Here is a 112,754-nt window from a genome sequence, read left to right on the forward strand (position 1 = left end):
CCCCCCCCCCCCCCCCCCCCCCCCCCCCCCCCCCCCCCCCCCCCCCCCCCCCCCCCCCCCCCCCCCCCCCCCCCCCCCCCCCCCCCCCCCCCCCCCCCAGCCGGTCGACCGCCGCCGGCGCGCCGAGCTCGGAGGGCAGCAGGTCGCCGACCCGCTCCCCGAGTGCGCGCACCCGCTCGGGGGAGGTGATCCAGGCGGTGAGCCCGAACGACAGCACGAGCAGCGGGACGACGGCGATGCCCGCGTAGAAGGTCAGCCCGGCGGCGATCAGCATGAGGTCGCGTCCCCCGAGGCGGGCCCGCACCCCCGCGGGCAGGCCGCGCAGCACGGCGGTCACCCGGGAGGACCGGCTCACGCGCCGCGGATCACGGGTGGGGCTCACGGCGATCCATCCTCCGGTAGTGGTCCCGCCGGGCCGTGCCGAAACCGGTCCCCGCGGGCCTCGTGCGGCCGCTCCGGGGCGAACGCGCAGGTGGCTGCGACGGCTGTGACGGGACGCGCGGGGAGAACTACACGAATGTCGTTCGGGGCATTGTCACGACCGCGCCACGCCGCCTACGGTGGGTGTGTCCGTCGGGGCTCTCCGTCACTGCCGAGTGACCTCCGCCGGGCGCCGTCGAGCGAGCCGGTCACCCGCACAGGCGCGGGTCCGGGCCGGGACCACCGCGGCACCGATCTGGGACGGACCCCTCCGTCCCGTGGTGCGAGCGTGCGACCGGCCCGGCTCCGGGAGGCGGCTGTGGACGAGATCGGAGTTCCGCCGCACCATGGCGACCCGCCTGCGCACGCCCGCCCGCCGTCGCACCGCCGGCCGGGTGGGGCTCGCCCTGGCCGGCACCGTCGGCATCCTGCTCGCCGCGGTTCCCGCGGCGGCCGCGCCCGGCACGTCGGGAGAGGCCGCCCGGCTGGTCGCCGAGCGCGGCCACCAGCTCGAGGTCGTCACGGAGCAGTACAACGAGGCGCGCGACGCGCTGACGGCGCAGCAGGCCACCGCCGAGGCCGCCGCCGCCCAGCTCCAGCGGGCCACCGCCGAGCTCGCCCGCGTGCAGGAGCAGGTGCGCGGCATCGCCCGCAGCGCCTGGACCGGTGAGGGGCTGGGCTCCTTCCAGGCCCTGCTGACCAGCGAGTCGGCCGACGAGTTCGTCAGCCGCGTCAGCACCCTGGAGACCATCTCCGGGCACCAGGGCGTGGTGCTGGCCCGGGCCGCCGAGGCCAACGTGGCCGCCGCGCAGGCCCAGGCCACCGCGCAGGAGGCCGCGGCCCAGGCGCGGGCCACCTACGACTCCATCGCCGCGCAGCAGGCCGAGCTGCAGGCGCAGGTCGACGAGTTCCGTGCCCAGTTCGACCGGCTCAGCGCCGCCGAGCGGCAGGCCGTGGCCGAGGCGCACCACGCCGAGGAGCGCGGCGGCGAGCCGCAGCGCGCGAGCCGCGACGACCGCGAGGCACCGGCGTCCGCCGCTCCGGTGGTGGCCGACAGCGCCGCCGCGCAGAAGGCCGTGGACGCCGCCATGGCACAGCGGGGCAAGCCCTACGTGTGGGCGGCCAGCGGGCCCAACGCCTTCGACTGCTCCGGGCTCACCTCCTACGCCTACCGCGCGGCGGGCATCTCCCTGCCCCGGGCCAGCCGGAACCAGGCGGGCGTCGGCCGGGCGGTCTCCCGCGCCGAGCTGCGCCCCGGTGACCTGGTGTTCTTCTACAGCCCGATCAGCCACGTGGGCATCTACATCGGCAACGGCCAGATGGTGCACGCGCCGACGTCGGGCGACGTGGTCAAGGTGGCCAGCGTCGACTCCATGGGCGGCTACGCCGGGGCCCGGCGGGTCGCGGGCTGACGCCCCGGCTCACCCCGCGCCCGGCCGGCCGACCTGCTGGAGCAGGCCCCAGACGAACACCGCCCGGACCCCGCCCGGCAGCAGCACCTCCGAGCGGGTGGGCACGCCCGTCCCGACGCCACGCGCGCCCGGGAGCCCGGCGACGTCGTCGAGCACGTGCTCCCACACCAGCAGCCGGTGCGGGCCGGCCGCGGGTACCGGGGAGCCCGGCGCCCGGGCGAGGTGCTCGTGCAGCACCGCGCCGCCGGGCCCGCTGACGACCTCCCACCACTGGTGCGGCCAGAGCGGCAGCGGCCAGCGCCGCACCTGGACGTCCAGGTCGCCGACGCGCCGGTCCTCCAGCTCCTCCGGAGGGCCGAGCACCGCGGTGCGCAGGGCCAGCCCGCGTGGAGCCCGCCGGGAGTGCTGCAGCGCCTGCCAGCGGGTGTGCGCGGCGTGGGCCTCGGCCCGGGTGGCGCCCAGCCGGGGGAGCGCCTCCGCCGTCAGGTCGGGCCGGACGTCGGCCATCCGGCGCAGCAGCACCAGGCAGAACTCCCGCCGGGCCAGTCCGCGCACGGAGCGACCCTGCCACCGCGCCGGCTGCCGCGAACATCACACCCCCGGGCGGGGATGCCCCCGGTGGCCCGGTCGTTGACCCCGCGGACCCCGCCCCCGGACCCGAGGACGCCCGTTGAGCCCGCGCACCGCCACCACCGCCTTCCGCCTCGTCGCCGTCGCCGAGGCGATCACCTGGGTCGGCCTGCTGGCCGGGATGTTCGTGAAGTGGGTGCTGCAGACCTCCGAGGTGGGGGTCCAGGTGTTCGGGCCCATCCACGGCGGTGTCTTCCTCGTGTACGTCCTGGTGGCTCTGGTCGCCGCGCGGGTGCTGCGCTGGTCGCTGCCCACGACGCTGCTCGCGCTGGCCGCCTCGGTGCCGCCGCTGGCCACCGTCTGGTTCGAGCGGTGGGCCACCCGCAGAGGTGCGCTGCCCGCCCGCGAGGCGCTGACCGCCTGATCCGCCGGGCGGGCCCGGTCGCTACGGTCGCCGTCATGCCCGAGCCCGTGCTGCCCTCCACCGCCCGCCTCCTGCTGGCCCGCACGGCGCGGGTGCAGCGCGACGGACGGGCGCCCGGCCTGGTCGCCGGCGTCGTCCGCGACGGTGGGCTCGCCTGGTCGGCGGGCCGCGGGGAGGTGCCCGGGCCGCACACCGACGTCCAGTACCGGCTGGGGTCCATCAGCAAGACCGTGACGGCGGTCGTCGTCATGCGGCTGCGCGACGAGGGGCTGCTGCGCCTCGACGACCCGCTCGAGCGGCACCTGCCGGGGACGCCGTTCGGCGACCGCACGGTCGGCCAGCTCCTCTCCCACCTCGCGGGCGCCTCCGCGGAGAGCCCGGGCGGCTGGTGGGAGCGCACGCCCGGCGGCTCGCTGGACGAGCTGGGCCTGGGGGAGGCCGACGTCGTCCTCGGCGCCGCGCGGCGGTTCCACTACTCCAACCTCGGCTTCGGCCTGCTCGGTGAGCTCGTCGCCCGGCTGCGCGGCCGCTCGTGGGACGACGTCGTCGCCGCCGAGGTGCTGGCGCCGCTCGGGATGGCCCGCACCACGCCGCGGCCGGTCACGCCGGCCGCCGAGGGCCGGGCGGTGCACCCGTGGGCCGACGTCGTGCTGCCCGAGCCCGAGCACCACGCCGGGGTGATGGCCGCCGCCGGGCAGCTGTGGGCGACGCTGGCCGACCTCGCCCGGTTCGCCGCTCTCCTCCTCGGCGACACCGCCGACGTGCTCGACCCGGCGACGCTGGAGGAGATGACCGTGCCCGCCGGGGTGGACTCGTCGGCGCCCGGCTGGTCGGCCTACGGGCTGGGCCTGCAGGTGCTGCGGGTGGACGGGCGCACGCTGGTCGGGCACGGCGGCTCGATGCCCGGCTTCCTGGCGGGCGTCTTCGTCGACCGGGAGGAGCGGACGGGCGCGGTGTCCCTGGCCAACACCACCAGCGGCCTGGACCCGCTGGTGTTCGGGCTGCTGGCCGATCTCCGCAGCGCCGAGCCGCGGATCGTCGAGCCGTGGGTGCCCGCGCCCTCGCCGCTGCCGCTGGAGAGCCTCGGCGTCTGGTTCTGGGGGCCGGCGCCGTACGTGCTGCGCTCGATCAGCGGCGGGCTCCTGCACCTGGGACCGCTGCCCGGTCGCCCGGGCCGGGCCAGCCGCTTCACCCGCGCCGACGACGGCACCTGGCGGGGGTTGGACGGCTACTTCGCCGGGGAGGCGTTGCGCATCGCCGCCGACCACCTGGACCTGGACACCTTCGTGTTCACCCGCACCCCCTACGACCCGGCCGCCCCGGTGCCCGGTGGCGTGGACCAGGGCGGCTGGCGCTAGCCCCCACCTGCTCCGCGCCCCTGGTCGTCGCGAGCCGCCAACCATGCGCGGTCCAGGTCGTGCAGCGCCGCGCGCTCCTCGGCCAGGGCCGCCCGTGCCGGCTCCCCGAGCAGCGCGTGCAGCTCCGCCTCGGTGATCTCGTCCATGCGGAGAGCCTTCCCCACGGTGCCGTCCCCGAGGCTCGCGCCGAGCGCGCGAGGCGTGAGGAGGACGGGGCCGTTCACCGGTCGAAGGCGTCGATCGTGTTCTTGACGACCACGCCGTAGGCCAGGTGCGGCACGATGTCGCTGAGCCACGACGACGCCGACCAGCTGCGGGGGTCGGTCACGCCGAGGGCCGTCATCGGGCCGTTGGCCGCCACCATCGCACCCAGCCCGGTCAGCAGCGCTCCGACCGGTTTCGCGGAGACCAGGCCCGCCGCCCGGGCGAGCCCGCCGACCACGCCGATCCCGACGCCGGCCACCAGGCCCGTCATCGGCCCGAGGCCCTGCACGCGGTTCTGCCGGGTCTGCTCGTCCCCGGGGATGGGTACGTGCGCCGCCTCGGCGAGCTTCTCGACGGTCTGCTCGGGCGTGGAGCTGCTGCTCCGGCCGCGCACCACCATGTCCAGGTAGGTGACGGCGTTCAGCGCGGTGGTGCCGGCCGCGCCGGCGGCCGCGCCCCTGAGCGCCCAGCCCAGCGTGCTGATGCCGCGCCTGCCCTTGCCAGTGCGTCCGAGGGGAGTCCGCTTCGCCATGGCCGGTGCCGTACCCGTGCGCCCGCGGGGCACACCGTCGTCCGGCGCAGGCCCCCGCCGGACCGCTGGCGGTACCGGTGCCGGACGGCCACGCTCGACGGGTGGACGACGTCGCCGCGGCGCTGGAGGGCGCCATCGGCGAGCTCCTCGCCCGCCGTCGTCCGGACGCCTCGATGTGCCCGTCGGAGGCCGCCCGCGCGGTCGACGTCCGGACCGCCCGGGGGCCCGTCCGGATCCGCAGGCGCCGCTAGGAGGCGCCCGTGGCGCGGTGCAGCAGCGGGCCCACGCGCCGCTCGACGAACCGGCGCATCGCCAGGGCGGTGTCCACCCGTTGGACGCCGGGGATGGCCAGGACCGCCTCGGTGGTGCGCCACAGGTGGTCGGCGTCGGTGGCCGCCACGTGGACGAGCAGGTCGGTGGCGCCCGACAGGCCGGTCACCTCGAGCACCTCGGGCAGCCCGGCAAGGGCGTCGCTGACCTCGGCCAGCCCGCGCTGCGCCACCTGCACCGACATGTAGGCGGTCAGCCGGTAGCCCAGGGCCTCCGGCCGGATCCGCTGGTCGAGCGGGCCGAGCACGCCGTTGCTCTCCAGCCGGGCGAGCCGGGTCTGGACGGTGTTGCGGGCGAGGCCCAGCCGCTGCGACAGCGCCATCACGCTGGCCCGCGGGTCCTCGGTGAGGGCCAGCAGCAAGCGCGCGTCCGTGGCGTCGATCTCCGGCACGCTGCGCAGTCTGGCAGCTCCGGGCCGGTCGTGGGCTCCTTTCTGCGCAGTCGCGCACAGCGGCTCTGCGCAGATCGCCGCACCGCAGGGCTGGCGAGCGGTGGGGCGGCCGTGCCAGGATGTGTGAGGGCCGCCACACCCGACGGCCGGAACGTCCAGCACCACCGCGGCGCCGGTGACCCCGGCTGCGGTGGCCGACGGCGAGGAGCGCGACCGGTGACAGCGTTGCCCGAGACATCGGAGATGGTCGACCCCGTCCCGGGGGCCGACGCCCCCCACCTGCCGCAGCGGTCGCAGCTGGTCCAGCTGCTCACGCCGGAGGGCGAGCGGGTCGAGCACCCCGACTACGCGCTGGAGATCTCCGACGAGCAGCTGCGCGACCTCTACCGCGACCTGGTGCTGGTCCGGCGGTGGGACGTCGAGGCGACGGCCCTGCAGCGTCAGGGCGAACTCGGCATCTGGGCCTCGCTGCTGGGTCAGGAGGCGGCGCAGATCGGTGCCGGCCGCGCGATGGCCGCCTCCGACATGGCGTTCCCGACCTACCGCGAGCACGGCGTCGCCTGGGCCCGCGGGGTCGACCCGCTGCACGTCATCAGCCTCTTCCGGGGCGTGGACAACGGCGGCTGGGACCCGGTGGCCACCGGTTTCAACCTCTACACGGTCGTCATCGGCGCGCAGTGCCTGCACGCCACCGGCTACGCCATGGGCCTGCAGCGTGACGGTGCCGAGAGCGCGACGCTGGCGTTCCTCGGCGACGGCGCCACCAGCCAGGGCGAGGTCAACGAGGCGATGATCTGGGCGGCGAGCTTCTCCGCCCCGGTGGTCTTCTTCTGCCAGAACAACCAGTACGCGATCAGCGTCCCGCTGGAGCGGCAGTCGCGCGTCCCGCTGTACCAGCGGGCGGCCGGCTTCGGGTTCCCCGGCGTCCGGGTCGACGGCAACGACGTCCTCGCCGTCCTGGCCGTGACCCGGCAGGCGCTGCAGGCCGCGCGCGAGGGCCAGGGGCCGACCTTCATCGAGGCGTTCACCTACCGGATGGGGGCGCACACCACCTCCGACGACCCCACCCGCTACCGGCTGGCCAGCGAGCTGGAGGAGTGGAAGCTGCGCGACCCGATCGCCCGGCTGAAGGCCCACCTCTCCCGCCACCACAAGGCCGATGCGGCGTTCTTCGACTCCGTGGAGCGGGAGGCCGACGAGCTCGCCGGCCGGATCCGCAGCGGGACCGTCGACATGCCCGACCCGGACCCGGCGGCGATGTTCGACACCGTCTACGCGGAGCAGACCCCGTGGCTGGCCGCCCAGCGCGACGAGTTCGTCGCCTACCGCGCGAGCTTCCAGGAGGCCGGCGAGTGAGCACCGAGACCCTGACCATCGGCAAGGCCCTCAACCTCGGCCTGCGCAAGGCGATGGAGGACGACGCCAAGGTCGTGCTCATGGGGGAGGACATCGGCAAGCTGGGCGGCGTCTTCCGCATCACCGACGGTCTGCAGAAGGACTTCGGCGAGGCCCGCGTCGTCGACACCCCTCTGGCCGAGGCGGGGATCCTGGGCACCGCCGTCGGGCTCGCCATGCGCGGCTACCGGCCGGTCTGCGAGATCCAGTTCGACGGGTTCGTCTTCCCCGCCTGCAACCAGATCGTCACCCAGGTGGCCAAGATGCACGCCCGTTCGAAGGGCCGGCTGCCGATGCCGATCGTCATCCGCATCCCCTTCGGCGGCGGGATCGGCGCCGTCGAGCACCACAGCGAGAGCCCCGAGGCCTACTTCGCGCACACCGCGGGGCTCAAGGTGGTCGCCGTGAGCAACCCGGTCGACGCCTACTGGGGCATCCAGCAGGCGATCGCCCACCCCGACCCGATCGTCTTCCTCGAGCCCAAGCGCCGGTACTGGGAGAAGGCCGAGGTCGACACCGCCGCCACCCCCGACCCGCTGTTCGCCTCGCGCGTCGTCCGCGGTGGCGACGACGTCACGGTGCTGGCCTACGGCCCCATGGTGAAGACGGCGCTGCAGGCCGCCGAGGCGGTCGCCGGGGAGGGGCGCTCGCTCGAGGTCGTCGACCTGCGCACCGTCTCCCCGCTGGATCTGGAGCCGGTGTTCGAGTCGGTCCGCCGCACCGGCCGCTGCGTCGTCGTCCACGAGGCGCCGGTGACCCTCGGGCTGGGCGCGGAGATCGCCGCCCGGGTGACCGAGACCTGCTTCCACTCCCTGGAGGCGCCGGTGCTGCGGGTCGGGGGCTTCGACACGCCCTACCCGCCGTCGAAGCTCGAGGAGGAGTACCTCCCCGACCTCGACCGGGTCCTGGACGCCGTCGACCGCGCGATGGAGTTCTGAGCCGTGACCGAGCGACAGTTCAAGCTGCCCGACGTCGGGGAGGGGCTCACCGAGGGCGAGATCCTCCAGTGGATGGTGGCCGTCGGCGACACCGTCACGGTCAACCAGCCGCTGTGCGAGGTGGAGACCGCCAAGGCCGCCGTCGAGCTGCCCTCGCCGTGGGCGGGCACCGTCGTCGAGCTGCTCCACGAGGCGGGGACGACGGTCGACGTCGGCGCGCCGATCATCACCATCGACACCGGCGGGGCGGGTGAGGGGGACACCCGTGGCGCCGCCCCGGCAGCGGAGCCCGCCGGCGAGGCTGCCGCGGACGCCCAGGAGCCGGCCGCGGGGCTGATCGGCGGGGCCGCCCCGGGCGGGCGGACCGCCGTCCTCGTGGGCTACGGGCCGCGCACCACCGAGGCCCGCCGCCGGCCGCGCCGCTCGGGTGCCGCGGCCGCCGCCCGCGCGACCGCCCTGCCCGGCGCCGACTACGGCTCGGGTGGGACCGACCGGCCCCCGCTGCCCTCCGACGACGGCCCGCCACTGCTCGCGACCGCCCCCGACATGCGCAGCAAGCCGGTGCGCCACGGCGGGCTGGAGGTCGGCCGGCAGGCCGAGGCCGCCGCACGCCGGGAGGAGGCCGCACCGGCACGCGGCTCCGCCCCCGGCCGGCGGGCACCCCGCCCCCTGGCCAAGCCGCCGGTGCGCAAGTACGCCAAGGACCTCGGCGTCGACCTGACCACCGTCCCGGGGACCGGCGCCGACGGCTGCATCACCCGGGCCGACGTCGACGCCGCCGCCGCCGCGCGGGCGGACGGCGCCGGAACCCGGGCCCCGGCGGCGGGCACCGCCGGGGAGCAGCGGATCCCGGTCAAGGGCGTCCGCAAGGCGACCGCCGCCGCGATGGTGGCCAGCGCCTTCACCGCCCCGCACGTCACGGAGTTCCTGACCGTCGACGTCACCCGGATGATGAAGCTGCGCAGCCGGCTCGCCGACCGGCCCGAGCTCGCCGGGGTGAAGGTCAGCCCCCTGCTGTTCGTGGCCAAGGCGGTGCTGCTGGCGGCCCGACGGCACCCGGTGGTGAACAGCTCCTGGGACGAGGCGGCGCAGGAGATCGTCGTCCACGGCCAGGTCAACCTCGGCATCGCGGCGGCGACGCCGCGCGGGCTGGTCGTCCCCAACATCAAGGACGCCGGGCGGCTCTCCCTGGCCGAGCTCGCCGGCGCGCTGGCCGAGCTGACCGAGACCGCGCGGGCGGGACGCACCGCCCCGGCGGACATGGCCGGCGGCACGCTCACCATCACGAACGTGGGCGTCTTCGGCGTCGACACCGGGACGCCGATCCTCAACCCGGGGGAGTCGGCGATCCTGGCCTTCGGCGCCGTGCGGGAGAGGCCGTGGGTGCACAAGGGGAAGGTCCGCCCGCGGCAGGTGACGCAGCTGGCGCTCTCCTTCGACCACCGCATCGTCGACGGCGAGCTGGGATCGCGCTTCCTGGCCGACGTGGGTGCGCTGCTGCACGATCCGGGGGCGGCCCTGGCGTTCTGACCGCCGGCTCGGCAGGGTGGTCCCGTGGACCGACGTCGGACGGCTCTCGTCCTGCTGCTGCTCTTCGCGCTCTGCAGCGGGGTCGCCATCGTCGTGAGCGGGAGCCGGTCCGGGCCGGAGCAGGGCCTCGCGCCCTCGTTGGCCCAGTTCGCCGGGTACGCGCTGGCCCTGGCCGCCGCCGTGCTGCTCCTGACCTCACCGGAGGAGGGCCCGGTCGGCGGTCCCCGGCGGGTCGGAGGTGCGGTCCTGGCGGCCCTCCTGGTCCTCGTGGTGGTGGACCTGGTGGCGGCGGACGGGCCGGACATCGGTGCCGGGGCGGTGCACCTGCTCGGGCTCGTCGTCATCATGGTGGCCACCGGCAGGCTCGCGCTCGGTCTCGCGGCCGATCGGGGGGCAGCGCGCTAGCGGTCCCCGCCCGTGGGGCGGGGACCGCCGGGGCCCGGGCAGGTCAGCCGCGGTGCGCCAGCTGCCCGCGGAGCAGCAACCAGCCGACGACGGCCAGGTACGCGCCCGCCGGCACGCCGCCGCCGAGCTGGGACAGGAACAGGAACACCGGCGTCACCAGGGGCAGCAGCGCGACGACCGGTCGGGGCACCTGCCGGCCGCGCCAGAGTGAGACCGCCAGGCCGACCGACCCGAGGAACCAGAGGGCGTTCGCCACGAGCGCCACCGCGGGGAAGAAGGACAGGTCCTCCCCGTTGATCGCGCTCGACAGCATGCCGGCCGACAGGAGCACCGTCCCGGCCGAGGCGGTCTGCGCCGCGCGGCGGGAGCCGCCGAGCGCGGCCAGCCGGAGGTACAGGACCGGCAGGGCCCAGAGCATGACGCTGGTGCCGACGAGCAGGGCTGCCGTCCGGGGGTCGATGGCGGGGTCGGTGTCCTGCGGGTAGAGCAGCTGGGTCACGCCCACCGCGACGGAGAGGCCCGCGGCCACGAGCGTCGCGACGCCGGCGGTGCGGTCGGTGCGCCGTGCGGTCCCGGTGGTGGCGGCGGGGGAGAGGGTGGTCATGGGAACTCCTCGGATCGTCGGAAGCGCCTGGTCAGGCGGTCGCCGAGAAAGCTAGGAGCGGGGCGTGCCGCCCGGCATCGGTCGCGGGTCCACATCCGGCCCGGCGGGGTCGCGACCCGGTGTCGACCTTGGTCGAACTCCCGTGTCGCCTCGAGGTGGACGCGTGCGCCGGGTGTGACCCGTAGGTTCGCCCCGTGATCACGACCGCAGACGGGGCACGGGGCCCGGCTTCCGCGGCCCACCCCGCGGTCGCCGCCGCGTCGGTCCCCCGGTGGAGCAGCGGGGTGGACCTCGCCGTCGCCGCCGGCCTCGCCGTCTGGGGGCTGCTGGAGGTCCTGCTCTCCCCGGAGCTGGCCGCGGTGCCGGCCACGCTGTTCGTGCTGGTCGCCACCCTGCCCCTTGCCGTGCGCCGCAGGTTCCCCGGGGTGGTCACCGTCGTCGTCTCGGCCGCACTGGTCGTGCACGCGGCAACCGCGGAGGCGGCGGCGACGTTCACGCCCTTCCCCAGCCTGCTGCTCGCCGCCTTCACCGTCGCGGTGCACGTGGCCTCGCTGCCGGCCGCCGTCGGTCTGGGCCTCCTGCCGGTCATCGCGATGGGTGCGGCGGGGCAGCTCGGCTACTTCGGCGTCGAGGCCACCCAGGCGCGGTCGGTGGTCCTCCTGCTCTTCTTCGTGGCCGGCGCCTGGACCGGTGGGCGCATCGTCCACCACCGCGCCCTCGCCGCCGTGCGGGCCGAGCAGGGCTCGGCCGACGCCGCCGGTCGCGCGGTCGCCGCCGAGCGGGCCCGCATCGCGCGGGAACTGCATGACGTCGTGGCGCACGCGGTGTCGGTGGTGGTGCTGCAGACCGGCGCGGCGGAGCTCTTCGTGGGCCGCGACCCGGACCGCGCGCGCGAGCACATCGGCATGGCCCGCCGCACCGCGACGGAGGCGATGGCCGAGATGCGGCACCTGCTCGACGTGCTCCGCGAGGGCGAGGCCGTCTACGTGCCGCAGCCCGGCATCGCCCGGTTGCCCGACCTGGTGGACGAGGCCCGCGGCGCAGGCCTCGACGTCGCCCTCGACGTGGCCGTCGACGAGCCGGTGCCCGACGGGCCGTCGCTCGCGGTGTACCGGATCGTCCAGGAGTCGCTGACCAACGTCCTCCGTCACGCCCCCGGTGCCCGGACGGCCGTGGCGGTCACCCGGCAGGGGGACGCGGTGACCGTGACGGTCCGCGACTCCGGACGGCGGCCCGGTGCCGTCGGGCCGCAGCTCGCCCCCGCCGGGCTCCGCGCGGGCGGGCACGGGCTGCCCGGTATGCGGGAGCGGGTCCGCGTCTACGGCGGGACGCTCGCCGTCGGTCCCGAGCCCGACGGCGGCTGGTCGGTCCGCGCGGTGATCCCGGTGACCGCGCCGTGAACCGGCGGCTGCGCGTGGTGGTCGCCGACGACCACGCCCTGGTGCGGTCGGGCATCACGGGGCTGCTCGAAGCAGGGGACGTCGAGGTGGCCGGCGAGGCCGCGGACGGGGTGGAGGCGGTCGAGCTGGCGGCGCGGCTGGAGCCAGACGTCGTCGTCATGGACGTGCGGATGCCGCGGCTGGACGGGATCGAGGCGACCCGCCGCATCCGCCGGGAGCCGGGGGGCCCGCAGGTCCTGGTCCTCACCACCTTCGACCTCGACGAGTACGTCTTCCGCGCGCTGGAGGCCGGCGCCGCGGGCTTCCTCCTCAAGGACGCGCCGCCGGGCCGGCTGGTCGACGCCGTGCGCGCGGTCGCCGAGGGTGAGGCGCTGCTGGCTCCTGCCGTCACCCGGCGGCTGATCGAACGGCACCTCCGGACGCCCGCCGTCCCGCCGCAACCGGTCGCCGACCTCAGCCCGCGCGAGCGCGAGGTCTGGCTGCTGGTCGCCCAGGGGCGCTCCAACGCCGAGATCGCCGCCCACCTGTTCGTCACCGAGGCGACGGTGAAGGCGCACGTCACCCGCCTGCTGGCCAAGCTCGGTGTCCGTGACCGCGTGCAGGCAGTCGTCCGCGCCTACGAGACCGGTCTGGTGCGGCCGGGCGCACCGGGATGAGGCCGTGGAGGCTCCCCCGACCGGCGGTTCCACGTGTCGGCGAGGTTCCTGGCGGGTAGTCGGGGCGGGACCGAACCAGCGATACGAGGAGCTGAGAACGTGGCCAGCGTGCAGGAGTCCGTCGACGTCGATGTCCCGATCCGCGTCGCCTACGACCAGTGGACGCAGTTCGAGACGTTCCCGCAGTTCATGGGCGGGGTCGAGAAGATCACGCAGATCGACGAGACCCACACCCACTGGGTCACCAACATCGACGGGGTCAAGCGCGAGTTCGACGCCGAGATCACCGAGCAGCACCCCGAAGAGCGGGTGGCCTGGACCAGCACGAGCGGCGAGGCCAAGCACGCCGGTGTGGTGACCTTCCACCGCCTGGACGACGCGAAGACCCGCGTGATGATCCAGATCGACTGGGAACCCGAGGGCCTGGTCGAGAAGGCCGGCGCGGCGCTCGGCTTCGACGACCGGCAGGTCAAGGCGGACGCGAGGAAGTTCAAGGAGTTCATCGAGAGCCGGGGCACCGAGACCGGTGCCTGGCGCGGTGACGTGCAGCGCCCCAGCTGACATGCGGACGCCGACGGCGCCCATCCCGTGCGGGTGGGCGCCGTCGGCGTGTCCGGACCCATCTGGCCAGTGACGACTCTCACCCCAACGGGCGATGAACCTTCGGCGATACCTCATACCAGCCGATGTTTCGTCGGATTAGAGTGAGGGACGCCTGCGTTACTACGGATGCAGGCAGGACACTTCGACGAAAGAGGCAGTAGCGATGAGCAGCGTGACGACCAGCTGGCGGCGGCGTCGGCAGGTGGCGCGTACCCGGCGGGCCCTGGACAAGGCGCTGGCCCGCACCAGCAGCCCGGCGATGCGGGACGAGCTGCTGACGATGGCCAACGGCAGCTACCTCCTCGGCCGCTGAGCCCCGGCCGCGCCCTGCGCGGCCCGTAAACCCGACCCCGGTTCCCGTGTGGGACCGGGGTCGCGTGCGTCCCGGGAGTCCCTGACCCGCGATCGGCCCACCCGAACCGGTCGGTTCCGCTCAAGCGGCGCCGCAGTTCCGCCGATCACCGATCCGTGGGCACAGGAGCACCCGGCGGCGGCGGCACGACCGCCCTGCCGACGGCCGAGGCCCGGGAGACCCCGGGCATCACCGTCGCCGGGCTGTTGACCTACGTGCGCCGCCGCGGCGGGGAGGACGCCGTCGCCGCGGTGCTCGACCGGGCCGGACTGGGCGCGGTCGCCGACCAGGCCGAGGACCAGGCGCGCTGGTGGAGCTACGACACCCGGATCCGGCTGTTCGCGGCGGCGACCGAGGTCCTCGGCGACCCGGACACGATGTTCCACGTGGGCGCGGCCGCGCTGCGCAGCGGCCTGGGGCACTCCCTGCTGCTCGTCCTGCGCGCGCTCGGCACGCCCCGCCAGGTGTTCCGCCAGCTGCCGCGAGCGGCCGCCAAGTTCACCACCGTCTCCCGCATGGAGATCCTCGAGACCACCGCGACGTCGGCGACCGTCGCCCTGCACCTGGCCGACGGCTACACCCACTCGCCGCTGGACTGCGCCTATGCGCGCGGGCTGGCCGTGACGGTACCGGCGATCTTCGGCCTGCCGCCCGGGATCCTGACGCACACCGAGTGCTGCGTCGACGACACCGGCACCTGCGTCTACCGCCTCACCTGGGAGCGGCGTTCGCGGCTCCGCCGCCGGCGACCGGACGCGGCCGGGGCCGACGCCGAGCTCACGGCGCTGCGGGGGCAGCTGCGCACCCTCCAGTCCGCCGCGGCCGACCTCGTCGCCGGTGAGGAGCTCGACACGGTGCTGCACCGCATCGTGGCCCGCGCCGGCGAGGCCGTGCTGGCCCCGGCCCACCTGCTCGTCGTAGCCGCACCGGACGGCGGGTCACCGCTGGTCCACGGCGCCGGGATCCCCGAGTCCCGGCTGCCGGACCTGGCCGAGCGCATCCTGTCCGGGGACGACCTGGGCCGCACCGCCGTCGTGGTCGACGTCGCTTCCGCGCGCCGGCGGCACGGCAAGCTGGCCGCCATCTACCCGTCCGGGGACGGCGAGATGGCCGACGAGCACGCCATGCTCGCCGCCTACGCCGGTCACGCAGCCGCTGCGCTCGATCTGATCACCGCCCTGGAGGACGCCCGCACGGAGGCCGACCGGGCCGGTGCGCTGCTCGCGCTGGCCCACGAGTTGGCCGGTGCCTCCGATCCGGCCGAGGTGGCCGAACTGGTCACGGCGGCGCTCCTGCGCGTCGTCGGCTGCACCCGCGCCAGCCTCCTGCTGTGGGACCCCGGTGCCGGGGCCCTGCGGGCGGCCGCGACCGCCGGCCTGTCCGACGAGCAGGCGACGGTGATGCGGCGGACCACGCTGCGTCCCGAGGACACGCCGGAGCTGATGGGGTTGCTGACCGACCGGAACCCGCTCGTCCTCGCCGACGCGACGAGCAGCCCCACCCTCCGCGCGTTGCTCCGGGGCGTCGGGAGCGCGCGCGTGGTCGCCCTGCCCCTGCTCGCCGGCCCGACGCTCCTCGGGGTGGCGACGGTCGGCTGGCAGGCCGGGGCCGCACCGGGGGAGCTGGGCCGGGACGTCCTGGCGCGGCTGCAGGGCGTCGGCGACCAGGCCGCCACCGCGCTGCAGAAGGCCCGGCTCCTCGAGACCGTGCGGCACCAGGCCGCGCACGACGCCCTGACCGGCCTGCCCAACCGGGCGCTGTTCCTGGAGCGGCTGGAGACCGCGCTCGTCGAGGCGGGGCCCGGTGCCCGCCCCGGGGTGCTGTTCTGCGACCTCGACGGGTTCAAGGCCGTCAACGACTCGCTCGGTCACGCGGCCGGCGACGAGCTCCTGCGCCAGGTGTCGGCACGGCTGCGCGCGGCGGTTCGCCCGGGCGACACGGTGGGCCGGCTGAGCGGCGACGAGTTCGCCATCGTCCTGCCCGGCCTGGCCGGCGCCGACCACGCGCGAACCCTCGCCGGCCGCATCACCGCCTGCTTCGACGAGCCGTTCCGCCTGGAGGGCACACCGGTGCGGGTGGGCACCAGCGTCGGCGCCGCAGTGCTCGGCGAGGACGGCGCGCGGGACGCGGACGCGCTGCTCCGCGAGGCGGACGCGGCGATGTACCGGGACAAGCAGCGGCGGGGCGGCTCGGCTCGCGCCGCCCGCTGACCGTCAGCTCCGCAGCCGTGCCCGCAGCGCCGCCTGCTCGTCGGCGCCGAAGCCGTGCGCATCCAGCCAGCCGACCGGGCCGCCGAACCGCTCGTCGAGCAGCGCCAGCAGCCGGTCCATCGTCTCGGCCCGGGGCGTGTGGCTGGCGACGTCGCGGGTCACCATGTCCTCGGCGTAGGTCGGGGAGGCGGCCAGCTTCGCCACCAGCGCGTCGATGATCTCGGCGGTCAACGCGTAGTCGGCGACGATCTCCTCGTGCGGCACCCCGGCGACCGCGAGCGCCAGGGCGCAGACCACGCCGGTGCGGTCCTTCCCGGCGGCGCAGTGCACCACCGACGCACCTTCGGGAGCCCGGGTGAGCGCCCGCAGGGCCCCGACGACGTTCTCCGAGCGCTGACCGAGGTAGCCCAGGTAGGACCGCACCGCCGGTGGCTCGCCCTCGTCGTGGGCCGCGACCTGGCGGGGCAGCAGCGACTCGGTCCACCCGGCCCCGAGCTCCAGCTGCGGGTCCGCCTCCTCCACCGCGAAGACGTCGGTGTGGTGCCCCCGCTCGGGCAGCAGGGTGAAGTGCCGGTGCGCGACCTCCGGGACGCCGCGGAGCGGGCCGCGCCCCTCGAGCAGGATCTCCGCGGTGGTGCGCAGGTCGATCACCTGGCGCAGCCGGAGGTCGTCGACCAGGCGCCGGACGTCGGCGTCGCTGAGCGTCTGCAGGTTGTCGCTGCGCAGGATGCGGCCGCTCGCCGTCCGCCCGCCGTCGGTGGTGGGCAACCCGCCGAGGTCGCGCATGTTCGTGGTGCCGTCGAGGCGGATCCAGCGGTCGGTGTGCGGAGAGGTCACGGCTGCGACGGTACGTCCTGGCACTGCCCGGGCGGACGCGGGCGCAGCAGCGGCGTCCCGGTCGGCTCAGCTCCCGGCGGGCTCCCCGGGGATGGTGAACAGCGGGGCCCAGGCCTCGTCCGGCCCGATCGGGAAGAGGGTGCCGGGCGCGGCTCCCCGGTTGGCCCAGCGCGCCTCGTAGGGCAACCCGTCCAGCAGCACCCGGGCACCCCGCTGGTACAGCGCGTCGGGGTTCCAGACCTCCGACACGTCGGTGACGGTCGGCACCGGCTCGGGCGCGGACTCCTGGGTCTGCACGGCGCCGAGCAGCGCCCAGGGCGAGGGGACGCCGGCCGAGACCGGCAGGGAGGGGTCGACGCCCACGGCGTACCAGCGGGCCTCGTACACGTTGCCGTGCCACACGACCTTGTACCCGGCCGGGTACTGGGCCTCGGCCCGCCAGATCGGGTAGGGGCTCGTCGCGGGGTCGTCGACGACCGGCTGCCGACCCGCGTCCTCCGCGGTGTCGCTGATCTGCACGGCGGGGCCGTCCCCGCCGAGGCCGGCGAACGCGTCCACGAATGCGAGGGGCGCCTGCTCGACGCCGCTGCAGGTGTTGGAGTGGACGGCGACGTCGGCGAAGCTCGCGCCGCACCCGGTGTCCCGGTTCAGCGACCACAGCGAGACCCGCCCCAGCCCGGTGGCCCGCGCGAACGACGTCAGGGCAGCGGCGTCGTCGAGGGTGAAGACCTCGCCCTCGACGTCGTTCTGTCCGATCATCGGGGTGGCGCCGATCCGGCTCCAGACCTGCCGGTCGCCGAGGGTGGTGCCGAGCTCCTCGTAGAGGGCGCGGACCTGGCCGGCGGTCGCCCGGAGCGCCTGCTCGGTCGCCTCGATCATGGACTGCCCGGCGGGCTTGGCGTCGCCGTAGTCCATGGTCATCACGTTGACGCCCGTCAGCTCCACGCCACCGGCGAGCGTGGCGCGCACGAGGTCCACGCCCTCAGCGGTGAGCCCGGTCGGGGCCACCGGCACGGTGAGCCACACCGCCAGCGGGGACCCGTCGGCCGCCCGCTCGCGCTGCAGGGCGGCCAGGGCCGCGGCCCTCCGGCCCGCGGCGGCCAGGTCGGCGACGGCGGTGCCCTCCACGTCGAGGTCGACGGCGGAGAGGTCGTAGCGCTCCACGACGTCGCGGTAGGCCTCGGTGAGCTCCCCGGTGTCCGTGCAGGTGATGGCGAGCTCGTCGTTGACCAGCCCCCCGAAGCTCACCATGACGTCGCCGCCCGCGGAGCGCAGCTGGTCGATCCGTCGGTCGAGCTCCAGGTCGGTGCCGGCCTGCTCGAGCGAGTAGTAGCCGCCCCAGCTGGGCGCGCAGCCGTCCTCCGGGTCGGCGACCACGAAGGCGAGGGCGACGGTGCGCGCGGGGTTGGCCGACGGGTCCTGGAACTGGAAGGTCGGGGTCAGGGTGACGTCGACGTAGGGAACGCTCCAGGACTGGCTCGTCGTGCCCGTCCGGTCCGCGGCCTCGGTCACCGAGACGAACGCCCCGCCGGCGACCGCGGCGACGACCAGCAGCAGCAGGCCGACACGCGTCCAGGACAGCCGGCGCGCGACCGGCTGGCCCTCGTCCCGGGGTGCGGCGCTCGATGCGCCCATGGAGGCCCTCGCTCTCGTCGGTGCAGTTCCGTCCGGGACTGCGGGTGATGGCTCGACCGCGGTACAGCCTGCCTCGGGAACGCACCCCGACGGTCACCGATCGCTGAGCGACTCACCACGAGGGGTGAGCGGGGGCAGCGGCCGGTGCGGTCGCGGCCGCAGGATGCGGGGCGACGTAGGGGACGCCGGTCGGATGCCTGGCACCCGTCGGGCCCGATGAGCACGAAGGCGGAACAGATGCGACGCACCCTTGCCGACCCGCGCCGGCCGGACGTCCGGCGGCAGTGGGGGAGCGACCGGCGGCGGGAGCCGCTCCCGCTGGTGCCCGCGAAGGTGTCCGAGCGGCGCATGGCGATCGGCCGGCTGGCCATCGTCCTCACCGTCTCGGCGTGGGCCGCCTACGTGGCCTTCACCATCGAGCAGCAGTTCATCGAGGGGAAGGCCGACAGCGCGCGGCTGGTCATCGAGGCGATCGTCTACCTGCTGCTGATCACCGGGCTGGCCACGTCGGCCATGGCCTACCTGATCACCCGGATCGGGTTCTTCTACCGGAGCAGGGCGCACACGCGGGCACCGCGAGCCGTCCTCGACGCCTTCTTCGACCAGCCCGCGGCGCCGGTGACGGTCCTCGTGCCCTCGTACCAGGAGGACGAGCGGGTCATCCGGACGACGCTCCTGTCGGCGGCTCTCCAGGAGTACCCGGCGCTGGACGTCGTCCTGCTCATCGACGACCCGCAGAACCCGACGACGAGCCGGGCCCGGGCGCTGCTGGAGGACGCCCGGGCGCTCCCCGGCGCCATCGCCGCCGAGCTCGAGGTGCCCGCCGGCCGCTTCCGGGAGGCGCGCGCCGCCTTCGAGCGGGCGCTGGCGGACGGCACCGGCCGGGCCGCGACGGCCGACGACGTCCGGGAGCTGGCCGGGCACTACCGGTTCGCCGTCGAGTGGCTGCACGACCTGGGTGCCCGGCACGAGATCATCGACCACACCGACGTCTTCTTCGTCGACCACGTGCTCGGTGCGCTCGCCGCGGATCTGGCCACGGTCGGCGAGGCGCTCGCCGGCGCGGCCGCGGAGGGCGCGGTCCTCCCCGGGGAGCGGCTGCTGCAGCTCCACCGCCGGCTCACCGCCACGTTCGGGGTGCGCATCAGCAGCTTCGAGCGCAAGCGCTACCGGTCGCTGTCCCACGAGCCGAACAAGGCGATGAACCTCAACAGCTACATCGGGCTCATGGGCGGCAGCTACCGGGAGGTCCGGACGCCCGTGGGGCTGGCGCTGGTCCGGTCCGCGGCCCGGGTCGCCGACCTGACGGTGGACGAGCCGGAGTACGTGCTCACCCTGGACGCCGACAGCATGCTGCTGCCGGAGTACGCCGCACGGATCGTGCACCTGATGAGCCAGAGCGCGCACAGCCGGGTGGCCGTCGCGCAGACCCCGTACAGCTCCTTCCCCGGCTCGGCGACCCGGCTGGAGCGGATCTCCGGCGCCTCGACGGACCTGCAGCACATCGTCCACCAGGGCATGACCCAGTACGACGCGACCTTCTGGGTCGGGGCCAATGCGGTGCTGCGCAAGCGGGCCCTCGACGAGATCGTCGACGTCGACTACGACGGCGATTTCGAGATCCGGCGCTACATCCAGGACCGCACGGTCATCGAGGACACCGAGTCGACCATCGACCTGGGCGTGCACGGCTGGTCGCTGCTGAACTACCCGGAGCGGCTCGCCTACTCGGCGACCCCGCCGGACTTCGGCTCGCTGTGCATCCAGCGCCAGCGGTGGGCCAACGGTGGGCTGCTGATCCTCTCCAAGCTGCGCCAGCAGGTGCGGGCCCGCCGGGCGCGCGGGGAGCGCAACCGCTTCGGGGAGCTGTTCCTGCGGGTGAACTACATGGCCTCCATCTTCTGGAGCTCCGTGTGCCTGGTCGTCATGCTCTTCTACCCGTTCAACGCCGAGCTGCTCAACCCGCTGCTGCTGCTGGTGTCGGTCCCGTACTTCCTCATGATGGCCGGGGACCTGCGCGCCACCGGGTACCGGCGGACCGACGTCCTGCGGATCTACGGCTTCAACCTCATCCTGCTGCCGGTCAACCTGTCGGGGTCCTTCGCCTCGATCCTGCAGCTGATCACCGGGGAGAAGAGCGCCTTCAAGCGGACCCCGAAGGTCCGGAACCGCACGACGGCGGGAGCCGTCTTCCTGCTCGCGCCGTTGGCGCTGATCACGTTCTCCGCCTACACCGTCGTCGTGGACATCCAGTCGCAGCACTGGAACCATCTCGTTTTCGCCGCGCTCAACACCGCGCTGGCCACCTACGCCATGGTCGCGTTCGTGGGCCTGGGCAACACCGTGGTGGACCTGTGGGTGCACCTGCGGGACTGGCTCTACCGCCCGGTCGAGCCGCGCCGGCCGGCGCGGGCCCGTGGGGACCGCCGGCCGTCCGGGTCGCACCGGACCGCGCAGCCGCGGCCCGCCGCGGTGCCGCCGGCCACCGACTGGGCTTCCGTCCTGCACTACGGCCTCCCCGACGCGCGGGATGTCGCCGTCGTGACGCCGACGGGCGGCACCGGGCGGGACGACGTCCCGGTGCCCGCCCCGCGACCGGCCCCGGCGGGCGAGGGGGACGACAGCGCGGTGGTCGCCGCGTTCCGCGACTTCATCTTCTTCACCGTCTTCCAGCCGATCGTCGACCTCGCCACCGGTGAGCCGGTGGGCTACGAGGCGCTGTGCCGGTTCGCCGACGGCCGGGCCCCGCAGGACCGGCTCGACGCGGCCAACGACCGCGGCATCGGTGCGGACCTCGACGGCGCGCTCCTGCGGGCCTCGCTGACCGCGGCCGTCTCGCTGCCGGAGGGCGCCTGGGTGTCGGTGAACGTCTCACCGGCGTTGTGGGCCTCGCCGCGCGACCTCTTCTCCATCGTCGGCCGCTCGGCGTGCCCGGTGGTCCTGGAGTCCGGCACGTCGGCCGGCGGGAGCGACGTCTCCTCGGCCGACCTGCCGGTCGGGGTGCAGATCGCGCTCGAGCACCCGCTCGTCGGCTACGACAGCTTCCGGTGGGTGGAGGAGCGCCGGCCGGCGTTCCTCAAGCTCGGGCGGGAGACCACGGCCGGCATCGAGCACGACGCCGCGCGGCGTGCGCTCCTGGGCGCGCTCGTCCCCTTCGCGGAGGAGCGGGGTTGCCGGGTGGTGGCCTCGGGGGTGGAGACCGCCGCCGAGCGGGACGCGCTCCGGGAGAGCGGGGTGCAGCTGGGGCAGGGCTTCTTCCTCGGGCTGCCGGCGCCGGCCCGTGTGCTGGACCGCCCGGTCTCGGGTCCGGTGGAGGTGCCCTCCGGGCGGTGACGCCCCGCCCCCCGACGCCGCGGACCGGGCCCCCGGTGCGAGGCCACGATCAGGTGGGCTGATCGCGGGGCGCGCGAGCCGGGGGCGACGGCGCGGCGCGGCCGGCGTCCAGCAGCCGGTCGCAGACGTCGATCAGCCGTCGCCGCAGCTCCGCGCCCCGGACGGCGAACCCCCGCTGAGCGGCCACGTACTCGGCCTTGCCCTCGGGCGTCTCGATGCGGACCGGCTCGTACCCGTGCCGGCGCAGGTCGTACGGGGAGGCCCGCATGTCCAGCTCCCGGATCTCCACGGCCAGCTCGAAGCAGTCGGCGACCAGTTCCCCCGGGACGGCGGGGCTGAGCTTGTACGCCCACTTGTAGAGGTCCATACCGGCGTGCAGGCAGCCCGGTTGCTCGAGCCGGGGCTGGCTCTCCCGGGTCGGCTGCAGCCGGTTGCGCGGCACGGCGGCCGGGGTGAAGAACCGGAAGGCGTCGAAGTGGCTGCACCGGACGGGGTGCGACTCCACGACGGCGTCGGTGCCCGCCTGGCCGAGCCGGAGGGGGACGGGGTGCCGGGTGCCCGTGTCGCGGTAGACCATCGCCCACTCGTGCAGCCCGAAGCACCCGGTGAACGCCGGGCGTGACGCGGTCGCCACGAGCAGCCGGCGCACGAAGCGAACGGTCTCGCCCCGGTCGGCCAGGAAGGCGCCGACGTCGAGCCGAACGGTCGCGCCGTCGCTGGTGTACCACCGCCGGTCCTCGTGCGGCGCGGGGGTGGCCAGGGCGACGTCGGGACCGGGGTGCCAGCGGCGCAGCCGGCCTGGCGTCTCGGAGTAGTAGGTGAAGAGGAAGTCCAGGACCGGGTGGGCCTCGCCCCGGAGGCGGCGGTCGCGGTGGGGGACCGCCCACCGGTCCACCCGCTCCTCGTGCGCAGCAGCCCGCGCCTGCCACTCCTCGGCCGCCAGGACCGGCGGCTCGGCGAGGGGCGGCTGCACCCGACCAGGGTAGGAGCCCCGTTCGGGTCACGGTCGGGCGGCGGGCCGCTTCGGCGGCCTGCTCAGTCGGGGACGTTCCCCGGGCGGGTCACGCCGTCGTTTCGCTGGGCGTCGTCGTCGGTGGTCAGCGTGGCCTCGCCCTGCGGGGCGTCGTTCTCCTGGGCCTCCGCGACGGGGCCGTCCGTGGTGTCGGGGGACTCGCGGTACCCCGTCGGCTGGGACTCGCTCATCGGCCGTCATCCCCTGATCGCTCGGTCGGGCCCGCCACCTCGCCGGAGGCGCCGGCACGGGTGGCGCGGGCGACGTCGCCGTCCGCGCGGGCGGGCAGGTCGTCCCCCTGGGCGGCGTCCCGCTCGACGCCTTCCTCGGCGGTGAGCGGCACGTCGTCGAAGGAGGAGGCCAGGTCGCTGTTGGCCCCCGTGCCCGACGCGGTCGGTACGTCCTGCTGGATGCGGTCGCTGCCCTGCGGGTCGGTCATGCCGGCCTCCTGTCCGTCGGCTGTCCCCTCGCCCATGCCCGTCGTCGTCCGGGTGAAACGGCACGGCGGCCGCCTCCCTGGGGAGACGGCCGCCGTGCCGCGGTCACGTGTGGACCGGTCGCGGGGCCCGGAGGATCCCCGACCGGGACACGGGCAGCGGCTCAGCGCTGCCGGGGGACGGCACCTGGCCGCGGTCGGAGCCCGGAGGGCGACCTCAGAACACCGCTTCGTCGACCTGCATGAGGGCGTTGTCCGTGGCCTCGACGATGACCCGCTCGGCGGTGAGCCTCGGCAGCACCTGGGTGGTGAAGAAGCGGGCGGCGGCGAGCTTGCCCTCGTAGAAGTACCGGTCCTTCTCGCCGACCTCACCGGCGAGCGCGGCCAGGGCCACCTCGGACTGGCGGACGAGCAGCCAGGCGGTGATCAGGTCGCCTGCGGCGAGCAGGAGGCGGGAGGTGTTCTGGCCCACCTTGTAGAGGTTGGTCATGTCCTCCTGGGCCGAGGTGAGCTGGCCGAACATCGCCGTCAGCATGCCCTGCACGTCGGAGAGCGCGGTCGCCAGCAGCGCCCGCTCCTCCTTGAGCCGCCCGTTGCCCACCTCGGCGTCGATGGTGGCCTGGATCTGGCCGGCCAGCCAGGTCAGCGCCACGCCGCCGTCCTTGACGATCTTGCGGAAGAAGAAGTCCTGGCCCTGGATCGCGGTCGTGCCCTCGTAGAGGGTGTCGATCTTGGAGTCGCGGATGTACTGCTCGATCGGGTAGTCCTGCAGGTAGCCGGAGCCGCCGAGGGTCTGCAGGGACTCGCTGGTGAGCAGCTGGGTGGCCCGCTCGGAGCCGAAGCCCTTCACGATCGGCAGCAGCAGGTCGTTGACGCGCTCGGCCAGCCGCGCCTCCTCGCTGTCGGCGGTGCCGGCGGCCTGCGCGTCGGTGACCTGGTCGCGGAAGCTCGCGGCGTACAGGTACAGGGCGCGCATGCCCTCGGCGTAGGACTTCTGCAGCATCAGCGAGCGCCGGACGTCGGGGTGGTGGGTGATGGTCACCCGCGGGGCGTCCTTGGACGTCGCCGTCAGGTCCGCGCCCTGGACGCGGTTCTTCGCGTAGTCCAGCGCCACCTGGTAGCCGGCCGACAGGGTGGCGATCGCCTTGGTGCCGACGAACATCCGGGCGTACTCGATGATCTTGAACATCTGGGCGATGCCGTCGTGCACCTCGCCCACCAGCCAGCCCCGGGCCGGGACGGGACCGTCGCCGAAGGTGACCTCGCAGGTCGTGGAGACCCTCAGGCCCATCTTCTTCTCGACGTTGGTGACGTAGGCGCCGTTGCGCTCGCCCAGCTCACCGGTCCCGACGTCGACGTGGAACTTGGGGACGACGAACAGCGACAGGCCCTTGGTGCCGGGCTTCGCCCCCTCGGGGCGGGCCAGCACCAGGTGGACGATGTTGTCGCTGAGGTCGTGCTCGGCGGAGGTGATGAAGCGCTTCACGCCGGTGATGTGCCAGGAGCCGTCGGCCTGCTGCACGGCTTTGGTGCGGCCGGCGCCGACGTCGGAACCGGCGTCTGGCTCGGTGAGCACCATCGTGGCGCCCCAGCCCTTCTCGATCATGAGCCGGGCGAGCTTCTTCTGGTCCTCGGTGCCGAGGTCGAACAAGGTCTGGGCGAAGCCGGGGCCCGAGCCGTACATGAAGACGGCGGGGTTGGCGCCGAGCACCATCTCGTAGGCGGCCCAGGTCAGCGCCGCTGGGGCGCCGAACCCGCCGAGCTCCTCGGAGAGGTCCAGCCGCCACCACTCGCCGTCGGTGAGCGCCCTGACCGACTTCTTGAACGACTCGGGCAGCGTCACCGAGTGGGTCGCCGGGTCGAACACCGGCGGGTTGCGGTCGGCGTCGGCGAAGGATGCGGCGATCGGCCCCTCCGCCAGCTTGCGGATCTCGGCCAGCACGCCGTGCGCGGTCTCGGTGTCCATCTGGGCGAACGGCCCGGTGCCGAGGCGGTCCTTGGTGTCGAGGAACTCGAACAGGTTGAACTCGAGGTCCCGCAGGTTGGCGGTGTAGTGCGTCATGGCGCTCTGGCTCCCGTGCTCCGTGCCGGCGTACGGCCTGCTGCTACTCGCGAGTAACAAAAGCTATTACTCGCGAGTAGCGACGGCAAGCACCCCGCAGGTGAACACTGCGGGACCGGGCGCCTGACCCGGAGGGGTCAGCGCTTGCGGCGCCGTGCGCGCATCACCGCCCCGGCCAGCCACACCAGCAGGCCGCCGAGCGCCGCGGCGACGAGCAGGGCGACGACCAGCGGCCCCTCGACGTCGGTGAAGACGAGGCTGATCTGCACCGACTGGCCGTTGAAGACCACGAAGAGCACCAGCACGACGGTGACGAAGATGAGCAGCGCCAGCGCCACCGAGCGGCCGATGGCGCGCCCGGTGTGCCGTTCGCGGGCGGGCGCCGGTTCGGGCTGCCGCCCACCGGAACCCTCCGGCGCCGCGGACCCGGCGCCGGGGCCGCCCGTGGAGGGGGAGCCCAGGCCGACGCTCAGCGGGTCGCGCTCCGCCCCGGCGGGCTCCCGCCCGGCCCCGGTCACCGGGCGTCCGGTTCCGTGTCGGCGGGCGGGTAGGCCGGGCCGGCGATGCCGTCGGCCGGACCTTCGGTCGCACCCAGGGAGTCGCGGTCCTCGCCGGGCGCCTTCTGCGCGCCGAGCGGCTGGGCCTCGCGGTCGGAGCCCGCGTTGTTCTCGTCCGGCATGGTCATGGGCGGTGATCTTCCCGCCCGCGCACGCCGGGAAACCGGGCGCCCGCCCCAGCCCGTCCCCGGGTGGGCGCTAGTCGGCCAGCGCCGGACCGGCCTCGTGGGCGGGGTGCCCGGCGGTGCGCTCGCGCTGCTTCATGCGGGCCTCGAACACGTGCCGGTCGCCCCCGGCGAGCTCGTCGCGGGCGCGGGCGTCGTAGGCGCGGAAGGTGCCCCAGTAGTTCTCGTCGAAGTCTTCGACGATCTGGAAGGTCCACCGGTCGGCGATGACGTTGCGCCCCACCAGGTCGCGCTCCAGGTCCGCGGCGAGCGGGGCGGCCCCGGCCGCGCGGAACAGCTCGACGGACTCCTGCAGGAGCCGGTCGGCCTTGCCGGTCAGCTGGTGGAAGGCGTACAGGAAGCCCCGGGCCTGGTCGACGGTCTCCAGGGCCTCGGACAGCTTCCCGAGCGCCTCCACGGTCTGGTCGTCGAGATCGGGGCGGGTGCGGTCGTCGGTCACCGGCCCATCCTGCGGTCAGGCGCGGGCGGCCGCGATCTCGATCAACCGTTCGGCCAGCTGCCGGCCGTGGGCGGCGGGGCCGTCGGGGCCCAGCAGGCCGCCGGAGAGGTACATGCCGTCGATGATCAGGTGGACCTGGGCGGCGAGGTCCTCGCCGTTGCCCGGCACGATCTCCTCGGCCAGCCGCTCGAGGCGGGCGTGCAGCTCGAACTTGTAGTCGGCGGCGGCGCTGCGGGCCGGGTGCTGCGGGTCGTCGTACTCACTGCTCACGTTGGTGAACGGGCAGCCGCGGAACCCGGTGCGGGTGACGTCGCGCTCGACGGCGTCGACGACGGACAGCAGCGCGGCCCGAGGGTCGCCCTCGAGCCGCTCCAGCTCGGCGTCGATGAAGGCCAGCACGGTGGCCGCCTTCCGGCTGAGGTAGGCGCCGACGAGGTCGTCCTTGCTCTTGAACAGCCGGTAGACCGTCATCTTGCCCAGGCCGGTCTCCCGGACCAGCTCGTCCATGCCCACGCTGCGGGAGCTGCGCCCGGCGAACAACCGCTCGGCGGTGTCCAGCACGATCGCCTGCCGCTCGGCGCGGCTGCGGCGAACCGGGGCCGTGGCGTCGTCGGCGTCGGGCAGGGGCATGGCGGCGGTCACGCCAGCGATGGTGCACCAGGACGTGACGGAGCAGTTCGCGGCACGCCGACCGTGATCGCTGTGGGTGACGAGAGGCGCCCGGGCTCCGCGGGGCGCCGGGGAGAGGAGGTGAACGTGTGGCGACGCTGAGTGACCGCGACGCCGCCCGGCTCAGGCCCGGCGCGTGCGGCGGGGGTTGGCGAGCAGCCGGGCGACGGCCCGCGCCGCCGTCTCGGCGGAGGAGTCGGCCCGCGCTCCGTCGGTCGACTCGTGGGTGGTCCGGGGGTGCTGCGGGTTGTCCTCCATGCGCCGGTGCGTGCCCGCCCGGTGGCGGGGGGAAACCGGCGCGCGGCCGACCGGGGCTGAGACGTCGGTCACCGCGGCCGGGTCCCGGTCACGTGTCCGGGGTGTCGGCGCCGTCGCCGGCGGCGTCGGTGCGGCCCTCGGCGGGCTCCTCCGGGTGCGGGGTGCGGCCGCTGCCGGGCTGCTCGCCGGCCGGATCGCCCTCGGCGCGCTCGGCGCTGCGGGGCGTGCGGTGGGGTTCGCTCATCGCGGGTTCCTCCTCGGTGCGGTCGGGAGACCTGTGCCCGGTCCGGCGGCGGGGAAACCGGTGGTCAGCCCACGGGCGTGGCCGCGGGCACCCGGGGCAGGAGGTCCCGCAGCGCCTCCTCGTCGGGCAGTGCGCCGCGCGCCCCGGGGCCGGTGGTGGACGCCGCCGCCGCCGCCACGGCCTTCCGGACGGCGTCGGGCAGGGCGGCGCCGGTGGCCAGCGCCTGCCCCAGCGCGCCGCAGAAGCAGTCGCCCGCCCCGGTGGTGTCGACGGCGGTCACCGGCGGCGGCGCCTGCAGCAGGGCCGGCCCGTCCGCGGGGACGACCAGGGCGCCGCGCGCGCCCAGCGTGACCACGACGGCGCCGGCCGTCACCCGGCGGGCCAGCTGCACCAGCTCGGCGGGCGTGCGGTCCCCGGGCTCGGACCCCGCCAGCAGCGCCAGCTCGTGCTCGTTCGGGACGAGCACGTCGACCCGCTCCAGCAGGGCGGCCGGCAGCGCGGCGGGCGGCGCCGGCGTCAGGACGACGGTGCCGGTCGCGGCCCGGGCCGCCGCCTCGACCGCCGGCAGCGGCACCTCGAGCTGCAGCAGCACGACGCGCGCCGACCGCACCGACGGGACGTCGACGTCCTCGGGCGCCAGCTCGGCGTTGGCGCCGGGCACGACGACGATCAGGTTCTCGCCGCTGCCGGCCTCCACGGGGATCGTCGCGGTGCCGGTGGGCGCTCCGGTCGTGCGGAGCACGCGGCTCACGTTGACCCGCGAGGAGGCCAGCGCGGCCAGCTGCCGGTCACCGGCCGGGTCGTCGCCGACCCGGCCCACCATGTGGACGCCACCCCCCAGGACGCCGGCGGCGGCGGCCTGGTTGGCCCCCTTCCCGCCCGCGGCCAGGGCGGAGTCACGGGCCACGACCGTCTCCCCCCGGCCGGGCAGCCGGTCGACGGACACGAGGACGTCCTCGTTCAGGCTGCCGACGACGGTGACGGACACGGGGACCTCCGGGGACGGGACAGGGGTACCAGCAGTACCAGACGCCCCGTTTCCGCCGGTCGGCGCGGCGGTACCGGGGGAGCGACCGACCGAGCGGAGGAAGCATGGCCAGCGACGACCCCGACACGATCCGGCGCGAGTTCGGCGAGGCGGTGAACATGACCGCCGGCGAGCTGGAGAAGTGGCTGGAGACCGAGGAGTCGCGCTCGGTCGGGCAGAAGGACGGCGACGGCGAGTCCACCGGCCACGCGTCCGGGCGGCGGATCGTCGAGCTCCTGCGCACCAAGAAGGGCGACCTGGACGACGGCGACCTCGCCCACATGCGCAAGGTGCACGGCTACGTGGCCCGCCACCTCGCCCAGCGGCCGTCCGAGGAGGACGTCGAGACCTCCCGCTGGCGCTACAGCCTGATGAACTGGGGGCACGACCCGCTGAAGAAGGGCTAGGCCCCGTGCGAGAGACCGTCCTGCCGCGCAACGACCCGGCCCAGTACGACGACCTCGCCGACCAGTGGTGGCAGCCCGCGGGCGGGTTCGCCGCCCTGCACTGGCTGGCCGCCTCCCGGGCCGAGCACATCCCGCCGGCGAGCGGGGACGCGCTGCTGGTCGACCTGGCGTGCGGCGGGGGGTTGATGGCCCCGCACGCGGCGCGGCTCGGGTACCGGCACGTCGGCGTCGACCTCGGCCACGAGGGGCTGCGGACCGCCCGGGCGCACGGGGTGCTGCCGGTGCGCGGGTCGGTCCTCGCCGTCCCCCTGGCCGACGGCTGCGCGGACGTCGTCGTCGCCGGCGAGATCCTCGAGCACGTCACGGACGACGTCGCGGTGCTGGCCGAGTGCGCCCGCCTGCTGCGGCCGGGCGGCGTCCTGGTCGTCGACGCGCTGGCCGCGACCCGGATCGGCCGCTTCCTCATGGTCACCGTGGCCGAGCGGCTGCCCGGCGGCCCGCCGCCGGGCATCCACGACCCGGCGCTCTTCGTCGACCGCGACCGGCTGCTCGCCGCCGCCGACCGGCTCGGCCTGGAGCTGCGCCTCGTCGGGCTGCGCCCGTCGGTGCGCGACGCCATCGCCTGGCGGCTGGGCCGCCGCGACTCGGTGCGGATGCGGCCGATCCGGTCCACGGCCGTCGTCTTCGCTGGTTACGGGCGCAAGCGGTGACCGGGCGACGGGGCGGCGGCGCACGTACCGTCGGGAGCATGATCCCGAGCAGGGCGGCCGTGGGGCCGCGGTCGTGACCGCCGCCGTCCTCACCGGGGCCGGCGCCGCACTGCCCACCACCCTGGAGCAGGAGGCCGCCTGGGACGGCTTCTTCGCCACCCACTACGCGGGGGTGCGCGCCGCCCGGCGGATCTTCCTCGGCGCGGGGGTCGACCGCCGGCACGCGGTGGCCAACCCCGTGGACGAGGACCTGAGCGGCTGGGGTACCGGCGCGCGGATGGCCCGGTACACCCAGGAGGCGCTGCCGCTGGGCAAGCAGGCCGTGGCCGGCGCCCTGGACTCCGCCGGGCTGGCCCCCGGCGACGTGGGGTTGTTCGCCGTCGCCACCTGCACCGGCTACGCGACGCCGGGGCTCGACATCCGGCTGGCCAGCGACCTCGGCATGCCGGCGGGGCTGCAGCGGCTGCTGGTGGGGCACATGGGCTGCTACGCGGCGATCCCCGGGCTCGCGGCCGTCGGGGACTTCGTCACCGCGCGGTCCCGGCCGGCGGTGCTCCTCTGCTGCGAGCTGACCAGCCTGCACGTGCAGCCGCCCCAGGCCGACCTCGAGCAGGTGGTCGCGCACGCGCTCTTCTCCGACGCCGCCGCGGCCGTGGTGGTCGAGCCCGGTGCGGGGCGCGGGCGCCGGCTGGCGGGGGTGGTGGCGCGCACCGACCCCTCCACGGCCGACCACATGACCTGGGACGTCACCGACCTGGGCTTCCGCATGGGCCTCTCCCCTCGGGTGCCCGACGTCCTCTCGCGGCACGTGGGCGACGTCGTCGACGAGCTGCTCGCCGGGGCCGGCCTGCGGCCCGAGGACGTCGCCGGCTGGGCCGTGCACCCGGGTGGCCCCCGCATCATCGACGTCGTCCGCGACGAGCTGGGGCTGCGCGAGGAGCAGGTCGGTGCCTCGCGCCGGGTGCTGGCCGAGCACGGCAACTGCTCGTCGGCGACGGTGCTGCTCGTGCTGCAGGAGCTCGCCGACGTCGACGGCCCGGTCGTGGCCATGGCGTTCGGGCCGGGGCTGACCCTGTACGCCGCGCTGCTGCTCCCGGCCTGAACCTGGGCGCCCGGGCCCGCAGCGCCCTACGCTCGCCTCCCGAGGGATCGTGGGAGGAGGTCGCCCATGGGAGCGCCGCCGCCGGCCGTCCGCGTGTTCCTGGTCGACGACCACGAGGTGGTGCGCCGGGGGGTGGCCGACGTCCTCGAGGAGGACCCGGTCATCTCCGTGGTGGGGGAGGCCGGCTCCTGCGCCGAGGCGCTGGCCCGGGCGCCCGCCGTCCGCGCCGACGTCGCCGTCCTGGACATGCGGCTGCCCGACGGCGACGGCGCCTCGCTCTGCCGCGACCTGACCGCCCGGCTCCCGGGGCTGCGGTGCCTGGTGCTGACCAGCTACGCCGACCGAGCGGCCCGCGACGAGGCCGTCCGGGCCGGTGCCGCGGGGTTCGTGCTCAAGCAGGTGCGCGGCTCGGCGCTGGTGCAGGCGGTGCGCACGGTGGCAGCCGGCGGCACCCTCCCCGAGATCGGCCCGCCGCCGCGGCCGCGGTCCGGGGGTGACCGGCTCGCGGTGCTCACCGACCAGGAGCGCACCGTCCTGGCGCTCATCGGCGAGGGGCTGACCAACCGGCAGATCGGCGAGCGGATGGGGCTGGCCGAGAAGACCGTGAAGAACTACACCAGCCACCTGCTGGCCAAGCTGGGGCTGGAGCGCCGGACGCAGGCCGCGATCCTCGCCACCGAGCTGCGCGACGGGCGCCGCTGACGCCGCTCAGCCCGGCAGCGGCACGGTCCACCGGATCTCGGTCCCCGACGTCCCGGTGGAGATGGCCAGCCGCCCGCCCCGGCGCTCGGCGCGGTCGGCGAGGTTGGCCAGCCCGCTGCGCACGGTGACCGCCGGCAGCCCCCGGCCGTCATCGGTGACGACGACGGACACCTCGTCGCCCAGCCCCACGTTCACCGTTGCCCGGCTGGCCCGCGCGTGCCGCACCACGTTGGTGACCAGCTCGCGGACCACGGCCACCACGTCACCGGTCAGGTCCGGCGGCAGGTCCTCGACCTCGCTGCGGACCCGCAGGTCGGGGCGGACCGCCTGCCCGTCGGTCACCGACCGCACCACCTCGGCGAGCCGCCGCCGGACGGCGTCCGACGAGGAGTCCTGTGCGCCGTGCAGCTCGAAGATCGCGGTGCGGATGCGGGCGATCGTCCCGTCGAGCTCGTCGACGTGCCCGGCGATCCGGCCGGCGACGTCCGGCGCGGTCTCCCCCAGCGAGCGGCCCAGCCGGTCCAGCGCCAGGGCGGTGGCGAAGATCCGCTGCACCACGTGGTCGTGCAGGTCGCGGGCGATGCGGTCGCGGTCGGCCTGCACCTGCAGCCGCCGCTCGCGCTGCTGGCTGCGGACCAGGCGCATGGCGACCGTCGCGTGGGTGACGAAGGCTGCGGCCGGCTCCAGCACCGCCGGGTCGAACGGGGGCCGGTCGCGGACGCGCAGCGCGACCAGCGTGGTCGGCGGGGAGGGGCCGCCCAGCGGCAGGAACAGCGCCGGGCCGTACCGGGCGGTGAACTCACCGATCACCGGGGCGTGCGTCGTGCCCGGCCGCGCGGTGGCGACGTCGTCGACCACCACCGGCGTGCCGGAGCGGTGCGCGTCGCCCAGACGGGTGCCGCTCAGCGGGATGCGCACACCCTCCGAGTCCGCCGCGTCCGGACCGACGGCGGCGGTGACGGTCAGCGTGCCCTCGTCGCCGGGCACCGGCGCGAGGATGCCGACGGCGTCCGCGCCGGCGAGCTGGGCCACGCGGTCGGCCGCGGCGCGCAGCACCTCACCGGTCGGGCGCCCCGACAGCAGGGCCGTCGCGAGGTCGGTGCCCGCCTGCGACCAGGCCCGGCGCTGCTCCGCGTGCTCCAGCAGGCGGGCGTTCTCGATGGCCAGCCCCGCCACCGCGGCCATCGCCCGGGTGATCTCCAGGTCGGCGGGGGTGAACTCGCCGCCGGTGCGCTTCTCGGTGAGGTAGAGGTTTCCGAACACCGATTCGCGGACCCGGACCGGTACGCCGAGGAACGACCGCATCGGCGGGTGCCCGGCAGGGGTGCCCACGGACGCCGGGTGCTGCCCCAGGTCGGCCAGCCGCAGCGGTGTCGGGTTCTCGACCAGCAGCCCGAGGATGCCCGCGCCGGCCGGTGGATGGCCGATCCGCTCGTGGTCCTCGGGGCCCATGCCGACCGTGACGAACCGGTCCAGGGCGTGCCCGTCGGGGGTCAGCACGCCGAGGGCGCCGTAGCGGGCGTCGACGTGCCGGACCGCGGCCTCGACGATCTCGTGCAGGGTCGCCTCGAGCTGCCCGCCCGAGGCAGCGGCCAGGACGGCCGCGGTGAGCGCCGCGGCGTCGTCGCTCACCGGGGGGGCCGGCGGTCGGGCGGGGGCACGGCCTGACCGTAGGAGCGCGGCCCCCCGGGGGGAAGCGCTGCGGTCATCGTGGGGCACGAATGTCGCGCCCCCCAGGGACCAAGGGCCCGGTCCCGTCCGGGATCGGCCGGTAGGGGGCCGGTACGCACCGAGGCCCCGGTCGCAGCGACCGGGGCCTCGGAGGGGGAGCGGGTGACGAGAATCGAACTCGCACTGTCAGCTTGGGAAGCTGATGTTCTACCATTGAACTACACCCGCGAACGGCGCCGAGACTACCTGGTCGCCCCGCCGCCGCGACAGCCGCCTCCTCAGCGCCGCATCTCGGCCAGGAAACCGGTGGCTTCCGACCGCAGCTCCTCCGCCATCCGCGACAGCCCGGTGACGTCGTCGTGGCCGGTGTTCAGGGATGCCGAGCCGTCCACCGCGGCGGCGATGCCGTCGACGAGCCCGTTCATGTCGTCCACGGTCGAGCTCACGCTGCTCATGACGGCCGCGACGTCCTCCGACGCCCGTCGGATCTGCTCCACCTGCGCGGTGACCCGCTCGGTGGCCCGGCCGGTCTGGTCGGCGAGGTCCTTGACCTCGGAGGCGACGACGGCGAACCCCTTCCCCGCCTCGCCCGCGCGGGCGGCCTCGATGGTGGCGTTCAGCGCGAGGAGGCGGGTCTGGGCGGCCACCGAGTCGATCAGCGCGATGATCTCCTCGATCTCGGCCGAGGAGCGGGTGAGCGAGCCGATGGTCTCCTGCGCGGTGCCCACCTCGGAGCTGGCCGCCGACGCCGCCGCGGTGAGCCCGGACGCCGACGCGCTGAGCTCGGTCGCGGCGGTCGCCACCTGCTCGGACATCGAGAGCACCACGGATTCGAAGTCGTCGGCCAGCCGCAGCCGGCTGCTCTGCGCATCGGTGACGCGACCGGCGGTCTCCTGCATGGCGGCGCGGGCATCGTTGATGTCCACGGCGGTGCGGCGGTACGAGCCGAGCAGCCCCGTCGTGAGCAGCCGCCGGTGGAACCGCCCGTCGGCCGCGGAGCTCAGCGCGGCCGACGACTCGCGCACGAAGGCGTCGGAGACGTCGAGCGCCCGGTTGAGGGCGTGGTGGAGGGCGACGAGCTCGGGCACGTCCTCCGCGGCCGGGTCGATCCGGCTGCGGGCCTCGAGGTCCCCGCGGGCGGCGGCCTCGCAGGCGGCCGTCAGCTGGCGCACGAAAGCGCGGTGGAGGGCGAGCTCCGCGGCGTCGGACCGCCGTCCACCCTCGCCGCGCGCGGCACGGATCCCCATGTCAGCTCTCCTCGCGGTTGATGATCGACCAGATGAACTCCTCGTAGGTCTGCCCCTGTCCGGCGAGGACCTCGTCGAGCAGGGCCGAGGAGGCGGCGACCGCGCTACGCGCGTTGGGGTGCCGGCGCTCCTCGGCGAGGAGCCGCTGGTAGAGGGGGAGCACCCGCTGGACGGCACCCCGGGCGGGCCGGCGGCGGTTGGAGTGGTAGCCGACGAGGGTGCCGCGCGCGTCGTAGGAGGGCGTGACGTGGGCCAGGACCCAGTAGTGCCCGCCGTCCGCCGCGAGGTTGTCGATGTAGGCGAACACCTCCCGGCGGGCACCGAGGGTGTCCCAGAGCAGCTTGAACACCGCGCGGGGCATCTCCGGGTGCCGGATCAGGTTGTGCGGCTTGCCGAGCACGTCGTCGAGCGGGTAGTCGCTCACCCGCAGGAAGACGTCGTTGGCGTAGGTGATCACGCCGCGCAGGTCGGTCTTGGACACGATCAGCTCGTCGGCCGAGAAGCTCCGCTCGCGCCCGGTGGGGCGGATGGCGTCGCGGGTGCCGCGGGGCGCGGCGGGCGCCGGCCGGGTGTCGAGCACGCAGGTCCCCCTCGGGTTCCGTTCGATGGCGTCCTGTCCATCGGCAGGCATCGGTCGTACAGGTACCGGGGGACGACACCGCGCCCCGTCCGCATGGGGAAGTCGGACGGGGCGCGGTGGTTCGAGAGCGTCGGTGCGGCGCGGCGGGCGTCAGAGGGCGACGCCGGTGCAGGACGAGGCGCACTCCAGCGACCAGATCCCGCCCAGCCCGCGGAACCGGTCCGAGCGCACGAGCCGCTCGCCGGCCGGGCCCTCGCGGACGACCGGGCCGCCGTCCGGCGCCGGTGCGCCGGGCGTGGTGGTGCCGGGCCCGGGGGTGCCCCCGCCGGGCGCGGCCGTTTCCGGTGCCGCGCCGTCGGGGGTGGTGCTCTCGGGCGCGGTGCCGTCCGCCGCGGTGCCGTCGGAGGGCACCTCCGGTGCGGTGGCGACCTCGTCGGCGTAGGTCAGCGCGTTGCTCAGCACGGTCGACCGGCCGTCGGGCGCGTAGACCGAGACGTCGTAGACGCCCGCGACGCGTGCCGGCACCCGGAAGACGACGCTGCCGCTGTCGCCGTGCAGGACCGTGGCGGTGGTGGTCGCCCCGATGCGCACCGTGGGGTCGGTCGGCAGGTCGCGGCCGGTGATCGTCACGAGCGTGCCGCCGTCGGTGCTCACCCGGTCAGGGCTCAAGGACGTGATGCGGAACACCCCGACCTCGGGGTAGGTGGTCGTCCCGGGGGCGCCCGCCTCGGGCGTGCTGCCACCGCCGTCCGGCGTGGTTCCCCCGGGCGTGGTCTCCCCGGGCGTGCTGCCGCCGGGGGTGGTGCCGTCCGGCTCGCTGCCGTCGGGGGTCGTGCCGCCCGGGGTGCTGTCCTCGGGGGTGCTGTGCTCCGGGGTGCTGTCCTCGGAGGTGCTGTCCTCCGGGGCCGTGTCCTCGGGCGAGCTCGCGCCGGGGGTGGTGCCGTCGGGCGTGGTGCCGCCGTCCGGGGTGGTGCCGCCGGGGAGGCCGGGAGAGCCGGTCCGCGGGGGCGTGGTCCCGCCCGGGACCGTGCCGCCGGGGGTGCCGTCGCCGTCCGGGGCGGTGCCGTCGGGCGTGGTGCCGCCCGGCGTGCTGCCCTCGGGCGCCGGGGTGGTCGGTGTCGTCGTCGACGCCGACACGAGCAGCGGAGCGGCGTGGGTGCGGCCCAGCGGTGCCCCGTCGCGGTACAGCTGCACGGCCAGGACGTAGCGCCCGTCGCCGAGCTCCACGGTCGGGGAGAACCCCAGGCCGTCGAAGTCCTCCAGGGTGCCGAGGTCGAAGACGGCGTCGCCGGCGTCGTCGGTGGGCACGGTGACCCCGCCGAGGGTCACCGGCTTCCGGGAGAGCGCCCAGATCTCCCCCGCGTGCTCCATGCCCAGCCCGATGGCGACCGAGTACCGGCCCGGCCCGGCGGAGCCGCTCACCCCGATCGCCGGGGTCACGGTGCCGGGCGCGGCCGTCATCGAGGTGAAGGCGTAGCGGGGCGTGCCGGCGAGGGCGTCCCCGACCCGGCTCAGGGTGAGCCGCCCACCGGTCACCGACCGGCCGACGAAAGCCGGCACGGGGTCCACGTCGGCCAGCAGCGCGGCCTTCAGGTCGGCGGCGGAGGCCCCGGGCAGCGCGGCCCGGTACAGGGCGACCGCGGCGGCGACGTGCGGCGCGGCGATCGAGGTGCCGTCGACCAGGCGCAGGCCGCCGTCGTTCCAGGTCGTGGCCACCCTGTAACCGGGGGCGAAGAGGTCCACCGAGGCGGCGCCGTGGGCGGAGTGGCCGGCGATCGTGTCGGCCGCCGTCGAGCTGCCGACCGTGACCACGTTGGCCTCGGTCAGGCTCGCCGGGTACATCGGCGTGGTGTCGCGGTCGGCCGAGTCGTTGCCCGCCGCGGCGACCACCAGCACGCCGTGCGCCTCGGCGTAGGCGATCGCCGAGCGCAGCTCGTCGAGCGCCGGGCCGCTGAACGGGCCGCCCCACGAGGCGTTGACGACGTCCGCCCCCTGGTCGACGGCGTACCGGATGGCGAGGGCGCACAGGTAGACGTCGACCGTGTCCCCGCCGCCCACGACCAGCGGCATGATCCGCACGTCCGGCGCGACGCCGGCCGAGCCCGTTCCGTTGCCGGCCCGGGCGCCGACGACCCCGGCCACGCTGGTGCCGTGGGTGCCCATGGCGCCGTTGTCGACGTCGGCGTTGCCGGCGTAGAAGTTCCACCCGTGGCAGTCGCCGGCCAGGCCGTTGCCGTCGGTGTCGGCCGTGCCGCACGGCTGGTCCGGGTTGGTCCACAGGGAGCCGGCCAGGTCGGGGTGGTCGGAGTCGAAGCCGGTGTCGACCACGGCGACGACGCGGCCGGTGCCGGTCCCGCTGTCCCAGCCCGTGGTGGCGTCGACGTCGGCGTCGGCGACGGCGCCCTGCAGGTAGGCGTTGCCGCCGGTGTTCTCCAGGTTCCAGCCGTACTGGGGGAAGTAGGGGTCGGTGACGGTGCCCAGCACCGGGACCGACGGCGAGAGCTCGACGTCGGCCACCCCCGGCACGGCGCGCAGCCGCTCCGGCGTCACGCCCCCCACGGCGACCAGGGCGCGGCCGTCCCCGACCCGCTGGGCGCTGTCGACGCCCGGCACCGCGTCGAGGATGCCGAGCAGGTCGCCCGCGGCACCCGCCTGCGCCGTCACGACGTAGCGGGTCAGCCCGTCGCCCTCGCCGAAGCCCGCGGCGACCTCGATCGCCGGGGTGGCCCAGGCCGACCAGACCGCCGCACCGGCGTAGCCGGCCACGACCGCGCCGGACAGCACCGCCCCCAGCACCCGCTTGCTCGTCATCCCCGTCGCCCTCCGGCCACCTGTCTGGCCCCGGCCGGTCGCGGCGGGGCCCTCCCGGGCGCTACGGCACCGGGCGGGCGCGGCTTGAGGGCCGGGCGGCGCCCGTCACCCGGACGGAGGGGGGTCGGTCCCTAGACTCCGCGCCATGCTGCTGAGCGACCGCGACATCACGGCCGCGATCGCCGGGGGACGCCTCGGCATCGAGCCCTACGACCCGGGGCTGGTGCAGCCGTCCAGCATCGACGTCCGGCTGGACCGCTACTTCCGCGTGTTCAACAACGCCCGGTACACGCACATCGACCCGGCGAAGCAGCAGGACGACCTCACGACCCTCGTCGAGCCGGACGGTGACGAGCCGTTCGTGCTGCACCCGGGGGAGTTCGTGCTGGGCTCCACGCTCGAGGTGGTCAGCATCCCCGACGACCTGGCGGCCAGGCTCGAGGGGAAGTCGAGCCTCGGCCGTCTCGGGCTGCTCACCCACTCGACCGCGGGCTTCGTCGACCCGGGCTTCTCCGGGCACATCACGCTGGAGCTGTCCAACGTGGCCAACCTGCCGATCACCCTGTGGCCGGGCATGAAGATCGGCCAGCTCTGCCTGTTCCGGCTGACCAGCGCCGCCGAGCACCCCTACGGGTCGGCGGTCTACGGCTCCCGGTACCAGGACCAGCGCGGCCCCACCCCGTCGCGTTCGTTCCGCAACTTCACCCGCACGGAGACCCGCCGCCCCTAGCCCCCCGGTCGGCGTCGTCGGCCCGGGCGGCTGCCGGGATCTCGACCCCGGCGCTCTCCAGCACCTCGGGGCGGCGCCCCGCCGGCGACCAGCCGGGCACCGACCGGTCCACCTCGTCGTCGACGAACACCTGCCGGGTGGCGATCCACCCCGCGACGGTGAGCACGGCGACGCCGGTGAGCACGACGACGAACATGCCGTCGTAGCTGCCGGTCGCCCCGCGCAGCACGCCCACGAGCAGGGGGCCGGCGCCGGCGACCACGTAACCCCAGCTCTGGCTGACGGTGGAGAGCGCCGAGACGGTCTCGGGCGTGCGGGCGCGCAGGCCGATGAGGGTCAGCACCATCGGGAACGTGCCCATGCCGACGGCGATCAGCACCATCCAGAGCCACGGCGCCGTGGTCGGCGCCGTCCACAGGCCCACCCAGCCGGTCACGTAGCTGGCGATGAAGACGACCAGCAGCGGGCGCTGCAGCCGCGGCCGGACGGTGAGCGACGGGATGACGGCGCTCAGCGGCAGGCCGACGACGGAGTTCAGGCCGAGGAGCAGCCCCGCCGTCGCCGCGCTGAGCCCGGAGTCGCGCAGGTACTGCGCCGACCACCCGATGACGACGTAGGCCTGGAGCGCCTGCACGCCGAAGAACGCGGTGATCGCCAGCGCCGTCGGGCTGTGCACGAGCGCCCGCATGCGCACGGCCGAGTGGCCCTGGCGGGACACGTCGGGAGCGGCCGGGACGGCCAGCCACACACCCGCGGCCAGGAGCGCCGGCAGCGCCCAGACGACGAGCGCCCAGCGCCAGCCCCCGCCCTCGGTGCCCGCCGCGTCGGCGATCGGCTGCGAGGCCACGGCGGCCAGGGTCGCGCCCAGGCCCATCGCCGTGCTGTACGCGCCGACGAGCGGCCCGGTGCGCCCCGGGAAATGGCGCTTCACCAGGCCGGGGAGCATGACGTTGCCGAGGGCCCCGCCGGCCATGGCCAGCGCCGTCCCGGCGAGGAAGACGGGGAAGGCCTCGGCCAGGCTGCGGAGCGCGAGCCCGGCGGTCATCGCGATGAGGGCGCCGGCGAGCACGTGCGCGTCGCGGTAGCGCGCCGACAGCGCCGGGCCGGTGAACCCGATGAGGGCGAAGCAGAGCACCGGCATCGTGGTGATGAGGCCGGCCAGGCCGCTGGAGATGCCGAGACCCCGCTCGATCTCCTGCAGCACGGGGCCGACGCTGGTGACCGCCGTCCGCAGGTTGAGCGCCGTGAGCACGATGGCGACGGCCACGAGGCCGAGCCCCCGACGACGATCGGTGCCGGTGCTGCTGCGGTCAGAGGCGGTGCGGGTCACCTGGAGAGCGTCCTCCATGACCGGCCGCACACCATCCCCGGGTCGGTGCGCGGCGCAACCACCTGGGTGCGGAACCGCGACGGCGCGCGCCCCCCGCACGGGGGACGCGCGCCGTCGTCGTCCGGCCCCCTCGCGGGGTCCCACCGCGAGCTAGCGAGTGGTGGGCGGCGAGGGGATCCTTCTCCTTCAGTTCGGGTCGTGCTCCGTGGCGGCGGAGTCGAGACCGACGACGTCGTCACCCTTGGTGCCGACGTCGGCACCCTGCTCGGCGCCCTGCGCGCCGACGGCCACCGGCTGCATGGAGCGCAGCAGGATCTGGCTGACGTCGAGCACCTCGACGTGCTCGCCGGCCTCGCCGTTCTGCTTCTTGCTGGTGAGCGCGTCGCTGAGCATCGTGATGCAGAACGGGCACGCGGTGGAGATGACGTCGGGATCGAGCTCGAGGGCCTCCTCGGTGCGCTCCATGTTGATCCGCTTGCCGATCTTCTCCTCCATCCACATGCGGGCACCGCCGGCGCCGCAGCAGAAGCCGCGGTCCTTGCAGCGGTGCATCTCCTGCGTGGACAGGCCCTGGACGGAGTCGAGGATCTCCCGCGGGGGCGTGTAGACCTTGTTGTGCCGGCCCAGGAAGCACGGGTCGTGGTAGGTCACCTTGCGGTCGACCGGGGTGACCGGGGTGAGCCGGCCCTCCTCCACGAGCTGGCCGAGCAGCTGGGTGTGGTGCACGACCTCGTACTCGCCGCCGACCTGCGGGTACTCCCGGCCGAGCGAGTTGAAGCAGTGCGGGCAGGTCGCCACGATCTTGCGGGTGCCCGGGACGCGGCCCTCGAAGACGCCGTTGAGGGTCTCGACGTTCTCCATGGCCAGCTGCTGGAACAGGAACTCGTTGCCCATGCGTCGAGCCGGGTCGCCCGAGCAGGTCTCGCCGTTGCCGAGGACGGCGAACTCGACGCCCGCGGTGTGCAGCAGCTCGGCGACGGCCTTGGTGACCTTCTTGGCGCGGTCGTCAACGGCGCCGGCGCAGCCGACCCAGAACAGGTACTCGACCTCGTGGGGGAGCGGGCCGTCGGCCACGCGGACCTCGAAGTCGAGCTCCTTGATCCAGTCCTCGCGGACGTTGCCGCCCATGCCCCACGGGTTCCCGCGCTTCTCGAGGTTGGTCATCATGACGCCGGCCTCGGACGGGAAGCTGGACTCGATCAGCACCTGGTACCGGCGCATGTCCTCGATGTGGTCGACGTGCTCGATGTCCACCGGGCACTGCTCGACGCAGGCGCCGCAGTTGGTGCAGCTCCACAGGACGTCGGGGTCGATGACCCCGCCCTCCTCGAGGGTGCCGACCAGCGGGCGGTGCGCCTGCGCGTCGTTGGTGCCCTCGATGCGGGCGTAGCCCGATGCCCAGACCTGCTCGTCGCTGGGCTTGAGGACGTCGTAGTCCGGCGCGGTCTCCGACGCCGTCTTCTCACCGAGGAGGTAGGGGGCCTTCGCGTACAGGTGGTCGCGGAGGTCCATGATCACCATCTTCGGGCTGAGCGGCTTGCCCGTGTTCCACGCCGGGCACTGGCTCTGGCACCGACCGCACTCCGTGCAGGTGGTGAAGTCCAGCATCCCCTTCCACGTGAAGTCCTCGATCTTGCCGCGACCGAAGACGTCGTCCTCGCCCGGGTCCTCGAAGTCGATCGGCTTTCCGCCGGACGTCATCGCCGGCAGGGGGCCGAGCGCCGGGGCGCCGTCGGCCTCGCGCTTGAAGTAGATGTTGAAGAAGGCGCTGAACCGGTGCCAGGCCACACCCATGTTCAGGATGCGGCTGATCACGACCAGCCAGGTCAGCGACACCACGATCTTGATGAAGGCGACGATCGAGACCACGTCGGGGTTGTCCGGGAAGAGGTTCGACACCAGGCTCGCGACCGGGTGCGACCAGGTCGGGGCGTCGTCCAGGCCGGAGGCGATCTTGGCGGCGCGGATGCTCAGGATGCTGATGCCGACGATCAGGACGACGGCCTCGACGAAGTAGCCGCGGCCCTCGTTGGAGCCGGCGAACCGGCTCTTGCGGCCCTGCCGGCGCGGGTGGTCGCGCTGGCGCCGGATGATCAGGTAGATGATCCCGAGGATCGTCCCGGTGCCGATGATGTCGACGAAGATGTTCCAGATCGCCCAGGTGCCGATGAGCGGCAGGTGGAACGCCGGGTCCCACACCTCGCCGAATGCCTCGACCAGCGTCAGGAACAGGCCGTAGAACCCGACGAAGACGAACCAGTGGGCGATGCCGATGCTCGACCACTTGAGCATCCGGGTGTGGCCCAGCGACTCGACGACCAGCGTCTTGAGCCGGGTCTTCACCGGGCCGGAGCGGGTGCCGTCGGGCTGTCCGGTGCGGATGATCCGCACCATCGCCCGGACGGCCCGGTAGGCCATGACGGACGAGACGATCAGGAACAGGACGCTGATCGTCCCCAGGACGATCTGCAGCGGGCCCGTCATGTTTTCCCCTCCCGTACGCCAGGCGGCGTCGGTCGACTCCCGCCGGCCGCGCGGGCGACGGGGCTGTGTGCGGTGCGCGCGCCGGTCCACCGGCCGGTGGACCGGCGCTCGGCGCGCAGTGCGGGCAGGCGCAGCCCGCACTCAGCGCACGATAGCTGGCGCCCTGAGAGGCTACTCGCCGGTAACCGTGGGCGCGGCGCCCCGGATCGGGCCCACGGCCACCGGGCGCCCCGCCCAGTGGTGCATCGCACAGGTGTGCGCGGCATCCGCCGCCCCGTGGTCCGCACCCCAGGCCTGTGGCTCCGCCCCGGTCTCGTGCCGTCGGGGGCGCGACCACGAAGCCGGGGTGCGGCGGTGGCAGGTGATCGGGGCGGATCCGGTGCCGGCCGGGAACACGACCGTGCCCCCTGCCGTTAAGGTGGGCAGGAAAGTTGAGTGGACCCCGCGCAACAGCGGACACCGACTCCCCGCACGGACCAGTACCACCCCAGCACACGGAAGAGAGGCCATCTCCATGGCTCGAGCGGTCGGTATCGACCTCGGCACCACGAACTCCGTCGTCACCGTCCTCGAGGGCGGCGAGCCGACGGTCATCGCCAACTCCGAGGGTTCGCGCACCACCCCCTCCGTCGTCGCCTTCGCCAAGAACGGCGAGGTGCTCGTCGGTCAGTCGGCCAAGAACCAGGCGGTCACCAACGTCGACCGCACCATCCGCTCCGTCAAGCGGCACATGGGCACCGACTGGAAGACCGAGGAGATCGACGGCAAGAAGTACACGCCGCAGGAGATCTCCGCGCGCATCCTGCAGAAGCTCAAGCGGGACGCCGAGACCTACCTGGGCGAGCCGGTCACCGACGCCGTGATCACCGTCCCCGCCTACTTCGAGGACGCGCAGCGGCAGGCCACCAAGGAGGCCGGTGAGATCGCGGGCCTCAACGTCCTGCGCATCGTCAACGAGCCCACCGCGGCCGCGCTGGCCTACGGGCTGGACAAGGGTGAGACCGAGCAGACGATCCTCGTCTTCGACCTCGGTGGCGGCACCTTCGACGTCTCCCTGCTCGAGATCGGGGACGGCGTCATCGAGGTGAAGGCCACCGCCGGTGACAACCACCTCGGTGGTGACGACTGGGACGAGCGCGTGGTCAAGCACCTGGTGCAGACCTTCAACGCCTCCAACGGCATCGACCTGTCCAAGGACAAGCTGGCCATGCAGCGGCTCCGCGAGGCCGCCGAGAAGGCCAAGATCGAGCTGTCCGGCGCGCAGTCGACCAACGTCAACCTGCCCTACATCACCGCCGGCGCCGAGGGCCCGCTGCACCTCGACATCACAATCACCCGCGCCGAGTTCCAGCGGCTGACCCAGGACCTGCTCGACCGCGCCCGCGCGCCGTTCAACCAGGCGATCCGCGACGCCGGCATCTCCGTCGGCCAGATCGACCACGTCGTCCTCGTCGGTGGCTCGACCCGCATGCCGGCCGTGAGCGACCTCGTCCGCGAGCTCACCGGGGGCAAGGAGCCCAACAAGGGCGTCAACCCCGACGAGGTCGTGGCCATCGGTGCCGCGCTCCAGGCCGGTGTCCTCCGCGGTGAGGTGAAGGACGTCCTGCTCCTCGACGTCACCCCGCTGTCCCTGGGCATCGAGACCAAGGGCGGGATCATGACCAAGCTCATCGAGCGCAACACCACGATCCCGACGAAGCGCTCGGAGATCTTCACGACGGCCGACGACAACCAGCCCTCCGTGCAGATCCAGGTCTTCCAGGGCGAGCGCGAGATGGCGATGTACAACAAGAAGCTCGGCATGTTCGAGCTGACCGGTCTGCCCCCGGCGCCGCGCGGTGTCCCGCAGATCGAGGTCGCCTTCGACATCGACGCGAACGGCATCGTCCACGTCCACGCCAAGGACCTCGGCACGGGCAAGGAGCAGTCGATGACCATCACCGGCGGCTCGGCCCTCCCGAAGGAGGACATCGAGCGGATGATGAAGGACGCCGAGGCGCACGCCGAGGAGGACAAGCGCCGCCGCGAGGAGGCCGAGACCCGCAACCTCGCCGAGTCGCTGCAGTACCAGACCGAGAAGTTCCTGGCCGAGAACGGCGACAAGATCCCGGCCGAGAAGAAGGACGAGCTCGGCGAGGCGCTCACCGAGCTGCGCAGCGCGCTGGGCGGCTCGGACATCGCGGCGATCAAGTCCGCCCAGGAGAAGGTGGCCCGGGTCTCGCAGGAGGTCGGCGGGGCGCTCTACGCCCAGCAGGCCGAGGCGGCCGGCGGGGCGCCGGGTGCCGAGGCCGGCGCGGGTGCCGGCGCGACGGGCAGCCAGGCCTCGGCCGACGACGACGTCGTCGACGCCGAGATCGTCGACGAGGACACCGACCGCCGATGAGCCAGGGGGACGAGCAGCCGCGGGTCGTGATCCGTGACAGGCGGCGGATCGACCCCACCACCGGCGCAGTGCGGACGCCGGCCGGCGAGCAGCCGGCCGGCGTCCGGCCCGGTACCGACCTCCCAGGGGAGCAGATGAGCGAGCACGACACGCCGGCCGCGGGCACCGCGGGCCCGGAGCAGGCCGCGGCGCCGCAGGACCCGGCCCCGCAGGGGGCCGGCGCGCCGCAGGGCGCCGCCGCACCGCAGCCCGGTGCCGACGGCGACCTGGCCCAGCAGCTGGCCGAGCGCACCGAGGACCTGCAGCGGGTCACCGCCGAGTACGCGAACTACCGGCGCCGGGTCGACCGGGACCGCTCGCTGGTCGTCGACCAGGCGGCCGAGCGGTTCGCGGCGCAGTTGTTCCCGATCGTCGACGACATCGAGCGGGCGCGCGACCACGGCGACCTGAACGGCGCCTTCAAGGTGGTCGCCGACCGCATCCTGGGCCTGCTCGACGGGCTCGGGGTCGAGGCGTTCGGGAAGGCCGGCGACGAGTTCGACCCGTCGCTGCACGAGGCGGTCATGCACGACACCTCGGCCGAGGTGAGCGTGCCGACGGCCACGACCGTGCTGCGGCAGGGTTTCCGCCGCGGCGAGCGGGTGCTGCGCAGTGCGATGGTCGCCGTCACCGAGCCGGAGTCCTCGGCCCCGGCGGAGGAGCCCGCCGGCTCCACCGACCAGGCCGCCGGCTGAGCGGCGCGCGACCGAGCACGAGAGGGGGCGTCCGATGAGCACCCGTGACTTCATCGAGAAGGACTACTACGGCGCGCTCGGCGTCCCCCAGGACGCCGACGCGGCCGCGATCAAGAAGGCCTACCGCAAGCTCGCCACCGAGCTGCACCCGGACAAGAACCCGGGCAACACCGAGGCCGAGGCGCGGTTCAAGGAGGTCTCCGAGGCCTACGACGTGCTCTCCGACCCGAAGCGGCGCGGCGAGTACGACGACGCGCGGCGGCTGTTCGGCGCCGGGGGCGCCGGGGCCCGGGCCGGGTTCCCCGGGGGCTTCCCCGGCGCCGGCGGCCAGCCGTTCGACCTCGGCGACCTCTTCGGGGCGGCCGGGGCCGGGGCGGGCACCCGGGGGGCCGGTGGGCTCGGCGACATCCTCGGTGGCCTCTTCGGCGGCGCCGGGGGTGGCGGGGCCCGGGCGCGCAGCCAGGCGGCGTCGGGTCCCGCGCGGGGTCAGGACGTCGAGACCGAGGCGACCCTCTCCTTCGAGGAGGCCGTCCTCGGCGTGACGGTGCCGCTGCGGATGCAGAGCCCGGGCAGCTGCCCGACCTGCGCCGGCAGCGGGGCCAGGCCCGGTACGAGCCCGCACACCTGCCCGGTGTGCCAGGGTGCCGGCGTGACCAGCCGGAGCCAGGGCGCGTTCGCGTTCTCCGAGCCCTGCCGCAACTGCCGGGGCAGCGGCCAGGTGGTCGACGACCCGTGCCCCACCTGCGCCGGCAGCGGCATCACCAGCCAGACCCGCACCATCACGGTGCGGATCCCCGCGGGGGTCAAGGACGGCCAGCGGATCAGGCTGCCCGGCAAGGGGGCGCCCGGGCGCCGGGGCGGCCCGGCCGGCGACCTGTTCGTCGTCGTCCACGTGTCCGAGCACCAGTTGTTCGGCCGCAAGGGCGAGGACCTCACGCTGACCGTGCCGATCACCTTCGCCGAGGCGGCGCTGGGCACCACGCTGACCGTGCCCACCCTCGACGGCACGGTGTCGCTCAAGGTGCCGGCCGGCACGGCGAGCGGCCGCACGCTGCGGGTCCGCGGACGTGGTGTCCCCGCGAAGGGCCGCACCGGCGACCTGCTGGTCACCGTCGAGATCGCCGTCCCCGCGCGGCTGACCCCGGCGCAGCGCAAGGCCGTCGAGAACCTGGCCGAGGAGATGGACGAGGACCCGCGCCCGCAGATCACCGCCGCGGTGCGGGCGGGAGGTGAGGCATGACCAGGCCATCGGCAGGGCCGCTCGGTAACGCGACCCCGTCCGTCGCCGACGACGCCCCGGTGTTCGTGATCTCGGTGGCGGCCGAGCTGGCCGGCATGCACGCCCAGACGCTCCGCCAGTACGACCGGCTGGGGCTGGTCAGCCCGGGTCGCACCCCCGGGGGCGGCCGGCGGTACAGCCCCCGCGACGTCGCGCTGCTGCGCGAGGTGCAGCGGCTGTCGCAGGAGGACGGCGTCAACCTGGCCGGCATCAAGCGGATCATCGACCTGGAGTCGCAGGTCGAGGCGCTGCAGGCCCGTGTCCACGAGCTGCTCGAGGAGCTGCAGCACTCCGAGAACCGGCGGATGGCCGCCGAGGCCGCGGTCCCGGCGGCCTACCGCGCCGACCTGGTGCCCCACCGGCGGCAGACCTCGGCCCTCGTGGTGTGGCGTCCCGGGGGTTCCCGGTGAGCCGCCCGGGCGTCGACGCCCACGAGGCCTTCGTCGCGCTGGAGCGGGAGATCGGGCTGCTGCTGCGGCGGTCCCGGGCGATCTCCACCCGGCTGGCGCGCGAGCTGCACCCGGACCTGGACGGTGCGGCCTACGGTCTGCTGGCCCTGCTGCAGGACGCCGGGCCGCTGCGCGCCAGCGACCTGGTCGCCCGGCTCGGCCTGGACAAGAGCACCGTCAGCCGGCAGCTCTCCAGCCTGGTGGACCTCGGTCTGGTCGACCGCACCGCCGACCCCGACGACGGCCGGGCGCAGGTGCTGGAGCCCTCGGCCGAGGGTGCGGCGCGGCTGGCCCGCATCCGGTCCGCCCGCCGGGCCCGCTGGGAGAGCGACATGTCCGGCTGGCCCGCGGAGGACGTCGCCACGCTCGCCGCGCTGCTCGAGCGCCTCAACCGGATCGGCGAGGCGCGCGAGGCCGAGTCCGGGGGCTGACCCGCCGGCCGGTTCCCCGGCCGACGGGTGCGGTCACCGGCGGCCGAGGCCGGCCAGCGCCGCGCGCGCCACGGCGCCGAGGTGGTCGCCGTCGCGGCCCCCGGGCTCGAGCAGCGTCGCCAGGGCGGCGTCCCGGAGCGCCGGCGGCACCAGGTCGCCGACGTTGTTGCGGAACTTGGCCGCCACCTCGGCCGGGGACAGCGGGGTGGCGGGGTTGCCCCGTGCGTTGCGGGCGGTCCCCGTCCACGACCGGCCGTCCCGGGACCGCACCGTCACCTCCGCCGGACGCTCGGCGGGCAGCGCCGCCGAGAACTCCGGGCGCTCGCGGACGACGACCCGGCGCGCCAGCTCCGCCACCTCCGGGCGCCGCAGCCGCTCCGGGAGGAACGACCCCGCGTCCAGCCCGCCGTCGGTGAGCAGCGTCGCGACGCAGTACGGCAGCGAGAAGCGCGCGTGCATGTCCGACCGGACGTCGGCCACGTCCAGCGACGCCGCGAAGGCGAAGGTCTCGACCTCCACCCCCTCGACGTCCTCGGGGCGCAGCCGCGCGCCATCGGTGGCGGCGCGGGCGGCGTCGAGCGCCGGCTGGATCCAGCGGGCGCAGGCGTAGGGCTTCAGGTAGCTCTGCGTGATCTGCCAGCGGCGGCCGAGACCACCGGCGAGCTCCTCCTCGGAGAGCTCGGTGCAGACGGCCGAGCCGAACAGCGCCCGGTAGGTCTCTGCGCTGCCCCGCACCCGCGTCTCCCGGACCCGCCGGCCGGCCAGCGCGCCGTAGCAGGCGCCCATCCCGGTCCAGAGGTTGCGCACGGTGCCGCCCTGCACCGGCACCGCGAGCGTGGCGGCCAGCGGGAGGGCCGAACCGAGGAGGAACGCCGAGGTCAGCTCCTCGGCTGAGCCGTCGTGCAGCAGCACCTCGGCCAGCGCCGCCGCCGCGGGCCCGTGCACGCCGTGCGGGTGCATCCCCGGGCGCAGGGACGTCGCCGTCCCGCCGCGCAGCCCCACCTCGGTGGCCAGCAGGAAGACCTCCAGGAGCCGCCGGTCGCCGACGTCCCTCTCCGCGGCGGCGTGCAGCAGCACCGGGAGGGCGTGCGGCGCCGGGTGCGCCGTCGGCACCGGGGGCAGCCGGTGCCCCTGCGGGTGGAACGAGCCGCCGGAGTCGGCGTCGAGCCACGTGGCGGCGGCGCCGAGGGTGATCAGGGTCCCGACGGCCGGGCCGTCCGGGCGTCCACCCGGAGCCCCGAGCGCCTGCGCCAGCGCCCGCACCGGCGGGTAGCGCAGCCCACCGAGCAGCGCGCCGAGGGTGTCGGCCAGCAGCAGCCGGGTGAAGGCGACGACGTCAGCGGGGACGTCGTCCAGCCGGGTGCCGGCCGCGAACTCGCCGAGGGCGCGGTAGGGCTGGTCGGGCGCGGTCACCCCGCCCCCTCGAGCCCGGCCCGAATCGCGGGCACCAGCTCGGCCAGGGAGTCCTGCACGCCGGCCACGGCGCCGGCCAGGACGACCCCGGTGATCCCCAGGCCCCCGAGGGGGCGCAGCCGGGCGGTGATCGCGGCGGGGTCGCCGGTGAGCAGGAAGCGGTCCCGCACCCACCGGTCCGCGGTCGTGACGGCGCCACCACGGGCCGCCGCCGTCCCGTGGCGGCTGTAGTCGTGCGATCCGGCCACCTCCCGGGCGGCGACCACCTCGTCGGCGTCCAGCCCGTACCACTCCGGGGCGGACGCCAGGCGCATCGCGCACGACCCGAGGACCGGCTCGGCGGCCGCGGTGGCCTCGGCCTCGGTGGCGGTGACCGTGGCGCGGAGGAACAGCCACACGGTGGCCGCCGGGTCCGCCTCGCGGGCGAGGGCCACCGCGCGGGCGATCACGGCCGGGTCCGCGCCGGCGTCGACGAGCACCCCGCCCAGCGCCGCGGCCGTCGCGGAGATGGTGCGCGGCCCGGAGGCGGCGCCCAGCAGCCGGCCGGTCAGGTCGGCCTCGGCCACGGCCTCGCGCAGGGCGGTGAGGGCGGCGGTGTACCCGCGCAGCGGCGGGACCTCCAGCCCCTCGTTGCGCACCGAGCTCTCCCCGCGCCCGACGACGGTGACCACCCGCCCGGGGTGCAGCCGCTCGAGGGTGCGCACCGCGCCGGCGAGCGTCGCCGGGTGCCGCAGCCCGAGGCTCGCCACGCAGGGGCCGGCGAGCCGGGCCTCGCTCCCGGCCAGCACGCGCTCGGTCTCGACCAGGCAGTCGGGGAACAGGCGGGGGCTGTCGGCGAGCCCGACGCCGTCGGCCCCGGCGGCCAGGGCGCGTTCGGCCGTCGCGACGGCGTCACCGGCACCCCACGGCGCGGCGGAGTTGAGCAGGACCGCGGTCACGACAGCGCCGCCAGGAGGTCGGCGGCGCGCTCGCCGCGGCCGGCGGCGGCCAGCGGCGTCGGGGCGCGGGGAGCGACGCGGACGGGGGCCGCGGGGCAGCCGGTCACCGTCTCCAGCGTCGGCAGCAGTGCGTCCGGCATGCCGATCAGCCCCGCGTCGAACGCCCGGGGGGCCAGCCAGCCGGCGGCCAGGCAGTGCCCGTGGGCGAGCGCGGCCTCCTCGGCCGGCCCCTCCTCCGCCGGCCGCACGACCATGAGGCCTGCGGCGAGGTCCAGCACCGGGCCGAGGTCCGTGGTGCCCGCGGCGACGGCGGCGCAGGCGGCGGCGGCGACCGCCCCCGTCGTCGGCCGCGCCAGGAGTGTCCCGCCGCCGGTGGTGGCCGCCAGGTCGGCGCCGAGAGCGAGCCCTGTCGCCACCGCCTCCTCGAGCAGCTCCAGGGGGGCGTCGGCCGCGGCGGAGGCCAGTGCGACGAGGGTGAGCCCGTCCGCCTCCGGCGCCCCGGCGAGGTGCAGCCGGGCGCCGTTCCACAGCAGCGCCGGGTAGTGCGCCGCGCGGCGGCCGGCGCCGAGCAGCGGGAGCGGCCCGTCGTCGGCGCCCGTCGAGGCGGCCCAGGCGAGCAGGTCGGCGGGCACCGGAGCGGCGGCGATCGCGGCCAGCCGCGCCAGCGCCGGCCGCACCGTGCCGGTCAGCGGGTGACCTCCGTGCTCTCCGTGACGAGGTAGAACTTGAAGTCCGTCCGGCCCGCCGGGCCGCGCTCGGCCGGGATGGGGTGCTTCTCGAACCACGCCAGGTAGTCGGCGTAGGCCTGCTCGTCGGCGAAGTGCATCTCGGCGATGCGGTAGAAGGTCAGCCCCTCCGGCACGTCGGCGGTCCCGCCCGAGGCCTGCCGCACGGGGCGGAGCACCTTGTTGAACACGATGCGGTCCAGGTGCGGGTTGGCCAGCAGGTCGGGCGCGTGCACGTCGAACAGCCAGGCCTCGTACTCCTCGGCGCTGACGCCGGGTTGGATGTCGTAACCGAGGATGGTCGTGATGCTCATGTCTCTCCCTGTTTCGGGCGGACGGCGTCCGCCGGGCTGGACGGGACGTCGGGGTGGGTCCAGTCGAAGGCCTGGGCGCCCTCGCCGAAGCCCTCGAGGCGGATCCGGTGGGGCGTCACGTGCACGCCCACGAGGTCCGCGACGGCCTGCTCGGGGGTGCGCAGCGGGGCCTTCGTGAAGCCCTGCGCGCGCTGCCGGCCGACGTGGTGCAGGTACAGCGAGACCGTCGACGCGTCGTCCAGGAAGGCCGCGGTGCCCCGGACGTAGACGGCGCGCGGTGGCAGCCGCCCGATGTCGAAGACGTGCGGGCGCTCGTTGGTGGCGCCGGGCGCGGGGTCGCCGACCCAGGTGACCAGCAGCCGGGGGTCGCGGCGCAGCTGGGCCAGCCGGGCGTGGGTGCGGCGCTGCACCAGGTCGACCGACCAGTCGGGGTTGAGGAACGCCGTCATGGAACGGCCGACCGGGAAGCCGTTGCGGTCGATCGTCGTGAGCTGGGCGAAGCCCGCCTCCTCGAGCACGAAGGCGAGGGCGGCGCGCTGGGCGGCCGCGAGCTGCTCGTCCCCGGTCACCGCTGCGCCCCGTCCGCGGGCACCAGCCGCCAGAGCACGGTCGACCGGCGGGCCCGCCGCACCCGCTCCGCCAGCTCCGCGTGCTCCCACCCGCGATCGGGCACCACCACGCGTTCTACCGCGACCTCCTGCGGCGCACGGAAGGGGAAGGGGTCCAGCGCGACCGTCCCCGGCGCCCCCACCGCGACGGTGACGGCGACCCGCTCGCCGCCGGGGCGCAGCGGCACCGGGGGGAGGACGACGGGCCCCGTGCCGTGCTCCAGCCGGCGCAGCTGGGGGCCCCAGGGCTCCGCCGGGACGCCGCTGGTGCCCGGCTCGTCCGGCGGGGTCACCGCGAGGAAGAGCGAGAGCAGGTCCCAGAACTGGAGCAGCTCGTAGTTGTGCCACAGCTGGGTCTCGAAGACGCTGCGCGGCTCGTCCTCGGTCCAGGCACGCCGTTTGGCGTCGATCCAGCGCTGCTCCTCGGCCGCGACGACCTCGTCCTGCAGCCGCCGGTCCTCCGGCGAGCGGCCGACGCGAGCGGCCGCACCCGGCGCGGCCCAGCGCCCGCGGTAGAGCCCGGTCCAGTGCATGCCGACCAGCACGCCGGAGTAGAGGTCGGCCAGCGAGACCCGCTCCACGCCCTGGCGGTACAGCCGCACGTGCTCCCCGGCGTCGATGTCCGTGAAGTGCAGCGGACGGCGCGCGGCCTCGTCGAACAGCACGCGGGCGTCCCAGGCGCGCCAGCCCTCGTCGTGGCGGGTCGCCGCCGTGCGGACCGAGTGCAGCGGGGTGGGCACCTCGAACACCGCGTTGCCCCAGGCGTCGGCGAGCTCGCCGGTGATGCGGCCGTGCTCCACCTGCTCCACGAGCTGGAGTGCACCCCCGCGACGGGTGACGATCACCGGGCACCCCCGTCCGCCGCGGCGCGCCGCAGGGCCGCGCCCAGCTCGCGCGGCGTCCCGCCGTCGGCGAGCGCGTGGACGGCGGCGAGCACGCCCGGGCCCGCCGCGCCGAAGCGGGCGCCCAGCAGCCGGTCCGCCTTCGCGGCCAGCTCGGGGCGGGTGAAGGCGCGGTCGGCGTCGCCGCGCGGCCGGTCGGCCTCCGCGTGCTCCTCGGTGCCGTCGGCCAGCTCGACGCGGACCCGTGCGGGCCGGCCCGCGGGGTAGCCGGCGTCCAGCGCCGGGTCGTGCACGACGCGGACGCGACCGGCGAGGTCCTGCACCTGCGGGGCGGTCACGGTGGCGGTGTCCAGCGTCGTCTCGTCGAGCCGGCCGGTCAGCAGCGCGACGGCCACGGACGTCGGCACGCTGAACCGGGCGGCGAGCTCCCCGCCGGCGACGTCGGCGAAGGCGGCCGTCCCGGCGGACGCCCGCACCTCGACCGCGCGCACCCGGTCGCCGCGGACGCCCCGGGCGACCAGGTCGGCCACGGCGTCGTTGACCCCGTGGAGGTGGGCGCAGGTGGGGTGCGCCTTCACGTAGCCGCCGAGCACCTCGTGCTCCGGCCACGCGTCGCCGACGCCCGCGCCCAGCGCCCGGGCGTCCCAGGCGCGGGCCGCGACCGCCCCGAGGTGGCGGTCCAGGGCGCCCTCGGCGGGGGCGAGCCCGGCCACCGCGGCGCCGCCGAGCGACATCCCGAGCTGGACGGAGGCGCCCAGGAAGGCGTGCGAGCCGGTGGTGCCGGCGAAGACGGTGCGCGCGTCGGTGAGCAGCACCGCGGCGGCCGCCAGCTCCAGTGCCCGGCGGGCGGCCGCGGCGTCCCCCGGGGCGAGCAGCCGGGCGACGGCGGCGGCGACGGCGACCTGCCCCCAGGTCCCGATGTCGTGCACGCCGTCGGGCGTGCCACCCATCGCCCGGCCCACCCGCACCCCGGCCTCGTAGCCGGCGAGCACCGCGGAGAGGACCTCGGTCCCGGGGGAGCCCCGCTCCTCGGCCAGCGCCAGGACGGCCGGGACGACGTGCGAGGCGGGGTGTCCGCGGGCCTGGCGGTGCCCGTCCTGCAGCTGGTCGGCGGCGAGGGCGCAGCCGTTGAGGAAGGCTGCGGTCGACGCCGGCCACCCGCGCGGCGAGCCGACCACCGTCGCGGGCCCCTCCGGCGCACCCGCTGCGGCGGCGTCGACGAGGGCCGCCAGCTCCGCCCGGCGGGAGCCCAGCGCGGTGACGGCGACGCAGTCGGCGACGAGGTCGGCCACGCGGTCGCGGACTGCCGCGGGGGAGCGCGCCCACGACGTCGCCGCCACGGCGGACGCCAGCGCGCCCACCGCCGTCCGCCCGGTCACCGCCGACCCCCCACGGCGGCGGCGAGGCCGCGCACGGAGGCGGCGTCCGGCAGCCCGGTGCACCAGGCCAGGACGGCGTGGGCGGCGTCGTCGCGCAGCGCGCGCGTCAGCAGCGCCCGGTGCTTGGCGGCGATCGCGGCGGGCGGGTAGGGGCGCGTGCGGCTCCCGGGCGGGTCGTCCTCGGTGGCGGTCAGGGTCCGGCCGTCCCGCAGCCGCAGCGTGACGCGCGCGCCGCGGACCGCGGGCGCCGCGGCGGTCATGGCCGGGTCCTCGACGACGGTGACGCGGGCCATCAGGGCGCGTAGCGCCGGGTCGGCCGCGGCCTCGTCGGTGTAGGCCTCGGTCCCGTTGTCCCGGCGGACCAGGCGGGCGGCGACGGAGTAGGGGATCGAGTGCTTGCCCGCGAACCCCGTGGGGGCGTCCCGCCCGTCCAGGCGGGTCGCCGGGTCGTAGGTCGCCACCTGGACGTCGGCCACCTCGTCGGCGCGGATCCCGTGCTCGGCCACCAGCCGCTCGGTGGCCTCGATCGGCGCGTGGTTCCACCGGCTGCAGGCGTGCAGCTTGAGGTAGCCGGTGGTCAGGTAGCGGAGCTCGCCCAGCTCGTCGACGAGGCACCGGTCGTCGAAGGCGGAGCCGAGGATCTCGCCGAACACGATCCCGGGCGCGCGTGGGTCACCGGTGGTCCCGGTGGCGGCCAGCTCGACGGCGAGCACCCCGTTCGACGCGCACACCCCCGTCAGCGCGTTGCGCACCGTCGCGCCGCTGGTGGCCGCGTGCTGGGTGGACGCGGGCGTCAGCGCGGTGGCGATGAGCACGGCCTGGACGGCGGTCCCCCGGTCGCAGCCGCGCAGCCGCGCCACGCCGGCGGCCGCGCCGCAGGCCATCGCGGTCCCGAACGGGTGGACGGCCCGGCGCAGCCGCAGTGCGCGGGCGAAGCGGACGGCGACCTCGTAGGCGGCGGCCGCCGCGGCCAGCAGTTCCGGGCCCGAGGCGTCGACGTCCTCCGCCGCGGCGAGGACCGCGGGCAGCGTGTGCGCGCCCGGGTGGTTCGCCGCGTGCGCGTGCCCCTCGTCGAGCTCCAGGCGGACGGCGCCCAGCCCGTTGACCAGCGCGGCCGCCGCCGGGCTGGTGCCGGCCCCGGTGGCCAGCACGGTGGCGGGGCCGTGACCGCCCAGGCGCGGGGCGGCCAGGGCCGCCCGCCGGACCTCCGGTTCGACCGAGGCGCCGAGGACGGCCGCGAGCGTGTCGGTCACGACGGTGACCAGGTGCCCGGTGTCCTCCGGTCGCAGCACGTCCGGGCCGAGCGCCCACTCCACGAGGCGCTCGACGCGGCTCGCGGAGGGCCCCGGCCCGGCGGGGGTCATCCCCGGACCCCGGACATGAGGGTCCGCACGTCGGCCGCGTGCGGCAGCCCGAGCGCGGCGTCGGCGACCTGCCGGGCGGTGGCGTCGTCGAGCACCCGGCGGGCGTTGAGCCGGAACTTCTCCGCGAGCTCCTCGGAGGTCAGCGGGTTGGCCGGACCGCCGCGGTTGGCGTCGACGCGCACCTCGTGCCGGGTGCCGTCGCGGGTCTCCACGCGCAGCACCGCCGGGAACTGGTGGGGGAAGATCTCGTCGCACCGGGCGTCGGGCACGCACCGCACCAGCGCGGCCAGCCGCAGCCGGTCGGGGTCGGCCGCGGCCTCGTCGGTGAAGTCCTCGTGGAACAGGCCGAGCCCGCCACCGCCGGTCAGCGCCGCCGCGACGGTGTAGGGACCGCTGAAGGCCGCGTGGTAGCCCGACCGCGGGCGCGCCTTCTCCTCCGCGGGCTCGCCGATCGTGCGCAGGACGGCGGTCGGCGCGCCCAGCTCGATCGACGCGACCTCCTCCGGGCGGACCCCCCGGGCACGCAGCTCCAGCGCCGCGTCCACGCCGGCGTGGGTGAAGTGGTTGCACGGGTAGGGCTTGAAGAAGATGCCCGGCAGCTCCCAGTGCTCGCCCAGCCGGTCGACGACGGCGTCGACGTCGGCCCGCTCCCCGCAGAAGGCGTGGAGGAAGCCGAACCGGCCCTCGATGACGGTGGGCGGCCCGGTCAGCCCGTGGCGGGCCAGGTCGGCCGCGACCACGCCGGCGTGCGCGGCCCACCCGCAGTGCACCCGCTTGACGGTGCCCCCCGTGCGGTTGGCCTCGATCAGGCCCGAGCCCATGGAGGCGGCGATCCCGGCGGCGTGCGCGATCCCGTCGGCGTCCAGCCCCCCGACCGTGGCGGCGGCGACGGCCGACCCGATGGCCCCGCAGATGGAGGTGGCGTGCTGCCCGCGCTCGAAGAACTCGGAGTTGCCGAGCTCGGCGTCGTAGCCACCCATGCCCAGCCGCACGGCCACCTCGATGCCGACGCCGGCGGCGTCGAGCAGAGCCGGCCCGCTGGCACCGGTGGCCTCCGCGACCGCGAGGGCGGCGGCCACCACCGACGCCGACGGGTGCAGCACCGAGGGCAGATGCGTGTCGTCGAAGTCCAGCGAGTGGGCCAGCGTGCCGTTGACCAGCGCGGCGGCCGCGGCCGGGACGCGCAGCCCGGTGCCGATGGCGGTCGCGTCCTCGGGGCCGCCCCAGCCGCGGACGACGGCGGTGACCGCCGACGCCGACACCTCGCCGGTGGCGGCCAGGCTGTTGCCCAGGAGGTCGAGCACCCGCCGGGCGACGTCGTCGCGCATGCCTTCGGGGAGCCCGTCCTCCCGGGTGTCGGCCGCCAGCCCGGCCAGCCGCTGGACGATCGTCGGCCCGGTCACGCCTGCACCGCCGCCACCGGGCGCACCGGCGAGCCCGTGCCACCGACGATGCGCAGCGGCGCCATGACGAAGACGAACTCGGTGAGGCCCTGCTCCGCGGCGGCCTCGAGGTCGAGGTGCTCGATGATGTAGATGCCGGACTCCACCAGCAGGATGCGGTGCACCGGGAGGACGCTGTGCCCGGCACCGGGCTTGATCTGCTCGTACGCGGTGGTGTCCGCGCCGGTCGCCCGGACGCCGGCCTCGGCGAGCCACTCCCCGGCCTCCGGCGTGGCCCCCGGGACGCCGTCGGACTGCCCGAGGTAGACGGCAGGGTCGCCGAAGTTGCGGGCCCAGCCGGTGCGGATCAGCGCGACGTCGCCCTTGCCGGGGCGGGCACCGGCGCGTTCGGTGGCCTGCTCCAGGTCGTCGGCGGTGACCCCGTAGCCCGGGGGGAGCACGTCGACGCCGTGGACCGCGGCGACGTCGAGCAGCACGCCGCGGGTGAGCATCGCAGGGGTGTGCTCGGCGCCGTGCTCGGTGAAGCGGCCGCCGGTCTGCGCCTGCGCGGCGTCGACGCCGCCGTGCAGCAGCCCGTCGTGGCTGACGTGGGCGAGCGCGTCGACGTGGGTGCCCACGTGCCCCCCGGTCACGATGATCTCGTTGGAGGCCGAGCCGCCGTCGGGGCGCACCATGTCGCCGTGCCGGCGGATGAGCGTCATCCGGAAGCCGGGGTGGTTGGGCGAGCACGGCATGCCGGTGAAGAAGGGCTGGCCCAGCTCGACGAGGCGGACGCCGCCGCGGACCGCGCCGAGCAGCGCGTCCGTGGCCGGGGCGGTGGTGGCCGGGGTGGTCATCTGGTCTCTCCTGACGAGGGGGCGGGGACGGGCTGGTCGGCGGGGACGGCGCGGTCGAGGACGGTCCGGGCGCGGGCCACGACGGCGGGGTCGACGAACCGGCCGTCGGCGTCGAGGACGGCGGACTCACCGCGCTCGGCCGCCTCCGCGGCGGTGGCGACGATGCGCTCGGCGGCCGCCAGCTCCTCCGGCGAGGGGGTGTAGACCTCGTGCACCGGGCCGAGCTGCCCGGGGTGGACGACCGAGCGGCCGAAGAACCCGGTGGCGCGGCCGGTGAGGCTGCTGTCCCGCAGCCCGACGAGGTCGGCGACGTCGGTCCACACGCTCTGCACCGGGGAGGGCAGGCCGGCGGCCCGCGCGGCGACGACGACGGCGCCGCGCGCCCAGCGCAGCCCCTCGTCGCGGTCGACGAGCAGGTCGGCGGCGAGGTCGGCTTCCCCCAGGCCGATGCCGGCCACGAGCTCGTGCGCCCGGGCCAGCTCGTGGGCCTGCCAGAGCCCACGCGCGCTCTCGAGCAGCAGCTGCATGGGGAGGCCGAGCGCGTCGCCGACGGCCCGCACGGCGTCGGGGTCGTCGGCCCGGGGGACGCGGACCCCGTCGGCCCGCCGGCCGGCCAGCGCGGCGACGTCCCGCTCCCCGGCCTCGGTGCCGGGCGGGTTGATCCGCACCCAGAGCTGCGGTCCGCCGGTCCGGTCCTCGCCGAGCAGGGCGGCGGTGAGCTCCCGCGCCCGGTCCTTCTGCGCGGCGGGGACGGCGTCCTCGAGATCGACGACGACGGCGTCCGCGCCGGCGGTCAGCGCCTTGGCGACCCGGTCGGCGCGGTGGCCCGGCACGTAGAGCCAGGACCGCGGGGCTCCGCTCACAGCGCTCCCTTGCTGCGGAGCGCCGCGACCTCGTCCGCGTCGATGCCCAGCTCGCCGAGCACCTCCTCGGTGTGCTGGCCGATGCTGGGGCCGGCGCTGACCACGGCGCCGGGGGTCTCGGAGAGCCGGAAGATGACGTTCTGCATGAGCACCGACCCCAGCTCCGGGTCGGGCACCCGGACGAGGCTGCCCAGCGCCTGGAACTGCGGATCGGCGAGCACGTCGCGGACGTCGTAGATCGGCGCCACCGCGGCCTGCGCCTCCTCGAACGCGCGCACCACCTCGTCCCGGTCCCGGGCGGCGATCCACGAGCCGACGGCCTCGTCGAGCTCGTCGGCGTGCTGGGCCCGCTCCGCGCCCGAGGCGAACCAGGGCTCGTCGATGAACTCGGGGCGGCCCACCAGGTGCATCACCCGCTCGGCGATGCTCTGCGCGCTGGTCGAGATCGCCACCCAGCGGCCGTCGCGGGTGCGGTAGGTGTTGCGCGGCGCGTTGTTCGCCGAGCGGTTGCCCGTGCGCGGCTGCACCTGGCCCACCGCGTCGTAGACCGTCGGCTGGGGGCCGAGCAGCGTGAGGATCGGCTCGATGATGGCCAGGTCGACGACCTGGCCGCGGCCGGTGGTGTCGCGGGCGCGCAGCGCCGTCATGGTGGCGAAGGCGCCGGCGAGGGCCGAGATGCCGTCGGCGAGCCCGAACGGGGGCAGCGTCGGCGGGCCGTCGGGCTCGCCGGTGATGGCGGCGAACCCGCTCATCGCCTCGGCCAGCGTGCCGAAGCCCGGACGGCCCGAGTACGGGCCGAACTGGCCGAAGCCGGTCACCCGGACCAGGACAAGCCCGGGGTTGATGCGGGAGAGCTCGTCGTAGCCCAGGCCCCAGCGCTCCAGCGTGCCGGGGCGGAAGTTCTCGATGACGACGTCGGCCGTGGCGACGAGCTTCTTGAAGACCTCCTGCCCCTCCGGGGAGCCGAGGTAGAGGGTGATACCCCGCTTGTTGCGGCCGACGACCTTGCCCCAGAGGCCGACGCCGTCCTTGCTGGCGCCGTGGTAGCGGACCGGGTCGCCCTTGGGGTGCTCGATCTTGATCACCTCGGCGCCGAAGTCGCCGAGCATGGTCGCTGCCAGCGGACCGGCGAAGAGGGTCGAGACGTCGAGGACCCGGAGCCCGGCGAGTGCGGAGGTCATGCGGAGACCCGTCCTTTCGTGGCGGGGAGGCCGCCACGCCACCCCATGTCGCGGGAGATGCGGTCGGCGGCGGAGATGAGGAACGGGACGAACCGGTCCCGGGCGGCGGAGTCCACGCGTGCGGCGGGGCCGCACACGGAGATGGCCCCGACCACCGAGCCGTCGAGGCCGAAGATCGGCGCGGCGACCGAGCCCGCGCCCTCCTGCCGCTCGCCGTCGGAGCAGGCATAGCCCTTGTGCCGGATCTCGTCGATGCGGCGGCGCAGGTCGCGGGCGTCGGTGATGGTGCGGGCGGTGAGCAGGTCGAGGGAGCCGTCGAGCACCGCGTCGATCTCGTCGTCGGGCAGGAAGGCGAGGATGCAGGTGCTCGAGCTGCCGGCGTGCAGGGGGAACCGGCGGCCGATCTCGACGGTCATCTTGATCTCCTGCCGGCTCTCCACCTGGTCCAGGTAGACGCGGCCACCGGGCACGCGCGCGGACACGGTGGTCGTCTCCCCGGTCACCTCCTGCAGCGACCGCAGGACGGGCAGGGCCACGCTGCGCAGGTCCAGGCCGCGGAGGGCGCGGGCGCCGAGCGCCGCGGCGGCCGGGCCCAGCCGGTACTCCCGGGTGCCCGCGTCGGCGGTGAGGTACCCGCGCTGCACGAGGGTCTGCAGGATCCGGTGGACGACGGCCTTCGACAGGTCCAGCTCACGGGCGATGGCGGAGACGCCCAGCGACCGGGGCCCGTCCAGGAAGGCCAGCAGGACGTCGGCTACCCGCCCGGCGCCCTCGGTGCCCCCGTTGTCGGCCATGTCCCCGCCCTCTCCGCGCTGTCGTATCCGTGGCTGACGTCCGAGACGCCATTGTTCCCCTTGGCGGAACGGTAGATCGGTCCGGCGATGTGCCGCAATCAAGCGCCGTTGGGCCGCAACATAACGGCAACAACGGAATCGTGTCGAGATCTTGCGCACCTCGAACGGCTGCTGTCAGAGTGGCGAGCTACCAAGGCGTTCCGTGCAGAGGAACGCCTTCGAGGTCGGGAGACGAGATGCGCAAGCCCTGGATCGCAGCGGTCGCAGTCGCGATGCCGTTGACGCTCGCCGCCTGCGGCGGCTCCGCGCCGCCCGGCACCGAGGGCACCGGCGGGGGCGGTGGCGCCTCCGGCGGCGACACCATCACCATCGGCTCCCTGCACCCGCTCAGCGGCGCCTTCGCCGCCGACGGCCAGCAGATGGACAACGGCGCGCAGCTCGCCGTGGACGCGGTCAACGAGGCCGGCGGGATCGAGTGCCTGGACGGCGCCCAGCTGGAGCTGGCCAGCGCCGACACCCAGGGTGCTCCCGAGGTCGGCCAGAGCGAGGCCCAGCGGCTGATCCAGGAGGGCGCGGTCGCGCTGGTCGGCACCTACAACAGCGCGGTCAGCCAGAACGTGGCGGCGGTCGCCGAGCGCAACCAGGTGCCCTTCGTCATCGACGTCTCCAGCGCCGACGAGATCCTCCAGCAGGGCTACCAGTACACGTTCCGCCTGCAGCCCAGCGCCGCCGTCCTCGCCCAGCGGGGCGCCGAGTACCTCGCGGAGGTCTCCGAGCAGGCGGGTGCCCCGGTCCAGCAGGTCGCGATCCTGCACGAGCAGGGCCCCTTCGGCACCGCGATCGCCGAGGGCTTCACCGCCGAGGCGGAGGCCCAGGGCATGACGATCGGCCCGGTCATCAGCTACGACCCGGCGAACGTCTCGGACTTCACCACCCAGATCACCGCCGTCCGCGAGGCGGGGGCCGACGCGATGATGGTCGCCGGGTACTACCGCGACGGCGTGCTCGTGGCCAACGCGGTGAACACCGTGCAGCCCGGTCTCGATGCGGTCTGGGGCGTGGCCAACGGCGCATTCGACACCCCGCAGTTCCCCGGCGAGGTGGGCGAGGCGGGCGAGGGCTTCTTCGACGCGAACTACCGGCTCGACATGACCAACCCCGAGACGCAGGAGCTGGCCGAGCTGTACCGCCAGACCCACGGGGACGACATCCGCACCGCGGCGGTGCTGTCCTACGACGCGGTCCGGGTCGTCGCCGACGCGCTGGGCCGGGCGTGCTCCACCGATCCGACGGAGCTGCGCGACGCCATCGCCGAGACCGAGCTGGACTCGTTGATCGCCCAGGACGGGCCGATCGCCTTCGACGAGACCGGCGAGAACGAGAACGCCGCGCCGATCCTCATGCAGGTCCTCGACGGCACGGTCCAGCAGGTCTACCCGTCCGACTACGCCGAGACCGAGCCCGTCTACCCGGCGTCGCCGAGCTCGTGACCGACGCGACGAGGGCGCACGGCTCCCCCGCCCCCGGCGGGGGGGCCGTGGCCACCGAGGATCCCGTCGAGACCACGACGGTCACCACGCCGTCCGGGGGGCGGAAGCGGGCCGTGCTGGTCCGGGTGGCGGTCGTGCTCGCCGTCGCCGCCGTCGCCCTCGGGCTGGCCTACTGGCGCACCGGGAACGAGGTGGTGGTCACCCAGGCGGTGCTCACCGGGCTGATGATCGGCGGGGTCTACGGCCTGGTCGCCATGGGCCTGACCCTCATCTTCGGCGTGCTGGACATCGTCAACTTCGCGCACGGCGCGTTCCTGGCGGTGGCCCTCTACATCACCGTGGAGATGGTGGGCCGGTTCGGGGTGCACCCCTACGTGGCGCTGCTGGTGAGCGTCCCGCTGATGTTCCTGCTGGGCGCCGCGGTCCAGCGCTTCATCCTCTCCGGCGCCATCGGCAAGCCGCTGGAGAACCAGCTGCTCATCACCCTCGGCATCGCCCTGCTGATCGACAACGGGCTGCTGCTGTTCTTCGGGCCCAACCCGCAGTCGGTGCGGCTGCCCGGTGACACCGGGGTCGACGTCTTCGGCGCCGTCGTCACCGTCGGCCGGCTGCTGGCCTTCGCCGTCGCGCTGGTCCTCGCGGGGCTGCTCTACCTGCTCCTCCAGCGCACCCGGCTCGGGACGGCGATCCGCGCCGTGGCGGCGAACGACGCCGGCGCCCAGATGGTCGGCATCGACACCCGGCGCATCTACATGGCCACCTTCGCCATCGGCACCGCGTGCGCAGGAGCGGCCGGCGTCCTGGTCGCCCCGCTGGTGACGATCGAGCCGACCACCGGCGAGCTGTTCAACATCGTGGCGTTCGTGGTCGTGGTGCTCGGTGGCATGGGCAACGTCGTGGGGGCGCTCGTCGGCGGCCTGCTGATCGGCCTGACCGAGCAGCTCGGCGCGCTGTACCTGCCGGGCCAGAGCCCGCTGCTGTCGGTCTTCATCGTCTTCGTCCTGGTGCTGTTCCTGCGTCCCCAGGGCCTGTTCGGGAGGAAGGCATGAGCACCGCAGTGCAGAGCTCCGCGGAGCCCCGGGCGCTGCCCGCGCCCCCCTGGGGCAAGCACCTCGTGGCGGTCGCCGTCCTCGCCCTCGTGCTGGCGTTCCTCCCGCTCGTCCTGCCGCCGGCGCAGCAGGCCGTGGCCGTGCGGGTGCTGATCTTCGCCATCCTGGCGCTCGGCTGGAACATCATGAGCGGCTTCGGCGGCATGTTCAGCTTCGGCCACGCCGCGTACTTCGGCATCGGCGCCTACGTGAGCGTGTGGCTGCTGGTCGAGCGGGGGGTCTCCCCGTGGATCGGCATGCTGGCCGGGATGGTGGCGGCCGCGCTGTTCGCCGCGCTCATCGGCTTCCTGGCGCTGCGGTACAAGCTCAAGGGGGCCTACTTCGCGCTCTCCACGTTCGCCTTCGCGGAGATGCTGCGGCTGCTCGCGATCAACAGCGAGCTGGTCAACCGCGCGGTCGGCTACAACGTCCCGCTGCGACCCGAGTCGTCGTGGGCGTTCATCCAGTTCGAGCCGGGCTCGGCGAACTACTTCTGGATCGCCCTGGCGCTCACGGTCGCGGCCCTGGTGACCACGATCGTCTTCCTGCGGTCCCGGATCGGCCGGTTCACCCTGGCGGTGCGGGACGACGAGGACGCCGCGGCCGCCCTCGGCATCCCGGTGATGCGCACCAAGCTCATCACGATCATGCTCTCGGCGGCGATCACCTCCGTCGCCGGCACCTTCTACGTGCAGTACTACTTCTTCGTCGACCCCGACGTCGCGTTCGGGTCCAGCGTCTCGATCCAGGCGATCCTGCCGGCGGTCATCGGCGGCGTCGCGACGATCTGGGGACCGGTCATCGGCGCGGCGATCCTCGGCCCGCTCAACGACCTGACCGCGACGCTGCTGCGCGACCCGCCCGCGGCGCTGGAGTTCCTGCAGGGGCGCGCCGGGCTGGACGTCATGGTCTACGCGGTGCTGCTGATCCTCATCGTCCTGGTGCTGCCGCAAGGGGTGTACGGGGCGATCCGCGAGAGGTGGGAGCGGCGATGAGCCTGCTGCAGGTCGACAACGTCAGCAAGACCTTCCGCGGCCTGAAGGCCGTCGACGACGTCTCCTTCACCGTCGAGGAGGGCACCATCCTCGGCATCATCGGGCCCAACGGCGCGGGGAAGACCACGCTGTTCAACTGCATCGCCGGGGCGATCGCCCCCGACACCGGCACCGTCCGGCTGTCGGGCACCGACATCACCGGCTCGGCGCCGCACAAGGTGTCCCGGGCGGGCATGGCGCGCACGTTCCAGCTGATGAAGCCCTTCGGCAGCATGAGCGTGCTGGAGAACGTCGCGATCGCGGCGATGGCCCACGGGACGTCGCGGCGCGCGGCCCACGGCGCCGCGGCCGACGTCGTCGACCGGGTGGGCCTGTCGCGGTGGCGCGACGCGCGCAGCGACGGGCTGCCCACCGCCGGGCTCAAGCGGCTGGAGCTGGCCCGCGCGCTCGCCTCGCGGCCCCGGGTGCTGCTGCTGGACGAGGTGCTCGCCGGGCTGCTCCCGGCCGAGCGCCTGCCGGTGATGGACCTCCTGGAGACGCTGCGCACCGACGACGGCGTCACCCTCGTCTTCGTCGAGCACATCATGGCCGCCGTCATGCGGCTGTCGGACTCGGTGCTCGTCCTCGAGCAGGGGCGGGTGCTCACCGCCGGCTCCCCCGCGGAGGTCACCCAGGACCCCCGGGTGATCGAGGCCTACCTCGGAGAGGAGCCGGCCGGTGCTGGTTCTTGACGGTCTCTGCGCCGGCTACCACGGGCTGCAGATCCTGCACGAGCTCGACCTCCGGGTGGAGGCCGGCGAGATCGTGGCGCTGGTCGGGGCCAACGGCGCGGGCAAGACGACGGCGCTGCGGGCCATCTCCGGTGTCGTCCCCTCCAGCTCGGGCTCGATCCGCTTCGACGGCCGGCAGGCCGACGGCGTCCGCACGGCCGAGCTGGTCCGCCGCGGGCTGGTCCAGGTCCCCGAGGAGCGCGCGCTGTTCGGGCCCCTGACCGTGGAGGAGAACCTCCGCATGGGCGGCTGGACCCAGAAGGGCCCGGACATCGCCGCGTCGCTGGCCGAGGTCTTCGAGCTCTTCCCCATCCTGGAGGAGCGGCGGCGGCAGGCGGCCGAGACGCTCAGCGGGGGCCAGCAGCAGATGCTGGCGATCGGCCGGGCGCTCATGGCCCGGCCCAAGCTGCTGATGCTGGACGAGCCCTCCACCGGGCTCTCGCCGAAGCTCACCTGGACCGTGCTGGACGCGGTGCGGACGATCCGCGACCGCGGCGTCGCCGTCCTGCTGGTCGAGCAGAACGCCGCGCAGGCGCTGCGCATGGCCGACCGCGCCTACGTGCTCGAGAGCGGCAGCTGCGTGCTCTCCGGCCCCGGGCCGGAACTCGCCGAGGACGACCGGGTGCGCAGCGCGTACCTCGGCCTGTGACGGCAGGGGGACCGGTGACGGCCGCGGTCGGCTCGCTCGCCGGCGAGGCGCGCCGGGCGACCGGGACCCTCGGGCGGTGGGCCGCCGGGCTGCGCTGGGCGGACGTCCCGGCGGACGCGCGCGCCCGGCTGCAGCTGGTGCTGCTGGACTCGCTGGGGGTGACCGCGCTGGGCGCCCGGCAGCCCGAGCAGCAGGCCCTCGTGGCCGCGTGGCGGCCCGGGCCCGGCCCGGCGCCGCTGGTCGGCGGTGGGCTCTCCACCACGGTGGAGGCGGCGGCCTGGCTCAACGCGAGCGCGCTGGTGCGGCTGGAGCTCGACGAGGGCCACAAGTACGCCAAGGGCCACCCGGGGGCGCACGGGCTGCCCGCGGTGCTGGCGCTCGCCGCCGACCTGCGGGCCGGCGGCCCGGACACCGCCGCGGCGCTGATGGTCGCCTACGAGGTGGCCGCCCGCTTCGGGCGCGCCGTCCGGCTGCGCCCGGGCATGCACCCGCACGGCAGCTGGGGTGTCGCCGGCGCGGCCGCCGGGTGCGCGCGGCTGCTGGGCCTGGACGCCGAGCAGGTGGCCGCGGCGATCGACACGGGCGCGGGCCTTCCCGTCGCTGGTCACTTCGACTCGGCCCTGGACGGCAACCCGGTGCGGGACGCCTGGATGTCGGCGTCCAACGTGTCAGGGCTGGCCGCCGCGCGGATGGCCGCGGCCGGGGTCGCCCGCACCACCGGCACCGCGGCCGGCACCCTCGGCGAGCTGCTCGGTTCCTTCGACGCCGCCGCCCTGACCGAAGACCTGGGCGAGCGCTGGGACGTCCGCAACGGTTACTTCAAGCGGCATGCCTCCTGCTCCTTCACCCACCCGGTGGCCGACGCGGTGCTGCTGCTGCGGCCCGAGCTCGGGGACCCGGCGGCGGTCGAGGAGGTGGTCGTGGAGACGCACTCCCTGGCCGCCGGCCTGGACCGCACCACCTGGGACTCCCGCCTCGGCGCGCTCTTCAGCGTGCCCTTCGTGGCGGCCGCCGCCCTGGTGCACGGGCACGTCGGGCCGGAGGCCTCGTCCGCCGCCGCGCGCACCGACCCCCGCGTCCGCGACCTCGCCGGCCGGGTCCGGGTCCTGCGTGCCGACGACCTCGACGCCCGGCTGCCCGACGAGCGCGCGGCCCGGGTGACCGTCCGCGGCGCCGGCCGCGAGCTGTCGATCGAGGTCCCCAATCCCGTGGGGGACGCGGCTCACCACCCGTTCGCCGAGGAGGACGTGCTGGCGAAGCTGGCGGCCCTGCTCGGGGACGGCGGCGTGCTGGCCACCGTCCGCGAGGTCGCCTCCGGCCTGCCGGACGCCCCCGACGTCGCCCCGCTGCTCGGGCGGCTGGCGGGATGACCCGCCCGGCCCCCGGCCCGTCCGATCCGCATCCGAGGAGTTCCGTGCGCATCTTCGCCGTCACCCCGATCCACGTCCCCGCCGAGGAGCTGGCCCGGCGGCAGGCGCGCTACGACGCCCTCTGCCCGCCGGGCCTCGCGGTCGAGCTGCACGACATCGGCGCCGACGCACCGCGGGCGCTCGACACCGAGCAGCAGGTCCGCGACAGCGAGGGCATGGTCACCGAGGCGCTGCGCCGGGCACCGGACGACGCCGACGCGCTGCTGCCCGACTGCGTCCTCGACCCCGGCGTCCCCGCGCTGGCGGGGCAGCTGGACCGGCCGGTGTTCGGCCTGCTGCGGACCAGCATGACGTGGAGCGCGCTGGCCGGTCGGTCGGTCGGCGCCGTCACCCGCAACCAGCCGATCGCCGACGAGCTGGCGCGGCAGGTGGAGGCCTACGGGCTCGGGACGTCGTTCACGGGGGTCGAGGTGCTCGACCTCGACGTCGACGCCATCCACCAGGCAGACCGCTGGGGCGCCTCGCTGGAGGCGGTCGTCGGCCGGATGGGGCGCGCCGGTGCGGGCGACCTGGTGAACGGCTGCAGCGCCGTCGACCTGCCGGCGGAGGCCGCGGCCTGGCCGGTCCGCGTGGTCGACCCGACCGCGCTGGCGCTGCGGCTGATCGCGGCGGGGGAGGCGGCGTGAGCGACACCGGGCCCGACCTCGTCGTCGCCGGCGCCGGCGGTGGCCTGGCGGCCGCCCTGCGGGCGGCGCAGCACGGCCTGGACGTGCTGGTCGTGGAGGTCAGCGAGCACTTCCGCCGAGGGAACAACACCTCGATGTCGACGGCGATGATCCCCGGCGCGGGCTCACGCTTCCAGCGCGAGGCGGGCATCGAGGACTCCCCGGAGCTCTACGTCGAGGACATCCGGCGCAAGACGAAGGGGGAGGCCGACGAGCGGCTGGCGCGGGCTCTCGCCGAGGCGAGCGCCCCGCTGGTCGAGTGGCTGGCCGACGACGTGGGGCTGCCGCTCTCGCTGGTCACCGACTTCCACTACCCCGGCCACACCGCCGACCGCTGCCACACGATCGAGGGCCGTCACGGCACCGTCCTGCTCGACCACCTGGTGGCCGCCGTGAAGGCCGAGGAGCGGATCGACCTGCTCGTCCCCGCCGAGCTCGTGGACGTGCGACTGGACGACGAGGGCCGGGTGCGCGCCGCGGTGATCCGGACCCCCGACGGCGCGACCGAGGAGGTCGGGACGCCGGCGGTGCTGCTGGCGACCAACGGCTACGGCGCGGACCGCGAGCTGGTCGCCCGCCACCTCCCGGAGATCGCCGACGCGGTGTACCACGGCAGCGAGGCCTCCCGCGGGGACGCGCTGCGGATCGGCGCGGAGCTCGGCGCGGCCACCGCCTACCTCGACGCCTACCAGGGGCACGGTGCCCTGGCTGCCCGGTCCTCCACCCTCGTCGGCTGGGCCACGGTCATGCACGGCGCGGTGATCGTCGGCCAGGACGGGCGGCGCTTCGGGAACGAGACCTCCGGCTACTCCGAGTACGCCTCCGTCATCGCGCGGCAGCCGGGAGCGACCGCCTGGATCGTCCTGGACCAGCGCATCCACGACGCCTGCCTGCCCTTCACCGACTTCCGCCAGACCATCGAGGGCGGGGCGCTGGTGTGGGCCGACGACGTCGCCGGGCTGGCCGAGGCCACCGGGCTGCCGGCCGGGGCGCTGGCCGACGAGCTCGCCGCCACCGCGGCGGTGGCCCGCGGCGAGGGCGAGGACCGCTTCGGCCGCACCTCCGTCGAGGCGGAGCTGGCCCCGCCGCTGGCCGCCGTCCGCGTCGTGCCGGCGCTGTTCCACACCCAGGGCGGGCTGGTCGTCGACGAGCACGCCCGCGTCACCCGCCCCGACGGCTCGGTCATCCCCGGGCTCTACGCGTCCGGGGGCGCTGCGGCCGGGATCTCCGGCCACGGCGCCGCCGGTTACCTGGCCGGCAACGGCCTCCTGCCCGCACTGGGCCTGGCCTACCTGGCCGCCGACCACGTGGCCGCCGGCCGCGGGGCGTCGGCTCCCGGGCACGCCGACACCACCTCCGAGGAAGGAACCGCATGACCCGCCTCCAGACCCTTGTGAAGAACGTGACGGTCGTCCGGCCGGACGTCCCCGGCGCCGAGGACGGCGAGGCCCTCGACCTCGGGATCGTCGACGGGAAGTTCGTGCGGGTCGAGCGGGACATCCCCGCCGAGGACGCCGACGTGGTCGTCGACGGCCGCGGCCGCCTCGCCTTCCCGGGCGTGGTCGACGCCCACCAGCACTGGGGCATCTACAACCCGCTGGGCGAGGACGCCGAGACCGAGAGCCGGGCCAGTGCCCAGGGCGGCGTCACCACCGGGCTCACCTACATGCGCACGGGGCAGTACTACCTGAACGAGGGCGGCCCGTACCGGGAGTTCTTCCCCAAGGTGCTGGCCGCGTCGGAGGGCCGGTCCTACGTCGACTACGCCTTCCACCTGGCGCCGATGTCCAAGGAGCACATCGGCGAGATCCCGGCGCTGATCGAGGAGTTCGGCGTCACCTCGTTCAAGATCTTCATGTTCTACGGCGGGCACGGTCTGCACGGCGCGTCGTCCGACCAGAGCTCCTTCCTGATGATCCCGCCGGACGAGCGCTACGACCTGGCGCACTTCGAGTTCGTCATGCGGGGCATCCAGGAAGCTCGCGAGAAGCTCACCGAGCACGCGCCGCACGTCTCGCTGTCGCTGCACTGCGAGACGGCGGAGATCATGACCGCCTACACGAAGATGGTGCAGGCCGAGGGCAACCTGAAGGGACTGGCCGCCTACAGCGCCTCCCGGCCGCCGCACTCCGAGGGGCTGGCCGTCACCATCGCCTCCTTCCTGGCCGACGAGACGGGGCTGCCGAGCATCAACCTGCTGCACCTGTCCTCGCGCAAGGCGCTCACCGCGGCCCTGCGGATGGCGAAGGTCTTCCCGCACGTGGACTTCCGCCGCGAGGTCACCATCGGCCACCTGCTCGCGGACATCGACACCGCCCACGGTCTCGGCGGCAAGGTGAACCCGCCGCTGCGACCGCGGGAGGACGTCGAGGCGTTGTGGGAGCACGTGCTCGCCGGTGACGTGGACTGGGTCGTCAGCGACCACGCCTGCTGCAAGGACGAGAAGAAGTTCGGCGAGCCCCGCGACGACGTCTTCGCGGCGAAGTCCGGCTTCGGCGGCGCGGAGTACCTGCTGCCCGGCCTGGTGAGCGAGGGCCGGCGCCGGGGGCTGTCCCACCGGCGGATCGCCGAGCTGACGTCCTGGAACCCGGCGCAGCGGTACGGGCTGCCGGGCAAGGGCACGATCGGCGTCGGCTACGACGCCGACTTCTGCCTGGTGGACCCCTCGGCGACCTGGACGGTCGAGGCGGCGGCGTCGGAGTCCACGCAGGAGTACACGCCGTTCGAGGGGTTCGAGCTCGGCGCCAAGGTGACCGACACGTGGGTGCGCGGCAACCAGGTGCTCACCGACGGCAGGATCACCGGCCGGCCGGAGGGCCGGTACCTGCACCGCCCGTACACCCGCTGAGCGCAGCACCACCGGTGACGATGCCCGGACCCCGACGCGGGGTCCGGGCATCGTCGCGTGCAGGGTAGGTACCGCGCGATACGTTGCAGACCGCAACCATATGGGAGTATGGTTTCGGTCTGCAAGCAGTTGCACCACCCGCAGGACGTCGCCATGCCCCTCAGCCCCGCCACGCGGGACCGCCTCATGACCGGTGTCGCCCAGCTCATCCGCGCCGGCCGGCACCTGAGCTCGCGCGCCGCCACCCAGCTGCACGGTGACCTGCCGTCGTTCGGCTGGGCGCTCCTGCTGCCGCTGGAGCGCGACGGCGACCTCCGTTGCAGCGCCCTCGCCGCGCACGCCGGCGTCGACGGCTCGGTCGCCAGCCGGCAGCTCGCCTCGCTGGAGCGGGCCGGCTACGTCGCGCGCCACCCCGATCCCCGCGACGGCCGGGCCACGCTCTTCCGGCTCACCGGCCGCGGCGCCGAGGCGCTGGCCACCTCGCGGGCGCTCCGCTCCGCGTGGGCGCTGACCGCCCTCGCCGACTGGGAGGACGACGACGCCGAGCGGCTCGCCGGCCTGCTCGAGCGCCTCGTCGGTGACATCGACGTCGCCGGGGAGCAGCCGCGCACCGAGCCCGTGGGAGCCGCCCGGTGACCACGGCGCCCCCGCTCCCTCCCCACCCCGCACGACAGCCCACCAGGAGTCCCGTGACCACCGTGCAGACCTCCGCGGCCGAGGCGCCCGTCGAGCAGCAGGGGCGGATGACCCACCGCCAGGTGCTAGAGGCGCTCTCCGGCATGTTGCTGGCGATGTTCGTGGCCTTCCTGTCCTCGACCGTCGTCTCCAACGCCCTGCCCACGATCATCACCGAGCTGCGCGGCACGCAGAACCAGTACACGTGGGTGATCACCGCGACGCTGCTGGCCTCGACCGCGTCCACGCCGATCTGGGGCAAGCTGGCGGACCTGTTCAGCAAGAAGCTGCTCATCCAGCTGTCGATCGTGATCTTCATCGCCGGGTCGATGCTGGCCGGGCTCGCGCAGTCGGTGGACACCCTGATCGCCTGGCGCGTGCTCCAGGGCCTGGGGCTCGGCGGCCTGCAGGCGCTGGTGCAGATCGCGATGGCGGCGATGATCAGCCCGCGGGAACGCGGCCGCTACTCCGGTCTCCTCGGCGCGGTGATGGCGGTCGCGACCGTCGGCGGCCCGCTCCTGGGCGGCCTGCTGGTGGACACCAGCTGGCTGGGCTGGCGCTGGTGCTTCTACGTCGGCGTCCCGTTCGCGGCCGTCGCGCTGGTGCTCCTCCAGCGCACGCTGCACCTCCCGGTGACCCGGCGGGACGTGACCATCGACTACCTCGGTGCGACCTTCCTGGCCGCCGGCGTCTCCGCCCTGCTCATCTGGGTCACCCTCGCCGGCGGCAGCTTCGGCTGGGCGTCGGTGGAGACGGCGCTGTTCCTCGGCGGGGCCGCCCTGGCGATCGTGGCGTTCCTGGTCACCGAGATGCGGGCCGCGGAGCCGATCGTGCCGCTGCGGCTCTTCCGCGACCGCACCACCACGCTCGCGATCGTCGCCAGCGTCGCCGTCGGCATGGCGATGTTCGGCTCGACGGTGTTCCTCGGCCAGTACCTGCAGATCTCGCGGGGGTACTCGCCGACCGAGGCCGGGCTGCTGACCATCCCGATGGTCGGCGGGCTGCTGATCTCCTCCACCGTCTCGGGCCTGCTGATCACCCGCTACGGCCGGTGGAAGATCTACCTCACGGCCGGCTCGGCGCTGGTCGTCGCCGGCTTCGCGCTGCTCGCGACGATCGACCACGAGACGGACATGGTGCTGCTCTGCTCCTTCCTGTTCGTCCTGGGCGTGGGGATCGGCATGAGCATGCAGAACCTGGTGCTCGCGGTGCAGAACACCGTGGCTGCCCGGGACCTGGGGGCGGCCAGCTCCGCCGTGGCCTTCTTCCGCAGCCTGGGCGGCACGATCGGCGTCTCGGTCCTCGGAGCCGTGCTGAGCAACCACGTGGGCGACCTGATCCGCGACGGCATGGCGCGGATCCCGGGGGCCGCGGAGGCGGCGGCCGCCGGGGGAGCGGACGTCGGGTTGGCCGACCTGGCCGACGCGCCGGCGCCGGTCCAGGAGCTGATCCGGCTCTCCTACGGGGACGCGACCGGCCGGGTCTTCCTGATCTCGGCCGTGGTGGCGCTGGTCGCGGTCCTCGCCGTCCTCTTCATCCGCGAGGTCGCGCTGCGGACCGAGACCGGTGACGAGCGGGAGCAGGCCGAGCGGGGGGTGGCGGTGCGCGTCGACACCGACGCGATCGAGGGCCGCGACGCCGACGGCGCGCGCACCGAGGTGGCGCACGCCGGGGTGGGCCCGGCCCGCTGACCGGACGACGGCCGACGGCCCGTCTCCCGCAGGGGAGGCGGGCCGTCGACCGTCCGGCCGGGGGTCAGCCCTCGAGCGCGGCGTCCAGGGTGATCTCGGTGCCGGTCAGCGCCTTGCTCACCGGGCACCCGGCCTTGGCGGCCTGCGCGGCCTTGTCGAAGCCGTCGGCGTCGATCCCCTCCACCTCGCCGCGGACGGTGAGCTTGATCCCCGTGATGGTCGGGGCGCCGTCCCGCTGGCCGAGGGTGACGTCGGCGGAGACCTCGAGGGACTGCGGCGTACCGCCGGCCTTCCCGATCTCGCTGGAGAGCGCCATGGCGAAGCAGGCGGAGTGCGCCGCCGCGATGAGCTCCTCGGGGCTGGTGGTGCCGCCGGCCTCGTCGGCGGCACGCTTGGGGAAGGACACCTCGTAGGTGCCGACCTTGGAGCTCGAGAGCTCCACCTGCCCCGAGCCCTCCTGCAGGGTGCCGTTCCAGGCGGTGCGGGCGGTACGAGTGGGCATGCTGCCCCTTCCGGGCCGTGGCCGCCCCTGGCTCGGGCGGCGCTGTGGCCGCCCTCCTACCCGCCGCGAGCCCGGGCTACCACGCGGATCAGACCTGGCCGGGGACCTCGGCCGTGCCGTTGACCCGGACGGTGAGCAGCCGCAACCGGGCCTTGAGGTCGTCGAACTCGCTGGCGTCGAACCCGATCGCGCCGATCATCTCCTCCGAGATGGCCACGGCCTTGCCCTCGAGGGAGCGGCCGGCGTCGGTGAGGGCGATGGAGACCGAGCGCTCGTCCTCGACCCGCCGGTGGCGGGTGACCAGCCCGGCGGCCGTCAGCCGCTTGAGGAGGGGCGAGAGGGTGCCGCTGTCCAGGGCCAGTCGCGCACCGAGCTGGCCGACCGTCTGGTTGTCCTGCTCCCAGAGCAGCAGCATCACCAGGTACTGCGGATAGGTCAGACCGATGGCGTCGAGCATGGGGCGGTACCGCGCGGTCACCGCGCGGGACGCGGCGTACAGCGCGAAGCACAGCTGGTCGTCGAGCGCGACGCTCGGAGCCGGCAGGGCGGTCATGCCGCCAGTCTAGGGGCGCCGCCCCGGGGGCCGGGACGTCGCGGCCCGGTGCCGACCCGGAAGGGGGTCCTGGTGGCGGCGGTGCGACCGGGCAGGATGGAGCCGGCCAGCAGAGTTGAGCGGAACAGGCTCAACCCCTGGCTCGTTGCAGGGAGGGACGACGCCGGCCACGGAAGGACGGCGTGCCCGGACAGGAGAGGACGTGCCCCCCGGTATGGAGAGCAAGCTCACGACCCGTTCGCAGGAGGCCGTCGCCGGCGCCCAGCGCCTCGCCGTCGGCCGGGGTCAGGCGGCCCTCGAGCCGCTGCACCTGCTGGTGTCCCTGCTGGAGCAGGCTGACGGCATCGCCGGCCCGCTGCTCACCGCGGTCGGCGCCGACCCGGCCGACGTCCGCAGCAAGGCCGACGCCGCCCTGCGCCGCATGCCGAGCGTCAGCGGCGCCACGGTCTCCGCTCCCGCGCCGTCGCGCGAGTTCCTCAGGGTGATCAACGCCGCCTCCGAGCAGGCCGGGGCCCTCGGTGACGAGTACGTCTCCACCGAGCACCTGCTCGTCGGCCTGGCGGGGTCCGAGGGGGAGGCCGCCGCCGTCCTCACCAGCGCGGGCGCCACGGCCGACGCGCTGCTCGCGGCGTTCCGCACGGTGCGGGGCAACCGCAAGGTCACCACCGCCGACCCGGAGGCCACCTACCAGGCGCTCGAGAAGTTCGCCGTCGACCTCACCGAGCGGGCGCGCGAGGGCAAGGTCGACCCGGTGATCGGCCGGGACACGGAGATCCGCCGGGTCGTGCAGGTGCTCTCGCGCCGCACGAAGAACAACCCGGTGCTCATCGGCGAGCCGGGGGTCGGCAAGACGGCGATCGTCGAGGGGCTGGCCCAGCGCATCGTCGCCGGCGACGTCCCCGAGAGCCTCAAGGGCAAGCGGTTGATGGCGCTGGACCTCGGCGCGATGGTGGCCGGCGCCAAGTACCGCGGTGAGTTCGAGGAGCGGCTCAAGGCCGTCCTGCAGGAGATCACCGAGGCCGAGGGCGAGATCATCACCTTCATCGACGAGCTGCACACGATCGTCGGTGCCGGCGCGACCGGTGACGGCGCGATGGACGCGGGCAACATGATCAAGCCGATGCTGGCCCGCGGTGAGCTGCGCATGGTGGGCGCCACCACGCTCGACGAGTACCGCGAGCACATCGAGAAGGACCCGGCCCTCGAGCGGCGCTTCCAGCAGGTCTTCGTCGGCGAGCCCTCGGTCGAGGACACGATCGGCATCCTGCGCGGGCTCAAGGAGCGCTACGAGGTGCACCACGGCGTCCGGATCACCGACGGCGCGATCGTCGCCGCGGCCACGCTGTCGGACCGGTACGTCACCTCCCGGTTCCTGCCCGACAAGGCGATCGACCTGGTCGACGAGGCCGCCAGCCGGCTGCGCATGGAGATCGACAGCCGACCGGTCGAGGTCGACGAGGTCGAGCGCGCCGTGCGCCGGCTGGAGATCGAGGAGATGGCGCTGGCCAAGGAGGGCGACCCGTCGTCCCTCGAGCGCCTGGCCACCCTGCGCGAGGACCTCGCCGACAAGCGCCAGGAGCTGGCCGAGCTGACCGCGCGCTGGCAGCAGGACAAGAGCGCCATCACCCGGATCCAGCAGGCCAAGGAGGAGCTCGAGCGGCTGCGGACCGAGGCCGAGCGCGCCGAGCGCGACGGCGACCTCGCCCGCGTCGCGGAGCTCCGCTACGGCCGGCTCCCGCAGCTGGAGAGGGCGCTGGCCGAGGCCGAGGCGTCGGTCGAGGAGCAGGCCTCCATGCTCAAGGAGGAGGTCGGCCCCGACGACATCGCCGAGGTCGTCCAGGCCTGGACCGGCATCCCCGCCGGCCGGCTGCTCGAGGGCGAGACCCAGAAGCTGCTGCGCATGGAGCAGGAGCTCGCGCACCGGGTCGTCGGGCAGCCCGACGCCGTCCGCGCCGTCTCCGACGCCGTCCGCCGGGCCCGCTCCGGGGTCGCCGACCCCGACCGGCCCACCGGGTCGTTCCTCTTCCTCGGTCCCACCGGCGTCGGCAAGACGGAGCTCGCGAAGGCGCTGGCGGAGTTCCTGTTCGACGACGAGCGGGCGATGGTCCGCATCGACATGAGCGAGTACTCCGAGAAGCACTCGGTCGCCCGCCTGGTCGGGGCTCCCCCCGGGTACGTCGGCTACGAGGCCGGCGGCCAGCTGACCGAGGCGGTGCGGCGCCGTCCCTACACCGTGGTGCTGCTCGACGAGGTCGAGAAGGCGCACCCGGACGTCTTCGACGTGCTGCTGCAGGTGCTCGACGACGGCCGGCTCACCGACGGCCAGGGTCGGACGGTCGACTTCCGGAACACGATCCTGATCCTGACGTCGAACCTCGGCTCGCAGCTGATCGCCGACCAGTCGGTGCCCGAGGAGCGGCGCCGCGACGCGGTGATGGGGGTCGTCCGGGGCCACTTCAAGCCCGAGTTCCTCAACCGGCTGGACGACGTCGTGGTGTTCCGGGCGCTGGGCAGCGAAGAGTTGACCGGGATCGTCGACATCCAGGTCGGCGTCCTGGCCCGCCGGCTGGCCGCCCGACGGCTGACCCTGACCGTCACCGACGCGGCCCGCGAGTGGCTGGCGCTCAACGGCTTCGACCCGGTCTACGGTGCCCGGCCGCTGCGCCGGCTGGTGCAGTCCGCGATCGGCGACCAGCTGGCGAAGGCGCTGCTGTCCGGCGAGATCCGGGACGGCGACGAGGTCGTCGTCGACTGGCCGGGTGGCGACGTCGAGGGCCTGCTCGTCTCGCGCGGCGCGTAGCCGCTCGTGGGCTCCCCGTGCCCGCCGGACCCGTCCGGTTCCGGCGGGCACGCCCCTGATCGGGTGGCACCGCGTGCCCTGCTGGTTCCCCGGCGGGGCGTCCTCGATGATCGCGGGCGACGACCGGAACCCAGAGGCGGAGGCACGATGACGGCGGGCCAGGACGACCAGCACGGTCGGCAGCAGGGGCAGCCCGAGGGGCAGCCTGAGGGGCAGGGCGGCCAGCCGCCGTACGGTGGTCAGCCGCCGTACGGGCAGCCGCCGCAGGGTGGTCAGCCGCCGTACGGGCAGCAGGGGGGCCAGCCGCCGTACGGGCAGCCGCCGTACGGGCAGCAAGGGGGCCAGCCGCCGTACGGGCAGCCGCCGCAGAACCCCTACATCCAGAACCCGTACGGCCAGAACCCCTACGGCTACGCGCCCGCACCCGCGGCGCCCCAGGGCTGGGGTCCGGGCGCGCCCGAGCCGATGGAGCGGCCGCTGACGGTGCGCGCCGGCATCGGCGCCTTCCTCGGCTCGCTGGTGCTCAGCGCGGTGGCCGCCGTCGTCACGCTGCTGAACTGGGACGAGCTGCTGGACTGGACGCTCGCCCAGTCGGGCACCGACCTCCAGGGCGCCGAGTTCGAGGGGCTCGACACCGAGGCGCTCGCCGAGCTGACGGCGCAGCTGACGATCGGCTTCACCGTGCTCGTGCTCCTGCTGCAGCTGCTCTTCGTGTGGTTCGCGTGGCAGGGCCGCAACTGGGCGCGGATCGTGCTCTGGGTGCTGGGTGGTCTGGCGTTGCTGGCCGGCCCGTTCAACGCCGTCGCCGGCGGTCCGCTGCCCTTCCTCACCACGCTGTCCTGGTTCCAGCTCGCCCTGACCGGGGCGGGGGTGGTGCTGCTGGCGATGAGGCCGTCCAACGACTGGTACCGCTTCCGGAAGTGGCAGCGCGCCACCGGCCAGGGCTGAGCCGGGGGAGTCGTCAGGCCCGGCCGGCGGCCAGCCAGTCCCGCGTCGTGCGCGCGACCAGGCTGGCCGCCGCCCCGACCGACAGGACCAGCAGCAGCAGCGCCACGACGGTGACGCCGCCGGCGGTCAGCATCGTGGACAGCAGCACGAGCGCCAGGACGACCGTCGACACGACGCCGGTCCAGAGGCCCCACCGGCGGCGGCCCGACACGGCCCACGCCGAGACCGCGTAGGCGATGCCCAGGACCAGCGGGGCCGTCGTGTTGACCAGCAGGAACTGCCGGGCCTCGTCCGCGGTCAGCCCCGCCTCGACCAGCGCCTGGCGGACGCCGTCCCGGCCGAGCCAGGTGATCGTCACGTAGAGCAGGAGCAGCACGGCGAGGGTCGCGAGCAGCGCCATGGCAACCCGTACCGACGGCGGTGCGGGGGCCGCGTCGCCGTCGACGGGGCGGGGGCGGGGATCGGCGGGCACCCGCCCAGCGTGGCAGACCTCCGGCCCGCCGCCGCGGCGGTGGCCGGGTTCTCCCGCTCGCGTCGAATCCGGACCACCCCCGGCCCCGGGATCCCGTTGGGGACGGCGGCGGTGCCGCCGCGTGACCCGCCCTCGGGGTACCGACCGGACGCGTCCCGGCGCTGCCGACGACGACCCGCCGGCCGCGACGCGACCGGCGCCCCGCCAGGATCGACCGCGACGCAGCCGTCGCGCCGGACGAGGAACAGGAGCACCACCATGACGCGCACGCTTCCCCGCGGGATCCTGCTCGCCGCCGTCTCGAGCGTCGCGATCGCGCTCAGCGCCTGCGGATCCGACGACGATCCCGCCGCCGAGAGCACCGCCGGCACGACCCCGGCCACCAGCAGCTCCGCACCGGAGAGCAGCGCCGTCGCCGCACCGGCCCCGGACGGGCCGTTCGGCGAGGGCTGCGCGGCGGTCCCCGCCGAGGGGCCGGGCAGCTTCCAGGGCATGAGCGCCGACCCGGTGGCCACCGCCGCGGGCAACAACCCGGTGCTGTCGTCGCTGGTCCAGGCGGTGCAGGCAGCGAACCTCGTGGAAACCTTCAACACCACCCAGGACATCACCGTGCTGGCCCCGGCCGACCCGGCGTTCGAGGCCGTCCCGGCCGATGCGCTGCAGGGGCTGCTGGCCGACACCCCGGCTCTGACGGCGCTGCTGACCCACCACGTCCTGCCGGGCCGTCTCACCCCCGCCGAGCTGGCCGGCACGCACACCACGCTGAACAACGACGAGGTGACGATCGAGGGCTCGGGCGAGGACCTGACCATCGCCGCGGACGGCACCCTGGTCGGCGCGGAGGCCTCGGTGGTCTGCGGCAACGTGCAGACGGCCAACGCCACCGTCTACATCATCGACCAGGTGCTCCAGCCCGCCGCGGGCTGAGCGCACCCGCCCGCTCGCGGGGGCGGACCGCACCGGGCCGTGGGCCGACAGCACGTCGGGCCGCGGCCCTGCCGTGTCTAGGGTTCCCACACATGACGGCACCCACCGCCCTGCCCGACCGCGACCGGCTGCTCCAGCTGATCCTCGACCTCGCCGTGGTGCACGGGAAGGTCACGCTCTCCTCCGGTCAGGAGGCCGACTGGTACATCGACATGCGCCGGCTGACGCTGCACCACGAGGGCGGCCCGCTGGTCGGCCGGGTGATGCGCCAGCTCACCGGGGACCTGCGCTACGACGTCGTCGGCGGGCTGACCCTGGGGGCTGACCCGGTGGCGACGGCGATGCTGCACGCGGCCGCGGCGGGCGAGGGTTTCCTCGACGCCTGCGTGGTGCGCAAGGCGGGCAAGGCGCACGGCCTGCAGCGGCGGATCGAGGGGCCGGACGTCGCCGGTCGCGCCGTCCTGGTGGTCGAGGACGTCTCCACCACCGGCGGCAGCCCGCTGACCGCGGCGGAGGCGCTGCAGGAGGCCGGTGCGGAGGTGGTCGCCGTCGCGGTGATCGTCGACCGGGGCGGGCGGGCGGCGGTCGAGGAGGCCGGCTTCGAGTACCGGGCCGCCTTCACCCTCGCCGACCTCGGCCTCGGCTGAGACGCCCCGGCAGGGATCAGCTCACCTGATCATCGCCGGACGTCTTACGGTGTGGCGGTGACCACGACGACGGCGACGTGGCTCGCCGAGCTGACCGATGCGCTGGGCCCCGACAGCGTGCTGACCGACCCCGACGTCACGGCCGCCTACGCCCGCGACCAGGCGATGATGGCGCCCGCCGGCATGCCGGGGGCCGTGGTCTTCCCGCGCCGCACCGACGACGTCGCCGCCGTCATGCGGATCGCCTCGCGGCACGGCATCCCGGTGGTGCCACGCGGTGCCGGCTCCGGTCTGGCGGGGGGGAGCAACGCCGTCGACGGCGGGATCACCCTCGTCATGACCCGCATGGACGCCGTCCTCGAGGTCTCCACCGCCGACCGGCTGGCCGTCGTCCAGCCGGGCGTGGTCAACAAGCAGCTGCGCGACGCCGTCGCCGGCAGCGGGCTCTTCTACCCGCCGGACCCCTCCAGCTACGACTGGTGCACGATCGGCGGCAACCTCGCCACCAACTCCGGCGGCCTCTGCTGCGTGAAGTACGGCGTCACCACCGACTACGTGCTGGGCCTGGAGGTCGTGCTCGCCGACGGGCGCGTGCTGCGCACCGGCCGGCGCACGGTCAAGGGCGTGGCCGGCTACGACCTCGCCCGCCTGTTCGTGGGCTCCGAGGGGACGCTCGGCGTCATCACCGAGGCCACGCTCGCGCTGCGCCCCGCGCCGAGGGCCCCGGTCACCCTCGCCGCCTCCTTCGCCACCACGGCCCAGGCCGGCCAGGTGGTCGAGCGCGTGGTCACCGCCGGGCTGGTGCCCAGCCTGCTGGAGATCATGGACGGCACCTGCATCCGGACCGTCGACCAGGTGCTCAGGGCCGGCCTGGACCACGACACCCGGGCGCTCCTGGTCGCCCAGTCCGACACCGGAGGTGCGGCCGCCGCCGAGGAGATCGCGCTGCTGACCGCGCTGTGCGAGGAGGCCGGCGCCCAGTTCGTCCACTCCACCGAGGACCAGGCCGAGGGCGACCTGCTGCTCGCGGCCCGGCGGATGGCGCTGCCCGCCCTGGAGCGCGTGGGGGGCGCGGTGCTCATCGACGACGTCGCCGTGCCCCGCTCGCGGATCGCCGGGTTCCTGGACGGGTGTGACGGCATCGCCGCCGACCGCGACGTCGTCATCGGCGTCGTCGGGCACGCCGGCGACGGCAACATGCACCCGACCGTCTGCTTCGACGCGGGTGACGCCGACCAGCGGCAGCGGGCCCACGCGGCGTTCGACGACATCCTCGCGCTGGGGCTCTCCCTGGGCGGGACGATCACCGGCGAGCACGGCGTGGGCACCATCAAGCTGGACTGGCTCGAGCGGGAGATCGGGCCCGTGGCGCTGGACGTGCACCGCTCGATCAAGTCCGCGCTCGACCCCGCCGGTCTGCTGAACCCCGGGACGGTGTTCCGCAGCACGCCGGCAGGTGCCACGCTGGGGCGGTGAGCAGGGAGCGGTTCCTCGTCATCGGCGGCGATGCGGCGGGGATGTCGGCGGCGGCGCAGGCGCGCCGGCTCCGGGACGCCGACGACCTGGAGATCGTCGTGCTGGAGCAGGGGGACGTCGTCTCCTACTCCGCCTGCGGCATCCCCTACTGGATCGGTGGCCAGGTCGAGGACCGGGAGCAGCTGATCGCCCGGACGCCGGAGCAGTTCGCCGCCCGGGACATCACCGTGCACACCGGCGTGCCGGCGGTCGAGATCGACGCCGACGCGGGCAAGGTCGTCACTGGAACCGGCGAGCGGATCGGCTACGACCGGCTGCTCGTCGCCACCGGGGGCCGGCCGAACCGCCCGCCGATCCCCGGCCTGGACGCCCCCGGCGTCCACGGCGTGCACCGGCTCGACGACGGCGCCGCCATCCGCGCCGCCCTGGACGCCGGCCCGCGCCGCGCCTTGGTGCTCGGGGGCGGCTACATCGGGTTGGAGATGGCCGAGGCGCTCCAGCGCCGCGGGCTCGAGGTCACCGTGGTGCTCGCCGACCCGCTGCCGATGCAGCTGCTCGACGCCGACATGGCCGAGCGGGTCTGCGCCGGCATGGGCGCCATGGGCATGGAGATGCACCCTGACCAGGCCGTCCGCGAGATCCTGGTCGACGACGCCGGCCGCGCGCGGGGCGTGCGCACCGACGCGGGCAGCTACGACGCCGACCTGGTCGTGCTGGGCCTCGGCATGGGCCCCGAGGTGGCGCTGGCCGAGCAGGCCGGCATCCGCCTCGGCACCACCGGCGCCATCGCCGTCGACCGCACCCAGCGCACCCGCTCGCACCCGGAGATCTACGCCGCCGGTGACTGCTCGCAGACCTTCCACCGGGTCACCGGTGAGGCCACCCACGTCGCGCTGGGCACCCACGCCAACAAGCAGGGGCGGGTGGCCGGCTCGGTGATCGGTGGGCGGGCGGCGCGCTTCGCCGGGGTCCTGGGCACCGCGCTCACGAAGGTCGGTGAGCTGGAGGTCGGCCGCACCGGGCTGTGCACCACTGAGGCCGAGGAGGCCGGTTTCGACTACCGCACCGACACGATCGAGGGGGCGACCCGGGCCGGCTACTACCCGGGTGCCGAGGAGATCGCGATCAAGCTGCTCACCGAGGCCGGCTCGGGGCGGCTGCTGGGCGCCCAGATCGTCGGCGGCCCCGGGTCGGGCAAGCGGATCGACGTCTTCGCCGCCGCCATCTCGGCGGGGATGACCGCCGAGGACCTCGCCGGCTCCGACCTCTCCTACGCCCCGCCGTTCTCGCCCACCTACGACCCGGTGGTGGTCGCCGCCCGGGTGGTCAGCCGCATCGAGCAGGGGTGATGCCCGGACAGGGAGCGCGGCGTCGCCCCGCCGCCCACGGAGAGCGGGGTCCGTGGGGCGGACTGTACGGCGAGGACCTGTCGGCGGTCGGTCAGCGCACGGGTGAGCTGAGCGGCGCGCAGGTCGACGTCACCCAGGCGGTGGTCCTCGTGACCACCTCGGGGCTGACGGTCCGCCCCGGCGCCCCGGACTGAGCCCCGCGGCGCGATACTGCTCACCGACATCCGCACGTACAGCGCCGTACAGCCGTTCCCGACGGAGGAGTGCCGCATGCCCATCGCCAGTCCCGAGGTCTACGCCGACATGATCAGCCGGGCGAAGGAGGGTGGGTTCGCCTACCCGGCGATCAACTGCACCTCCTCGGAGACCATCAACGCGGCGCTGCGCGGGTTCGCCGACGCCGGCAGCGACGGCATCATCCAGTTCTCCACCGGCGGCGCGGAGTTCGGCTCCGGCACCCGGGTCAAGGACATGGTCACCGGCGCGGTCGCGCTGGCCGAGTTCGCCCACGTGGTCGCCGAGAAGTACCCGGTCAACGTGGCACTGCACACCGACCACTGCCCGAAGGACAAGCTGGACTCCTACGTCCGCCCGCTCATCGCCGTGTCCAAGGACCGGGTCGAGGCCGGCCAGGAGCCGCTGTTCCAGTCCCACATGTGGGACGGCTCGGCGATCGAGCTCGGCGAGAACCTCGACATCGCCGAGGAGCTGATGGAGAAGGCGGCGGCGGCCAAGATCGTCCTCGAGCTGGAGATCGGCATCGTCGGCGGGGAGGAGGACGGCGTCGTCGCGGAGATCAACGACAAGCTCTACACCGCCGACGGCGACTTCCTGCGCACCGCGCAGCAGCTGGGGCTGGGCGAGCGCGGGGTCTACCTGCTGGCGGCCACCTTCGGCAACGTGCACGGCGTCTACAAGCCGGGCAACGTCAAGCTGCGCCCCGACGTGCTGCAGCGCGGCCAGGCGCTCGTCGCCAAGGAGTTCGGCCTCGGCGAGGACGCCAAGCCGTTCAACCTGGTCTTCCACGGCGGCTCCGGCTCGGCCGAGTCGGAGATCCGCGAGGCGCTGTCGTACGGCGTCGTGAAGATGAACGTCGACACCGACACTCAGTACGCCTTCACCCGGCCGATCGCCGGGCACATGTTCAGCAACTACGACGGCGTGCTGAAGATCGACGGCGAGGTCGGCAACAAGAAGGCCTACGACCCGCGGAGCTACCTCAAGGCCGCCGAGACGAGCATGGCCGCCCGCGTCGTCGAGGCGTGCGAGCACCTGCTGTCGGCCGGCCAGTCCCAGGGAGCGTGACCGTGAGCCACTCGCACGGGAACCTGCTCGGCGAGCCGGAGCCGACCCTGCTGCCGCCGACGCCGGAAGCCGATGCCGAGCTCGCCGAGGGCGCCACGCTGGCCGAGGTCGCCGCGCACCACCCCACGGTGAGCTCGGTGTGGGCAGGTCTGGCCGAGGAGGCGATGAGCCGTCCCGAGCGGGCGCTCGTCGACACCATCCAGGCCTACGCCTACGCCCGCACCGGGTACCACCGCGGGCTGGACGCGCTGCGCCGCAACGGGTGGAAGGGCTACGGCCCCGTGCCGTGGTCGCACGAGCCGAACCAGGGGTTCCTGCGCTGCGTGACCGTGCTCGCCCGGGCGGCCGAGGCGATCGGGGAGACGGCGGAAGCCGAGCGCTGCGCCCAGCTGCTCCGGGACTCCGATCCGACGTTGGCCATCTGATCGTTCACGATCGGTAACGGGCGGTCCGCATGCGCGGGCCGCCCGTTCCGCGTCCCAGCAGCACTTTCGGGTCAGCGGGTTTGGATCACGGCCGTAGTGATCACTACGCAGAGTGCTCGGCGCCAGAAGGGCGCCCCTGGGAAGGAGACCTCTGATGGCCACCTTGCTGTGGATCCTCGCCGTCGTCCTCGTGGTCGCCGGCATCGTCGCGATCATCCGCAAGGAGCTCCTGTGGGGGATCGTGCTGATCGTGGTCGGGCTCCTGGTGGGCCCCGGCGGGGTGAGCATCTTCACCTGACCGGCCCCGGGCCCCCGCCCCGCGGGGGCCCGGGGAGCTCAGCGCTCGCCGAGCTCCGGGTGGAGCGCGGTGAGCGCGTCGGTCAGCGTGGTGAGCTGGTCCCCGCCGGCCATCAGCGCGGTGAGGACGTCGGAGTCGACGTCGTCGCGCGTGAGGTTGCCCGCGACCTGCCCGTGGGCCAGCAGCAGGAACCGGTCGCCGATCAGGTGGGCGTAGCGCGGGTTGTTGGTGACGACGACGACCGCCAGCCCCTGGGCTCGGGCCGCGAGGACCGCCTGCCCGAACAGCGTCTGGCGGGCCACCGTCATGGGCGTGACGGGCTCGTCGATGACGAGGGCCCGGGCGCCGAAGTGCAGCGCCCGGGCGACGGCCAGGCTCTGCCGCTCCCCGGCCTGCAGGGCGCTCGCCGGCTGGTCGGGGTCCAGCCCGGTGACGCCCACCCGCGCCATGGCGCGCGCCGTCGTCTCCCGTGCGCCGTCCAGGTCGAGCCGGCGGAGCGGCCACACCCCGCGCGTGGGCTCGGCGCCGAGGAAGAAGTTCCGCCACACCGACAGCAGCGGGGCGACCGCGAGGTCCTGCCAGACGGTGGCGATGCCCGCCTCCCGGGCCTGCCGGGGGGAGCGGAAGCGCGTCGGCACGCCCCCGACCAGCAGCTCGCCCTCGTCGTGGCGGCGCAGCCCCGACAGCACCTGCACCAGCGTGGACTTGCCCGAGCCGTTCTCCCCGAGGACGCAGGTGATCTGCCCCGGGAGCAGGGCGACGCTGACCCGGCTGAGCGCCGGGACGCTGCCGTGCCGGACGGTGACGCCGCGCAGCTCGAGGACCGGGGTCGCGCCGTCGACGCGGTCCTCCACGTCGGGCGGGGTGGCGCTCACGACCGCGGCCTCGCGCGGAGCCGCCGCCGCACCTCGCCGTTGGCCAGCAGCGCCACGAGCAGCAGCACGCCCAGGAGCGCCTGGAACCAGCGGGTGTCCCAGTCGGCCAGCGTGATGCCCTCCCGGGCGACCGCGTACAGGAGGGCGCCGACGGAGGCGCCGATCGCCGATCCGTAACCACCGGTCAGCAGGCACCCGCCGATGACCGCCACGACGATGAAGTCGATCCCGCTGAGGATGCCCACCGTCCCGCCGGCCTGGACGCTGGCCAGGCGCACCAGCGTCATGGTGCCGAGCAGCCACCCGGCGGCAGCTGTGAGGCAGAACAGCGCCACGGTCGTGCGTCGCACCGGCACGCCGAGCTCGCGCGCCGCCTGGCGGGCCCCTCCGCTGGCGAAGACGGCGTTGCCGAACTTGGTGCGCCACAGCGCCCAGGTGGCCAGCGCCGTGACCCCGAGCCACCACAGGATGCTCACGCTGAACCGACCGTTGCCGAGCTGGACGGTGGCGTCGAAGACGGCGGTCGCCGACGACCAGCCCGGGGTCTGGTCGAGCCCGCTGATCCGCGTGCCGCCCGCGACCGCCTGCGCTCCGGCCTGCGAGGTGCCCTGCAGGATCAGGAAGGTCGCCAGGGTGACCAGGAAGCTCGGCAGGCCGGTGTTCACCACCAGGACGCCGTTGACCACCCCGACCGCGAGCGCGGCCAGCAGCGAGACGAGCAGCGCCGGCCAGGTGCTCCACCCCGCGTACCCGATGAGCAGTGCCGTGAGCAGCGAGCTGGCGACCGCGATCACCCCGACCGAGAGGTCGAACTGCCCCGCGACCAGCAGGAGCGCCACCGCGACCCCGCCGATGCCGAGCAGCGCCGCGGTGTCCAGGACCGTCGCCAGCCCGAAGGGGCTGACGAGCGCGGGCACCTGCAGCACGAAGAAGGCGACGACGACGACCAGGCCCACGACGGCGGGCAGGCTCGGTCGCGCGAACGCGCGCGCCAGGAAGCGGCGGTCGGCGGGCACCTCGGCGGTCCGGGCGCCGAAACCCGCACGCTGGTCGGAGATCACCGGCACGGCGACCCGGTGGGGTGGCAGGACGTCGGCAGCGGGTCCTCCTCGGGCGGTCGGGTGGCTCCAGTGTCCACGACGCCCGGGGCGTACCGCACCCGCCCGCGCTGAGCGAGGTGACGTGCTGGAACGGCCCCCGTGCACGGACCCGGTGCGAGCTCGCGAGCGCCGGGGGGCACGGGGGTCCCTCTAGGGATCCAGCCGCCACCGCACCCGGTCGTCGGCGTACCAGGTCCACCGGTCGACGGGGCGCACGTAGGGGACCCCGTCACGGACGATCCGGGCGGGGTCGGAGGCGACCTGCAGGGCGCGTCCGCTGGTCTGCCGGGTGGGCCGCAGCGGCTGGGTCATCACCGTCACCGCGATGGTGTCGACGGCGGTCCAGTCCGGTCGCACGTCGATCCGGGTGATCTCGCCGTCGGCCACCCTGATGTCGTCGTGGTACGCCTGCAGACCCAGCCGGCGCGAGAGCGACCGGCGGCCGTCGCCGGAGGCCTCGATGCGTCCGTGGTGCAGCAGGACGCCGCCGTGGTCGTCGCGGACGAGGCCGAGCTCGCGGGAGGCCCCGGTGCCGATGCCCAGCGCGCGGGCCAGCGCCGTGGAGGACTTGTCGGCCGCAGGCTCCCAGGCCACCGGCACCTCCGTCGTCCGCCCGGCCTTGAGCAGCGCCGCCAGTACCCCCGAGAGGCCGGCGACCGGGCCGCGCACCACCAGCCGGTCGGCCGTGGCGACCGGCTCCAACTGGCTCCGCAGAGGTGCCTCCGCGGGGCCCAGGCGGCGGAGGTCCAGCTCGACCGAGGACATGCCGATACCCTGTCACCCGTCCCACCCCACCGCTCCGGCCGACCTGCCGGGCGGATCGCCCCGGGTGCCGAGCAGCCGAACCACGCCGCCACCCCGCCGGACAGGAGAGCCACGAGCCGATGCCCGCTGTCGTGCTGATCGGTGCCCAGTGGGGCGACGAGGGCAAGGGCAAGGCCACCGACCTGCTCGGCGGCCGCGTCCCCTACGTCGTCCGCTACCAGGGCGGCAACAACGCCGGGCACACGGTGATCACGCCGGACGGCGAGAAGTACGCCCTCCACCTGATCCCGTCCGGGATCCTGACCCCGGGCTGCACCCCGGTCATCGGCAACGGCGTGGTGATCGACCCGGAGGTGCTGATCCGCGAGCTGGCGGGTCTGGAGGAGCGCGGGGTGGACACCTCGCGGCTGGTGATCTCCTCCGACGCGCACCTGATCATGCCGCACCACCGGGCCCTCGACAAAGTCACCGAGCGGTTCCTGGGCAAGCGCAAGATCGGCACCACCGGGCGCGGCATCGGCCCGGCCTACGGCGACAAGGTGGCCCGCGTCGGCATCCGCGTCCAGGATCTGCTCGACCTGTCCATCCTGCGGCAGAAGCTCGAGGGCACGCTGCAGGAGAAGAACCAGGTCCTGGTCAAGGTCTACAACCGCAAGGCCATCGACGTCGACGAGGTCGTCGAGGAGTACACGCGGTACGCCGAGGCGCTCAAGCACCGCATCGTCGACACCCGCCTGCTGCTGGGCAAGGCGCTCGACGCCGGGGAATGGGTGCTGCTGGAGGGCTCTCAGGGCACCCTGCTCGACGTCGACCACGGCACCTATCCGTTCGTGACGTCGTCCAACCCGACCGCGGGCGGGGCGGCCGTCGGCGCCGGGGTGGGCCCGACGCGGATCGAGCGCGTCGTCGGCATCCTCAAGGCGTACACGACCCGCGTGGGCTCGGGCCCGTTCCCGACGGAGCTGCACGACCAGTGGGGCGAGTACCTGCGCAAGCACGGCGGCGAGGTCGGCGTCACGACCGGACGCGACCGGCGCTGCGGCTGGTTCGACGCCGTCGTCGCCCGGTACGCCAGCCGGGTCAACGGCATCACCGACTACTTCCTCACCAAGCTCGACGTGCTCTCCGGCCTGGAGACGGTGCCGATCTGCGTCGCTTACGAGATCGACGGGGTCCGGCACGACGAGATGCCGATGACGCAGACCGACTTCCACCACGCGACGCCGGTCTACGAGGAGATGCCGGGCTGGTTCGAGGACATCCGGCACTGCCGCACCTTCGACGAGCTGCCTTCGGCCGCCCAGGCCTACGTGCGGCGGCTGGAGGAGCTCTCGGGGGCCCGGATCAGCGTGATCGGCGTCGGCCCCGGCCGGGACGAGAACGTCGTCATCCACGACCTGATCGCGTAAGGACCCCCTGCCCCTCACCGCTCGCCAGCTCGCGGCGGGCCCCTGCAGGGGACCGGAGATGCGATGCGGCTGTGCGGAGGCCTCCGGCCCCCACTCGCCGCCACCGGGCAGCTTCGCCGAAAACCGGGCGACAGCTGCGGGCGTCCGGGGCCACGATGCCGCGCGTGGAGCTGACCGATCTGGGCTGGACGCCGGACCGCGCGGCCGCGCTGCCCCCGGGTGGCGAGCCGGCGCGGGTGGCGCGCGTCGACCGCGCCCGCCTGACCGTGCTCACGGCCGACGGTGAGCGCCGCGTCCACCCTTCGCCCGCCCTGCACGACGACGTCCCGGGTGGCCCCGCGGTCGGTGACTGGGTGGCCCTGCGCGAGGAGCTGGCGGTGGCCGTGCTGCCCCGGAGCAGCGCCTTCACGCGCACCGCCGCCGGCCGCACCTCGGCCGCGCAGGTCGTGGCCGCCAACGTGGACACCGTGCTCGTGGTCGACGCGCTGATCGGGCCGGCCCGGCTGCGCCGCGTGGAGCGCTACCTGGCGGTGGCGTGGAGCAGCGGCGCCGCGCCCGTCGTCGTGCTCACCAAGGCCGATCTGTGCCCCGACGTGCCGGCCGGGGCCGCCCAGGTCGCCGACGACGCCCTCGGCGTGCCGGTGCTGGCGGTCAGCTCGGTCACGGGGGAGGGGCTGGACGCCGTCCGGGCGCTCGTGCCCGCCGGGGCCACCGCCGCGATGGTGGGCCCCTCCGGGGTCGGCAAGTCCAGCCTGGCGAACGCCCTGGCCGGGCAGGAGGTGGCGGGCACCCGCGGCATCCGCGACGACGGCCGGGGGCGCCACACGACCACGGCGCGGGAGCTGCACCGGCTCCCCGGTGGCGGGCTGCTCATCGACACGCCCGGCATGCGGGAGCTGGCCCTCCACGACGACGCGGAGGGCGTCGACCGGGCGTTCGCCGACGTCGCGGAGCTGGGGACGCGCTGCCGCTACCGGGACTGCGCGCACCGGGGGGAGCCCGGTTGCGCGGTCGCGGCCGCGATCGAGGACGGCCGGCTCGACCCGGCCAGGTTCACCTCGTGGCGCAAGCTGCAGTCCGAGGCCCACCGCCAGCAGCTCCGCGTGGACGCGCGGGCGCGCGCCGAGGAGCGGGCACGGCTGCGGGCCGTGCACCGGGCGCGGCGGGCCCAGCCGAACCGGGCGCGCTGAGCCGCCGGTTCAGACGAGCTGGGCGGTGACCGCCGTGCGGGCGCGGACGGCCTGGTCGGGCGAGTCGCTGATCAGGCCGTCGACGCCGAGCGCGAGCAGCGCCAGGGCGTCCCCGACGGCGTCGCCCAGCCCCTCGGGTGCGGTGCCGCGCCGGAGGTGCTCGGGCAGGAAGGCGTTCTCCGCCCGCAGCGTCCAGCAGAAGACCGTCAGCTCCGCGGCGTGCGCCTGGGCGACCAGGTGCCCGCCGGTGGGCCCGTGGGCGGCCCCGCTGGCCAGGACGCGTTCCCGGCTGGGCGCGATGCCCTGGGCGTAGGTCGAGATCTCCCGCAGCCCCGACGGGGTCACCATCACGTCACCCACCGGCAGGTCGTCGACGAGCTGCACCAGCCGCGGGCCGTCCTCGCCCAGCCGGTCGCGGAGGTCGCGGAGCACCGCGGGGTCGAACGACTGCACGACCACGGTGCCGTCCGCGGTGCCGGCGCCCAGGCGGCGCAGCTCCTCGGCCACCAGCGCGCCCATGGGCAGGCCGAGCCCGGCGAAGAACTCGGGGTGCTTGAGCTCGGCCAGCACCCGCACGGGCCGCTCGGGCGTGGAGCGGCAGCGGGCCAGCTCGACCACCTCGGCGAGCGTCAGGATGCCGAACCGGCCGTCGTAGGCGGTGTTCAGCGGGCGCAGCGCGGGCATCCGCTCCACGGCCCGGAGCGTCCGCAGCTCGGCGTGGGTGAAGTCCTCGGTGAACCAGCCGGTGCACACCTCGCCGTCGACCACCTTCGTCGTGCGGCGGTCGGCGAACTCCGGGTGGTCGGCCACGTCGGTCGACAGGGACAGCTCGTTCTCGTGCCGGACCACCAGCACGCCGTCGCGGCTGAGCACCACGTCGGGCTCGATGAGGTCGGCACCCTGGTCGATGGCCAGTTCGAAGCTGGCCCGCGTGTGCTCCGGCCGGTAGGCCGGGGCTCCGCGGTGGCCGATGACGACGGGCCGGGGAAGACGTGTCCCTGGCCGATCAGCCAGCGACTCGGTCGCGCGCATGCCGCCCACAACACAGGAATCGGATGAATCCGAGGCGAACTGGAGGGGACTGCTCGCGCACGATTCCGCGGCCAGCGCGCTGACCAGCGGGGTCCTGGGTCGACGTGGGTGATCTCACACGGTGTGTCTGTGACGGGTGGGACCGCGCCCCGGTGGCGGGCCGTCGGGGCGCGGCGTCGGTAGGGTCGCCCATCGTGCGCGTGCTGGTGATCGGCTCCGGTGCCCGGGAGCACGCCTTGTGCGTGGCTCTCCAGTCCGACCCCGCGGTGAGCGCGCTCGCCTGCGCCCCCGGCAACGCCGGGACGCGTGCCACCGCACCGCCGCCCCCGGGCGGGGAGCAGCTCGCCGCCGCCGACCCGGTCGCGGTGGCGGCGCTGGCGCGCGGCTGGCGGGCCGACCTCGTGGTGATCGGCCCCGAGGTGCCGCTGGTCGCCGGGGCGGCCGACGCCGTGCGCGATGCCGGCATCGCCTGCTTCGGTCCGTCGGCGCAGGCCGCACGGCTGGAGGGCAGCAAGTCCTTCGCCAAGCACGTCATGACGGCGGCCGGCGTCCCCACCGCCCGGTCGTGGCCGGTCGGTGGCCCGGCCGAGCTGGAGACGGCGCTCGACGAGGTCGCCGCGCTCACCGGCGGCGCGCCCTACGTGGTCAAGGACGACGGGCTGGCCGCCGGCAAGGGCGTCGTCGTCACCCCCGACCGGGAGGTCGCCGCCGCCCACGGTCGCCGGGTGCTCGACGCCGGTGGCGCCGTGCTGGTGGAGGAGTACCTCGACGGGCCCGAGGTCTCGCTGTTCGCCGTCACCGACGGGACGACGGTGCTCCCGCTGGTGCCGGCCCAGGACCACAAGCGGCGCGACGACGGCGACGCCGGCCCCAACACCGGCGGCATGGGCGCCTACGCCCCGCTGCCGTGGGCCCCGGCGGAACTCGTCGACGAGGTGCTCGCCACCGTGCTCCAGCCGACCGTGGACGAGATGGCCCGCCGCGGCGAGACCTTCAGCGGCCTGCTCTACGCGGGGCTGGCCCTGACCTCGCGCGGCGTGCGCGTGGTCGAGTTCAACGCGCGCTTCGGCGACCCGGAGACCCAGGTGGTGCTGCCCCTGCTGGAGACCCCGCTGGGCGGGCTGCTGCACGCCGCGGCCACCGGCACCCTCGCCGACCACCCGCCGCTGCGCTGGCGCGACGGTGCCGCGGTCACCGTCGTCGTCGCCGCGCCGGGCTACCCCGAGGCGCCGCGCACCGGCGACCCGGTCACGGGCGCCGACGGCGAGGGCGTGCTGCACGCCGGCACCGCGCTCGCCGACGACGGCACCGTGCTCTCGGCCGGTGGCCGCGTGCTGGCCGTGACCGCGGTGGGCGACGACCTCGCCGCCGCGCGGCAGGCCGCCTACGAGCGCGTCGCCGGCGTGCGGCTGGCCGGCGCGCACTGGCGCAGCGACATCGCGCTGGCCGCCGTCGAGGGCCGGATCGCCCTGGCCTAACCCGCCGTGACCACGGGCCGGGCGCGCTCGGGCCGGGGCTCGGGCGGTCGCGGCCCCTCGTGCCGGCGGCTGAGGTAGGTCCCCGCGACGTTGACGCAGGCCACGGTGGGGACGGCGATCAGCGCGCCGAAGATCCCGCCGATCAGCAGACCCGCGGCGATCGCGAGCACCACCGCCAGCGGGTGGACCCGCACCGCCCGGCCCAGCAGCAGCGGCTGCAGGACGTGCCCCTCCAGCTGCATGACGCCGATGACGACGGCGAGCGCGATCAGCGCGGTGATCGGGCCGCTGGAGACCAGCGCCACCAGCACCGCCACGGTCCCGGCCAGGAAGCCGCCGATGATCGGCACGAAGGCACCGAGGAACACCAGCGCGGCGAGCGGGATCACCAGCGGCACGCCGAGCACCGCCAGACCGATGCCGATGCCCACCGCGTCGACCAGGGCCACCACCACGGTCGCGCGCACGTAGGAGATCAGCGTCCGCCAGGAGCGCCGGGCGGCCTCGTCGAGATAGGCCCGGGAGGCGGCAGGGAACAGGCCCACCAGCCACAGCCAGATGGACCGGCCGTCCTTCAGGAAGAAGAAGAGCGTGAACAGCGCCAGCACGATGCCGGTCACGACCTCGCCCACCGTCACCGCCGTCGTCAGCGCGCCGGAGGCGAGGGTGTCCTGGTTGTCGAGCAGGGCGTCCTGCGCCTGGGTGATGAGGTCGGCGAGCTGCCCTTCGGTGATCGGGAAGCTCCGGACGACGAACGTCTGGACCTGCTCCAGCCCCTCGCTGACCTGCTCGGCCAGGTCGGCGAAGCCCGCGGTGAACCGTTCGACGACGAGCGTGATGATGCCGGCGACCACGGCCAGGCCGACCAGGAGCATCGTGAACGCGGCCAGGGACGGTGGCCAGCCACGCCTGGACAGCCCTGCCGCGCCCGGCTGCAGCAACGCCGAGAGCAGCAGCGCCACGAGCACCGGGACGATCACGACCGCGAGGTGGGCCGCGGCCCAGAGCAGCGCGTAGAACCCGGCGATCACCACGATCAGCCGCCAGGACCACGCCGCCGCGGTGCGCAGCCCGAACGGGACCACGTCCTCCGGTCCGCCGCGGTGCGCGCCGGCCGCACGCCCGGCCGCGCCGTCGGAAGCGCGGTGAGCGGGTGGACCGCTGACCCCGCCGGGGCCGAGCGCGCCGTCGAGGTCGGGGGCGCCAGGGGCCGGGCTGCCCAGCGGGGGTGTGCCCGCGTCGCCGCCGTGGGGGGGCCCGGTCGCGGGCACGGCCTCGCCCCGGATGCCGACCGGGTACGGGTCGGGCGGTCCGTGGTGGTGGTGCCACGCGTGCGGATCGTGCTCCCGGGCGGCGCGGATCCGGTCGCGGGCGCGTGCGGCGAGGTCGCCGGTGCGCACGGCGAGATCTCGGGCGCGTCGCCGCATCGATCACCTCCGGTAGGGGCCGTTCGTGATCACGCTAGCCCTGCGGGAGACTGTCCCCGTGCTGCGACGAGCTGACCGGTGGCGGGCGGTACCCGCATGATCGAGCGCTACACCCTCCCCGAGATGGGCCGGGTCTGGAGCGACGCCCACAAGTACGAGCTGTGGTGCCGCGTCGAGACGCTCGTCCTGGAGGCGCACGCCGCGGCCGGGCGGGTGCCCACCGACGTCGTGGAGCCGGTGCGGAACGCGCCCCCGCCCACGGCCGAGCGGGTCGCGGAGATCGAGGAGACGACGCAGCACGACGTCATCGCGTTCCTCACCGCCTGGGCCGACAACACCGAGCCGCGGTCGGCCGCCGCGTTCGTGCACCACGGCATGACGTCGTCCGACCTGCTGGACACCGCGCTCGCCGTGCAGCTCACCGAGGCCACCGACATCCTGCTGGCCAAGGCCGACCGGCTGGTGGCGGCGCTGCGCGACCACGGTCTGGCGCACCGCGGCACGATCAAGGTGGGCCGCACCCACGGCGTGCACGCCGAGCCCGACGTGTGGGGGCACCGGGTCGCCGACCTCGCCTTCGCCGCGGCCCGCTCGCGCGACCGGCTGCGGGCGGCGCGGGAGCGCGTCGGCGTCGTGGCCATCTCCGGCGCCGTCGGCACGTACTCGCTGATCGACCCCTCGGTGGAGGTGGCGGTCGCCGAGGCGCTGGGCCTCCAGCCCGCCGACGCCTCCACCCAGGTGGTGCTGCGCGACTCGATCAGCGAGTGGGTCTCCGCGCTGGCGATCATCGCGACCGTCTGCGAGGCGATCGCCCTGGAGGTGCGGCACGGCCAGCGCACCGAGGTACGGGAGCTCTCCGAGGCGTTCGGGTCGGGCCAAAAGGGCTCGAGCGCGATGCCGCACAAGAAGAACCCGATCCGCTCCGAGCGCATCGCCGGGCTGGCGCGGGTCGTGCGGGCGGCGATGGTGCCGGTGATGGAGGGCATCCCGCTCTGGCACGAGCGCGACATCTCGCACTCCTCCACCGAGCGGGTCTTCCTGCCCGATGCCGCGATCACCACCGACTACCTGCTCCACCTCACCTCGGGCCTGGTGGAGAACCTCGTCGTGGACGCCGAGCGCATGCGGGCGAACCTCGAGTCCACCGGTGGGCTGATCTACACCTCCTCGGTGCTGCTGGAGCTGGTGGAGGGCGGGCAGTCGCGCGAGGACGCGTACGCCCTGGTCCAGGCCGCGGCGATGGAGACGTGGCAGTCGGGGACCCCGTTCCGCGAGACGCTGCGCGCGCGGGCGGCGTCGTCGGGCGTGGCGCTGGACGAGGCGCGGCTGGACGAGATCTGCCGGCCGGAGAGGTACGTGGCCAACCTGGGTCCGCTGTTCGACCGGCTGGCGGCGCTGTCGTGATCGATCTCCCGCTCGTCGCCCGCGGCAAGGTTCGGGAGATCTACGATGCCGGCCCCGACCGGCTGCTGCTGGTGGCGTCGGACCGCATCTCGGCCTACGACCGGGTGCTGCCCACGCCGATCCCCGACAAGGGGCGGGTCCTCACCCAGCTGTCGGTGTGGTGGTTCGAGCAGCTGGCGCCGGTGCTCGCCTCCTTCGGGGCGTCGCACCACCTGGTGTCGGCCTCCGACGTGCCGGCCGACGTGGCCGGGCGCGCGATGCTCGTGCAGCGGCTGGAGATGCTCCCCGTGGAGTGCGTCGCCCGCGGATACCTCTCCGGATCCGGCACGAAGGAGTACGAGCGCACCGGCTCGATCCGCGACGTCGCCCTGCCCGCCGGGCTGGTCGAGGGGTCGCGGCTGCCCGAGCCGGTGTTCACGCCGTCGACCAAGGCGGGGATCGGGGAGCACGACGAGGCGATCGACTTCACCGCGGTGGAGGCCGCGGTCGGCGCCGAGCGGGCCGCGGAGCTGCGCGAGCTGACGCTGGCCCTCTACCGGCGCGGCGCGGAGATCGCCGCCGATGCCGGCATCGTGCTGGCCGACACGAAGTTCGAGTTCGGGGTCTCCGGGGGTTCGCTCGTGCTGGGCGACGAGGTGCTCACGCCCGACTCGTCGCGCTTCTGGCCGGCCGCCACCTGGTCCCCGGGCGCGGTCCAGCCCTCCTACGACAAGCAGTTCGTGCGCGACTGGCTGACCTCGCCGGCCTCCGGGTGGGACCGCGTCTCCGAGCCGCCCGAGCTGCCGGAGGACGTCGTCGCCGCCACCCGGGAGCGCTACGTCACCGCCTACGAGCGCCTCACCGGCACGTCCTTCGCCTGACCCCTCCCCGTCGAGATCGGCGATCTCGCCTCCGTGAGCGCGCCGATAGGGGGGACGACGCCGATCTCGATCGGGCCTGTGGACGGCGGCCGCGGTAGGTGCGCCCATTGGGGCACCCTGCCGCGGTGCCGAGCCGACGCGCCCCCGCCCGACTCACCGGACCCGCCACCCGTGCGATGGCCCAAGCCGCCGGGATCAGCGACAAGCAACTGCGGCACCGGGAGGTCGCGCGGCTCTCTCGGGACACGTACGCGCCGAGGGTGTTGCTCGGTGCACTGCGGACGAGGTCGCCGGCGGTGCTCCTGACCGCTCCACCCGGCACCGTGGTCAGCCACCTCACCGCGGCCGCGCTGTGGGACATCGAGATCCCGCTCCAGCCGCGGTCGGACCCGCGGGCGGACCTGACGGTGCCCCTCGCGGCCCGCGCCGAGAGCCGTGGCGACCGGCGCATCCACCGCGGTCATCTCCCCCCCCTGGACGACGTGACGCGGCGGTCGGCGCTGCCGGTGACGACGCCTGCCCGCACGTGGCGGGACCTCGCCGCGGTGCTGCAGCCGCCGGCCCTCCTGGCGGTCACCGACCAGGTGCTCGACGGCAGGTGCACACGAGCGGACCTGGCGGAGCCAACTGGCGCGGCGGCCCACCGGTCGCGGTTACGCCCGTGCCCGCGCGGTGCTGCCGGTGGGGGATCCCCGGTCGGAGTCGCCGATGGAGTCGGTGCTGCGCTGGCTCGTCCACGACGCCGGTCTCCCGGCCCCCCTGCTCCAGCACCGGGTCCGCGACCCGGGAGGGCGCCTCCTCGGTCGAGCGGACCTGGCGTGGCCGGACCGCGAGGTGCTGGTCGAGTTCAACGGTGACGTGCACCGCGACCGGGACGTGTTCGTGGAGGACCTCCGGCGCCAGAACCGGCTCGTCGCGGCTGGGTGGACGGTGCTGCGCTTCACCTCCGCGGACGTCCTGGGCCGCCCTGACCAGGTGATCGCGGCGATCCGGCGGGCCCTGCGGTGACGAGATCGGCGATCTGGCCGGCATCGGGCCCGCGACGAGGCGAGATCGCCGATGTCGCCGGGGGGCGAGGAGACGAGGGTCACCGTGAGTGCGGACGGCCGCCGGTGAAGGACCGGTACCCTCGTCGACGTGCCGCGGGTGATCGTCGACGTCGTCCTGAAGCCGGAGATCTCCGACCCCCAGGGTCAGGCGGTCCTCGGCGCGCTCGGCCGGCTCGGCCACGACTCCGTCCGGAGCGTGCGCCAGGGCAAGCACTTCGTGCTCGAGGTCGACGGGACACCCGACGAGGCCGAGTTGAAGCAGATCGCCGAGACGCTGCTGGCCAACCCGGTGATCGAAGACGTCGAGCTCCACCTCCCCAAGGACTGAGCGAACCGTGCGCATCGGTGTCATCACCTTCCCGGGCTCCCTGGACGACGTCGACGCCGCGCGCGCGGTGCGGCTCGCCGGGGGTGAGCCGGTCGCCCTCTGGCACGCCGCCCACGACCTGCAGGGCGTCGACGCCGTCGTCCTCCCCGGGGGTTTCTCCTACGGCGACTACCTGCGGGCCGGGGCCATCGCCGCGCGCTCCCCGCTCATGCAGGACGTCGTGGCCGCGGCGGAGGGCGGTCTGCCGGTGCTGGGCATCTGCAACGGCTTCCAGGTGCTCTGCGAGGCGGGTCTGCTGCCCGGTGCCCTGACCCGCAACAGCCACCTGCACTTCCGCAACCGCGACCAGGTGCTGGCCGTCGAGCGCGCCGACACCGCCTGGACGCAGGACTACCAGGTGGGCCAGCGCATCGTCATCCCGGTCAAGAACGGCGAGGGCCGCTACGTGGCCGCCGACGCCGACCTCGACCGGCTCGAGGGCGAGGGGCGGGTGGTGTTCCGCTACGTCGGCGGCAACCCGAACGGCTCCAGCCGCGACATCGCCGGGGTCACCAGCGAGAACGGCCGCGTCGTGGGGCTCATGCCGCACCCCGAGCACGCGATCGAGGACCTCACCGGGCCGTCGACCGACGGGCTGGGCTTCTTCACCAGCGTCCTGAAGGCGGTCGTGAACGCGTGACTGAGTCGGCCACCGCAGGGCTCTCCGACCTCGACACCGGCCCGGGCCGGCTGCAGCACCGGCTCGACACCGTCGAGCTCGCCGCGCGCACGCCGGACGACGAGCAGCCCTACGCCGAGCTGGGTCTCAAGGCCGACGAGTACGCCCGGATCAAGGACATCCTGGGCCGCCGCCCGACGACGGCGGAGCTGGCGATGTACTCGGTCATGTGGAGCGAGCACTGCTCCTACAAGTCCTCCAAGGTGCACCTGCGCCGCTTCGGCGACCTGCCGCCGAGCGACGCGCTGCTGGTCGGCATCGGCGAGAACGCGGGCGTGGTCGACGTCGGTGACGGCTACGCGGTCACCTTCAAGGTGGAGAGCCACAACCACCCGAGCTACGTCGAGCCCTACCAGGGCGCGGCCACCGGCGTCGGCGGCATCGTGCGCGACATCCTGACCATGGGCGCCCGCCCGATCGCGGTCATGGACTCGCTCCGGTTCGGCCGCGCCGACGCCCCCGACACCGCCCGCGTGCTGCCCGGCGTCGTCGCCGGCGTGGGCGGCTACGGCAACTGCCTGGGCCTGCCCAACATCGGCGGCGAAATCCTTTTCGACGACTGCTACGCCGGCAACCCGCTGGTCAACGCGCTGTGCGTCGGCGTGATGAAGCACGAGGACGTCCGGCTGGCCAAGGCCGAGGGCGCCGGCAACAAGGTCATCCTCTTCGGCGCCCGCACCGGTGGCGACGGGATCGGCGGGGTCAGCGTTCTGGCGTCCGAGACCTTCGACGCCGAGGGTCCGGCGAAGCGCCCGAGCGTGCAGGTGGGCGACCCGTTCACCGAGAAGCTGCTCATCGAGGCGTGCCTGGAGATCTTCGCCCAGGACCTCGTCACCGGCATCCAGGACCTCGGTGGCGCGGGCCTCTCCTGCGCGACCTCCGAGCTGGCCAGCGCCGGCACCGGCGGCATGCACGTCGACCTCGACACCGTCCCGCTGCGCGACAGCACGCTCACGCCGGCCGAGATCCTGATGAGCGAGTCGCAGGAGCGGATGTGCGCCATCGTCGAGCCGGACAAGGTCGAGGCCTTCCTCGCCGTCTGCCGGAAGTGGGACGTGCTGGCCACGGTCATCGGTGAGGTCACCGACGGCGACCGGCTGACCGTCGACTGGCACGGCGAGCGGATCGTCGACGTCCCGCCGCGGACCGTGGCCCACGAGGGGCCGGTGTACGAGCGGCCGACGGCCCGGCCGCGCGACCTCGACGCCCTGCAGGCCGACGACGCCGGGAACCTGCCCCGCCCCGCCACTCCGGAGGAGCTCCAGGCGCACTGGCTGGCCGTCGTCAGCAGCCCGGACGGCGCGGACAAGACCTGGGTCACCGAGCAGTACGACCGCTACGTCCGCGGTAACACGGTGCTCGCCCAGCCCGACGACGCCGGGGTGGTGCGCATCGACGAGGAGAGCCATCGCGGCATCGCGCTCTCGCTCGACGGCAACGGCCGCTACGCGCGGCTGGACCCCTACACCGGCGCGCAGCTCAACCTCGCCGAGGCCTACCGCAACGTCGCCGTCTCCGGCGCGAAGCCCCTCGCCGTCACCAACTGCCTCAACTTCGGCTCCCCGGAGAACCCCGAGGTCATGTGGCAGTTCGCCGAGGCCGTGCGCGGGCTGGCCGACGGCTGCCGCGCGCTGGGCCTGCCGGTCACCGGTGGCAACGTCAGCCTCTACAACCAGACCGGCGACGTGGCGATCAACCCGACGCCGGTCATCGGGGTGCTGGGCGTGCACGCGGACGTCCGCACCCGGGTGGGGTCCGGCTGGCGGGCCGCGGGGGAGACGGTGCTGCTCCTCGGGGAGACGCGGCCGGAGTTCGGTGGCTCGTCCTGGGCGTCGGTCGTGCACGGTCACCTCGGTGGGCGTCCGCCTGCGGTGGACCTCGCGGCGGAGAAGGCGCTCGGTGAGCTGCTCGCCGCGCTGGCCCGTGAAGGGCTGCTCGGTTCGGCCCACGACCTGGCCGACGGCGGGCTCGCCCAGGCGCTGGCCGAGTCGGCCCTGCGCCACGGCGTCGGTGCCCGGCTGGACCTGGGCGAGGACCCGTTCACCGCGCTGTTCAGCGAGTCGACGGCGCGCGTCGTCGTCACCACCACCGATCCCGGCGGGGTGAAGACCACCGCGCGGTGGGCGGGCGTGCCGGTCACCGAGCTCGGCACCACCGGTGGCGACGCATTGTCGGTGGAGGGGCTGGTCGAGCTCCCGCTGGACGAGCTGCGGGCCACCTGGAGCGCCACCCTGCCGGCCCTGTTCGGGGCACCCGAGGATGCGGTCGGCACCGTCCCGGCGGGCACCGTCCCGACCTCCTGATGCCGGCCCCCATCCCGGCCGACGAGCTGCGGGCGGTGGTCGACCCGGTGCGCGCCTGGCTCGCCGGGGAGGCGGAGCGACCGCCCCGGGCCGTGCTGGGTGTTGCCGTGAAGACCACCGCGCGCTGGCTGGCCCAGCAGGTGCCGGGCCGCTCCGTGGAGCTGCGCGTGCCGCCGTACGTCGCCGTGCAGTGCGTCGAGGGGCCGCGTCACACCCGGGGCACCCCGCCCAACGTGGTCGAGACCGATGCCGCCACCTGGCTGCGGTTGGCCACCGGCCGGCTCGCCTGGGACGACGCCCTGGCCGAGGGGAAGGTCAGCGCGAGCGGCAACCGCGCCGACCTCGGCGCCCACCTGCCGCTGCGTCCCCTGAGATAGCGCGACGCCCCCGCCCGCAAGCTGCGGACGGGGGCGTCGTGGTGGAACGGGGCGATCAGCCGAAGAGCGCGCTGGCCGCCTTGACGGTGTTGTACAGGCCGTACGCCAGCGGGACGCCCACCAGGGCCCACGCGAAGGCGATGAGGCCGACCGGGGTGTGCGTGGTCGGCTGCTCGCCGGCCGTGGACGCGGGGTGGCTCATCGGACGGTGCTCCGTTCCGGCTCGGCGGCCGTGGTGGGGATGTCGGTCTGCTTGGGCTCGAAGTACTTCTCCGACACCGGCTTGATCAGCAGGTTGGCGACGAAGCCGACGGCCAGCAGCCCGACCATGATGAACAGCGCGGGCCGGTAGTCGCCGGCGACGAGCTGCCCCGGCGTGCCGCGCGAGTCGAGGACGCCGTTGACGATGAGCGGGCCGGCGATGCCGGCGGCCGCCCACGCCGTGAGCAGGCGCCCGTGGATGGCGCCCACCTGGTAGGTGCCGAACAGGTCGCGCAGGTATGCGGGCACCGTCGCGAAGCCACCGCCGTAGAAGCTGATGATGATCGCGGCGGTGAGCACGAAGATCCAGGTCGCCGTGCTGCCGAGCGTGGCCAGGATGATGTAGAGCACGATGCCGACGCCGAGGTAGACCATGTAGATCGGCTTGCGCCCGATGTAGTCCGACGTGGACGACCACACGAACCGGCCGGCCATGTTGAACAGCGACAGCAGGCCGACGAAGCCCGCGGCCGTGGCAGCGAGGACCGTGGAGGTCTCGCCGGTGCGGAAGAAGTCCTGGATCATCGGCGCGGCCTGCTCGAGGATGCCGATGCCGGCGGTCACGTTGCAGAACAGCACGGTCCACAGCAGCCAGAACTGCGGGGTCTTGATCGCGTTGTTGGCCGAGACGTTCTCCGTGGTGACCAGCGACTTCTGCTTGACGGTCGACGGGTCGAAGCCGTCGGGCCGCCAGTTCGCCGCGGGGACGCGGACGATGAAGGCGCCGAACATCATGAAGACCAGGTAGACCAGGCCGAGGGTCAGGAACAGCCCCGCGACGGCGTTGCCGCTGGGCACCGTGCCGGCGACGGCCGGGTCGTAGTTCGGGTCGTACCAGTTCATGAGCTGGCGGGACAGCGGCGAGGCGATGAGCGCGCCACCACCGAAGCCCATGATGGCCATGCCGGTGGCCAGGCCCGGGCGGTCGGGGAACCACTTGATCAGCGTGGAGACAGGCGAGATGTAGCCGATCCCCAGCCCGATGCCCCCGAGGAAGCCGTAGCCCAGGTACAGCAGCCACAGCTGCTCGGTGTAGATGCCCAGCGAGCCGACGAGGAAGCCGCTCACCCAGAAGACGGCCGAGGTGAACATCGCGGCGCGGGGGCCGTTCTTGTCCACCCAGGTGCCGAAGACGGCGGCCGACAGGCCGAGCATGACGATGGCGATCGAGAAGATGATGCCGATCGCGGTGAGGCTGGAGTCGAAGTGCTCGACGAGGGCGACCTTGTAGACGCTGGTCGCGTAGGCCTGGCCGATGCACAGGTGCACGGCGAGAGCTGCCGGCGGGATGAGCCAGCGGTTGAATCCTGGCCGGGCGACGATGCGCTCGCGTGCCAGGAAGCTCGGTACTGCCACGGGGACAACCTCCGGGGACGGGACCGGTACGGCCGGTTGGCCGCGTCCGGGACGCGCCCGATGATCTGTGATCTGGGTCGCTATCGCGTGGCACCGTACGTGGTGTGCGAGCAGATTGCGCGTTCAACAGGCTGCTGTGACCGTGGCGTGACCCAGCGTCATGGCCTGGGATGGCCCTGAGTCGCGACCCGGGGCTGGCCCTAGGCTTCGTCACATGGCGTACGAGGTGCGAGGTGTGGTGGCCCGCGGCAAGGGACAGCCGGTCACGGTCGAGACGATCGTGGTCCCCGATCCGGGCCCCGGTGAGGCGGTCGTGGACGTGCAGGCCTGCGGGGTCTGCCACACCGACCTGCACTACCGCGAGGGCGGCATCAACGACGAGTTCCCGTTCCTGCTCGGCCACGAGGCGGCCGGTCTCGTCTCGGCCGTCGGCGAGGGCGTGACGAACGTCGCCGTGGGCGACTACGTCGTCCTGAACTGGCGGGCCGTCTGCGGGGAGTGCCGCGCCTGCCGCAAGGGGCAGCTGCAGTACTGCTTCAACACCCACAACGCCGCGCAGAAGATGACGCTGACCGACGGCACCGAGCTCTCCCCGGCCCTGGGCATCGGCGCGTTCGCGGAGAAGACGCTGGTCCACTCCGGCCAGTGCACGAAGGTCGACCCGGCCGCCCCGCCGACCGCCGCCGGGCTGCTGGGCTGCGGCGTGATGGCCGGGGTGGGCGCGGCGATCAACACCGGTGGTGTGCAGCGCGGGGAGACCGTGGCGGTGTTCGGCTGCGGCGGCGTCGGGGACGCCGCGGTGGCCGGGGCCAAGCTCGCCGGCGCGACGACGATCATCGCCGTGGACATCGACGACCGGAAGCTGGAGTGGGCCCGGCAGTTCGGTGCCACCCACACGGTCAACTCGAAGGAGACCGACCCGGTCGAGGCGATCAAGGGGTTCACCGGCGGGTTCGGCGTCGACGTCGCCATCGACGCCGTCGGCCACCCGAAGGTGTTCGAGCAGGCGTTCTACGCCCGCGACCTGGCCGGCCGCGTGGTCATGGTCGGCGTCCCGACGCCGGGCATGGAGATCACCCTGCCGGCGATCGAGGTCTTCGGCCGGGGTGGTGCGGTGAAGTCCTCCTGGTACGGCGACTGCCTGCCCAGCCGCGACTTCCCGATGCTGGTCGACCTCTACCTGCAGGGCCGCTTCCCGCTGGAGGCGTTCGTCACCGAGACCATCGCGCTGGACGACGTGGAGGAGGCGTTCCACAAGATGCACGCCGGCGACGTGCTCCGCTCCGTGGTGGTGCTCGACAAGTGAGCGCCCGCATCGAGCAGGTCGTCGTCCCGGGCGTCTTCTCCCTCGACGGGCAGGACTTCGACGTCGAGAACAACGTGTGGCTGGTCGGGGACGACGACGAGGTGCTCGTGATCGACGCGCCGCACGACGCCGCGCCCATCGTGGCGGCGATCGGTGGGCGGAGGGTCACCGCGATCGTCCTCACCCACGGGCACAACGACCACATCACCGCCGCCCCCGCGCTGCGCGAGGCCACCGGCGCCCCGGTCTGGTTCAACGGCGCCGACCGGATGCTCTGGGACATGACCCACCCGGACAGCGCGCCCGACGAGGAGCTGCGGGCGGGCACGCGGTTCGACGTCGCGGGCACCCGGCTGGTCGCGCTGCACACGCCGGGGCACTCGCCGGGCAGCACCTGCCTGCACGCCCCCGACCTGCGCACCGTCTTCACCGGCGACACCCTGTTCTGCGGGGGACCGGGCGCGACGGGGCGGTCGTTCAGCGACCACCCGACGATCGTCAACTCGATCCGCGCGCAGCTGCTCACCCTGCGCGGGGACACGGTCGTGAAGACCGGGCACGGCGACGACACCACGATCGCCGCCGAGCTGAGCAACGTCCGCTGAGCACCGGCGTCCCGGCAGAGCCGGGACGCCGGTGCGCGGCTACGCCCGGTCGCGCACCGTGATGCCGTACCCGCGGGGGTCGGCGAACGGCGCTGGCGGGGTTCCCGTGGACATGGCCGTCCGGGCGCGCATCCGGCCGGTGGCCGGCGCGGACGGCCGGGGCCCGGTGCGGTCCGTGGACACGCTCCGGCGGTGACCCCGCCGACGCCGGTACGCTCGACGTCGTGCCCCGTGGTGATGGACGGCTGACCCACGACCTCGACCCCCAGTTCCCCGGTCCCCAGGACGCCTGCGGCGTCTTCGGTGTCTGGGCTCCGGGGGAGGAGGTCTCGAAGCTGACCTATTTCGGCCTGTACGCCCTCCAGCACCGAGGGCAGGAGGCGGCCGGCATCGCGGTCTCGGACGGCGCCTCGGTCGTCGTCTACAAGGACCTCGGGCTGGTCAGCCAGGTGTTCGACGAGGCGACCCTGGGCAGCCTGCGCGGCCACCTCGCCGTCGGGCACACCCGGTACTCCACCACCGGCTCCTCCACCTGGGAGAACGCCCAGCCGACCTTCCGCACCACGGACTCCGGAACCGGGCTGGCGCTCTGCCACAACGGGAACCTGGTGAACACCGCCGAGCTCGCCAGCAAGGCCGCCGACGCCGGTGTGCCCGGCGCCTTCGCCGCCACCACCGACTCCGACCTGGTGACCGCGCTGATCGCCTCCTACCAGGACCTCTCGGTCGAGGCCGCCGCCATGGAGGTGCTGCCGCAGCTCCGCGGGGCCTTCTCGATCACGTTTATGGACGAGGACACGCTGTACGCCGCCCGCGATCCGCAGGGCGTCCGCCCGCTGGTGCTGGGCCGGCTGGAGCGGGGCTGGGTCGTGGCCAGCGAGACGGCCGCCCTCGACATCGTCGGGGCCTCCGTCGTACGCGAGGTGGAGCCCGGTGAGCTGATCGCCATCGACGAGAACGGCCTGCGCAGCCAGCACTTCGCGGCCGCGGCGCCCAAGGGCTGCGTCTTCGAGTACGTCTACCTGGCCCGGCCCGACACCACCATCTCCGGCCGTGGGGTGCACGCCGCGCGCGTGGAGATCGGCCGGCGGCTGGCCAAGGAGCACCCGGCCGAGGCCGACCTCGTCATCCCGGTGCCCGAGTCGGGGACGCCGGCCGCCGTCGGCTACGCCGAGGCCAGCGGCATCCCCTACGGTCTGGGGCTGGTCAAGAACTCCTACGTCGGGCGCACCTTCATCCAGCCCAGCCAGACCATCCGGCAGCTCGGCATCCGGCTGAAGCTCAACCCGCTGCGCGACGTCATCCGCGGCAAGCGCCTGGTGGTCGTCGACGACTCGATCGTGCGCGGCAACACCCAGCGGGCGCTCATCCGCATGCTGCGCGAGGCCGGCGCCGTAGAGGTGCACGTGCGCATCTCCTCGCCGCCGGTGAAGTGGCCGTGCTTCTACGGCATCGACTTCGCCAGCCGGGCCGAGCTGATCGCCACCGGCCTGGACATCGAGGGCGTGCGCGCCTCCATCAACGCCGACTCGCTCGGCTACGTCTCCGAGCAGGGGCTGATCGCCGCCACCGAGCAGCCGGTCAACCGGCTGTGCACGGCCTGCTTCACCGGCGAGTACCCCATCGACCTGGGGACGCCGGAGGTGCTGGGCAAGCACGTGCTCGAGGGCATCGGCAGCCGCGCGGTCAGCGGATGGACGGGGCAGCAGGCCGGCAGCGCCGTCGTCCCCGGCGGCGCCGAGGACGCGCTCACCCGGCCATGATCGCGGAAGTGACGCCCGAGCGAGCATCGCAGGGAGCGCCAGCGACCGAGGAGCGGAGCGAGGGCGGAACCGAGCAGTGAGCACCGAGTTCACCTACGCCGCGTCCGGCGTCGACATCGACGCCGGGGAGCGCGCGGTCACGCTGATGAGGGCCGCCGTCGAGCGGACCAACCGGCCCGAGGTCGTCGGCGGCCTCGGCGGGTTCGCCGGACTCTTCGCGCTCGACGTGCAGAAGTACCGGAAGCCGCTGCTGGCCTCCTCCACCGACGGCGTCGGGACGAAGATCGCCCTGGCCCGGCAGCTCGACCGGCACGACACGGTCGGCATCGACCTGGTCGCGATGGTCGTCGACGACCTGGTGGCCTGCGGCGCCGAGCCGCTGTTCCTGCAGGACTACGTGGCCTGCGGGAAGGTCGTCCCGGAGCGGATCGCCGCGATCGTCACCGGCATCGCGACCGGCTGCACCCTGGCCGGCGCTGCGCTGGTCGGGGGCGAGACCGCCGAGCACGGCGACCTCATGGACGCCGACGAGTACGACCTCGCCGCCACGGCGGTCGGGGTCGTGGAGGCCGACGCCGTGCTGGGCCCCGAGCGGGTGCGCGCCGGCGACGCGGTGATCGCCATGGCCTCGAGCGGCTTCCACTCCAACGGCTACTCGCTGGTGCGGCGTGTCGTCTCCGCCGCCGGGCTGGACCTCACCGCCACGCCGGCGGGCCTGGACCGCCCGCTGGGCGACGAGCTGCTCGAGCCCACCCGCATCTACGCCCGGGACTGCCTCGCCCTGGTCGAGGAGCTCGGCGTCGGCGCGGTGCACGCCTTCGCCCACATCACCGGCGGCGGGTTGGCCGGGAACACCGCACGGGTCGTCCCCGAGGCCCTGCAGGCGGTCCTCGACCGGGGCACCTGGGCCCTCCCGCCCGCCGTCCGGCTCATGGAGGAGCACGGCGTGCCCCGTGCCGAGAGCGAACGGGCCTTCAACTGCGGTGTCGGCATGGTGGCGTCGGTGGCCCCGGAGCAGGCGGACGCCGCTGTCGCGCTGCTCAACGGGCGCGGTGTCCCCGCGTGGGTCGCCGGCACGATCGGCCCGCGCACCGGGACGACGGTGGCCCGCCTGGAGGGCAGCTACCTCTAGACGACGGCGGGCCGCCCCCCGGGTGCAGGGGCGGCCCGCCAGGTCGGGGTCCTCAGCTGCTCAGCTCGGAGCGCAGCTCGGCCAGCCGCTCGCGGTAGCGGGCGACGTTGGCGAGCTTCACGTGCTCGTAGCCGCGCACGACCTCAGGCAATGCGGCGAGCTCCGCCACCAGTGGCACGTTCTCCTGCGTGAGTCCAGCCGTGGCGGCGTCCACTGCGGTGACGTACTCCTCGATGAGCGCCCGCTCGGTGGCGCGGACCTCGCCCCGGCCGAACGGGTCCAGGCGCGTGCCACGGAGTCCCCGCATCGCGTAGAGCGCGTGGAAGCCGGGCCGGAACCAGCTGCCCAGGCTGATCTTCCGGTCCATGCCGGCGGCCCGGAGGACGGGCGGGTGCAGCCGGTAGCTGTACTTCACGTCGCTGCCGAACTGGTCGCGCAGTTGCCGCGCCAGCTCCGGGTCGACGGACAGCCGGGCCACCTCGTATTCGTCCTTGTACGCCATGAGCTTGTAGAGGTTGGCCGCCACCGCGCGGGTCACCGGGCCGCTCGATCCCGTCACGGACATCTCGCGCTCCTGCACACGCCCGAGGACGGCCGCGTACCGCTGGGCGTACTTCCGGTTCTGGTAGGCGACGAGTTCGTCGGCCCGCCGCAGCACCAGCTCGGCGAGATCCCCGTCCGAGAGGTCCAGGCCGGCGACCAGCTCGCGAGCGGTGGCCGACGGACCGGCAGGCGAAGGCTCCTCGGCAGGCAGGGCGCTCCGCAGGGCCGAGGGGTCGGCGATCATCTGACGTCCGCGGCGGAAGGCCTGCAGGTTCCGCTCGACAGCGACGCCGTTGAGCTCGATGGCGCGCTCCAGGACGGCCGGGTCCACCGGCAGGGCGCCGGCCTGGACGGCCATGCCGACCTGGAAGATGTTGGCGTACTGGTCGTCCCCGAACAGGCCGTCCACGAGCTTCCGCACGTCGGCCACGGCGCTGGCACCGGCGCGGCAGGTCTGCAGGATCCGGGCGGTCGTCTCCTCGACGTCGGGGAAGGTCACGGTGGGGTCGGCCACCATCGCGCCGGTGGGGACCGCCGACGTCGAGACGACGGCGATGGTGCGATCCGGCGAGGTGACCTGCAGGTTCACCGCGTTGGCCGCCACGATGACGTCGCAGCCGAGGTAGAGGTCGCACTCCCCGCCGGCGACCTTGTTCGTCCCGTCGATGGGCGAGGTCGACAGCTTGATGTCGGAGACGACCGCGCCGCCCTTCTGCGCCATGCCCATCTGGTCGAGGCTGCGGACGTACATACCCGCCATCACCGCCGCCGTGGAGATGATCTGCGCCGTGGTGACCACCCCGGTCCCGCCGATGCCGGTGATCCGGAGGTTGTAGTCGGCCGGATCCACCGCGAGCACCGGGTCGGGGAGATCGGTCGCCTCGAGCCGCCCGCCCTCCTTCGCAGGCGCCCTGGTCCCCGGGACGACGCTGATGAAGGACGGACAGTCGCCGTCCAGGCAGGAGAAGTCCTTGTTGCACGACGCCTGGTGGATCTGCGTCTTCCGGCCGAAGTCGGTGTCGACCGGTTGCACCGAGAGGCAGTTGGACTTGTGTCCGCAGTCGCCGCAGCCCTCGCAGACGCGTTCGTTGATGAACACCCGCTCGACCGGCTCGGCGACCTTCTTCCGCTTGCGCTTGCGGCGCAGCTCGGTGGCGCACTCCTGGTCGTGGATGAGGACGGTGACGCCCTCCACCCGGGAGAGCTCCTCCTGCGTCTCGATCAGCCGGTCGCGGTGCCGCAGCTCGACGCCCTTGGGGAGGCGGATCCCCTTGTACCGGTCGAGGTCCTCGGTGGTGACGACGACGCGCGCCACACCTTCGGCCAGGAGTTCCGCGGCGATCTCGCGGACCGCCATCTTGCCGACCGCCTGCTGCCCCCCGGTCATGGCGACCGCGCCGTTGTGCAGCAGTTTGTAGGTGATGTTGGACCGGGCCGCGACCGAGGCGCGGATCGCCAGGCTGCCCGAGTGGTGGTACGTCCCGTCGCCGAGGTTCTGCAGCAGGTGCCGGTGCTCGACGAAGGGCGCCATGCCGATCCAGGCGACGCCCTCGCCGCCCATCTGGGTCAGGCCGACGATGTTCCCGACCCGCTCCTCCGGCATGAAGGAGGCGAGCGCCGAGCAGCCGATGCCAGCGCCGACGAGCGAGCCCTCGGGCGCGGCGGTCGAGCGGTTGTGCGGGCAGCCGGAGCAGAAGAACGGCGTGCGGTTGACCATCGGGAGCAGGGGCAGGGATCGGCGCGCCGGCGCGGCCGCCCGCTGCAGCCAGGCGGCGACCGCTCCCGAGCCGGTGCGCTCCAGCAGTCGGGGAGCCAGCGCCTTCGCGATGACCTCCGGCGGCAGGTCGGCGTCCGCCCGCAGGAGGGGCTCTCCGCCGGGGCCCCGCTTGCCGTGGACGGCCGGCGCTCCCGGGCGCCCGTAGAGCAGGTCCTTGACCGCCAGTTCGACGAACGGGCGCTTCTCCTCGACGACGACGATCTCGTCGAGGCCCTCGGCGAACTCCGCGACGATCTGCGGCTCCAGGGGGGACACCATCCCGAGCTTCAGGATGCGGATGCCGGAGGTCGCAAGGTCAGCGGCCGGGATCCCCATCAGCGCCAGCGCCTGCTGCACGTCCAGGTAACCCGGGCCGGACGTGATGATCCCGATGCGCGCCCGCGGGTCGCCCTCGACGCGGTTGAGCCCGTTGGCACGGGCGTATCGCATCGCCAGTTCGGGTCGGGCGGTGGTGAGGCTCTTCTCCAGCCCGGCCAGCGTCGGCTGCAGGAAGTTGGCGGTCACCTCGTGGACGTAGGGGACGCCGTCGACCGTGCGGTCCGGGAAGACCGGCTCGACCTGGTCGGTGCGGACGACGGCGGTGCCGGCTCCGTCGACGACGTTCGTGGCCAGCTTCAGGCCGGTCCACAGGCCGCTGAAGCGGGAGAGCGCGATGCCGTGCAGGCCCAGGTCGAGCACGTCCTGGGGGTCGCTCGGCGACAGGACGGTCATGCCGATCTCCGCCATGGCGGTCTCGGAACTGCTCGGCACGGTGGAGGACTTCGCGATCGAGTCGTCGCCGACCAGGACCAGGACCCCGCCGGTAGGCGCCGCCCCACCGAGGTTCGCGTGGCGCAGCGCGTCGGTGGCGCGATCCAGCCCGGGCGCCTTGCCGTACCAGATGCCGACGACGCCGTCACAGGTCATGCCGCCCACCGAGGCGGCGAGCTGGGAGCCCTGCACCGCGTTAGCGCCGAGCTCCTCGTTCACGCTGGGCTTGAAGACGACGCGGTGCTGCTCGAGCAGTGGTGCTTGGCGCGACAGCTCGAGGTCGAAACCCGCCAGCGGTGACCCCTCGTACCCGGAGATGAACGTCGCCGTGTCCAGGCCGTTCCGCCGGTCGAGCCGGTTCTGGTCGAGCGGGATGCGGACGAGGGCCTGCAGGCCGGAGAGGTAGATCTCGCCGTCGCGCAGCTCGTACCGGTCCTCGAGGCGCACGGACCTTCCGGTGGTCAAGGTCATTGAGGCTTCCTCCGTGGGCCGGCCAGCCGCTGGGACTGTGCGTGATTCGGTAGCTTCCCCAATATGGAGGCTCCGGGATGGCACTGTCTGCGGCTCGATCGCCAAAGTCGGACGCCGTGAGCGCCAGAGCCCTCGTGGAATCCACGAATCGGTCATGACGGAGCAGCATTGGGCCCCGGTGGCCGAGCTCTGCGGCCGGGTGGCGGCCGACCTCGACCGCCTGGCTCGGGCGTCGGTCACCCGGATCCGGCGTGACCTCGCGGCCTACGAAGTGGTGCCCTACGACCAGCACCTCGTGGCGGTGGCCGAGCAGCAGCGTCGACGGCTGGACGCCCTGGCCGCCCGTCGCCTCCTGGCTCCTGCAGACCTCGAACGCGCGGCCGAGCTGGCCCGCCGGCGGGCCCGCCAGGGGATCGCGGTGGACGTGCTGATCGGTGCCTACCACCTCGGTGACCAGGAGCTCTGGCGCGCCCTCTGCGCCGATCCCGGTGCTGCCGCACCGCTTCTCCCGGACGTCGCCGCGCACATGTTCGAACTGCTGCACGCCATCTCGACGGTCCTCGCCTCCGCGCACGGCGACGTCACCCGGGAGCTCCACAGCCACCGGGCGACCTTGTCGCACCGGCTGCTCGAGCTGCTGCTGGCCGGGCGGCACGAGGCGGAGGCCGCGCGGCTGGCGGAGACGCTGGGGATGGACCCGCACGGCGACTTCGTCGCGGCGGTGTGGGAGACGTCGGGCGCCGACGTGCTGCTGCCACCAGAGGTGGCCCGGGAGCTGGACCGGGCGCCGGCCCCGCTCGTGCACTCCTCGCAGCCGGGTGCGGTCGTCGTCGTCGTCCAAGGAGACGGTGACCGGTGGCTGGACGAGCTCGCCGGCCGGCTGGCGGTGGGGCGCGCCGTCGGGACGGGGTTGAGGCGGAAAGGGCTGGAGGGCGCCGTGGCCTCCCTCGGCGACGCCCGGCTGGCCCTGGCGGCAGCTCCGCCCGGGGGAGGGGCGACCCGTTTCGGCGAGGTCTGGGCACAGGCCTGCCTGCTCGCGGAGGCGCAGCGCCTGGAGCCCCTGGTCGCCGCGGCGGTCGCCACGGCGCGCAGGCACCCGCACCTGGCCGAGACGGTGCTCGCCTTCGCGGCCACGGACATGTCGGTGGCGCGCACAGCCGAGTCGCTCCACCTGCACGCGAACTCGGTGACCTACCGGCTCCAGCGGTGGGCGCAGCTCACCGGGTGGGACCCTCGGACCTTCGAGCGGTTGGTCGGCTCGGTCGTCGCCTGCCGGCTCGCTCTCAGAGGAAGCCCTCGATGACCTTCAGGCCCGCCATGACGTGGCCGCGGACGATCTGCTCGGCCTTGTCCCCGTCGCGGTCGCGGATCGCCTCGTAGATGAGCTGGTGCTCGTCCAGTGCCACGACGAGCGCTTCGTCCGAGGTGACGGCCGCGGCCTCGATGTTGAAGAAGTAGGACTGGTTGCCGGTGGCGAGGCCCCGCATGCGGGTGTTGCCGCCAGCCGCGAGCACCGCGTCGTGGAAGTCGGCGTTCGACTCGACGACCTTGCCGCGGTCGAGCGCCTCGTCGAGCGACGTCCGGGCGTGGTGCTGCAACGTCTCGCCGAGCTTCGCCAGCGCTTCGGGGGTGCACCGCTCCGCCGCCAACCGGGCGGCGTAGCCCTCCAGCGCGGCGCGGACCTCGTAGATCTCGCGGACCTCCGGCAGCGTGAACTCGCGGACCATCAACCCGTGGCGCGACCGCACCGCCAGGCCGTCGTTGATGAGCCGCACCAGCGCCTCGCGAACCGGCGTGCGGCTGGCACCGAGGTCCGCGGCGATCTCGGTCTCGACCAGCCGCTGGTTCGGGCGGTAGGCGCCCGTGACGATGCGGTGGTGGACGGCGGCGTAGACCGCCTCGGACAGTGACCCGTGCACGGGTTCGTCCGGCTTCGTGACCGTCACGGTGTCCCTCTCCGAGCTCGATTGCGACGGCGATGTTACGGCTGCGGATCGTCTCAGTGACGCCGCGCCCGGGCTCCGTCGAGTCCAGTTTCTGCTCTCGCCGACCCGTTGACATCGACGTGTCGACCTTCACATACTCCTCCAGCATACGAGGCTGCATACAGAGTCGTATGCAAGCCGTCCCTCCCAGCTGAAGGACTGCCGTGCTGACTCCGAACCGACTCCTGAAGCCCGCCGCCGCTCTTGGCATGGCGGTCGTCCTGGCCGCCTGCGGTGGTACCGCCGCCAGTACCGGCGGCGGGGCTGGTGACCCTGCGTCCAGCGGCGACAGCGACGCCGTCGAGGGCGCCGTCAACATCGGCGCCGTGCTGCCGCTGACGGGCAGCAG

General features: G+C 74.6%; 109 protein-coding genes, 1 tRNA gene and 1 pseudogene (1 of these 111 running past the window's edge). 61 read left to right on the forward strand and 50 right to left on the reverse strand.

What is annotated here, in order from left to right:
- Positions 1–767 precede the first annotated feature (767 nt).
- Complete coding sequence (locus tag ACI79W_RS00005) at positions 768–1,832, forward strand: C40 family peptidase (RefSeq protein ID WP_456560037.1); 1,065 nt, start codon at positions 768–770, stop codon at positions 1,830–1,832.
- 9 nt (positions 1,833–1,841) lie between these two features.
- On the opposite strand, the gene ACI79W_RS00010 is transcribed toward ACI79W_RS00005, so the two are convergent.
- Positions 1,842–2,387 carry a hypothetical protein gene (locus ACI79W_RS00010; RefSeq protein ID WP_456560038.1) on the reverse strand — a complete coding sequence of 182 codons (546 nt, stop codon included), beginning with the start codon at positions 2,385–2,387 and terminating at the stop codon, positions 1,842–1,844.
- Positions 2,388–2,502: 115 nt separating this feature from the next.
- On the opposite strand from ACI79W_RS00010, the gene ACI79W_RS00015 reads away from it, so the two are divergent.
- The gene (locus ACI79W_RS00015; RefSeq protein ID WP_456560039.1) at positions 2,503–2,826 is read left to right on the forward strand and encodes a DUF3817 domain-containing protein; all 324 of its coding nucleotides are present in this window, start codon (positions 2,503–2,505) and stop codon (positions 2,824–2,826) included.
- A 35-nt stretch (positions 2,827–2,861) separates the two neighbouring features.
- Positions 2,862–4,184, forward strand: coding sequence for a serine hydrolase domain-containing protein (locus tag ACI79W_RS00020; protein ID WP_456560040.1), 1,323 nt, complete (start codon positions 2,862–2,864; stop codon positions 4,182–4,184).
- Here the strand turns inward: ACI79W_RS00020 and ACI79W_RS00025 are convergent.
- Entirely contained in the window at positions 4,181–4,330 is a 150-nt protein-coding gene (locus tag ACI79W_RS00025; RefSeq protein WP_456560041.1) for a hypothetical protein, read from the reverse strand. The genes ACI79W_RS00020 and ACI79W_RS00025 overlap by 4 nt on opposite strands.
- 74 nt (positions 4,331–4,404) lie before the next feature.
- Complete coding sequence (locus ACI79W_RS00030) at positions 4,405–4,920, reverse strand: hypothetical protein (RefSeq protein WP_456560042.1); 516 nt, start codon at positions 4,918–4,920, stop codon at positions 4,405–4,407.
- Between the two features lie 101 nt (positions 4,921–5,021).
- On the opposite strand from ACI79W_RS00030, the gene ACI79W_RS00035 reads away from it, so the two are divergent.
- Positions 5,022–5,171 (forward strand): DUF3253 domain-containing protein, encoded by a 150-nt coding sequence (locus tag ACI79W_RS00035; protein WP_456560043.1) that lies wholly within the window; start codon positions 5,022–5,024, stop codon positions 5,169–5,171.
- Here ACI79W_RS00035 and ACI79W_RS00040 read toward each other — a convergent pair.
- The gene (locus ACI79W_RS00040) at positions 5,168–5,641 is read right to left on the reverse strand and encodes an Lrp/AsnC family transcriptional regulator (protein WP_456560044.1); all 474 of its coding nucleotides are present in this window, start codon (positions 5,639–5,641) and stop codon (positions 5,168–5,170) included. The genes ACI79W_RS00035 and ACI79W_RS00040 overlap by 4 nt on opposite strands.
- Before the next feature lie 216 nt (positions 5,642–5,857).
- Here ACI79W_RS00040 and pdhA point away from each other — a divergent pair, with 216 nt between their 5' ends.
- The 4 genes from pdhA to ACI79W_RS00060 are packed head-to-tail and all read left to right on the forward strand — an operon-like array spanning position 5,858 to position 9,909.
- Entirely contained in the window at positions 5,858–6,997 is a 1,140-nt protein-coding gene (gene pdhA, locus ACI79W_RS00045; RefSeq protein ID WP_456560045.1) for a pyruvate dehydrogenase (acetyl-transferring) E1 component subunit alpha, read from the forward strand.
- A complete protein-coding gene (locus ACI79W_RS00050; protein WP_456560046.1) occupies positions 6,994–7,974 on the forward strand; it encodes an alpha-ketoacid dehydrogenase subunit beta in 981 nt (326 codons plus the stop codon). Before pdhA ends, ACI79W_RS00050 begins: the two co-directional genes overlap by 4 nt.
- A 3-nt stretch (positions 7,975–7,977) precedes the next feature.
- On the forward strand, positions 7,978–9,504 hold the full coding sequence (locus ACI79W_RS00055; RefSeq protein WP_456560047.1) for a dihydrolipoamide acetyltransferase family protein: 1,527 nt from the start codon (positions 7,978–7,980) through the stop codon (positions 9,502–9,504).
- A gap of 24 nt (positions 9,505–9,528) precedes the next feature.
- Positions 9,529–9,909 carry a hypothetical protein gene (locus ACI79W_RS00060; protein WP_456560048.1) on the forward strand — a complete coding sequence of 127 codons (381 nt, stop codon included), beginning with the start codon at positions 9,529–9,531 and terminating at the stop codon, positions 9,907–9,909.
- Positions 9,910–9,952: 43 nt separating this feature from the next.
- On the opposite strand, the gene ACI79W_RS00065 is transcribed toward ACI79W_RS00060, so the two are convergent.
- Positions 9,953–10,513 (reverse strand): hypothetical protein, encoded by a 561-nt coding sequence (locus tag ACI79W_RS00065; RefSeq protein WP_456560049.1) that lies wholly within the window; start codon positions 10,511–10,513, stop codon positions 9,953–9,955.
- A gap of 194 nt (positions 10,514–10,707) precedes the next feature.
- Here ACI79W_RS00065 and ACI79W_RS00070 point away from each other — a divergent pair, with 194 nt between their 5' ends.
- From ACI79W_RS00070 to ACI79W_RS00090, 5 genes are all read left to right on the forward strand, one after another.
- On the forward strand, positions 10,708–11,913 hold the full coding sequence (locus tag ACI79W_RS00070; protein WP_456560050.1) for a sensor histidine kinase: 1,206 nt from the start codon (positions 10,708–10,710) through the stop codon (positions 11,911–11,913).
- Positions 11,910–12,569: a response regulator gene (locus tag ACI79W_RS00075; protein ID WP_456560051.1), complete on the forward strand. Its 660-nt coding sequence runs from the start codon at positions 11,910–11,912 to the stop codon at positions 12,567–12,569. The genes ACI79W_RS00070 and ACI79W_RS00075 overlap by 4 nt, the downstream gene beginning before the upstream one ends.
- 99 nt (positions 12,570–12,668) lie before the next feature.
- The gene (locus ACI79W_RS00080; protein WP_456560052.1) at positions 12,669–13,130 is read left to right on the forward strand and encodes an SRPBCC family protein; all 462 of its coding nucleotides are present in this window, start codon (positions 12,669–12,671) and stop codon (positions 13,128–13,130) included.
- A 205-nt stretch (positions 13,131–13,335) separates the two neighbouring features.
- Positions 13,336–13,485, forward strand: a complete 150-nt coding sequence (locus ACI79W_RS00085; protein WP_456560053.1) for a hypothetical protein — start codon at positions 13,336–13,338, stop codon at positions 13,483–13,485.
- A gap of 155 nt (positions 13,486–13,640) precedes the next feature.
- Positions 13,641–15,734 (forward strand): diguanylate cyclase domain-containing protein, encoded by a 2,094-nt coding sequence (locus ACI79W_RS00090; protein WP_456560054.1) that lies wholly within the window; start codon positions 13,641–13,643, stop codon positions 15,732–15,734.
- A gap of 3 nt (positions 15,735–15,737) precedes the next feature.
- On the opposite strand, the gene ACI79W_RS00095 is transcribed toward ACI79W_RS00090, so the two are convergent.
- Together ACI79W_RS00095 and ACI79W_RS00100 are read right to left on the reverse strand one after the other, a co-directional pair.
- Positions 15,738–16,571: a tyrosine-protein phosphatase gene (locus ACI79W_RS00095; protein ID WP_456560055.1), complete on the reverse strand. Its 834-nt coding sequence runs from the start codon at positions 16,569–16,571 to the stop codon at positions 15,738–15,740.
- Between the two features lie 66 nt (positions 16,572–16,637).
- Positions 16,638–18,206, reverse strand: a complete 1,569-nt coding sequence (locus ACI79W_RS00100) for a chitinase (protein WP_456560056.1) — start codon at positions 18,204–18,206, stop codon at positions 16,638–16,640.
- A gap of 237 nt (positions 18,207–18,443) precedes the next feature.
- Here ACI79W_RS00100 and ACI79W_RS00105 point away from each other — a divergent pair, with 237 nt between their 5' ends.
- Positions 18,444–21,539: a glycosyltransferase family 2 protein gene (locus ACI79W_RS00105; protein ID WP_456560057.1), complete on the forward strand. Its 3,096-nt coding sequence runs from the start codon at positions 18,444–18,446 to the stop codon at positions 21,537–21,539.
- Between the two features lie 49 nt (positions 21,540–21,588).
- On the opposite strand, the gene ACI79W_RS00110 is transcribed toward ACI79W_RS00105, so the two are convergent.
- The 11 genes from ACI79W_RS00110 to ACI79W_RS00160 all read right to left on the reverse strand — a co-directional run bounded on the left by ACI79W_RS00110 (position 21,589) and on the right by ACI79W_RS00160 (position 28,389).
- Positions 21,589–22,512, reverse strand: coding sequence for a 3-methyladenine DNA glycosylase (locus ACI79W_RS00110; protein ID WP_456560058.1), 924 nt, complete (start codon positions 22,510–22,512; stop codon positions 21,589–21,591).
- 62 nt (positions 22,513–22,574) lie between these two features.
- Positions 22,575–22,742, reverse strand: coding sequence for a hypothetical protein (locus ACI79W_RS00115; protein ID WP_456560059.1), 168 nt, complete (start codon positions 22,740–22,742; stop codon positions 22,575–22,577).
- Complete coding sequence (locus tag ACI79W_RS00120) at positions 22,739–22,990, reverse strand: hypothetical protein (RefSeq protein ID WP_456560060.1); 252 nt, start codon at positions 22,988–22,990, stop codon at positions 22,739–22,741. Before ACI79W_RS00120 ends, ACI79W_RS00115 begins: the two co-directional genes overlap by 4 nt.
- A 214-nt stretch (positions 22,991–23,204) precedes the next feature.
- Positions 23,205–25,049, reverse strand: coding sequence for an acyl-CoA dehydrogenase (locus ACI79W_RS00125; protein WP_456560061.1), 1,845 nt, complete (start codon positions 25,047–25,049; stop codon positions 23,205–23,207).
- Positions 25,050–25,186: 137 nt separating this feature from the next.
- Positions 25,187–25,567: a lipopolysaccharide assembly protein LapA domain-containing protein gene (locus tag ACI79W_RS00130; protein WP_456560062.1), complete on the reverse strand. Its 381-nt coding sequence runs from the start codon at positions 25,565–25,567 to the stop codon at positions 25,187–25,189.
- Positions 25,564–25,734 carry a hypothetical protein gene (locus ACI79W_RS00135; RefSeq protein WP_236827957.1) on the reverse strand — a complete coding sequence of 57 codons (171 nt, stop codon included), beginning with the start codon at positions 25,732–25,734 and terminating at the stop codon, positions 25,564–25,566. The genes ACI79W_RS00130 and ACI79W_RS00135 overlap by 4 nt, the downstream gene beginning before the upstream one ends.
- A gap of 70 nt (positions 25,735–25,804) precedes the next feature.
- Positions 25,805–26,230, reverse strand: coding sequence for a hypothetical protein (locus ACI79W_RS00140; RefSeq protein ID WP_456560063.1), 426 nt, complete (start codon positions 26,228–26,230; stop codon positions 25,805–25,807).
- A gap of 15 nt (positions 26,231–26,245) precedes the next feature.
- Entirely contained in the window at positions 26,246–26,872 is a 627-nt protein-coding gene (locus ACI79W_RS00145) for a TetR/AcrR family transcriptional regulator (protein ID WP_456560064.1), read from the reverse strand.
- A gap of 150 nt (positions 26,873–27,022) precedes the next feature.
- Positions 27,023–27,157 carry a hypothetical protein gene (locus ACI79W_RS00150; RefSeq protein WP_456560065.1) on the reverse strand — a complete coding sequence of 45 codons (135 nt, stop codon included), beginning with the start codon at positions 27,155–27,157 and terminating at the stop codon, positions 27,023–27,025.
- Positions 27,158–27,245: 88 nt separating this feature from the next.
- A complete protein-coding gene (locus ACI79W_RS00155; protein WP_456560066.1) occupies positions 27,246–27,401 on the reverse strand; it encodes a hypothetical protein in 156 nt (51 codons plus the stop codon).
- Positions 27,402–27,465: 64 nt separating this feature from the next.
- Positions 27,466–28,389 (reverse strand): PfkB family carbohydrate kinase, encoded by a 924-nt coding sequence (locus tag ACI79W_RS00160; RefSeq protein ID WP_456560067.1) that lies wholly within the window; start codon positions 28,387–28,389, stop codon positions 27,466–27,468.
- Positions 28,390–28,493: 104 nt separating this feature from the next.
- On the opposite strand from ACI79W_RS00160, the gene ACI79W_RS00165 reads away from it, so the two are divergent.
- From ACI79W_RS00165 to ACI79W_RS00180, 4 genes are all read left to right on the forward strand, one after another.
- Positions 28,494–28,835 carry a DUF3140 domain-containing protein gene (locus tag ACI79W_RS00165; RefSeq protein ID WP_456560068.1) on the forward strand — a complete coding sequence of 114 codons (342 nt, stop codon included), beginning with the start codon at positions 28,494–28,496 and terminating at the stop codon, positions 28,833–28,835.
- Between the two features lie 5 nt (positions 28,836–28,840).
- Positions 28,841–29,545, forward strand: coding sequence for a methyltransferase domain-containing protein (locus ACI79W_RS00170; RefSeq protein WP_456560069.1), 705 nt, complete (start codon positions 28,841–28,843; stop codon positions 29,543–29,545).
- Positions 29,546–29,618: 73 nt separating this feature from the next.
- Positions 29,619–30,647, forward strand: a complete 1,029-nt coding sequence (locus ACI79W_RS00175; protein ID WP_456560070.1) for a type III polyketide synthase — start codon at positions 29,619–29,621, stop codon at positions 30,645–30,647.
- Between the two features lie 66 nt (positions 30,648–30,713).
- Complete coding sequence (locus ACI79W_RS00180; protein ID WP_456560071.1) at positions 30,714–31,349, forward strand: response regulator transcription factor; 636 nt, start codon at positions 30,714–30,716, stop codon at positions 31,347–31,349.
- 6 nt (positions 31,350–31,355) lie between these two features.
- On the opposite strand, the gene ACI79W_RS00185 is transcribed toward ACI79W_RS00180, so the two are convergent.
- The 5 genes from ACI79W_RS00185 to ACI79W_RS00205 all read right to left on the reverse strand — a co-directional run bounded on the left by ACI79W_RS00185 (position 31,356) and on the right by ACI79W_RS00205 (position 37,658).
- Positions 31,356–32,981 carry a GAF domain-containing protein gene (locus ACI79W_RS00185; RefSeq protein ID WP_456560072.1) on the reverse strand — a complete coding sequence of 542 codons (1,626 nt, stop codon included), beginning with the start codon at positions 32,979–32,981 and terminating at the stop codon, positions 31,356–31,358.
- 196 nt (positions 32,982–33,177) lie between these two features.
- Positions 33,178–33,248, reverse strand: a tRNA-Gly gene (locus tag ACI79W_RS00190).
- 50 nt (positions 33,249–33,298) lie between these two features.
- On the reverse strand, positions 33,299–34,267 hold the full coding sequence (locus tag ACI79W_RS00195) for a methyl-accepting chemotaxis protein (RefSeq protein WP_456560073.1): 969 nt from the start codon (positions 34,265–34,267) through the stop codon (positions 33,299–33,301).
- 1 nt (position 34,268) lies between these two features.
- A complete protein-coding gene (locus tag ACI79W_RS00200) occupies positions 34,269–34,847 on the reverse strand; it encodes a PAS domain-containing protein (protein WP_456560074.1) in 579 nt (192 codons plus the stop codon).
- A gap of 150 nt (positions 34,848–34,997) precedes the next feature.
- Positions 34,998–37,658: a S8 family serine peptidase gene (locus tag ACI79W_RS00205; protein WP_456560075.1), complete on the reverse strand. Its 2,661-nt coding sequence runs from the start codon at positions 37,656–37,658 to the stop codon at positions 34,998–35,000.
- A 145-nt stretch (positions 37,659–37,803) separates the two neighbouring features.
- On the opposite strand from ACI79W_RS00205, the gene dcd reads away from it, so the two are divergent.
- Positions 37,804–38,388, forward strand: a complete 585-nt coding sequence (dcd, locus tag ACI79W_RS00210; RefSeq protein WP_456560076.1) for a dCTP deaminase — start codon at positions 37,804–37,806, stop codon at positions 38,386–38,388.
- Here dcd and ACI79W_RS00215 read toward each other — a convergent pair.
- Positions 38,360–39,736 carry a CynX/NimT family MFS transporter gene (locus tag ACI79W_RS00215; protein ID WP_456560077.1) on the reverse strand — a complete coding sequence of 459 codons (1,377 nt, stop codon included), beginning with the start codon at positions 39,734–39,736 and terminating at the stop codon, positions 38,360–38,362. The genes dcd and ACI79W_RS00215 overlap by 29 nt on opposite strands.
- 168 nt (positions 39,737–39,904) lie before the next feature.
- Entirely contained in the window at positions 39,905–42,202 is a 2,298-nt protein-coding gene (locus tag ACI79W_RS00220) for a heterodisulfide reductase-related iron-sulfur binding cluster (RefSeq protein WP_456560078.1), read from the reverse strand.
- 514 nt (positions 42,203–42,716) lie between these two features.
- On the opposite strand from ACI79W_RS00220, the gene dnaK reads away from it, so the two are divergent.
- From dnaK to ACI79W_RS00245, 5 genes are read left to right on the forward strand one after another with little or no spacing between them, the layout of a single operon-like run.
- Positions 42,717–44,585 carry a molecular chaperone DnaK gene (gene dnaK / locus ACI79W_RS00225; protein WP_456560079.1) on the forward strand — a complete coding sequence of 623 codons (1,869 nt, stop codon included), beginning with the start codon at positions 42,717–42,719 and terminating at the stop codon, positions 44,583–44,585.
- A complete protein-coding gene (gene grpE, locus ACI79W_RS00230; RefSeq protein WP_456560080.1) occupies positions 44,582–45,319 on the forward strand; it encodes a nucleotide exchange factor GrpE in 738 nt (245 codons plus the stop codon). The genes dnaK and grpE overlap by 4 nt, the downstream gene beginning before the upstream one ends.
- Before the next feature lie 34 nt (positions 45,320–45,353).
- A complete protein-coding gene (gene dnaJ / locus ACI79W_RS00235; protein WP_456560081.1) occupies positions 45,354–46,559 on the forward strand; it encodes a molecular chaperone DnaJ in 1,206 nt (401 codons plus the stop codon).
- Positions 46,556–47,008 (forward strand): heat shock protein transcriptional repressor HspR, encoded by a 453-nt coding sequence (locus ACI79W_RS00240; RefSeq protein WP_456560082.1) that lies wholly within the window; start codon positions 46,556–46,558, stop codon positions 47,006–47,008. The genes dnaJ and ACI79W_RS00240 overlap by 4 nt, the downstream gene beginning before the upstream one ends.
- Positions 47,005–47,478, forward strand: a complete 474-nt coding sequence (locus ACI79W_RS00245; protein ID WP_456560083.1) for a MarR family winged helix-turn-helix transcriptional regulator — start codon at positions 47,005–47,007, stop codon at positions 47,476–47,478. The genes ACI79W_RS00240 and ACI79W_RS00245 overlap by 4 nt, the downstream gene beginning before the upstream one ends.
- A gap of 33 nt (positions 47,479–47,511) precedes the next feature.
- Here the strand turns inward: ACI79W_RS00245 and ACI79W_RS00250 are convergent, their stop codons facing one another.
- Genes ACI79W_RS00250 through ACI79W_RS00310 form a run of 13 tightly spaced genes read right to left on the reverse strand, consistent with a single transcriptional unit; the run spans position 47,512 to position 60,138 of the window.
- Entirely contained in the window at positions 47,512–48,891 is a 1,380-nt protein-coding gene (locus ACI79W_RS00250) for an MmgE/PrpD family protein (protein WP_456560084.1), read from the reverse strand.
- Complete coding sequence (locus tag ACI79W_RS00255) at positions 48,888–49,829, reverse strand: LLM class flavin-dependent oxidoreductase (protein ID WP_456560085.1); 942 nt, start codon at positions 49,827–49,829, stop codon at positions 48,888–48,890. Before ACI79W_RS00255 ends, ACI79W_RS00250 begins: the two co-directional genes overlap by 4 nt.
- On the reverse strand, positions 49,826–50,506 hold the full coding sequence (locus ACI79W_RS00260; protein WP_456560086.1) for a hypothetical protein: 681 nt from the start codon (positions 50,504–50,506) through the stop codon (positions 49,826–49,828). Before ACI79W_RS00260 ends, ACI79W_RS00255 begins: the two co-directional genes overlap by 4 nt.
- Before the next feature lie 8 nt (positions 50,507–50,514).
- On the reverse strand, positions 50,515–50,868 hold the full coding sequence (locus tag ACI79W_RS00265; protein ID WP_456560087.1) for a hypothetical protein: 354 nt from the start codon (positions 50,866–50,868) through the stop codon (positions 50,515–50,517).
- Positions 50,865–51,437 carry a hypothetical protein gene (locus ACI79W_RS00270; RefSeq protein ID WP_456560088.1) on the reverse strand — a complete coding sequence of 191 codons (573 nt, stop codon included), beginning with the start codon at positions 51,435–51,437 and terminating at the stop codon, positions 50,865–50,867. The genes ACI79W_RS00265 and ACI79W_RS00270 overlap by 4 nt, the downstream gene beginning before the upstream one ends.
- A complete protein-coding gene (locus ACI79W_RS00275; RefSeq protein ID WP_456560089.1) occupies positions 51,434–52,321 on the reverse strand; it encodes a DUF3891 family protein in 888 nt (295 codons plus the stop codon). Before ACI79W_RS00275 ends, ACI79W_RS00270 begins: the two co-directional genes overlap by 4 nt.
- The gene (locus ACI79W_RS00280; RefSeq protein WP_456560090.1) at positions 52,318–53,697 is read right to left on the reverse strand and encodes an MmgE/PrpD family protein; all 1,380 of its coding nucleotides are present in this window, start codon (positions 53,695–53,697) and stop codon (positions 52,318–52,320) included. The genes ACI79W_RS00275 and ACI79W_RS00280 overlap by 4 nt, the downstream gene beginning before the upstream one ends.
- Positions 53,694–55,061: an MmgE/PrpD family protein gene (locus ACI79W_RS00285; RefSeq protein WP_456560091.1), complete on the reverse strand. Its 1,368-nt coding sequence runs from the start codon at positions 55,059–55,061 to the stop codon at positions 53,694–53,696. Before ACI79W_RS00285 ends, ACI79W_RS00280 begins: the two co-directional genes overlap by 4 nt.
- Positions 55,058–56,464 carry an MmgE/PrpD family protein gene (locus ACI79W_RS00290; RefSeq protein WP_456560092.1) on the reverse strand — a complete coding sequence of 469 codons (1,407 nt, stop codon included), beginning with the start codon at positions 56,462–56,464 and terminating at the stop codon, positions 55,058–55,060. Before ACI79W_RS00290 ends, ACI79W_RS00285 begins: the two co-directional genes overlap by 4 nt.
- Positions 56,461–57,300 carry a cyclase family protein gene (locus ACI79W_RS00295; RefSeq protein WP_456560093.1) on the reverse strand — a complete coding sequence of 280 codons (840 nt, stop codon included), beginning with the start codon at positions 57,298–57,300 and terminating at the stop codon, positions 56,461–56,463. Before ACI79W_RS00295 ends, ACI79W_RS00290 begins: the two co-directional genes overlap by 4 nt.
- Positions 57,297–58,163 (reverse strand): HpcH/HpaI aldolase/citrate lyase family protein, encoded by an 867-nt coding sequence (locus ACI79W_RS00300; protein WP_456560094.1) that lies wholly within the window; start codon positions 58,161–58,163, stop codon positions 57,297–57,299. Before ACI79W_RS00300 ends, ACI79W_RS00295 begins: the two co-directional genes overlap by 4 nt.
- Positions 58,160–59,344: a CaiB/BaiF CoA transferase family protein gene (locus ACI79W_RS00305; RefSeq protein WP_456560095.1), complete on the reverse strand. Its 1,185-nt coding sequence runs from the start codon at positions 59,342–59,344 to the stop codon at positions 58,160–58,162. The genes ACI79W_RS00300 and ACI79W_RS00305 overlap by 4 nt, the downstream gene beginning before the upstream one ends.
- Positions 59,341–60,138, reverse strand: a complete 798-nt coding sequence (locus ACI79W_RS00310) for an IclR family transcriptional regulator (protein ID WP_456560096.1) — start codon at positions 60,136–60,138, stop codon at positions 59,341–59,343. The genes ACI79W_RS00305 and ACI79W_RS00310 overlap by 4 nt, the downstream gene beginning before the upstream one ends.
- 236 nt (positions 60,139–60,374) lie before the next feature.
- Between ACI79W_RS00310 and ACI79W_RS00315 the strand changes: the two genes are divergently transcribed.
- The 11 genes from ACI79W_RS00315 to ACI79W_RS00365 all read left to right on the forward strand — a co-directional run bounded on the left by ACI79W_RS00315 (position 60,375) and on the right by ACI79W_RS00365 (position 72,439).
- Entirely contained in the window at positions 60,375–61,628 is a 1,254-nt protein-coding gene (locus ACI79W_RS00315; RefSeq protein WP_456560097.1) for an ABC transporter substrate-binding protein, read from the forward strand.
- A gap of 47 nt (positions 61,629–61,675) precedes the next feature.
- Entirely contained in the window at positions 61,676–62,677 is a 1,002-nt protein-coding gene (locus ACI79W_RS00320; protein ID WP_456560098.1) for a branched-chain amino acid ABC transporter permease, read from the forward strand.
- Positions 62,674–63,711 (forward strand): branched-chain amino acid ABC transporter permease, encoded by a 1,038-nt coding sequence (locus ACI79W_RS00325; RefSeq protein ID WP_456560099.1) that lies wholly within the window; start codon positions 62,674–62,676, stop codon positions 63,709–63,711. The genes ACI79W_RS00320 and ACI79W_RS00325 overlap by 4 nt, the downstream gene beginning before the upstream one ends.
- Complete coding sequence (locus ACI79W_RS00330) at positions 63,708–64,442, forward strand: ABC transporter ATP-binding protein (protein WP_456560100.1); 735 nt, start codon at positions 63,708–63,710, stop codon at positions 64,440–64,442. The genes ACI79W_RS00325 and ACI79W_RS00330 overlap by 4 nt, the downstream gene beginning before the upstream one ends.
- Positions 64,429–65,130 carry an ABC transporter ATP-binding protein gene (locus ACI79W_RS00335; protein WP_456560101.1) on the forward strand — a complete coding sequence of 234 codons (702 nt, stop codon included), beginning with the start codon at positions 64,429–64,431 and terminating at the stop codon, positions 65,128–65,130. The genes ACI79W_RS00330 and ACI79W_RS00335 overlap by 14 nt, the downstream gene beginning before the upstream one ends.
- Positions 65,131–65,144: 14 nt before the next feature.
- Complete coding sequence (locus ACI79W_RS00340; protein ID WP_456560102.1) at positions 65,145–66,500, forward strand: MmgE/PrpD family protein; 1,356 nt, start codon at positions 65,145–65,147, stop codon at positions 66,498–66,500.
- A 44-nt stretch (positions 66,501–66,544) separates the two neighbouring features.
- A complete protein-coding gene (locus tag ACI79W_RS00345; protein WP_456560103.1) occupies positions 66,545–67,186 on the forward strand; it encodes an aspartate/glutamate racemase family protein in 642 nt (213 codons plus the stop codon).
- Positions 67,183–68,601, forward strand: coding sequence for an FAD-dependent oxidoreductase (locus ACI79W_RS00350; RefSeq protein WP_456560104.1), 1,419 nt, complete (start codon positions 67,183–67,185; stop codon positions 68,599–68,601). Before ACI79W_RS00345 ends, ACI79W_RS00350 begins: the two co-directional genes overlap by 4 nt.
- Positions 68,598–70,073 carry a dihydroorotase gene (locus ACI79W_RS00355; protein WP_456560105.1) on the forward strand — a complete coding sequence of 492 codons (1,476 nt, stop codon included), beginning with the start codon at positions 68,598–68,600 and terminating at the stop codon, positions 70,071–70,073. The genes ACI79W_RS00350 and ACI79W_RS00355 overlap by 4 nt, the downstream gene beginning before the upstream one ends.
- Before the next feature lie 153 nt (positions 70,074–70,226).
- Complete coding sequence (locus ACI79W_RS00360; RefSeq protein WP_456560106.1) at positions 70,227–70,709, forward strand: MarR family winged helix-turn-helix transcriptional regulator; 483 nt, start codon at positions 70,227–70,229, stop codon at positions 70,707–70,709.
- Between the two features lie 53 nt (positions 70,710–70,762).
- The gene (locus tag ACI79W_RS00365; protein ID WP_456560107.1) at positions 70,763–72,439 is read left to right on the forward strand and encodes a DHA2 family efflux MFS transporter permease subunit; all 1,677 of its coding nucleotides are present in this window, start codon (positions 70,763–70,765) and stop codon (positions 72,437–72,439) included.
- A gap of 64 nt (positions 72,440–72,503) precedes the next feature.
- On the opposite strand, the gene ACI79W_RS00370 is transcribed toward ACI79W_RS00365, so the two are convergent.
- Together ACI79W_RS00370 and ACI79W_RS00375 are read right to left on the reverse strand one after the other, a co-directional pair.
- On the reverse strand, positions 72,504–72,941 hold the full coding sequence (locus ACI79W_RS00370) for an OsmC family protein (RefSeq protein WP_456560108.1): 438 nt from the start codon (positions 72,939–72,941) through the stop codon (positions 72,504–72,506).
- An 88-nt stretch (positions 72,942–73,029) separates the two neighbouring features.
- Positions 73,030–73,494 carry a MarR family winged helix-turn-helix transcriptional regulator gene (locus ACI79W_RS00375; RefSeq protein WP_456560109.1) on the reverse strand — a complete coding sequence of 155 codons (465 nt, stop codon included), beginning with the start codon at positions 73,492–73,494 and terminating at the stop codon, positions 73,030–73,032.
- A 214-nt stretch (positions 73,495–73,708) separates the two neighbouring features.
- Between ACI79W_RS00375 and clpB the strand changes: the two genes are divergently transcribed.
- Both clpB and ACI79W_RS00385 read left to right on the forward strand, forming a co-directional pair.
- A complete protein-coding gene (gene clpB / locus ACI79W_RS00380; protein WP_456560603.1) occupies positions 73,709–76,294 on the forward strand; it encodes an ATP-dependent chaperone ClpB in 2,586 nt (861 codons plus the stop codon).
- A gap of 147 nt (positions 76,295–76,441) precedes the next feature.
- Complete coding sequence (locus ACI79W_RS00385) at positions 76,442–77,242, forward strand: hypothetical protein (protein ID WP_456560110.1); 801 nt, start codon at positions 76,442–76,444, stop codon at positions 77,240–77,242.
- A gap of 13 nt (positions 77,243–77,255) precedes the next feature.
- Here the strand turns inward: ACI79W_RS00385 and ACI79W_RS00390 are convergent, their stop codons facing one another.
- Positions 77,256–77,714, reverse strand: coding sequence for a hypothetical protein (locus ACI79W_RS00390; protein ID WP_456560111.1), 459 nt, complete (start codon positions 77,712–77,714; stop codon positions 77,256–77,258).
- A 258-nt stretch (positions 77,715–77,972) separates the two neighbouring features.
- Between ACI79W_RS00390 and ACI79W_RS00395 the strand changes: the two genes are divergently transcribed.
- The 8 genes and pseudogenes from ACI79W_RS00395 to ACI79W_RS00430 form a co-directional block, all read left to right on the forward strand.
- Entirely contained in the window at positions 77,973–78,641 is a 669-nt protein-coding gene (locus ACI79W_RS00395) for a fasciclin domain-containing protein (RefSeq protein WP_456560112.1), read from the forward strand.
- A gap of 92 nt (positions 78,642–78,733) precedes the next feature.
- Positions 78,734–79,288, forward strand: a complete 555-nt coding sequence (gene pyrE, locus ACI79W_RS00400) for an orotate phosphoribosyltransferase (RefSeq protein ID WP_456560113.1) — start codon at positions 78,734–78,736, stop codon at positions 79,286–79,288.
- Between the two features lie 57 nt (positions 79,289–79,345).
- Positions 79,346–80,764 carry an FAD-binding oxidoreductase gene (locus ACI79W_RS00405; protein WP_456560114.1) on the forward strand — a complete coding sequence of 473 codons (1,419 nt, stop codon included), beginning with the start codon at positions 79,346–79,348 and terminating at the stop codon, positions 80,762–80,764.
- On the forward strand, positions 80,761–82,113 hold the full coding sequence (locus tag ACI79W_RS00410) for an FAD-dependent oxidoreductase (protein WP_456560115.1): 1,353 nt from the start codon (positions 80,761–80,763) through the stop codon (positions 82,111–82,113). Before ACI79W_RS00405 ends, ACI79W_RS00410 begins: the two co-directional genes overlap by 4 nt.
- A complete protein-coding gene (locus tag ACI79W_RS00415) occupies positions 82,113–82,307 on the forward strand; it encodes a hypothetical protein (RefSeq protein ID WP_456560116.1) in 195 nt (64 codons plus the stop codon). Before ACI79W_RS00410 ends, ACI79W_RS00415 begins: the two co-directional genes overlap by 1 nt.
- 76 nt (positions 82,308–82,383) lie before the next feature.
- Complete coding sequence (gene fbaA / locus ACI79W_RS00420; RefSeq protein ID WP_456560117.1) at positions 82,384–83,418, forward strand: class II fructose-bisphosphate aldolase; 1,035 nt, start codon at positions 82,384–82,386, stop codon at positions 83,416–83,418.
- 2 nt (positions 83,419–83,420) lie between these two features.
- Positions 83,421–83,843, forward strand: a complete 423-nt coding sequence (locus ACI79W_RS00425) for a DUF3151 domain-containing protein (RefSeq protein ID WP_456560118.1) — start codon at positions 83,421–83,423, stop codon at positions 83,841–83,843.
- 112 nt (positions 83,844–83,955) lie between these two features.
- Positions 83,956–84,141: pseudogene (locus tag ACI79W_RS00430) on the forward strand (GPGG-motif small membrane protein); the annotation flags it as partial.
- Positions 84,142–84,179: 38 nt separating this feature from the next.
- Here ACI79W_RS00430 and ACI79W_RS00435 read toward each other — a convergent pair.
- The 3 genes from ACI79W_RS00435 to ACI79W_RS00445 all read right to left on the reverse strand — a co-directional run bounded on the left by ACI79W_RS00435 (position 84,180) and on the right by ACI79W_RS00445 (position 86,881).
- Entirely contained in the window at positions 84,180–85,016 is an 837-nt protein-coding gene (locus tag ACI79W_RS00435) for an ATP-binding cassette domain-containing protein (protein WP_456560119.1), read from the reverse strand.
- The gene (locus ACI79W_RS00440; protein ID WP_456560120.1) at positions 85,013–86,083 is read right to left on the reverse strand and encodes an ABC transporter permease; all 1,071 of its coding nucleotides are present in this window, start codon (positions 86,081–86,083) and stop codon (positions 85,013–85,015) included. The genes ACI79W_RS00435 and ACI79W_RS00440 overlap by 4 nt, the downstream gene beginning before the upstream one ends.
- 183 nt (positions 86,084–86,266) lie before the next feature.
- The gene (locus ACI79W_RS00445; protein WP_456560121.1) at positions 86,267–86,881 is read right to left on the reverse strand and encodes a hypothetical protein; all 615 of its coding nucleotides are present in this window, start codon (positions 86,879–86,881) and stop codon (positions 86,267–86,269) included.
- 119 nt (positions 86,882–87,000) lie between these two features.
- Here ACI79W_RS00445 and ACI79W_RS00450 point away from each other — a divergent pair, with 119 nt between their 5' ends.
- Both ACI79W_RS00450 and rsgA read left to right on the forward strand, forming a co-directional pair.
- Positions 87,001–88,290, forward strand: a complete 1,290-nt coding sequence (locus ACI79W_RS00450) for an adenylosuccinate synthase (protein ID WP_456560122.1) — start codon at positions 87,001–87,003, stop codon at positions 88,288–88,290.
- 164 nt (positions 88,291–88,454) lie between these two features.
- A complete protein-coding gene (gene rsgA / locus ACI79W_RS00455; RefSeq protein WP_456560123.1) occupies positions 88,455–89,480 on the forward strand; it encodes a ribosome small subunit-dependent GTPase A in 1,026 nt (341 codons plus the stop codon).
- A gap of 9 nt (positions 89,481–89,489) precedes the next feature.
- Here the strand turns inward: rsgA and ACI79W_RS00460 are convergent, their stop codons facing one another.
- Positions 89,490–90,512, reverse strand: coding sequence for a glycerophosphodiester phosphodiesterase family protein (locus ACI79W_RS00460; protein ID WP_456560124.1), 1,023 nt, complete (start codon positions 90,510–90,512; stop codon positions 89,490–89,492).
- Between the two features lie 194 nt (positions 90,513–90,706).
- On the opposite strand from ACI79W_RS00460, the gene purD reads away from it, so the two are divergent.
- The gene (purD, locus tag ACI79W_RS00465; protein ID WP_456560125.1) at positions 90,707–91,990 is read left to right on the forward strand and encodes a phosphoribosylamine--glycine ligase; all 1,284 of its coding nucleotides are present in this window, start codon (positions 90,707–90,709) and stop codon (positions 91,988–91,990) included.
- Here purD and ACI79W_RS00470 read toward each other — a convergent pair.
- Complete coding sequence (locus ACI79W_RS00470) at positions 91,987–93,417, reverse strand: AI-2E family transporter (RefSeq protein WP_456560126.1); 1,431 nt, start codon at positions 93,415–93,417, stop codon at positions 91,987–91,989. The genes purD and ACI79W_RS00470 overlap by 4 nt on opposite strands.
- A gap of 96 nt (positions 93,418–93,513) precedes the next feature.
- On the opposite strand from ACI79W_RS00470, the gene purB reads away from it, so the two are divergent.
- From purB to ACI79W_RS00505, 7 genes are all read left to right on the forward strand, one after another.
- Positions 93,514–94,821 carry an adenylosuccinate lyase gene (gene purB, locus ACI79W_RS00475; RefSeq protein ID WP_456560127.1) on the forward strand — a complete coding sequence of 436 codons (1,308 nt, stop codon included), beginning with the start codon at positions 93,514–93,516 and terminating at the stop codon, positions 94,819–94,821.
- The gene (locus tag ACI79W_RS00480) at positions 94,818–95,681 is read left to right on the forward strand and encodes a phosphoribosylaminoimidazolesuccinocarboxamide synthase (protein WP_456560128.1); all 864 of its coding nucleotides are present in this window, start codon (positions 94,818–94,820) and stop codon (positions 95,679–95,681) included. The genes purB and ACI79W_RS00480 overlap by 4 nt, the downstream gene beginning before the upstream one ends.
- Positions 95,682–96,389: 708 nt before the next feature.
- Complete coding sequence (locus tag ACI79W_RS00485; protein WP_456560129.1) at positions 96,390–96,689, forward strand: endonuclease domain-containing protein; 300 nt, start codon at positions 96,390–96,392, stop codon at positions 96,687–96,689.
- A 129-nt stretch (positions 96,690–96,818) separates the two neighbouring features.
- Complete coding sequence (purS, locus tag ACI79W_RS00490) at positions 96,819–97,058, forward strand: phosphoribosylformylglycinamidine synthase subunit PurS (protein WP_456560130.1); 240 nt, start codon at positions 96,819–96,821, stop codon at positions 97,056–97,058.
- A gap of 7 nt (positions 97,059–97,065) precedes the next feature.
- Positions 97,066–97,737 carry a phosphoribosylformylglycinamidine synthase subunit PurQ gene (gene purQ, locus ACI79W_RS00495; RefSeq protein WP_456560131.1) on the forward strand — a complete coding sequence of 224 codons (672 nt, stop codon included), beginning with the start codon at positions 97,066–97,068 and terminating at the stop codon, positions 97,735–97,737.
- On the forward strand, positions 97,734–100,079 hold the full coding sequence (gene purL / locus ACI79W_RS00500; protein WP_456560132.1) for a phosphoribosylformylglycinamidine synthase subunit PurL: 2,346 nt from the start codon (positions 97,734–97,736) through the stop codon (positions 100,077–100,079). The genes purQ and purL overlap by 4 nt, the downstream gene beginning before the upstream one ends.
- Positions 100,079–100,456 (forward strand): sterol carrier family protein, encoded by a 378-nt coding sequence (locus ACI79W_RS00505; protein ID WP_456560133.1) that lies wholly within the window; start codon positions 100,079–100,081, stop codon positions 100,454–100,456. Before purL ends, ACI79W_RS00505 begins: the two co-directional genes overlap by 1 nt.
- A 55-nt stretch (positions 100,457–100,511) precedes the next feature.
- On the opposite strand, the gene ACI79W_RS00510 is transcribed toward ACI79W_RS00505, so the two are convergent.
- Both ACI79W_RS00510 and ACI79W_RS00515 read right to left on the reverse strand, forming a co-directional pair.
- Entirely contained in the window at positions 100,512–100,658 is a 147-nt protein-coding gene (locus tag ACI79W_RS00510) for an MFS transporter small subunit (protein ID WP_456560134.1), read from the reverse strand.
- Positions 100,655–102,073, reverse strand: coding sequence for an OFA family MFS transporter (locus tag ACI79W_RS00515; protein WP_456560135.1), 1,419 nt, complete (start codon positions 102,071–102,073; stop codon positions 100,655–100,657). The genes ACI79W_RS00510 and ACI79W_RS00515 overlap by 4 nt, the downstream gene beginning before the upstream one ends.
- 214 nt (positions 102,074–102,287) lie before the next feature.
- Here ACI79W_RS00515 and ACI79W_RS00520 point away from each other — a divergent pair, with 214 nt between their 5' ends.
- The 4 genes from ACI79W_RS00520 (at position 102,288) to purM (ending at position 106,879) form a co-directional block, all read left to right on the forward strand.
- On the forward strand, positions 102,288–103,379 hold the full coding sequence (locus tag ACI79W_RS00520) for an S-(hydroxymethyl)mycothiol dehydrogenase (RefSeq protein ID WP_456560136.1): 1,092 nt from the start codon (positions 102,288–102,290) through the stop codon (positions 103,377–103,379).
- Entirely contained in the window at positions 103,376–103,984 is a 609-nt protein-coding gene (locus ACI79W_RS00525) for an MBL fold metallo-hydrolase (protein WP_456560137.1), read from the forward strand. Before ACI79W_RS00520 ends, ACI79W_RS00525 begins: the two co-directional genes overlap by 4 nt.
- Before the next feature lie 224 nt (positions 103,985–104,208).
- On the forward strand, positions 104,209–105,747 hold the full coding sequence (purF, locus tag ACI79W_RS00530) for an amidophosphoribosyltransferase (protein WP_456560138.1): 1,539 nt from the start codon (positions 104,209–104,211) through the stop codon (positions 105,745–105,747).
- Between the two features lie 76 nt (positions 105,748–105,823).
- A complete protein-coding gene (gene purM, locus ACI79W_RS00535) occupies positions 105,824–106,879 on the forward strand; it encodes a phosphoribosylformylglycinamidine cyclo-ligase (protein ID WP_456560139.1) in 1,056 nt (351 codons plus the stop codon).
- Positions 106,880–106,931: 52 nt separating this feature from the next.
- Here the strand turns inward: purM and ACI79W_RS00540 are convergent, their stop codons facing one another.
- Positions 106,932–110,420, reverse strand: coding sequence for an indolepyruvate ferredoxin oxidoreductase family protein (locus ACI79W_RS00540; protein WP_456560140.1), 3,489 nt, complete (start codon positions 110,418–110,420; stop codon positions 106,932–106,934).
- Between the two features lie 154 nt (positions 110,421–110,574).
- On the opposite strand from ACI79W_RS00540, the gene ACI79W_RS00545 reads away from it, so the two are divergent.
- Entirely contained in the window at positions 110,575–111,723 is a 1,149-nt protein-coding gene (locus tag ACI79W_RS00545) for a helix-turn-helix domain-containing protein (protein ID WP_456560141.1), read from the forward strand.
- Here ACI79W_RS00545 and ACI79W_RS00550 read toward each other — a convergent pair.
- Positions 111,704–112,366, reverse strand: coding sequence for a GntR family transcriptional regulator (locus ACI79W_RS00550; RefSeq protein ID WP_456560142.1), 663 nt, complete (start codon positions 112,364–112,366; stop codon positions 111,704–111,706). The genes ACI79W_RS00545 and ACI79W_RS00550 overlap by 20 nt on opposite strands.
- A gap of 203 nt (positions 112,367–112,569) precedes the next feature.
- On the opposite strand from ACI79W_RS00550, the gene ACI79W_RS00555 reads away from it, so the two are divergent.
- A protein-coding gene (locus ACI79W_RS00555; RefSeq protein ID WP_456560143.1) for an ABC transporter substrate-binding protein crosses the window boundary here: on the forward strand, positions 112,570–112,754 show its 5' end (the start). The gene runs 991 nt beyond the window's last position; 185 of the gene's 1,176 nt are visible here — the first part of the coding sequence; it begins with the start codon at positions 112,570–112,572; its stop codon lies off the right edge, out of view.

Source organism: Blastococcus sp. SYSU DS0533 (assembly GCF_054050775.1).

What these genes read in the sequence shown, in the direction of transcription:
- ACI79W_RS00005 (WP_456560037.1), top strand. Translation starts at nt 768, where the DNA reads ATGGCGACCCGCCTGCGCACGCCCGCCCGCCGTCGCACCGCCGGCCGG.
- ACI79W_RS00020 (WP_456560040.1), top strand. Translation starts at nt 2,862, where the DNA reads ATGCCCGAGCCCGTGCTGCCCTCCACCGCCCGCCTCCTGCTGGCCCGC.
- ACI79W_RS00025 (WP_456560041.1), bottom strand. Translation starts at nt 4,330, where the DNA reads ATGGACGAGATCACCGAGGCGGAGCTGCACGCGCTGCTCGGGGAGCCG.
- ACI79W_RS00030 (WP_456560042.1), bottom strand. Translation starts at nt 4,920, where the DNA reads ATGGCGAAGCGGACTCCCCTCGGACGCACTGGCAAGGGCAGGCGCGGC.
- ACI79W_RS00065 (WP_456560049.1), bottom strand. Translation starts at nt 10,513, where the DNA reads ATGACCACCCTCTCCCCCGCCGCCACCACCGGGACCGCACGGCGCACC.
- ACI79W_RS00085 (WP_456560053.1), top strand. Translation starts at nt 13,336, where the DNA reads ATGAGCAGCGTGACGACCAGCTGGCGGCGGCGTCGGCAGGTGGCGCGT.
- ACI79W_RS00100 (WP_456560056.1), bottom strand. Translation starts at nt 18,206, where the DNA reads ATGGGCGCATCGAGCGCCGCACCCCGGGACGAGGGCCAGCCGGTCGCG.
- ACI79W_RS00105 (WP_456560057.1), top strand. Translation starts at nt 18,444, where the DNA reads ATGCGACGCACCCTTGCCGACCCGCGCCGGCCGGACGTCCGGCGGCAG.
- ACI79W_RS00115 (WP_456560059.1), bottom strand. Translation starts at nt 22,742, where the DNA reads ATGAGCGAGTCCCAGCCGACGGGGTACCGCGAGTCCCCCGACACCACG.
- ACI79W_RS00120 (WP_456560060.1), bottom strand. Translation starts at nt 22,990, where the DNA reads ATGACCGACCCGCAGGGCAGCGACCGCATCCAGCAGGACGTACCGACC.
- ACI79W_RS00125 (WP_456560061.1), bottom strand. Translation starts at nt 25,049, where the DNA reads ATGACGCACTACACCGCCAACCTGCGGGACCTCGAGTTCAACCTGTTC.
- ACI79W_RS00135 (WP_236827957.1), bottom strand. Translation starts at nt 25,734, where the DNA reads ATGACCATGCCGGACGAGAACAACGCGGGCTCCGACCGCGAGGCCCAG.
- ACI79W_RS00150 (WP_456560065.1), bottom strand. Translation starts at nt 27,157, where the DNA reads ATGGAGGACAACCCGCAGCACCCCCGGACCACCCACGAGTCGACCGAC.
- ACI79W_RS00155 (WP_456560066.1), bottom strand. Translation starts at nt 27,401, where the DNA reads ATGAGCGAACCCCACCGCACGCCCCGCAGCGCCGAGCGCGCCGAGGGC.
- ACI79W_RS00165 (WP_456560068.1), top strand. Translation starts at nt 28,494, where the DNA reads ATGGCCAGCGACGACCCCGACACGATCCGGCGCGAGTTCGGCGAGGCG.
- ACI79W_RS00180 (WP_456560071.1), top strand. Translation starts at nt 30,714, where the DNA reads ATGGGAGCGCCGCCGCCGGCCGTCCGCGTGTTCCTGGTCGACGACCAC.
- ACI79W_RS00195 (WP_456560073.1), bottom strand. Translation starts at nt 34,267, where the DNA reads ATGGGGATCCGTGCCGCGCGCGGCGAGGGTGGACGGCGGTCCGACGCC.
- ACI79W_RS00205 (WP_456560075.1), bottom strand. Translation starts at nt 37,658, where the DNA reads ATGACGAGCAAGCGGGTGCTGGGGGCGGTGCTGTCCGGCGCGGTCGTG.
- dcd (WP_456560076.1), top strand. Translation starts at nt 37,804, where the DNA reads ATGCTGCTGAGCGACCGCGACATCACGGCCGCGATCGCCGGGGGACGC.
- ACI79W_RS00215 (WP_456560077.1), bottom strand. Translation starts at nt 39,736, where the DNA reads ATGGAGGACGCTCTCCAGGTGACCCGCACCGCCTCTGACCGCAGCAGC.
- ACI79W_RS00220 (WP_456560078.1), bottom strand. Translation starts at nt 42,202, where the DNA reads ATGACGGGCCCGCTGCAGATCGTCCTGGGGACGATCAGCGTCCTGTTC.
- dnaK (WP_456560079.1), top strand. Translation starts at nt 42,717, where the DNA reads ATGGCTCGAGCGGTCGGTATCGACCTCGGCACCACGAACTCCGTCGTC.
- grpE (WP_456560080.1), top strand. Translation starts at nt 44,582, where the DNA reads ATGAGCCAGGGGGACGAGCAGCCGCGGGTCGTGATCCGTGACAGGCGG.
- dnaJ (WP_456560081.1), top strand. Translation starts at nt 45,354, where the DNA reads ATGAGCACCCGTGACTTCATCGAGAAGGACTACTACGGCGCGCTCGGC.
- ACI79W_RS00240 (WP_456560082.1), top strand. Translation starts at nt 46,556, where the DNA reads ATGACCAGGCCATCGGCAGGGCCGCTCGGTAACGCGACCCCGTCCGTC.
- ACI79W_RS00265 (WP_456560087.1), bottom strand. Translation starts at nt 50,868, where the DNA reads ATGAGCATCACGACCATCCTCGGTTACGACATCCAACCCGGCGTCAGC.
- ACI79W_RS00285 (WP_456560091.1), bottom strand. Translation starts at nt 55,061, where the DNA reads ATGACCCCCGCCGGGCCGGGGCCCTCCGCGAGCCGCGTCGAGCGCCTC.
- ACI79W_RS00295 (WP_456560093.1), bottom strand. Translation starts at nt 57,300, where the DNA reads ATGACCACCCCGGCCACCACCGCCCCGGCCACGGACGCGCTGCTCGGC.
- ACI79W_RS00305 (WP_456560095.1), bottom strand. Translation starts at nt 59,344, where the DNA reads ATGACCTCCGCACTCGCCGGGCTCCGGGTCCTCGACGTCTCGACCCTC.
- ACI79W_RS00310 (WP_456560096.1), bottom strand. Translation starts at nt 60,138, where the DNA reads ATGGCCGACAACGGGGGCACCGAGGGCGCCGGGCGGGTAGCCGACGTC.
- ACI79W_RS00315 (WP_456560097.1), top strand. Translation starts at nt 60,375, where the DNA reads ATGCGCAAGCCCTGGATCGCAGCGGTCGCAGTCGCGATGCCGTTGACG.
- ACI79W_RS00325 (WP_456560099.1), top strand. Translation starts at nt 62,674, where the DNA reads ATGAGCACCGCAGTGCAGAGCTCCGCGGAGCCCCGGGCGCTGCCCGCG.
- ACI79W_RS00330 (WP_456560100.1), top strand. Translation starts at nt 63,708, where the DNA reads ATGAGCCTGCTGCAGGTCGACAACGTCAGCAAGACCTTCCGCGGCCTG.
- ACI79W_RS00355 (WP_456560105.1), top strand. Translation starts at nt 68,598, where the DNA reads ATGACCCGCCTCCAGACCCTTGTGAAGAACGTGACGGTCGTCCGGCCG.
- ACI79W_RS00360 (WP_456560106.1), top strand. Translation starts at nt 70,227, where the DNA reads ATGCCCCTCAGCCCCGCCACGCGGGACCGCCTCATGACCGGTGTCGCC.
- ACI79W_RS00370 (WP_456560108.1), bottom strand. Translation starts at nt 72,941, where the DNA reads ATGCCCACTCGTACCGCCCGCACCGCCTGGAACGGCACCCTGCAGGAG.
- ACI79W_RS00375 (WP_456560109.1), bottom strand. Translation starts at nt 73,494, where the DNA reads ATGACCGCCCTGCCGGCTCCGAGCGTCGCGCTCGACGACCAGCTGTGC.
- clpB (WP_456560603.1), top strand. Translation starts at nt 73,709, where the DNA reads ATGGAGAGCAAGCTCACGACCCGTTCGCAGGAGGCCGTCGCCGGCGCC.
- ACI79W_RS00385 (WP_456560110.1), top strand. Translation starts at nt 76,442, where the DNA reads ATGACGGCGGGCCAGGACGACCAGCACGGTCGGCAGCAGGGGCAGCCC.
- ACI79W_RS00395 (WP_456560112.1), top strand. Translation starts at nt 77,973, where the DNA reads ATGACGCGCACGCTTCCCCGCGGGATCCTGCTCGCCGCCGTCTCGAGC.
- pyrE (WP_456560113.1), top strand. Translation starts at nt 78,734, where the DNA reads ATGACGGCACCCACCGCCCTGCCCGACCGCGACCGGCTGCTCCAGCTG.
- ACI79W_RS00415 (WP_456560116.1), top strand. Translation starts at nt 82,113, where the DNA reads ATGCCCGGACAGGGAGCGCGGCGTCGCCCCGCCGCCCACGGAGAGCGG.
- fbaA (WP_456560117.1), top strand. Translation starts at nt 82,384, where the DNA reads ATGCCCATCGCCAGTCCCGAGGTCTACGCCGACATGATCAGCCGGGCG.
- ACI79W_RS00445 (WP_456560121.1), bottom strand. Translation starts at nt 86,881, where the DNA reads ATGTCCTCGGTCGAGCTGGACCTCCGCCGCCTGGGCCCCGCGGAGGCA.
- ACI79W_RS00450 (WP_456560122.1), top strand. Translation starts at nt 87,001, where the DNA reads ATGCCCGCTGTCGTGCTGATCGGTGCCCAGTGGGGCGACGAGGGCAAG.
- ACI79W_RS00460 (WP_456560124.1), bottom strand. Translation starts at nt 90,512, where the DNA reads ATGCGCGCGACCGAGTCGCTGGCTGATCGGCCAGGGACACGTCTTCCC.
- ACI79W_RS00470 (WP_456560126.1), bottom strand. Translation starts at nt 93,417, where the DNA reads ATGCGGCGACGCGCCCGAGATCTCGCCGTGCGCACCGGCGACCTCGCC.
- purB (WP_456560127.1), top strand. Translation starts at nt 93,514, where the DNA reads ATGATCGAGCGCTACACCCTCCCCGAGATGGGCCGGGTCTGGAGCGAC.
- ACI79W_RS00485 (WP_456560129.1), top strand. Translation starts at nt 96,390, where the DNA reads ATGGAGTCGGTGCTGCGCTGGCTCGTCCACGACGCCGGTCTCCCGGCC.
- ACI79W_RS00505 (WP_456560133.1), top strand. Translation starts at nt 100,079, where the DNA reads ATGCCGGCCCCCATCCCGGCCGACGAGCTGCGGGCGGTGGTCGACCCG.
- ACI79W_RS00510 (WP_456560134.1), bottom strand. Translation starts at nt 100,658, where the DNA reads ATGAGCCACCCCGCGTCCACGGCCGGCGAGCAGCCGACCACGCACACC.
- ACI79W_RS00520 (WP_456560136.1), top strand. Translation starts at nt 102,288, where the DNA reads ATGGCGTACGAGGTGCGAGGTGTGGTGGCCCGCGGCAAGGGACAGCCG.
- ACI79W_RS00540 (WP_456560140.1), bottom strand. Translation starts at nt 110,420, where the DNA reads ATGACCTTGACCACCGGAAGGTCCGTGCGCCTCGAGGACCGGTACGAG.
- ACI79W_RS00545 (WP_456560141.1), top strand. Translation starts at nt 110,575, where the DNA reads ATGACGGAGCAGCATTGGGCCCCGGTGGCCGAGCTCTGCGGCCGGGTG.